The sequence below is a fragment of the Candidatus Poribacteria bacterium genome, assembly GCA_026702755.1.
Lineage (GTDB): Bacteria > Poribacteria > WGA-4E > WGA-4E > WGA-3G > WGA-3G.
The window spans coordinates 1-115,343 of the sequence record JAPPBX010000081.1; the positions used below are offsets into that span (position 1 = coordinate 1).

At 47.3% G+C, this 115,343-nt stretch carries 92 protein-coding genes (1 of these 92 running past the window's edge); 60 read left to right on the forward strand and 32 right to left on the reverse strand.

The features are described from left to right. The first annotated feature begins 252 nt into the window (after positions 1-252). Genes OXH39_14600 through OXH39_14610 form a run of 3 tightly spaced genes read left to right on the forward strand, consistent with a single transcriptional unit; the run spans position 253 to position 3,867 of the window. Positions 253-3,012, forward strand: a complete 2,760-nt coding sequence (locus OXH39_14600; protein ID MCY3551687.1) for a tetratricopeptide repeat protein — start codon at positions 253-255, stop codon at positions 3,010-3,012. 58 nt (positions 3,013-3,070) lie between these two features. Beyond that, positions 3,071-3,469, forward strand: a complete 399-nt coding sequence (locus OXH39_14605) for a DUF433 domain-containing protein (protein MCY3551688.1) — start codon at positions 3,071-3,073, stop codon at positions 3,467-3,469. 2 nt (positions 3,470-3,471) lie between these two features. Then, positions 3,472-3,867 carry a DUF5615 family PIN-like protein gene (locus OXH39_14610; protein MCY3551689.1) on the forward strand — a complete coding sequence of 132 codons (396 nt, stop codon included), beginning with the start codon at positions 3,472-3,474 and terminating at the stop codon, positions 3,865-3,867. 24 nt (positions 3,868-3,891) lie between these two features. Here OXH39_14610 and OXH39_14615 read toward each other — a convergent pair whose 3' ends face one another. From OXH39_14615 to OXH39_14630, 4 genes are all read right to left on the reverse strand, one after another. Next, positions 3,892-4,680 carry a LamG domain-containing protein gene (locus OXH39_14615; GenBank protein MCY3551690.1) on the reverse strand — a complete coding sequence of 263 codons (789 nt, stop codon included), beginning with the start codon at positions 4,678-4,680 and terminating at the stop codon, positions 3,892-3,894. 54 nt (positions 4,681-4,734) lie between these two features. Next, a complete protein-coding gene (locus OXH39_14620) occupies positions 4,735-5,589 on the reverse strand; it encodes a phytanoyl-CoA dioxygenase family protein (protein MCY3551691.1) in 855 nt (284 codons plus the stop codon). Between the two features lie 147 nt (positions 5,590-5,736). After that, positions 5,737-7,884 carry a hypothetical protein gene (locus OXH39_14625; GenBank protein ID MCY3551692.1) on the reverse strand — a complete coding sequence of 716 codons (2,148 nt, stop codon included), beginning with the start codon at positions 7,882-7,884 and terminating at the stop codon, positions 5,737-5,739. A 140-nt stretch (positions 7,885-8,024) separates the two neighbouring features. Continuing rightward, entirely contained in the window at positions 8,025-9,581 is a 1,557-nt protein-coding gene (locus OXH39_14630) for an RNA polymerase sigma factor (protein MCY3551693.1), read from the reverse strand. A 195-nt stretch (positions 9,582-9,776) separates the two neighbouring features. On the opposite strand from OXH39_14630, the gene OXH39_14635 reads away from it, so the two are divergent. From OXH39_14635 to OXH39_14670, 8 genes are all read left to right on the forward strand, one after another. Then, the gene (locus tag OXH39_14635; GenBank protein MCY3551694.1) at positions 9,777-10,955 is read left to right on the forward strand and encodes a hypothetical protein; all 1,179 of its coding nucleotides are present in this window, start codon (positions 9,777-9,779) and stop codon (positions 10,953-10,955) included. A 486-nt stretch (positions 10,956-11,441) separates the two neighbouring features. Further along, the gene (locus OXH39_14640; protein ID MCY3551695.1) at positions 11,442-12,635 is read left to right on the forward strand and encodes an SUMF1/EgtB/PvdO family nonheme iron enzyme; all 1,194 of its coding nucleotides are present in this window, start codon (positions 11,442-11,444) and stop codon (positions 12,633-12,635) included. Positions 12,636-12,901: 266 nt separating this feature from the next. Further along, on the forward strand, positions 12,902-14,356 hold the full coding sequence (locus tag OXH39_14645) for a circularly permuted type 2 ATP-grasp protein (GenBank protein MCY3551696.1): 1,455 nt from the start codon (positions 12,902-12,904) through the stop codon (positions 14,354-14,356). Between the two features lie 121 nt (positions 14,357-14,477). Further along, positions 14,478-15,476 (forward strand): alpha-E domain-containing protein, encoded by a 999-nt coding sequence (locus tag OXH39_14650; GenBank protein MCY3551697.1) that lies wholly within the window; start codon positions 14,478-14,480, stop codon positions 15,474-15,476. A 71-nt stretch (positions 15,477-15,547) separates the two neighbouring features. Beyond that, entirely contained in the window at positions 15,548-18,883 is a 3,336-nt protein-coding gene (locus OXH39_14655) for a transglutaminase family protein (GenBank protein MCY3551698.1), read from the forward strand. Between the two features lie 61 nt (positions 18,884-18,944). Beyond that, positions 18,945-21,671 (forward strand): circularly permuted type 2 ATP-grasp protein, encoded by a 2,727-nt coding sequence (locus OXH39_14660; GenBank protein ID MCY3551699.1) that lies wholly within the window; start codon positions 18,945-18,947, stop codon positions 21,669-21,671. A 39-nt stretch (positions 21,672-21,710) separates the two neighbouring features. Then, positions 21,711-22,592, forward strand: coding sequence for a transglutaminase family protein (locus OXH39_14665; protein ID MCY3551700.1), 882 nt, complete (start codon positions 21,711-21,713; stop codon positions 22,590-22,592). A 189-nt stretch (positions 22,593-22,781) separates the two neighbouring features. Then, the gene (locus tag OXH39_14670) at positions 22,782-23,066 is read left to right on the forward strand and encodes a nucleotide pyrophosphohydrolase (protein ID MCY3551701.1); all 285 of its coding nucleotides are present in this window, start codon (positions 22,782-22,784) and stop codon (positions 23,064-23,066) included. A 14-nt stretch (positions 23,067-23,080) separates the two neighbouring features. Here OXH39_14670 and OXH39_14675 read toward each other — a convergent pair whose 3' ends face one another. The 7 genes from OXH39_14675 to gap form a co-directional block, all read right to left on the reverse strand. After that, a complete protein-coding gene (locus OXH39_14675) occupies positions 23,081-24,352 on the reverse strand; it encodes a glucuronate isomerase (GenBank protein ID MCY3551702.1) in 1,272 nt (423 codons plus the stop codon). Positions 24,353-24,455: 103 nt separating this feature from the next. Then, complete coding sequence (locus OXH39_14680; GenBank protein MCY3551703.1) at positions 24,456-25,457, reverse strand: Gfo/Idh/MocA family oxidoreductase; 1,002 nt, start codon at positions 25,455-25,457, stop codon at positions 24,456-24,458. Positions 25,458-25,502: 45 nt separating this feature from the next. Continuing rightward, entirely contained in the window at positions 25,503-26,336 is an 834-nt protein-coding gene (locus OXH39_14685) for a DNA adenine methylase (GenBank protein MCY3551704.1), read from the reverse strand. Positions 26,337-26,508: 172 nt separating this feature from the next. Further along, the gene (locus OXH39_14690) at positions 26,509-26,928 is read right to left on the reverse strand and encodes a hypothetical protein (protein ID MCY3551705.1); all 420 of its coding nucleotides are present in this window, start codon (positions 26,926-26,928) and stop codon (positions 26,509-26,511) included. 42 nt (positions 26,929-26,970) lie between these two features. Further along, the gene (secG, locus tag OXH39_14695) at positions 26,971-27,390 is read right to left on the reverse strand and encodes a preprotein translocase subunit SecG (GenBank protein ID MCY3551706.1); all 420 of its coding nucleotides are present in this window, start codon (positions 27,388-27,390) and stop codon (positions 26,971-26,973) included. 119 nt (positions 27,391-27,509) lie between these two features. Beyond that, complete coding sequence (tpiA, locus tag OXH39_14700; protein MCY3551707.1) at positions 27,510-28,280, reverse strand: triose-phosphate isomerase; 771 nt, start codon at positions 28,278-28,280, stop codon at positions 27,510-27,512. An 11-nt stretch (positions 28,281-28,291) separates the two neighbouring features. Then, positions 28,292-29,296, reverse strand: a complete 1,005-nt coding sequence (gene gap, locus OXH39_14705) for a type I glyceraldehyde-3-phosphate dehydrogenase (GenBank protein MCY3551708.1) — start codon at positions 29,294-29,296, stop codon at positions 28,292-28,294. A gap of 291 nt (positions 29,297-29,587) precedes the next feature. Between gap and OXH39_14710 the strand changes: the two genes are divergently transcribed. The 17 genes from OXH39_14710 to OXH39_14790 all read left to right on the forward strand — a co-directional run bounded on the left by OXH39_14710 (position 29,588) and on the right by OXH39_14790 (position 57,068). Further along, the gene (locus tag OXH39_14710; GenBank protein ID MCY3551709.1) at positions 29,588-30,409 is read left to right on the forward strand and encodes an RNA methyltransferase; all 822 of its coding nucleotides are present in this window, start codon (positions 29,588-29,590) and stop codon (positions 30,407-30,409) included. A gap of 56 nt (positions 30,410-30,465) precedes the next feature. Then, positions 30,466-32,061, forward strand: coding sequence for an AAA-like domain-containing protein (locus tag OXH39_14715; GenBank protein ID MCY3551710.1), 1,596 nt, complete (start codon positions 30,466-30,468; stop codon positions 32,059-32,061). A 187-nt stretch (positions 32,062-32,248) separates the two neighbouring features. Next, positions 32,249-35,422: a fused MFS/spermidine synthase gene (locus tag OXH39_14720; protein ID MCY3551711.1), complete on the forward strand. Its 3,174-nt coding sequence runs from the start codon at positions 32,249-32,251 to the stop codon at positions 35,420-35,422. 144 nt (positions 35,423-35,566) lie between these two features. Next, entirely contained in the window at positions 35,567-37,594 is a 2,028-nt protein-coding gene (aspS, locus tag OXH39_14725; protein MCY3551712.1) for an aspartate--tRNA ligase, read from the forward strand. Between the two features lie 164 nt (positions 37,595-37,758). Continuing rightward, entirely contained in the window at positions 37,759-38,466 is a 708-nt protein-coding gene (locus tag OXH39_14730) for a Uma2 family endonuclease (protein ID MCY3551713.1), read from the forward strand. A gap of 7 nt (positions 38,467-38,473) precedes the next feature. Continuing rightward, positions 38,474-42,685, forward strand: coding sequence for a leucine-rich repeat domain-containing protein (locus OXH39_14735; protein MCY3551714.1), 4,212 nt, complete (start codon positions 38,474-38,476; stop codon positions 42,683-42,685). A 217-nt stretch (positions 42,686-42,902) separates the two neighbouring features. Beyond that, a complete protein-coding gene (locus OXH39_14740) occupies positions 42,903-43,949 on the forward strand; it encodes an Rpn family recombination-promoting nuclease/putative transposase (protein ID MCY3551715.1) in 1,047 nt (348 codons plus the stop codon). A 219-nt stretch (positions 43,950-44,168) separates the two neighbouring features. After that, the gene (locus tag OXH39_14745; GenBank protein MCY3551716.1) at positions 44,169-45,758 is read left to right on the forward strand and encodes a dicarboxylate/amino acid:cation symporter; all 1,590 of its coding nucleotides are present in this window, start codon (positions 44,169-44,171) and stop codon (positions 45,756-45,758) included. A gap of 144 nt (positions 45,759-45,902) precedes the next feature. Next, positions 45,903-48,122 (forward strand): AI-2E family transporter, encoded by a 2,220-nt coding sequence (locus OXH39_14750; protein MCY3551717.1) that lies wholly within the window; start codon positions 45,903-45,905, stop codon positions 48,120-48,122. Between the two features lie 214 nt (positions 48,123-48,336). Then, positions 48,337-49,752, forward strand: coding sequence for a ribosome biogenesis GTPase Der (gene der, locus OXH39_14755; protein MCY3551718.1), 1,416 nt, complete (start codon positions 48,337-48,339; stop codon positions 49,750-49,752). 19 nt (positions 49,753-49,771) lie between these two features. Beyond that, entirely contained in the window at positions 49,772-50,749 is a 978-nt protein-coding gene (locus OXH39_14760; protein ID MCY3551719.1) for a D-glycerate dehydrogenase, read from the forward strand. A gap of 65 nt (positions 50,750-50,814) precedes the next feature. Continuing rightward, positions 50,815-52,140, forward strand: a complete 1,326-nt coding sequence (locus OXH39_14765) for an NCS2 family permease (GenBank protein ID MCY3551720.1) — start codon at positions 50,815-50,817, stop codon at positions 52,138-52,140. A gap of 250 nt (positions 52,141-52,390) precedes the next feature. After that, entirely contained in the window at positions 52,391-53,146 is a 756-nt protein-coding gene (locus OXH39_14770; GenBank protein MCY3551721.1) for a hypothetical protein, read from the forward strand. Between the two features lie 408 nt (positions 53,147-53,554). Further along, positions 53,555-53,758 carry a hypothetical protein gene (locus OXH39_14775; protein ID MCY3551722.1) on the forward strand — a complete coding sequence of 68 codons (204 nt, stop codon included), beginning with the start codon at positions 53,555-53,557 and terminating at the stop codon, positions 53,756-53,758. 3 nt (positions 53,759-53,761) lie between these two features. Then, complete coding sequence (locus OXH39_14780; protein ID MCY3551723.1) at positions 53,762-55,162, forward strand: helix-turn-helix domain-containing protein; 1,401 nt, start codon at positions 53,762-53,764, stop codon at positions 55,160-55,162. 78 nt (positions 55,163-55,240) lie between these two features. Next, positions 55,241-56,533 (forward strand): AAA family ATPase, encoded by a 1,293-nt coding sequence (locus OXH39_14785; GenBank protein MCY3551724.1) that lies wholly within the window; start codon positions 55,241-55,243, stop codon positions 56,531-56,533. Position 56,534: 1 nt separating this feature from the next. Further along, complete coding sequence (locus OXH39_14790) at positions 56,535-57,068, forward strand: hypothetical protein (protein ID MCY3551725.1); 534 nt, start codon at positions 56,535-56,537, stop codon at positions 57,066-57,068. A 98-nt stretch (positions 57,069-57,166) separates the two neighbouring features. Here OXH39_14790 and OXH39_14795 read toward each other — a convergent pair whose 3' ends face one another. After that, positions 57,167-58,039: a phytanoyl-CoA dioxygenase family protein gene (locus tag OXH39_14795; protein MCY3551726.1), complete on the reverse strand. Its 873-nt coding sequence runs from the start codon at positions 58,037-58,039 to the stop codon at positions 57,167-57,169. 420 nt (positions 58,040-58,459) lie between these two features. Between OXH39_14795 and OXH39_14800 the strand changes: the two genes are divergently transcribed. Next, a complete protein-coding gene (locus tag OXH39_14800; GenBank protein MCY3551727.1) occupies positions 58,460-59,671 on the forward strand; it encodes an ABC transporter substrate-binding protein in 1,212 nt (403 codons plus the stop codon). 21 nt (positions 59,672-59,692) lie between these two features. Further along, on the forward strand, positions 59,693-60,595 hold the full coding sequence (locus OXH39_14805; protein MCY3551728.1) for a phytanoyl-CoA dioxygenase family protein: 903 nt from the start codon (positions 59,693-59,695) through the stop codon (positions 60,593-60,595). Between the two features lie 54 nt (positions 60,596-60,649). Here the strand turns inward: OXH39_14805 and OXH39_14810 are convergent, their stop codons facing one another. The 6 genes from OXH39_14810 to OXH39_14835 all read right to left on the reverse strand — a co-directional run bounded on the left by OXH39_14810 (position 60,650) and on the right by OXH39_14835 (position 66,603). Next, positions 60,650-61,762: a Fic family protein gene (locus OXH39_14810; protein MCY3551729.1), complete on the reverse strand. Its 1,113-nt coding sequence runs from the start codon at positions 61,760-61,762 to the stop codon at positions 60,650-60,652. 239 nt (positions 61,763-62,001) lie between these two features. Then, the gene (locus tag OXH39_14815; GenBank protein ID MCY3551730.1) at positions 62,002-63,177 is read right to left on the reverse strand and encodes an aminotransferase class I/II-fold pyridoxal phosphate-dependent enzyme; all 1,176 of its coding nucleotides are present in this window, start codon (positions 63,175-63,177) and stop codon (positions 62,002-62,004) included. A 206-nt stretch (positions 63,178-63,383) separates the two neighbouring features. Next, positions 63,384-64,808, reverse strand: coding sequence for a sulfatase-like hydrolase/transferase (locus tag OXH39_14820; GenBank protein ID MCY3551731.1), 1,425 nt, complete (start codon positions 64,806-64,808; stop codon positions 63,384-63,386). Further along, on the reverse strand, positions 64,805-65,599 hold the full coding sequence (locus tag OXH39_14825) for a hypothetical protein (protein ID MCY3551732.1): 795 nt from the start codon (positions 65,597-65,599) through the stop codon (positions 64,805-64,807). Before OXH39_14825 ends, OXH39_14820 begins: the two co-directional genes overlap by 4 nt. 10 nt (positions 65,600-65,609) lie before the next feature. Further along, positions 65,610-66,284, reverse strand: a complete 675-nt coding sequence (gene nfi / locus OXH39_14830) for a deoxyribonuclease V (protein ID MCY3551733.1) — start codon at positions 66,282-66,284, stop codon at positions 65,610-65,612. 166 nt (positions 66,285-66,450) lie between these two features. Further along, positions 66,451-66,603: a hypothetical protein gene (locus OXH39_14835; GenBank protein ID MCY3551734.1), complete on the reverse strand. Its 153-nt coding sequence runs from the start codon at positions 66,601-66,603 to the stop codon at positions 66,451-66,453. Positions 66,604-67,038: 435 nt separating this feature from the next. On the opposite strand from OXH39_14835, the gene OXH39_14840 reads away from it, so the two are divergent. Further along, on the forward strand, positions 67,039-67,608 hold the full coding sequence (locus OXH39_14840) for a hypothetical protein (protein ID MCY3551735.1): 570 nt from the start codon (positions 67,039-67,041) through the stop codon (positions 67,606-67,608). On the opposite strand, the gene OXH39_14845 is transcribed toward OXH39_14840, so the two are convergent. The 4 genes from OXH39_14845 to OXH39_14860 are packed head-to-tail and all read right to left on the reverse strand — an operon-like array spanning position 67,586 to position 71,208. Beyond that, positions 67,586-68,365, reverse strand: a complete 780-nt coding sequence (locus tag OXH39_14845) for a nicotinate-nicotinamide nucleotide adenylyltransferase (protein ID MCY3551736.1) — start codon at positions 68,363-68,365, stop codon at positions 67,586-67,588. The two genes, OXH39_14840 and OXH39_14845, sit on opposite strands and share 23 nt — an antisense overlap. A 55-nt stretch (positions 68,366-68,420) precedes the next feature. Next, complete coding sequence (mazG, locus tag OXH39_14850) at positions 68,421-69,212, reverse strand: nucleoside triphosphate pyrophosphohydrolase (GenBank protein ID MCY3551737.1); 792 nt, start codon at positions 69,210-69,212, stop codon at positions 68,421-68,423. An 11-nt stretch (positions 69,213-69,223) separates the two neighbouring features. Then, positions 69,224-70,504 carry a hypothetical protein gene (locus OXH39_14855; protein ID MCY3551738.1) on the reverse strand — a complete coding sequence of 427 codons (1,281 nt, stop codon included), beginning with the start codon at positions 70,502-70,504 and terminating at the stop codon, positions 69,224-69,226. Continuing rightward, on the reverse strand, positions 70,501-71,208 hold the full coding sequence (locus OXH39_14860; GenBank protein ID MCY3551739.1) for a hypothetical protein: 708 nt from the start codon (positions 71,206-71,208) through the stop codon (positions 70,501-70,503). The genes OXH39_14855 and OXH39_14860 overlap by 4 nt, the downstream gene beginning before the upstream one ends. 336 nt (positions 71,209-71,544) lie before the next feature. Here OXH39_14860 and OXH39_14865 point away from each other — a divergent pair, with 336 nt between their 5' ends. The 3 genes from OXH39_14865 (at position 71,545) to OXH39_14875 (ending at position 74,034) form a co-directional block, all read left to right on the forward strand. Then, positions 71,545-72,093, forward strand: a complete 549-nt coding sequence (locus OXH39_14865) for a redoxin domain-containing protein (GenBank protein MCY3551740.1) — start codon at positions 71,545-71,547, stop codon at positions 72,091-72,093. An 87-nt stretch (positions 72,094-72,180) separates the two neighbouring features. Further along, the gene (locus OXH39_14870; protein ID MCY3551741.1) at positions 72,181-73,035 is read left to right on the forward strand and encodes a hypothetical protein; all 855 of its coding nucleotides are present in this window, start codon (positions 72,181-72,183) and stop codon (positions 73,033-73,035) included. Positions 73,036-73,053: 18 nt separating this feature from the next. After that, complete coding sequence (locus tag OXH39_14875; protein ID MCY3551742.1) at positions 73,054-74,034, forward strand: SDR family NAD(P)-dependent oxidoreductase; 981 nt, start codon at positions 73,054-73,056, stop codon at positions 74,032-74,034. Between the two features lie 144 nt (positions 74,035-74,178). On the opposite strand, the gene OXH39_14880 is transcribed toward OXH39_14875, so the two are convergent. Further along, positions 74,179-74,766 carry a hypothetical protein gene (locus OXH39_14880; protein ID MCY3551743.1) on the reverse strand — a complete coding sequence of 196 codons (588 nt, stop codon included), beginning with the start codon at positions 74,764-74,766 and terminating at the stop codon, positions 74,179-74,181. 219 nt (positions 74,767-74,985) lie between these two features. Continuing rightward, positions 74,986-76,572, reverse strand: a complete 1,587-nt coding sequence (cimA, locus tag OXH39_14885) for a citramalate synthase (GenBank protein ID MCY3551744.1) — start codon at positions 76,570-76,572, stop codon at positions 74,986-74,988. A 239-nt stretch (positions 76,573-76,811) separates the two neighbouring features. Here cimA and dacB point away from each other — a divergent pair, with 239 nt between their 5' ends. From dacB to OXH39_14900, 3 genes are all read left to right on the forward strand, one after another. Then, positions 76,812-78,104 (forward strand): D-alanyl-D-alanine carboxypeptidase/D-alanyl-D-alanine-endopeptidase, encoded by a 1,293-nt coding sequence (dacB, locus tag OXH39_14890; protein MCY3551745.1) that lies wholly within the window; start codon positions 76,812-76,814, stop codon positions 78,102-78,104. A 199-nt stretch (positions 78,105-78,303) separates the two neighbouring features. Next, positions 78,304-78,624: a type II toxin-antitoxin system HigB family toxin gene (locus OXH39_14895; protein ID MCY3551746.1), complete on the forward strand. Its 321-nt coding sequence runs from the start codon at positions 78,304-78,306 to the stop codon at positions 78,622-78,624. A gap of 3 nt (positions 78,625-78,627) precedes the next feature. Then, the gene (locus OXH39_14900; protein MCY3551747.1) at positions 78,628-80,604 is read left to right on the forward strand and encodes a tetratricopeptide repeat protein; all 1,977 of its coding nucleotides are present in this window, start codon (positions 78,628-78,630) and stop codon (positions 80,602-80,604) included. A 47-nt stretch (positions 80,605-80,651) separates the two neighbouring features. On the opposite strand, the gene OXH39_14905 is transcribed toward OXH39_14900, so the two are convergent. The 3 genes from OXH39_14905 to OXH39_14915 form a co-directional block, all read right to left on the reverse strand. Continuing rightward, complete coding sequence (locus tag OXH39_14905; protein MCY3551748.1) at positions 80,652-81,431, reverse strand: phytanoyl-CoA dioxygenase family protein; 780 nt, start codon at positions 81,429-81,431, stop codon at positions 80,652-80,654. Positions 81,432-81,498: 67 nt separating this feature from the next. Continuing rightward, positions 81,499-82,629, reverse strand: coding sequence for a sulfite oxidase (locus OXH39_14910; protein MCY3551749.1), 1,131 nt, complete (start codon positions 82,627-82,629; stop codon positions 81,499-81,501). 31 nt (positions 82,630-82,660) lie between these two features. Continuing rightward, positions 82,661-83,383 carry a superoxide dismutase gene (locus tag OXH39_14915; GenBank protein ID MCY3551750.1) on the reverse strand — a complete coding sequence of 241 codons (723 nt, stop codon included), beginning with the start codon at positions 83,381-83,383 and terminating at the stop codon, positions 82,661-82,663. Positions 83,384-83,536: 153 nt separating this feature from the next. On the opposite strand from OXH39_14915, the gene OXH39_14920 reads away from it, so the two are divergent. The 4 genes from OXH39_14920 to OXH39_14935 all read left to right on the forward strand — a co-directional run bounded on the left by OXH39_14920 (position 83,537) and on the right by OXH39_14935 (position 87,156). Further along, positions 83,537-84,526: a DUF4268 domain-containing protein gene (locus OXH39_14920; GenBank protein ID MCY3551751.1), complete on the forward strand. Its 990-nt coding sequence runs from the start codon at positions 83,537-83,539 to the stop codon at positions 84,524-84,526. A 59-nt stretch (positions 84,527-84,585) separates the two neighbouring features. Then, positions 84,586-85,506 (forward strand): CBASS cGAMP-activated phospholipase, encoded by a 921-nt coding sequence (locus tag OXH39_14925; GenBank protein MCY3551752.1) that lies wholly within the window; start codon positions 84,586-84,588, stop codon positions 85,504-85,506. Positions 85,507-85,797: 291 nt separating this feature from the next. Beyond that, a complete protein-coding gene (locus OXH39_14930) occupies positions 85,798-86,226 on the forward strand; it encodes a hypothetical protein (protein MCY3551753.1) in 429 nt (142 codons plus the stop codon). A gap of 174 nt (positions 86,227-86,400) precedes the next feature. Continuing rightward, positions 86,401-87,156 carry an aldolase/citrate lyase family protein gene (locus OXH39_14935; GenBank protein ID MCY3551754.1) on the forward strand — a complete coding sequence of 252 codons (756 nt, stop codon included), beginning with the start codon at positions 86,401-86,403 and terminating at the stop codon, positions 87,154-87,156. Positions 87,157-87,231: 75 nt separating this feature from the next. On the opposite strand, the gene OXH39_14940 is transcribed toward OXH39_14935, so the two are convergent. Then, positions 87,232-88,566, reverse strand: coding sequence for a mandelate racemase/muconate lactonizing enzyme domain-containing protein (locus tag OXH39_14940; protein MCY3551755.1), 1,335 nt, complete (start codon positions 88,564-88,566; stop codon positions 87,232-87,234). 44 nt (positions 88,567-88,610) lie between these two features. On the opposite strand from OXH39_14940, the gene OXH39_14945 reads away from it, so the two are divergent. From OXH39_14945 to OXH39_14955, 3 genes are all read left to right on the forward strand, one after another. Further along, the gene (locus tag OXH39_14945; GenBank protein ID MCY3551756.1) at positions 88,611-89,165 is read left to right on the forward strand and encodes a cob(I)yrinic acid a,c-diamide adenosyltransferase; all 555 of its coding nucleotides are present in this window, start codon (positions 88,611-88,613) and stop codon (positions 89,163-89,165) included. A 508-nt stretch (positions 89,166-89,673) separates the two neighbouring features. Further along, the gene (locus tag OXH39_14950) at positions 89,674-92,355 is read left to right on the forward strand and encodes a T9SS type A sorting domain-containing protein (GenBank protein MCY3551757.1); all 2,682 of its coding nucleotides are present in this window, start codon (positions 89,674-89,676) and stop codon (positions 92,353-92,355) included. Positions 92,356-92,487: 132 nt separating this feature from the next. Continuing rightward, a complete protein-coding gene (locus OXH39_14955) occupies positions 92,488-93,258 on the forward strand; it encodes a hypothetical protein (GenBank protein ID MCY3551758.1) in 771 nt (256 codons plus the stop codon). 61 nt (positions 93,259-93,319) lie between these two features. Here the strand turns inward: OXH39_14955 and OXH39_14960 are convergent, their stop codons facing one another. Together OXH39_14960 and OXH39_14965 are read right to left on the reverse strand one after the other, a co-directional pair. Further along, the gene (locus OXH39_14960) at positions 93,320-94,306 is read right to left on the reverse strand and encodes an aldo/keto reductase (protein MCY3551759.1); all 987 of its coding nucleotides are present in this window, start codon (positions 94,304-94,306) and stop codon (positions 93,320-93,322) included. 111 nt (positions 94,307-94,417) lie between these two features. Then, complete coding sequence (locus OXH39_14965) at positions 94,418-96,445, reverse strand: dockerin type I domain-containing protein (GenBank protein ID MCY3551760.1); 2,028 nt, start codon at positions 96,443-96,445, stop codon at positions 94,418-94,420. Positions 96,446-96,732: 287 nt separating this feature from the next. Between OXH39_14965 and OXH39_14970 the strand changes: the two genes are divergently transcribed. The 8 genes from OXH39_14970 (at position 96,733) to OXH39_15005 (ending at position 103,846) form a co-directional block, all read left to right on the forward strand. Then, positions 96,733-97,518 carry a phytanoyl-CoA dioxygenase family protein gene (locus OXH39_14970; GenBank protein MCY3551761.1) on the forward strand — a complete coding sequence of 262 codons (786 nt, stop codon included), beginning with the start codon at positions 96,733-96,735 and terminating at the stop codon, positions 97,516-97,518. A 130-nt stretch (positions 97,519-97,648) separates the two neighbouring features. After that, the gene (locus OXH39_14975; protein MCY3551762.1) at positions 97,649-98,707 is read left to right on the forward strand and encodes an Ldh family oxidoreductase; all 1,059 of its coding nucleotides are present in this window, start codon (positions 97,649-97,651) and stop codon (positions 98,705-98,707) included. A gap of 118 nt (positions 98,708-98,825) precedes the next feature. Then, positions 98,826-100,466: a thiamine pyrophosphate-binding protein gene (locus OXH39_14980; protein MCY3551763.1), complete on the forward strand. Its 1,641-nt coding sequence runs from the start codon at positions 98,826-98,828 to the stop codon at positions 100,464-100,466. A gap of 2 nt (positions 100,467-100,468) precedes the next feature. Continuing rightward, positions 100,469-101,131 (forward strand): HAD-IA family hydrolase, encoded by a 663-nt coding sequence (locus OXH39_14985; protein MCY3551764.1) that lies wholly within the window; start codon positions 100,469-100,471, stop codon positions 101,129-101,131. 42 nt (positions 101,132-101,173) lie between these two features. Further along, on the forward strand, positions 101,174-101,974 hold the full coding sequence (locus OXH39_14990) for a hypothetical protein (protein MCY3551765.1): 801 nt from the start codon (positions 101,174-101,176) through the stop codon (positions 101,972-101,974). Positions 101,975-102,012: 38 nt separating this feature from the next. Next, positions 102,013-102,219 carry a hypothetical protein gene (locus OXH39_14995; GenBank protein MCY3551766.1) on the forward strand — a complete coding sequence of 69 codons (207 nt, stop codon included), beginning with the start codon at positions 102,013-102,015 and terminating at the stop codon, positions 102,217-102,219. A gap of 70 nt (positions 102,220-102,289) precedes the next feature. Then, positions 102,290-103,171 (forward strand): ATP-binding protein, encoded by an 882-nt coding sequence (locus OXH39_15000; GenBank protein MCY3551767.1) that lies wholly within the window; start codon positions 102,290-102,292, stop codon positions 103,169-103,171. Between the two features lie 39 nt (positions 103,172-103,210). After that, on the forward strand, positions 103,211-103,846 hold the full coding sequence (locus OXH39_15005; protein ID MCY3551768.1) for a hypothetical protein: 636 nt from the start codon (positions 103,211-103,213) through the stop codon (positions 103,844-103,846). A 112-nt stretch (positions 103,847-103,958) separates the two neighbouring features. On the opposite strand, the gene OXH39_15010 is transcribed toward OXH39_15005, so the two are convergent. Then, complete coding sequence (locus OXH39_15010; protein ID MCY3551769.1) at positions 103,959-105,251, reverse strand: aminotransferase class I/II-fold pyridoxal phosphate-dependent enzyme; 1,293 nt, start codon at positions 105,249-105,251, stop codon at positions 103,959-103,961. Between the two features lie 230 nt (positions 105,252-105,481). On the opposite strand from OXH39_15010, the gene OXH39_15015 reads away from it, so the two are divergent. The 3 genes from OXH39_15015 (at position 105,482) to OXH39_15025 (ending at position 108,946) form a co-directional block, all read left to right on the forward strand. Continuing rightward, positions 105,482-106,585 (forward strand): hypothetical protein, encoded by a 1,104-nt coding sequence (locus OXH39_15015; GenBank protein ID MCY3551770.1) that lies wholly within the window; start codon positions 105,482-105,484, stop codon positions 106,583-106,585. Continuing rightward, complete coding sequence (locus OXH39_15020; GenBank protein ID MCY3551771.1) at positions 106,548-107,600, forward strand: LD-carboxypeptidase; 1,053 nt, start codon at positions 106,548-106,550, stop codon at positions 107,598-107,600. The genes OXH39_15015 and OXH39_15020 overlap by 38 nt, the downstream gene beginning before the upstream one ends. Positions 107,601-107,755: 155 nt before the next feature. Further along, positions 107,756-108,946, forward strand: coding sequence for a glycosyltransferase family 4 protein (locus OXH39_15025; protein ID MCY3551772.1), 1,191 nt, complete (start codon positions 107,756-107,758; stop codon positions 108,944-108,946). A gap of 41 nt (positions 108,947-108,987) precedes the next feature. On the opposite strand, the gene pelA is transcribed toward OXH39_15025, so the two are convergent. After that, entirely contained in the window at positions 108,988-110,034 is a 1,047-nt protein-coding gene (pelA, locus tag OXH39_15030) for a pectate lyase (protein MCY3551773.1), read from the reverse strand. Positions 110,035-110,371: 337 nt separating this feature from the next. Between pelA and OXH39_15035 the strand changes: the two genes are divergently transcribed. The 5 genes from OXH39_15035 to OXH39_15055 all read left to right on the forward strand — a co-directional run. Further along, a complete protein-coding gene (locus tag OXH39_15035) occupies positions 110,372-111,121 on the forward strand; it encodes a LamG domain-containing protein (GenBank protein MCY3551774.1) in 750 nt (249 codons plus the stop codon). Positions 111,122-111,190: 69 nt separating this feature from the next. Next, a complete protein-coding gene (locus OXH39_15040; GenBank protein ID MCY3551775.1) occupies positions 111,191-112,822 on the forward strand; it encodes a class I SAM-dependent DNA methyltransferase in 1,632 nt (543 codons plus the stop codon). A gap of 1,160 nt (positions 112,823-113,982) precedes the next feature. Then, the gene (locus OXH39_15045; GenBank protein ID MCY3551776.1) at positions 113,983-114,360 is read left to right on the forward strand and encodes a hypothetical protein; all 378 of its coding nucleotides are present in this window, start codon (positions 113,983-113,985) and stop codon (positions 114,358-114,360) included. Positions 114,361-114,362: 2 nt separating this feature from the next. Continuing rightward, complete coding sequence (locus OXH39_15050; protein MCY3551777.1) at positions 114,363-114,719, forward strand: DUF5615 family PIN-like protein; 357 nt, start codon at positions 114,363-114,365, stop codon at positions 114,717-114,719. 97 nt (positions 114,720-114,816) lie between these two features. Next, a protein-coding gene (locus OXH39_15055) for a restriction endonuclease subunit S (protein ID MCY3551778.1) crosses the window boundary here: on the forward strand, positions 114,817-115,343 show its 5' portion. Its footprint extends 118 nt past the window's final position; only the first 527 of its 645 coding nucleotides appear in the window; the start codon lies at positions 114,817-114,819; the stop codon falls past the right edge of the window.

The following is a 115,343-nucleotide window of genomic DNA, read 5'->3' on the forward strand; positions in this document are numbered from 1 at the left end:
AAAAAACTTGTCTTAACTTTGCTAAATTGTGGTCTAAATAAACGGTAGCACTTCAAGACATTACAAAAGAATCCTAACAATGCAGATGCGTACATCATTCTTATTGAAACATCAACAGATGAGGTAACACTTGAAGAGGTAATTGGTGAAGTTCCGAAACATTTGCGGGATATCCCACAAGTTGCATATGCAATCAGTAATATCGCCAAGCAACGCGGAAACCTTGAAGATGCAAGAAAGTGGCGCGAAATCATGGTAGCACAGGAACAGGAAAACGTTCCTGATTTTAAAGCTGCTCTGGCAGCTATTCTAATTGAGCAAGCGTTGGCTGATCAGCTTACAATGGTTGCCAAGCAATTTGACAAGGCACAAAGGGCACAATTAAGACAAGCAATTGATCTTCTCACAGAGGCATGGGGCTGCATTTCTAGAACCGAATTACGAGGCTTTCGGGTAGGTTGGATTATCAACAGAAGTATGGCACATTTTCATCTTGGGAAAATAAAGGAGACAATAAAGGACCTTGACACAGCCTTAGAAATTGAACCATTAAATCCTGATTTGGTAAAAAAACGAGCTATATTAGCATTTCAGGCTGGAGAAAGAGAAAGTGCCATTGAGTTTTTAGAGAAAATCCAATCTAATTCAGAAGTTCCCGAAATTCCAATTATACTCGCCAATTTCTTATTCGCTGGTAACCGTTTTGAGGAAGCTATTGCAAAACTCAATGATTTTTTAAGCACAAATCCATCTTCGGAATTACAAGAAGAGGCGAATCGTTTACTCATTAGGATTTACATTTCTCATGGATGTTTTACGGAAGCACAGCAAATTTCCAGAACTATGCGCGAATTGTGTCCAACAAATATATTTTATCTTGTTGACGCTGCTCAGATTTCTAGTGCAACTGGAAAACGCGAGGAAACTCTTTCTCAACTTAAAAAAGCATACGACTATGCCCAAGATAGCGAGGAATTCCTAGAAATCGTGGAGTTGGCTGACCAACTATATATCCATGAGCAATTTAAAGAAGCTGCAACACTGTACGAAAAACTTGCGGACACGAACCAAAATTCTGAATTGACACAGTGGCTGCTTAAAAGTTACTACAACGCTGGTGAAATAGGTAAGGCACTTGAGATTTGCCGTAAACTGCGCGAGAAATACGGAGGACCACTTGAAAACGTATCCAAGATAGAGTACGAAATTTATGAAAAAATAGGAGATTTAAATAAAGCATTAGCCTTATGTGAAGCGTATCTAAGGACATTTCCAGATGATGCCGACATGCGAATACATCTCGCTTATGTGTATTACCGCTTAAACGATGTTAAAGAGTTCGAGAATTTGCTAGAAGAAACATTTGACTCGAAAAATCTTCCCCTGCAATCCTGCTTTAACCTCGCCCATTTGTACCAGATTGGGTCTAAGCCCGAAAAGGCCTTGGAAATCATGTACGAGGCGCGAAGATCGCATTTCAATGATGCTGATGCCCATTTGAAATACTTCGGCTTATTTCTTCAAGTTGAAAAACAAATTGGTGAGTTATTGTACCCTACTCAAGTTCAACCCGGAACCGCAATATACCTTGATAATTCCGGTCAAAAAAACTGGTATATCATTGAGAAGCGTGAAAATGGAGACTACAGATCCGACGAGCTTGACCTTGAACACCCGCTAGCCCAACTTTCACTTGGTAAATCTGTAAATGACAAATTATATCTTCAGCAAAATCCATTCGGCGCAGATATTAGACAAATTGCCGACATCAAAAGTAAGTACGTTTACGCATTTCAGGACACTTTACTTAGATTTTCCGAACGTTTTCCAGGTACTCCGGGACTATGGTCTATAAAACTACCCGATTCTAACGAAACAGATGACTCCACGGAATTTCGACCACTGTTAGATTCTGTTGATCGGCAACACGAAGCCACTCTTCAGATTTCAAAAGTCTATAAGGAAAACAGACTTCCTATAGGTGCTTTCACAAACTTGGCAGGCGGTAATGTTTTAGACACTTGGGGTTTTCTAATGAGCAGTCCTGACTTGGGTATTAGGTGTTGTGCAGGGAATCTTGAAGAGAAAATACAAGCACTTGCTTTACTTGAGAATCCCCAACTCAAACTCGTTGTGGACCTCATTTCACTCATAACCCTACACTGTCTGGAAGCTGCCGATATTGTTGTTAGAGCATTTGGAAAACTCCGCATTGCTCAATCAACCATTGATGAACTGCAAGGCATTATCAATGAGAGAGAATGTATGTGGTCGGAACGAGAAGGTATGACAGTTGGGAAACAAGGAGACCGATATGTAAAACAGATTATCAACCCCGAGGACGCTAAACACGGCATAGAATATCTAAAAGGCATTGTCAAATGGATTAAGGAAAATTGTGAAGTTGAGCCATGCACCCCGGCACTAGAAATGAACCAATTAGACAAGCGCGAACTCAATAATATGCTTCAACCGCATTTTATTGATACCCTTCTTATTGCAAATCAACCGGATTATTTGCTCCTTTCGGATGATGGACATCTTAGATTAAATGGAGTATGGACCCAAGTTGTATTAGAACATTGTGTTAATAAAGGTCTGCTTAGCAAGGCTGAATACGATAAGATGACGATAAAACTGGTTTGTTCGCATTACTATCACACGCAATTCAATTCAGACGTGCTAATCGAAGCAGCAGAACAATCGGACTGGAAACCCGTTGAACCTTATAATAGTTTAGTCCAAGTCCTGGGAGGTCAAAGATCAAGTTTAGTTTCAGCATTAAATGTGACAGCCGATTTTCTCTGTGAACTGTGGGAACAACCGATTCTGCATCACCAAAGCGAATATTTGACTCAAGTCTTGTTGAAAGAACTTACCTCCAACCGGAGAACTCGGGAAGTGCTTATTCTACTTGCAGAGCAGATCGAAAAAAGGTTTACATTGTACTTGCCAGTTGAAGAACGTATTCTTGAGCAGATCGAGGTATACGCACAAAAACATCCATTTTAGAAAACAAACTAAACAACCTGAACACTCTTTCAGTCTCATCTCCAATCGAAATATGGACATGCAAATTGAAGATTACTTCAACTTTTTAGCAGAAAACGACATTCGTATTAAGGGAACACGTATAGGTATTGAAACTGTTCTGGACGAGTATATTCATGACGGCAAAACAGCAGAGGCAATCGCTGATCGTTACCATACGGTTACACTGGAACAGGTCTACGCTACAATCCTATATTATCTGCAAAACCCAGAAAAAGTTGGTGCATATTTGGAAAATTATCTGGAATACTGCCGGAAGGCACGAGAAGAATACGAGAAAAATTTGCCCTCCGTTGTTGTTCGTTTGCGTGCGCTTAAAGCAAAAAGGCAGGCTGTTCCTAATAATTCACGCCCGAACATCCCGAAAGACGGTTCCGCAAGCACAATACCGTCTTTGCCCAAAAATGAACAGGAATAAAGATGCGTCGGTATTTGTTAGACGAACATATCCCACCAATCTTCCGCACGCAATTGCTTTATCATGAACCATCATTAACAGGCTTGGCGATTGGCGATGAAGGCACCCCTGCAAAAAGCACTTCAGACCCTGAAATCCTAGAGTGGTGTGAGCAGAACGGATTCAACTTGATAACAAATAATCAGAAAAGTATGCCTCAGCATCTCTCTGACCATTTGGCAGCTGGCCGCCATGTGCCGGGCATTTTCATAATTAATCTGAAAGCGTCAATCGGATTAATTATTGAACGTCTGATTCCCATTACTGGGGCATCCCATGAAGACGAATATATTGGTGAAGACGAATATATAGGTGAAGACGAATATATTGGTCAAATCGTCTTTATCCGACTTAAGTGAGGAAAAGGACGGAAATCTCCCAAATTAGTCCCGTTCAGTCATCGACTGCTTGAGTGTGCCCCACATTACCGCCAGTTTTCCAATGGGTTCAACCGCCAACGCCAGTGTATGCAATCGCCTCACGTCGGCATCACTTAACGCTCCCTCAAAAATAGCAACTTCGTCAATAGCACCGGCGTACCAGATACCGCCCAAGTGCTGTGTGTAGGCGATTGTCGGCTTGTGGGCGGCACCGTAAGCGATACTGATTGGATCAGGTGCCGGGGTCGTCTTTTTTAGTTCACCGTCCAAATAGATGCGGACGGACTTTTTGTTCTCAACAACTCCAACGACATGATGCCACTCGCCATCAGCTGGGAACGGTACGTAAGCGGAGGGCCAATGCTTTGCCGCGTTTGCCGTATCCGCGCGAATCCAGATGCCAACGTTATTGTTATCGAGCAGTTGAATGCCGTAGTTGTATTTGTCATAGATCGGATTTCGTGTGCCAAGGGTCGGTTTAATAATCGCCTCCATCGTCACAGACGGGAAGAAGAGGTCCTCCCTCATTCGTATCAAATCAACAGCACCGTCAAAATCGAGAGCTTCACTGCGAAACCCATCTATTTGGTTGGGTTTGCCCGTAATGGTTCCGGTGTTTTTCCCGAAAACATCTTTAATGTCTTTTCCTTGAACGGTGTCTTTGTCAAGGGTCCAAAGTGCCGCAAGCCCCATTTTGACTCTTGGATCCTCGGCTTTTGCGGACTGAATCACCGTGATAGAAATTACGAAACCGACTAAAAGCAGAACAGAGAGAGACAATTTCGTTTTCATGGATCGTTCCTCCTTAGATTCTGAACCTTATCAATCACGCCTTCAAAAACAGTGTTAATCGGATTTGGAAACGGGTAGGACATCGCGTTCAACTTCGTGAACCTTGTCGGGAAAAGTCCTACCGCGAACCCACATGACGGCGGAACCTCCCTTGGGTTTAGGCGTTGTCCATTCTGCTTGTGCACTGAGGTAGTGGGCAACGAAACTACGGCGGAACCGTAGGCTATGATTGTCCATGCTCTTATGCAGAAGGTGACTGTGAAACCAGATAACCGCACCGGGTGGCACCTCTACCGCAACACCGTCTTCATCGCGGACACCACGTGCCAATTTGAACTCACGTTGTTGTGAACCCTCAAGATCGTCATGCTGAAAAATATCCCATTTATGGCTACCCGGGATAACGTAGAGGCAACCATTCTCCCGATCTGCGGGGTCAATGGCTGTCCACGTCCCGACAGTCGTTTCCGTCCTAAACCGGGTACGGAAATAGAATTTATCTTGATGCCACGGGAAACCGAGACCAATCTTGGGTGCTTTCCAGATAAACAACGTATTGATACCGAGAATGTCTGGACCGAGAATGTCAACGATTGGGTCGGTGAGACGCGGATCACGCACACGGGCGAGGAATTCTGGGTCGTAGCAGCTCGGAAAATGAATTTTGTGTATGGCGTAGATACCTTGCTGCTCTGCTTTTCCATCTCTAACGAGGGCGTTCTGATCAATATGTTCAGGCGGAAATGGACGTTTCCGGTCAACAATGTCTTCCGCAACTTGCCGGAACGCATCGTTTTCTTCAGGCGTGAATACGTCCAAGCGGACCAGATAACCGTTCTCATTCCAATATGCCAATTCGTCTTCACTCAATCCAAAATGCCGATCCTGCGGTGTCGATTCTGTGTTCATTGCGAGCTCCTGTTTCAGAGTATACGGAACGGATAAAAGAATTTCCGAACCGCCGCAAAAATCATAGCATGTTTTGGGAAAAAGTCAAGAGAAACCAGAACGGTTCAATTACCGCGAGGTGGCCTTACAAGAAAGCGGATACGTGCGTTAAAATTTATATGTGGCTCCGAAGGTGAAATTAAACGGAAACCGCACGGGACTCTTATACGCCGAGGTCTCCAAGTCTATCGGAAATTCCTCGGAATCCGCTTTCTTGAATTCCTCAACAAGTTTATCAGGAAAACTGAAATTTATCTTATTTTGGCTGTTATAAACATTCCAGACTTCAATGAATTCAGTTACAGGAATGCCCCATTGCGTTCTTTGCCGACTCAACCGAAGATCTAAGCGGTGATACGCTTGAAACGCAGTGGGCGCAATCGCGCCTGCGACATCAGAGAGGAGTGGATGCATACCGAGCGTGGCGGGATCTTGGATCATTAGGAGTGTGCTTAGAGGAACTGCGGAAGTACCGCTTACATATTGCCACTTTGCGCCGATACTGACTTTGGGTCTCGGACTATAGTTGGCAACGAGACTGGCAATGTGTGTATTGTCAAAAAGAAAGGGTTTGTAGAGCGCGTCGGGGGTCTCACGCCGTTCTGCATGGGTATAGGCGTAAGAGAGCCATCCGAAAAATTTTTCGCTCATACGGTGCTGCAGGAAGATCTCTGCGCCATTTACAAAGCCAGTGCCTTGATTGCGATATACGGTTGTAATCGGTGTATCCGTGTCATCAAAAAGTGCATCAACATTGACAGATCGAGTGACTAATTTTTCCATGTCTTTGTAATAAAGCGCGAATTTGAGTTGTGTTTGTGGTGAGAGTTCATGCTCTAATTCGACGACATAGTGTTCGGTTATGCTCGATTTCAGGGCTCTGTTCCCCTCTGTTTTGAGGACTTGATACGCGAACGGGCTCTGTTCGTATCTACCATAAGCGATTCGGAGGGTAGAGGTCGTCGGGAGTGTTAAGCTAAGGCTGCCGCGTGGCTGAATTGAGAGTTCCTCCGTCAAATTGAGGTAATCAAACCGCACACCCAGTGCGACTGACAGAAAGGATAGTGGATCGTAACGTGCTTGTAGGTACCCTTCGGTGTGCTGAAAGTCGTAATTAAATTCGTCAAATTTCTCTTGCCAAACGAGTTTCTCGTCATCAGCACTGATGTTCTGTGGAAGGAGGGTGTGTGTCCTACTCTCGGCTGGACTGAAGGCGAAGAGAAGTCCTGGTTCAAGTTGAAGTTTCGGAGTGAGCTTGTAGGAGATGTCTTCGCGAAGGGTATACGTTGGCGTGTTAACTTGGACTGAGTAGATAAATTTTTCACTTGGCGATGCTTCACTTTGGCTTGGATTGCCACCGAAATTGATATTGAGAAAGTTATAAGAATGCGTAAGTGAAAGATGAGATGTGAGTGTATCGGTGAGATGCGAGCGGAGGTGGATGCCTTCTGCCTGAAACCCGTTCTTGAAATAGGCGGAAGAACGTGATGTTTCCTCTGATTCGGTGTTAGAAAAGTCAAAATGATCCGTCGCACCTATACCGTTGACAGTGAGGTGATGTTTTTCGGTGAGTTGGTATGCAAATTTAAGTTCATAATCCGACCAAGTGGGAAATGTCCAATCAAAGAAAAGTCCGAGTATGAGATTATAGGTTGTGAAACGTCCAGCGACGGACGCGTAACCCTTGTCCCCGATTTTGGTTTCAAAGAACCCGTGCGGCGATACAAAGTTGAAGTCCAAAACACCGCCCCACTGTTTATTCAAACGTTCGCGCGTTCGGATGTCAATAACCGATTGCGAATCCAATCCGAATTCTGCACCGTAGCCAGCTGCATACACATAGATGTCTTCAATACTATCAGAGTGCGTCGTTGAGAAGAATCCACCAAAGTGGAATGGATAACTCAGCGGGGTTCTGTCAAGATAGATGCGTGTATCGCCCGGTGCGCTCCCACGGATATGGAGTGCGCGGAGAAAATCGTTGGGAACACCAATGCCCGGCAGGGTCATGATTGCTCTGAGCGCGTCACCTCCTGCACTAGGGATCTGGACGAGTTCGCTGCCACGCATCTCTTTACGACTGATCGTTGGCAGAAGGCGTTGCCCTTCCACAATCACAGTTTCAAGTTGGACACCCGTTCCAACGGACTGTTCGGTGCTTTCCGGTGTATCCTCTTGAGCAGGGTTCGTTTCGGCAAACACAGAGAACGGCATCATGATCCCAATAGATAGGACAAAGAATAAGCAAGATTTCATAGGTGAGTTTCAACTTCCTTTAGGATAGGTTGTGAACAGTGTAAACAGAATGAGATACTTGAAAATCGTTAATCTCAGCATGCTGAATAGCGCGCTTTGTCTATGCGGCCACACAAGCGTTTGCGGATAACGCCGAAACCTTACGGTTTCTGAAAAATCGCCGCGTCTAATAAGGTATCAATCTCTGTTTTTGTGAAGGTGTAATTGACTGTTAATACACCGTTCCCAATGAAGATTTCGTAGGAATTAGGCAACATTACACCCTCATAATCCGTGTAATTATCATAGAGAAGGACCGCAATAGCATTTTTGGCATTCAGACCTGTATAGGTCGTTTTTGCTCCGACAAGTAGGTTGGAAGCCTTATCAATATAAAATACATCTTCCGAGTCAATGACGCGAATCACTGAGCATTCCTTACCCCAAAACAGCTCATCTTCAGCCAATTCAAGCGCGCTGCTACCCAGTTCTTCGTAGATTGCCTGCAATGGATATATATAGGTTGTGTTTTTCGCACGCCCATATTCTGTTTCTGGGAGGGTTGTTGGACTGTTTCCCATAATGGATTTCCAACCTTCTGTACCATTCCAGATGGTGATCTCACGGAAAAGTTCACCGAAGTCAAGTCTGGTATACGATTTTTTTCTAACGACAGTTGTTATTTCAATGCTACCTAATTCGTTCGCGGATTGCCCATTCCACTGCGTTAATTGTGCGTCGCCGGAACGTTGGACATTCCGAATTTCTGAGAGCCGCGCGAGACCGCCAATAGCATTAAAGTGTGATTCAAGTATATCGTTGAGTTTCATGCCTGTACTACTCCTTTTATTAATGCCATCAGTATTTCCAAACTGATTTCGGACATCAGGCTTTGATGTGAGATCAAGAACAATGGGAACATCAATCAGCTCGACAGTCATCTCGGATGTAGCATCAAAACTGTAAGGCCGCTGGAAACGCGCCAAGTATTGGTTGCTGATGCTGAGCATCATCACAATCAGAATAACAGTTGAAGCCGCAATTGCCCACGGCACTACCGGTGGGTTCCCTCCGGTAGGAGGTAAGGGTTTGATCCGCGGAATTTCGCGCATGATGTTCTCGGTTAAATTAGGAGACAGTTGGAAACTGCTCAGTGCCTCGCGAATCAGCGGTTCGTGCTTTTTTAAGCGTTGCAGCGCGCGGCGGACACGCATCCGAACTGTATCGGCGGACATCCCTAAAAACTCGCCTATCTCCTCATAAGTCATTTCGCCGAAGTAGTAGAGCGTGACGACAGTGCGATCGCTTTCCTTCAACTTCGCCAATAAGTTTTTGACCAATTCGCGTTTGGTTTCCGCTGCACTTTCCGCTTGCTCTGTAACTACGTATCCGGAGTAAGAAGTTCTCTCTGCTATTGCCATATCTATTTCCTCCAAGGATTGCGTTTGGATCTGTTTCTTGCGAAGCCATGCGAGGCAGCAGCGGTTCGTAATAACGTAAAGCCAACCCGGAAACTGACTTGGATTTTTCAGCGTTGCCAATTTTCGATAGACCTGTAGGAACGTCTCCTGCGTAATATCCTCAGCGATATGGAAATCCCCTATTTTTCGCCATGCGAGCGCGTGAACCCGCTTCTGGTACTGTCTAACCAAACACGCAAAAGCAGCGTCATCGCCTTCAAGGATACGTTGAATTAGTTCAATATTGTCATTTCTCATCAAACACCTCTAACGGAAAATGCTTTATCTACCTTTATCTACTATATAGTGACGCGACTTGAGGGGAAAAGCGTACACAATTCCGCGAAAAAGTGGAAAACTTTACACACTTACCTCAAAGTTTGCGTAAATATTCTAAAGTATGCTAAAATAGCGTACTGGTTCAAAATCACTGTCTGACACGGAGGAACGACAATGAGCACAAATGAATCACAAGCGAAGGAAACTTACCGCGCGACTGCATTCGCGGATTTCAAACCTGAACTTTCGGCTCCGGGTGCCACACCTGAAAGGTTGGCATACCTGAAAGAGCACGGCTTTGTCATCATCAACGATTTTGTTGATAACCCATGGATCCCGATTCTGCGAGAAGCAGGACGGCGTGTTACCGAGGCATGCGCCCCCGAACACACCTACGACAAAATTGACTGTTCAAAGGGCTACGTACATCGTGCAGCGGAAGATGAACCGTGGGCAATCCGGGGACTCATCCATCCCGCTTTCGGCGAACCAAGTTTCTCCGAATTCCACGGCTCTTCAGATTTCTTGGATTTCATTACCTCATGGTGTCACGGGGTCCAACCTGAGGACCTGACATTTAGTGGGATGCTACTATGGGCGAACCCCCGACGGAACGAGAACGGTCCGAGTTGGCACCGAGATGTGACATGGTGGGGCGACGGAGCAGGCTACTTCTCACAAAAGGAAATCCGCGGAGATACCCCTGAAGATTATTCCGAAGAGGTAGAGCGGATTCGTTGGAAAGAGATTCAAGAAAGCAACGAGAAGCGAATCACCGAACGGAACGGCGTAAGCATGTTTTTGGCACTTACAGACGACGAATGCCATGAACTCATTCCCGGTAGCCACCACCGGTGGCGTACACCGTTTGAGCACGACGTCCTACTCCCACAATCGATGAAAGATCAAGGTGTTCCATATACACCGAGCTGGAATAGGAAAGACCCTTTACCCGGTCAGGTCGCCATTCGGCTCAAGCCAGGTGAGGCACTCATCCGAAATGGCAACAACATCCACACCGGACACACCGTGCCTGAACGTGAGCGCAACACACTGTCCATCGGTTGGTCGAAATGGTCGGGTGAATTCACCGGCGAGCCGTCAGTCGCGGACGCACGGAACGCGTGGCAACTCGATCCTGCTGTCCGAGAGGCTTTACCGCACACGTGGATGCAGACAGCGTGGGACCGCTGGGCAGAAACGCAGAAACTCGGTGAAACACTTGAAGACCGGTATGCTGGTTATGACATCCGGCAGATCAAATCCGGAAAAGTCGTTGGCTGGCGCACTGAATTGGAACGTCAAGCCGCTGCAGCCGGTGACGCGTGGGAATCTTTCCAAACCGTTGGCTAACCCCCAACTATAGCGAATTATCAAAATAGGTAGACTTCTACCTATAGGTACTCCATTAGCGAACTTTCTAAATTCACCTGTCCCCTGTCCCCCTGATAAGGGGGATTTAGGGGGTTGGTGTTGATTGGTCACGTCCCGGTCGTGGGTGTTGTTCACACACTCCGTTTTTCTTTCTATCTCTTTCTTTCCCTTCTTACCACCCAAATCGCTAACTATAGTAATTTTTTGCGCTTTATCCTAAATTTACACTTACTCATGGTAAAGGGACTTGCAGAGAATTCTCCGTTTTCTAAAGCCCATGCCGTAAACTCTTAAGTCAAGTTCACGTTAATATTAGCACTTGAGAAAGTAAAGCAAAATAAAACATACTATAGTTGGTTTTCGTTGTCTGATGAAAAATATCAAATAGAAAGCCAGAAATTAGCAAGACTGATACACCTGCCGAAAATACGGTGGGAAGTAGTGCTGTAATGGGGGATTCTTAAAATGAAAAACCTAAGCACAATCCTTTGTGGATTAATCCTGTTCGGGTTACTTGTTTTCATACTAAAAGTTAGCACGCCTGATGTACCAAAACGGATGGTGTTCATTCCAGTGGGCGATGGCATGGATGCATTTTACATGGATGTCTATGAAGTCACAAACGCAGACTATAAAAAATTCATTGATGCCAATCCTCAGTGGGAAAAAGACAACGCTTTAGTCTCGGTTGTGGGGAATAAATACCTATCCCTTTGGGACGACAATATGTATCCAAAGGATAAAGCAAATCATCCGGTAGTGAACGTCAGTTGGTTTGCAGCGAAGGCTTACGCGGAATGGGTTGGCAAAGACTTGCCGACAGACGCACAGTGGGAAAGAGCGGCGCGCGGCACACCGGTAGGGAAGAAATACACCTCCGTTGCATCTATCACGTTCGGTTTTCCCGCAGCACGTGCCACCTTGATAGAGAAGAAATATCCTTGGGGTGATGCTGAACCCCAGAGTAGAGCGAACTATAACCGTTACACACCTACGACAGACTTCAGCGATCCACCTACAAGAGAGGTCGGTAGTTATTTCCCAAACGAATACGGACTCTACGACATGGCGGGCAACGTTGCGGAATGGTGCTTAGACGGGTTAAATTTTGACAATATCCGTGGTAGGTATCATAGAGTCCGTGGGGGTTCTTGGTTTGACGGTGCCGAGGGTATCCGAATCACGAGGAAAAGTCAATATCCCGTAGATGGTGCTGTAGCGACGCTCGGCTTTCGTTGCGCGTTGTTAACAACGGAGACGAATCCAACAACAAAGGTGGCAGCTGAGATGGCTTCTTTTCTCTATGATGAGATGCTCAGCCAGTTTGATAACGTGCGCTATAGCGTGTCAAAAGGTTATGCTGCACGTACTGACCTTCATCTGAGGTTCGTTGAAATTGTGACCTCCAATACCGGATACCCTCGTACATTTGGAAAGGAACTCATCCGTATTTTCCGCGAGGTCAATGCTGAACAGATGGAACCGGACAGTTCTTCTGAGCGGTTTGCTATTAACCACGATCTGATGCTTAGACTGTGGAGGCTCTATCTTGAGATTCATTTCGAGCACAGTGAGAAGAGTGCTTATGAGAAGTTGCGTCTGTTCAAGGAGAACCTTACGGAAAATATGAACGACATTATTGTGCCAGATAGAAGTTAAAAACGCACCATCCGAATAGGCACGGGGTGAAGGCAACACCCTGTGCCTACCCCCATCACCAGCCCCTTTTTCTCTTTCACCCACGAAACCTGAAAATATCTCCAAATTTTCGCTTGACTTTGCCTTCTGGATATGGCATCATAGACTTGGATATACGCTTTTGCTCACAACACAAATCAACCCGTGCATTATAATTAAACAACAGCCAACTGCATTGCCTAAAAAATTGGCAGGTGAGTCGCACGAGGTAGGGGAGGTGCATTGTAATGACAGGATTTGAGGAATACAGCACTGATGGATTTTATGACGAGATGTTTGCTCCAGATGGGAGTGCCCGTCCCGCTGCCCAGATGTTGGTAGAGCGGATTGAAGGTTTTCCTGAAGGCGAACTCACGCGTCGCCAAATTGCCGCTGAATATGCGTTACTCCGAATGGGCATCACGTTCAACGTCTACGCGGACGAGCAAGGTGTCGAAAAAATCTTTCCGTTCGATCTCATTCCACGAATTATTGATGCCAGTGAATGGGAATGGATAGAACGTGGACTCAAACAACGCATCCACGCGCTGAATCTATTCATTGACGACGTTTACCACGACCAAAAAATTCTTAAAGACGGTATCGTTCCAGCAGATGTCGTGCTTTCATCGGAAAGATACCTACAACCCTGCATCGGTTTAGACCCGCCGCGCGGGATCTGGTGCCATATCACTGGTACAGACTTAGTTCGCGATAGCGATGGACAAGTTTATGTGTTGGAGGATAATCTCGGTTGTCCATCTGGTGTCTCTTATGTCGTGGAAAATCGGCAGTTAATGAAGCGGACCTTTCCGCAACTCTTTGGGATGTCGCAAATTCAACCGGTCGAAGATTATCCGAGCCAACTGCTGAATACGCTCCGGTACCTCGTAACCGACAAAATCTTATCTCCTGAAGTTGCGGTACTAACACCTGGCGTTTATAACTCCGCATACTTTGAACACTCCTTCCTCGCGCAACAGATGGGAGTTGAATTAGTTGAGGGACGCGATCTCGTCGTAATGGACGGGTTTGTGCACGCGCGAACGACGAAGGGCTTTGAGCGTGTTGATGTCATCTACCGCCGCATTAACGACGATTTCCTTGACCCGAAAGCGTTTAAACCTGAATCAATGCTCGGCGTTCCAGGATTGATGGATGTTTACAAAGCCGGACGTGTCGCTTTGGTTAATGCCCCTGGCACTTGTGTCGCCGACGACAAAGTTGTCTGTGCTTTCGTCCCTGAGATCATCAAGTATTATCTCGGCGAAGACATTATTGTCCCAAATGTTCCGACCTACATGTGTTGGAAAGATAGCGATCAGAAATATGTGCTGGAGCATCTCGACGAACTCGTTGTAAAGGAAGCCAACCAGTCTGGCGGCTATGGAATGCTGATCGGCCCCCACGCAACCAAAGCAGAACACGAGGAGTTTGCCCGCCGAATCAAAGATAATCCGCGCAATTATATTGCACAACCGACACTCTCGCTTTCACGGGTGCCGGTGCTTATTGACGACCATTTTGAGGGACGGCACGTTGATTTGCGTCCGTTTATCCTTTATGGTGAAGAGATTTACGTTCTCCCCGGTGGATTGACACGGGTCGCACTCAAAAAGGGTTCGCTTGTCGTCAACTCCTCACAAGGTGGCGGTAGCAAGGATACGTGGGTCTTATCGGGGCCGTCAGGAAAAGGCGCGTAGAGGCGAGATTCCTTCACCTCTACATAAAAGCGCGAAAAGCCAAACAACGTGCGGCTTGGATTCTCTAAAGGATCCGTGTTCATCAAAATCTATCTGACTGACCGCAAGGAAAATTAAAAATATGCTGAGTCGCGTTGCTGAATCAATTTATTGGATGAGTCGCTACATTGAACGTGCCGAGAATGTCGCCCGTTTTGTCGATGTCAACCTGCGTTTGATCCTTGATGCACCCGTAGGTATGCAGGCACAGTGGGAGCCTCTTGTTGCGACCACAGGCGATGATGAAGTGTTCGCTGAACGTTACGGAGAGGCATCACGTGAAGCCGTCATTCGATTTTTAGCGTTTGACACTGAAAATCCAAATTCAATTGTCTCTTGCTTGCGGGCTGGTCGAGAAAACGCGCGGTCCATACGTGAAAATATCTCGTCAGAGATGTGGGAGCAGCTCAACGATGCTTACTTACTGGTCGCAAACACTTCCGAACAGTGGGCGATGGCAGAACCCCATGAATTCTTTACAGAGATCAAACTCGCATCACACCTCTTTATGGGACTCACAGATAATATCATGTCCCATAGCGAAGGATGGCACTTTTGTCAGTTGGGACGTTTAATTGAACGCGCGGACAAAACCTCGAGAATCGTCGATGTTAAATATTTTATTCTCCTTCCGTCTATCTGGGATGTGGACACACCTTTTGACGACATTCAATGGGGGGCACTGTTACACTCTGCCAGCGGTTTTGAAATGTACCGACGTACCTATGGACTCATCTCTCCGGACGATGTCGTCGCGTTTTTACTGTTAGATCGTGAATTTCCACGGTCGGTTCTCTACTGTCTCTCCAAGGCAGAGGAGTCCCTACACGCGATATCCGGCACCCCGTTGGAAACCTTCTCCAATCCAGCAGAGCAGCGTTTGGGGCAGCTCCGTTCCGAATTTGCGTATGCCCAAGTCAAACAGGTACTCACGTCGGGTTTGCATGAATTCCTTGATGCTTTCCAAACCAAGCTGAACTTAGTCGGTGAAGATATTTACAAAACGTTTTTCGCTTTGCGACCCGTCAATGGAGAACCTGCTGCAGAACAGGAACAGTCTCAGTCATCAGTTATCAGTTAAGAGATGGATTGGAGAATCTAACTTGCCTCTTGACTGTAAACCGATAACCATCTAAATGAAGGGCGACAGATATGTCAATCCGTGTAGGAATTAACCACAAATCTCTCTATCGCTATGACCGGCTTGTCGGCTTATCGCCACATATTTTTCGGTTGAGACCTGCGGTCCACTGTCGCACACCGATTGAGGCGTATTCGCTCAAAATTGAACCCGAAGAACACTTCATTAATTGGCAGCAAGACCCGTTCGGCAATTATCAAGCCCGTGTCGTTTTTCTACAACCCACACACGCCTTGTCGGTTGAGGTTGATCTCATTGCGGATATGACCGTCATCAATCCCTTCGATTTTTTCCTTGAAGCGAGTGCTGAACACTATCCTTTTTCATACCAGGCGCAGCTCAAACAAGAACTTACACCGTTTCTTGAAGTCAAAGAAGACGGCCCCTTGTTGACAGCGTGGTTGGCAAATATTTCTCGGACGAAGAAGAAATTCAATGACTTCCTTGTTGACATCAACAGATCTTTGTCGGAACATATAAAATACACCATTCGGATGGAACCAGGGGTCCAATCCTGCGAAGAGACTTTAGAAAAGCAGATCGGTTCATGCCGGGACACAGGGTGGCTGCTTGTCCAGATTTTGCGACATCTCGGTTTGGCCGCCCGTTTTGTTTCTGGTTACCTTGTGCAGCTTGTCGCCGATCAGAAACCTGTGACAGGACCTGCTGGTCCTCCGCAAGACTTCACCGATTTGCACGCTTGGTGCGAGGTTTACGCACCCGGCGCAGGGTGGATAGGATTAGATCCGACATCCGGCTTACTCGCAGGAGAAGGACATATTCCATTGGCGTGTGTGCCAGATCCGGTGAGTGCCGCACCCGTCACCGGCTACACAGATCCATGCGAAACAGAATTTACCTATAGCAACACTGTCCAACGTATCTACGAAGACCCGCGCGTGACGAAACCCTACACGGAAACACAGTGGGCTGATATTAATGCTCTCGGCCAGCAGGTTGACGAGGATATAATTCAGAATGATATCCGATTGACAATGGGCGGTGAACCTACTTTCGTGTCAGTTGATGACACAGAGGGTGCAGAATGGGATACGGAAGCGGATAGCCCCAGGAAAAGAGAATTGGGCGCGGGGCTTTTGCAGCGTTTACGCGATAGTTTCGGACCCGGCGGTGCACTCTATTACGGACAGGGAAAATGGTATCCGGGTGAACCTTTACCGAGATGGAAATTCGGGTGTTTTTGGCGCAAGGACGGGGTACCTGTATGGCGGAACGATAAACTTCTCGCCGAACCTCACAAGGATTATGGCTTCGGTTCCCAAGACGCGGAGCGATTTATACATCGTCTCGCCGAATGCTTGAAACTCTCACCGGATAAGGTAGTTCCAGCTTATGAAGACGCGCTTTTTTTTCTCTGGACAGAGGATAGGCTGCCTGTCAATATTAATCCGCTTGAATTTGACTTCAAAGAGGCTTCTGAACGACACCGACTCGCGCAGCTTCTGCAAACAGAGGCACTCGGTGAACCGATTGGCTACACACTACCGCTCCGCTGGGATCTTGTAGACGATACTTGGGAAAGTTGCGCGTGGAATTTCAAGGGTGAACGCATGTCCTTAATTCCCGGTGATTCACCGATAGGATTTCGTCTACCGTTGGAATCTATACAATGGATACCTCCTGAAGAACGCGAAACAACTTATGAACGTGACCCGCTTGAACCGCGCGAGGAGAATTTAGACGTATTAGAACAAACGAACTTACAAAGCACACCGACCACAGAAAACGGGGAAGAGCAGACAGTTTTTCACACGGCACTCTGCGTTGAACCGCGTGAGGGACGGTTGCACATCTTCATACCACCGCTAACGCATTTAGAACACTATTTGAAACTCCTTGAAGCGATTGAAGCAACAGCTGAAGCCTTGGGTATGCCGGTAATTCTTGAAGGATATGAGGTCCCACATGATTCGCGAATTGAATCTCTAAATGTGACACCCGACCCAGGGGTCATTGAGGTGAACATTCATCCAGCGAAAAATTGGGATGAGGTGGTACATAACACCACAATGCTCTATGCACAAGCACGGTTAGCGGGACTTAGTGCTGAGAAATTCATGTTGGATGGTCGGCATACTGGAACCGGAGGCGGCAATCATATTGTGATTGGTGGAGCCACCCCGGTGGACAGTCCATTCCTGAGAAAGCCGCACTTACTGCGAAGCCTCATCACCTATTGGCAGCATCACCCCGCTTTGTCTTATCTCTTTTCTGGTACATTCATCGGACCAACAAGCCAAGCTCCTCGCGTGGATGAGGGGCGCGATGAACAACTCTATGAACTTGAGGTGGCTTTTGAGCAGATGCCTGATGAAATAGGTGATGCGGAAGATGTCCCGCCTTGGCTCGTAGACCGGCTGCTGAGACACCTCATGGTAGATCTTACCGGTAATACACATCGAGCGGAGTTCTGTATTGATAAACTTTATTCACCCGATGCAGCGAGTAGAAGACTCGGATTGCTTGAACTACGCGCTTTTGAGATGCCACCGCATGCCCAGATGAGTGTCGTGCAGATGCTATTGGTGCGCGCATTAATCGCCAAATTCTGGAAGACACCCTACAAAGGCAAACTCGTACGCTGGGGGACAGAATTACACGATCGTTTCATGCTTCACCACTATGTCCACGCTGATATACAGGAGGTCGTTACCGAACTCCAAGAAGCAGGCTATTCGTTTGAGATGGCGTGGCTTGAACCGTTTTTTGAATTCCGTTTCCCGAAGTTGGGTGCTATAAATATACAAGATATTGAACTGGAATTAAGGATGGCAATTGAACCGTGGCATGTACTCGGTGAGGAGGTAACCCGGATGGGAACCTCACGTTTTGTTGATTCGTCTGTTGAGCGGCTCCAAGTGAAGGTCAGCGGATTGACAGATTCCCGCTACATCGTCACGTGCAATGGACGACGCTTGATACTTCACAATACTGGCACATACGGAGAATATGTCGGTGGGGTGCGCTATCGTGCGTGGCAACCGCCATCAGCATTGCACCCTACAATTGGCATACACTCACCGCTCGTGTTTGACATCATCGACACATGGAACGGGCGTGCAATTGGGGGCTGTACCTATCACGTTTCCCATCCGGGCGGTCGACACTACGACACCTTCCCAGTCAACGCCTACGAGGCGGAAGCCCGACGTGTAAGTCGGTTCGGGGCTGATGGGCATACACCAGGTATTATTCAACCGCGCCCATCAGCACCCGCAACTGGACGTTTTTTGGCTGAGGGGAATCCACCTGGTCCGATAAATGTTCCGCCAGAAGAGATGAATGCTGAGTATCCCTATACTTTAGATCTCCGTAAGGGCTTTTAATCTGGTGCCAAGGGTAAAAAAAATGGAGAACGCGTGATACAAGTTGAGTGAAAATAGAAAAATGCAACGTGCAGATGTAAAAGATTGGGCGGTAATTGGCGATAGTTATAACGCCATCGAATCGTCCCGTGGACGTACAGGCAATGTTCCCGGTAAGCAGATCGATGAGATGCTGGGGGCGGATAGAAAAATCAATCCGCACTGGCATGCCTTCATGCAGGCACTTGACACCTTAGGACTCGCGGAGATGGAATCTCGCGACAAAGAGGTGCAACGTCTGCTTCGGGAGAATGGTGTCACCTACGTCTTACATGGGGAACAGCAGGGACATCGCCCGTGGGAATTAGATCCCATTCCACTAATTATCTCAAAAACAGATTGGGAAACGATCTCTGACGGACTTACACAACGAGCGGAGCTGCTAAACTTAATTTTGGCGGACCTCTATGGTGAGCGAACCTTAATCAAAGATGGGTTGATACCACCAGAAGTGGTTTATGCACATGCCGGATTTTTGCGAGCGTGTGTCGGGCTTGTTCCGTCTGGATTCCCTTTCCTGTTGAGTTATGCCGCCGATTTGGCGCGCGGACCGGACGGCGAAATGTGGATACTCGGTGATCGGGCACAGGCACCATCAGGTGCAGGCTATGCACTCGAAAATCGCACCGCCCTCGCGCGCGCACTACCAAACCTCTTTGGTGAAGTCGGCGTTCATCGACTCTCTTTTTTCTTTCGCGCACTACAAAACAGCGTAGTGGACCTACAACACCAACTCGAAACCGCTTCCCGTATTGCCCCACACCAAACAGACAATCCACAGGTCGTTGTACTGACCCCTGGTCCTCTCAATGAAACTTACTTTGAACACGCGTATCTGGCAAACTACCTCGGTTACACCTTAGTCCAAGGGGACGACTTGACGGTGTGGGATGGGCGCGTTTGGTTGAAATCGCTTGATGGCTTGCGTCCTGTTGATATTATTCTGCGCCGAGTCGACGACATCTTCTGTGATCCGTTAGAACTCCGACAGGACTCAAGACTTGGGATCGCAGGTTTGCTGGAAGCGATTCGACAGGGAAACGTGGTCGTGATAAATCCACCGGGTAGCAGTGTTTTAGAAAATCCGGGCTTGATGCCGTTCCTGCCGAACATCGCAAAACGGTTGATAGGTGAAGATCTACGTCTCCCCTCTGTCGCAACATGGTGGTGTGGACAACCGAAGGCGCGCGACTATGTGTTGGCAAACCTCAAAAAGTTAGTTGTCAAACCCATTCACCGTCAACCGGGCAGACGCCCCCTGTTTGGAACTGAACTCGATAGCACCCAACTTGATGCACTTCGCGCTCGGATTAATGCCAAACCGCATCTCTATGTCGGGCAGGAGCATGTTCACTTCTCCACAACCCCCTCGCTGATTGAAGGGAAACTTGAACCCCGCCGCGCGATCCTCCGTAGTTTTTTGTTCGCAGAGAGAGATGGCTACACCGTGATGCCGGGTGGACTTACCCGTTGTGCAGGCGAGAAGGGTGAACTGACAATCTCAATCCAAGATGGTGGGGTTAGTAAAGACACCTGGATACTTGCCTCTGAACCTGAACCGCATGTCAGTTTATGGCAGCGACATATCACGGAGGTGATGGGGCCTGCTTCTACGAGTCCCGCTGGATTGTCGAGTCGTGCAGCTGAGAATCTGTTCTGGGTAGGTCGCTATGCAGAACGCGCAGAGGGGCAAGCGCGGCTCCTGCGGATTATGTTGAATAAGGTCAAGATGGGTAGGATGGGCTTGGAGACTTCGCACTTAGCACAGGGACCGCCTGCTGCGCTCTTTACGGAGACTTTCGGTGACGATGAAAGGGAAGTATCAGAACTCGCGTATCTCCACAGCATGCTCCGCTCCCTGACCGGCTTAACTTCATCGCACCCGGGTTTCGTCAGAAAAGACGAACAGTCGTTAGGAGATGAGCTTCTTTCCATCATGCTGGACGTGGAAAACACCGGTAGCTTGGTGTCTACGCTTCAGGCACTTCTCACCGCAGCTTACGCAGTCAGAGACCGCTGGTCTACCGACACATGGCGTGTGATGAACGGCATTGAAGATCTATGTGCTGCCCTTGAAAAAAGCGTCTCCAAAGATGGAGAGGCAAGTCCAAAAATATTGACGGATCTCGTGCTGCAAGAGGCGGAATTAGCCTCACTCGATCAACTCATGATCTTTCTTTCAGCATTGAGTGGGCTTAATGCCGAAAACATGACGCAAACGATCGGTTGGATTAGTTTGGATATGGGGCGGCGTATTGAACGCGCACTGCTTCTCATCGTGCTTTGCCGTTCGAGTCTTGTCGCTGTTCAGGACGACTGGGTTGAATATATGTTACTTGAATCTGTCCTTGCTGCCGCCGAGAGCCTGATCACTTACCGCAGCCGCTATCGTACAGCACTCCACTTTCCAACTGCCTTGGAGTTGCTACTTCTTGACGAGAACAATCCGCGCTCGCTCCTATATCAGTTGAAACGGCTTGAGGAACAGATACGTATCCTCCCAAGAGAAAAACTCGGCTACCGGCTTAGCGAGGAGGAACAACTCATTCTGGAGGCTTTAACGCAGTTGCAGCTCTCTAATACAATCGACCTCGCTGAGCGTTCGGAACACACAACACAACGTAAGGGGTTAGAAAAACTCCTCGTCCGTCTTGCACAGATACTGATTGACATTTCCGATGTCCTCACGCAGACCTATTTTAGCCACGTCCAAAGACCGCAGCAGTTGATTACAACCGATAACCTTTAGTACCGAGGAGTGCCTCACAGCGTCTATAGGATTATTGCGATGAACTACAAGATCGTCCATAAAACTGAATACAGCTATACCCATCCCGTGAACCTCTGCTATAACGAGGCGCGTTTGAGTCCCCGGAGTTTTGCGCATCAGGACTGTAGCGAGAGTCAATTCGTTGTTGCACCCGAACCCAGAGAGTGCCGAGAACGTCAGGATTTCTTCGGAAACACCGTTTACTATTTCACAATCCAGCAGCCTCATAATCAGCTCACGGTTACGGTTACGAGTCGTGTGAGCGTCAAAGATAGAGAGATGCAACTGAATTTCGCCGAGCACCTCACTTGGGAGGAGGTGCGACAGCAGCTGCAAATGGATCAAAACCCAGGAATCCTGGAGATGCGGCAATATGTTCTTGACTCTCCAATGGTTCCGATGATGCCCGAACTTCATGCTTATGCTGAAAAGTCGTTTACTAAAGGAAAACCGCTGCTTGAAGCCGTTAACGATTTGACTACCCGTCTCTACACAGATTTTACCTACGATCCGGGTTTCACGACAATCGTAACACCTTTGGCTGATGTCATAGAGTATCGTCGGGGTGTTTGTCAGGATTTTGCGCATCTCGGTATCGGGTGTCTACGTGCGCTCGGGCTTGCTGCGCGTTACGTCAGCGGCTATATTGAAACCACTCCACCACCGGATCAAGAACCGTTAGCGGGTGCCGATGCCTCCCATGCGTGGTTTTCTGTTTATCTGCCGCAGCTTGGCTGGGTAGATTTCGATCCAACAAATAATCAGATACCAGCAGATCAACACATCACAATCGCATGGGGGAGAGACTATGCGGACGTAACGCCGCTGAAGGGTGTTGTCTTTGGGAGTGGCACACATGAATTATCTGTCTCGGTGGATTGTAAACGGGAAAATTTTTAACCAGTCGCATGCTGGTTATCAGTTTTCAGTTCGGTTTTTCTGCAAAAAACCTTTCAGTTTTCAGAAAGAGACTTTGGAATTATCCAAAACCTCTTGTAACTGAAAACTGAAAACTATTAAAGCGGATCTACGGAGAAGAACGCGAAAATCATTAATCCCGCTAACCGAACCGCAAGGAAAATTAAAAAAATGACAATTGAAGCGTTTCAGAAGCAAATTGAAGATATCTATTACACGCGCGATGCTGAGCGCGGCGTGCCACTAACCTTTACATGGTTCGTTGAAGAGGTCGGCGAATTGGCAAAGGAGATCCGCAAACAGCCACAGGACATGGAACGACTGCGAGAGGAATTCGCCGATGTTTTTGCATGGCTCGCTACATTAGCAAGCCTGCTCGGTATTTCCTTAGAAGATGCCGCGCAAATCTACGCAGCGGGCTGCCCGAAATGCAAAGATACGCCCTGCGACTGTTAACTCGCGTGGTGGACTTAATTTCCATTCAAAAACCGATCGAAGTTACCGCCGAACAGGTTGTTGACATCCCGCTCAATCTCTGCCGAAGTCGGTCCCCACCCGACATCGAGAAGCGTTTGATATTTCTCTACCAAAACGTCCGCGATAATCTGACGCGAGTGTTTCCACTTATAGACAAGCTGATCCAAAATTCGTGCATCGGAATGCTGTGGGATAACACTCAAACCGAGCAGTTCAATCCGTTCCCGTGTAATCTCCTCAATGACGCTCGGATTATTCATAAACCACCAACATCCGAATATCATCAGATTCTTGAATTTCCGCCCAATCACACACAATTCATGCTGGTTCTCGCGCGACAGGAGTGTAACGAGAAACTTATTGTCAGGATTTTCACGGAGTAGCGTTTCCAGACTCGTCAAATCTGCTTTCCCACTTCCGTCGCCTGCCATCTGAAGTTGTGGATTGACCGCACGTTTCACGCCAATCATCAGTGCGAACGGGACGTTAAATTCACGAGAAATCGGTAATATGCAGTTATCAAAGAGCCTTCCAAGGACACCATCCTCAGGGTATTGGAAATCCGGTGGGAGAGAGACCGCCATATACTTCGGATTCATCCGCTGAATCCAAGTTTCCAAAAATCGGCGCACCTCTTTGTAGGTCTTCTCTGTTGATAGATCAGGATCAACATCGTAGCCGAGACCGAGAAGGTGATCATAACCGACTTCTTGGTATGTGTTGATGAGGACATCCATCCGAAGAGCCGCTTCAAAGCGCGTGTCACCCGTGTCACCAGATTGCCAGACCGGTACTTCTGCCGAATCAAACGGGTCGTTCGTCATCACCACTTTAGAGACATTCGCGCGTTCAAAAACAGTGTCAATAAATGCCTCAACGGTGGTATCCGCAAAATAGTCGCGGTAGTCTTGTAGATTGCGAGACCCGACATCTAACCCCAATTCATTTAAAGCCGTCACAACCCCTCGGCACGCCTCACTCACCGGTGAGTTCTCAATAAAAAGCGTCTGCCAGATGAGATCTGCTTGTTCCGTCTTTGTCATCGCCCAAAATTGCTGATACGAGACATCGGATTTGCGAAAGACTTCAGCGATGAGGTAGTGATACGTCAGTAATTCATCTATACCCCATAGCAACAAGTCACCGAAAGGTGGACTAAAGAGGTGCGTGTGAATATCTGTGATGTTTTGCGTGTCAACAGCATCAAAAACAGCGGTTTTCAACTGTTCTGTGGTAGCAAGTGTCTGTGTATGATTCATATTCATTTAATCCTCCAGATTCTGAAAAAAATAATTAGAAAAAACGGATGTTGACACCTTCCAACTCCGTTTGAACGAACTCGCGGCAGTCCTTCATTGAAACGTTGGATCATAAAACAGAGTCAAACAGCGGGTACGCCAAACCCCACTGTTCCCGAACTGTATCCATGGTTTTGATGATGGATAGAGACTCATCCAACGGCATCACACGGCTTTCAAGTTTTCCTCTCCGTATACAGTTGATGACTTCAATCACTTGGTTTTCAAAGCCATTTTCGATGAAAGGCATCTCAATGTGTACGGGATCTTTTCCAGTCCGAATGAGCGTTGCAGAAGTCGCTTGCCAGAATTCGGGAATATGTATTGATCCTTCGGTTCCGATAATGCGTGCTTTCTTTGAGGTCTCGGTTCTGATAGCACAGAATAAATTGGCGATTTGCCCAGCGTCATAGCCTAACAGGATAGACGCTTGTTCGTCTACGTTGGTTGCTCCGATGTGTGCCAGACTGGTGATTTTAGACGGTGCACCGAATACCATATATGCAAGCGCGACCGTGTAAACGCCAACGTCCAAAAGCCCGCCGCCCCCTAACTTTGGATTGAACAGCCTACCTTCAAGGATTTCGGTACTCAGCGTTTTTCGAGATCCGTGATCCGCTGTCAGCAAACGCGGTTCGCCTATAGCACCCTCAGCCAACCATTCTCGAACTTTAACGATTACGGGAAGAAAGCGGGTCCACATGGCTTCCATTAGAAATTGCTTGCGTTCTCGCGCACATGCTATCATTTCCTGAGCCTGTTCCGCATCTACAGTGAGAGGTTTCTCACATAAAACCGCTTTTCCCGCTTCCAGACATAGCATCGCACACTCCTTGTGAAAAGGGTGCGGCGTTGCCACATAGATAACGTCTACTTCAGGATCGTTCACCAATTCGATGTAACTGCCGTGTCTATGTGGAATATCAAACGTGTCTGCAAATGTGTTGGCTCTCTGGGAGTCGCGTGAACCGACAGCAATAATTTCGGCATCAGGAACCACTTTCAGTCCAGTGGCGAATTTATGTGCAATACCACCGGGCCCGAGTATACCCCATCTTATCTTTTTCGGCATTCGGGTTTCCTTTTTCCGTGAGAAAATTCTGAGATTTAATAAGAGTCAGTAATTTTTAATAAACAACTCATCCCCTTTTGCAGCACTCGTTTTCCGATAATTGTTCATCCCATATTGCAATGTCCATTCCTGAATTTCGGCGAAGGCAAAAAGTTCCCTAATAACAGGTGAGTCGTCATAGGTAATTAACCATTTGTGTGGGCACTTCCTCATATTTTCGGCGAATTGCGCGTGATCAAATGTGGTATGGAGGGTGCCTCTCACGCCGTATAACTTTGACTCCGTCGCTTTCCAATAGGGTGGATCAAGAAATATAAACACATTGTCGCCGTCTTGGCAAAGTACTTCGGTATAATCTCCGTTGGTGATTCTGGTTCCAGCAAGATAAGGCGATATGTTTTTGACACGTTCAATGGACGAATCTGTGAATCGCTTCTCGTAAGCGGATTGTGAATATCCACCGGAATCCACGATACCGGAGAAGGTAATTCGGTTGAGTACAAAGAAGCGCACTGCACGCTGAAATTCAGAAAGTGCGTTTCGGTTCTGGTTCAGTTCATCTTTCGCCTCTGTCAATTCCTCAAACAGCGCGCGCCCATCGATAGTGGTTGTGTGTGTTTCTCTCAGCATCGCAACTAAGTCTGGCGCATTATCTCTAACCTCTTTCCAGAAACAGTAGAGATCGTAGTTGAGATCGTTAATCCAATAGGATTTGATGCGATCTTGAAAGAGACTTCGGATAGCAAAAAAGACAGAACCACCGCCAACGAAAGGCTCGCGAAATTCTGATATATTCAACGGAACACGCGGCAGAATTTGTTTGAGTGCTCTTGATTTACCACCCGGATATCGCAATGGACTTTTCGGTGATTTAGCCATGACGACCTGTTACGGTGTATATGTTGCATCTCTTATGAAACCTGTTAAATAGAGGGACGGCACCTGAGACCTCCACGCGGAATGATTATAGAATCACAAGGTTACAAACCTCAGCAGTAAACGGACCCACGCCTCGAAAGTCTGCTAGAATATTATAAGGATTATCCAAAGTTTAGTCTTTAATTTTGTTGGTAATAAAATTAATGATCTCTTCGGGGGAGTGTTTGCCGAATCGGATGTAAACACCGCGGAAGTTTTCGAGGCGTGTTGGGTGGGCGAACGGACTGAGCAGCACCCCGTTCGCGTCGGTGTAGAAACTGCGAAATGTTTCCCAAGGTCGTTCCAACTTGTAGAAACAACAACTTGTAATGATAAGCTTATCCACTTCAAACTGGTGGTGAAACGGCAGAAAATATTTATAGAGCGACCCGATCAAAAAAATAGCCGACAGGACAGCGACATAAATTAATTGGAAACCCAGATAGATGATAAGCAAAAGGAGTACGAGAAAAAGCCCCAACAGCACAGATTTGCGCCAATTCTCAACGAGTGGATGCACTGTCCATGAAAGCGTTGTAGGCGCGTGCGACATATCGGAACTCTTTCTTATACGTGTTTGTGGACGCGAACGAGGCTATTCTGTGGTATCTGTGGCACCGCCATCAATCTCTGTCTTTGAGTCATCTTGGGTATCACTCCCACTGCCTTCATCTGTTGGGGTTTCGATAGTCTCTCCACCTGTAGTATCAGCAGGTTCGGTTGTGGCTTCCTGTGTCGTCTCCTGCTCAATCGGCGTGAGTTCACTGCCGGTATCTTCACCGTAGAAACGCATGAGGAACAGTGAAATAACCATAAACCCGATAGCGAGCCATGTCGTCAACTTACCCAGAAAGGTCGCTGCACCGCGTCCTCCGAGGACAGACTGCATTTCCGCACCACCGAACGCGCTCGATGAAAGCCCTTCGCCTTTGCTGTCCTGCAAAAGAATAATCAGTGTCAGAACAACACAGATTGGCACGAAGAGAAACACTATAAAACCCATGATAATTTCCATCTGATCATTTCCTCCTATGAATGGTTATCAGTTATCGGTTGTCGGTTAAGAGGGTGTTTGGTAACAATTCCCCAACTTCGGGTACTCCAGAAGGAGGTAAATCGTTACAAATTCCCTCTTTAACTGATAACTGACGACTGACAACTGAAAACTATTTTCGCAAACGATTCCGCTTCAAGGCTTGCACCGCCGACAAGGGCACCGTCCACGTCAGGCTGCGCCATCAATTCTGCCGCATTTTCCGGTTTAACACTACCACCGTATTGAATACATATCTGTGACGCAACTTCTGCTGAGTAAGCGTCTACCAGTAGCCCTCGAATGAAATTATGCACTTCCTGTGCTTGGGCGGGTGTCGCCGTTTTCCCAGTGCCGATTGCCCAAACCGGTTCGTAAGCAATAACACAAGACAACAGGTCGGCGGCAGATAAACCCGCAATACCTCCCGTGACGTGACTCTCAATCACTGCTTCTGTTTGATTGGCTTCTCGTTCTTCAAGCTGCTCGCCGACACAGATAATCGGCTTTAAGTCGTGTGATAAGGTCGCTTTCGTCTTCTGATTGACGCTGTCATTTGTCTCGCCGAAGTATTGCCGCCGCTCCGAGTGTCCGATAATGACATAGTCACATCCGGCATCTTTTAGCAGTGGTGCTGAGACTTCGCCGGTAAATGCACCGCTGTCTTCTGAATAAACATCTTGGGCAGCAAGACGAATGTTACTGTTGGCTATAGTGTCGCTAACCGCGGCAAGTGCGGTGAACGGGGGTGCTACGATAATTTCAACATCGGTGTCATCCGCAACTAACGCCTTTAAGGCTGTTGTGAGCGCGACCGCCTCTGAGATCGTTTTGTTCAGTTTCCAATTCCCTGCAATGATCGGTATTCTCATAGTCCCTTCCATTAGAGTGTGCGCTCAACGAGTTCGACGAGACGGTTGGAGTAGCCCCACTCGTTATCATACCATGAAAGGACTTTGATGAGTCCATCCTCAATCACTTTGGTAAAGGGACCGTCAAGAACGGAGGAGAGTTTGTTCCCGTTGAAATCCGATGAGACGAGGTCGAGTTCGGAATAACCGAGAATTCCATCTAAACTGCCTTCTGCAGCTTCTTTCAGTGCTGCGTTGACCGCTTCAGCACTCGGTCTCTGTTTGAGATCGACGGTGAGATCAACGACAGAAACGTTCGGTGTCGGCACACGGATTGCGAACCCATCGAGTTTACCATTCAATTCTGGCAAAACTTTCCCAACTGCTACAGCGGCACCGGTTGTCGTCGGGATCATCGAAAGTGTCGCTGCGCGAGCGCGGCGCATATCGGAATGTGGGAAGTCATGAACCCGCTGGTCGCCGGTATACGCATGGACAGTTGTCATTAAACCGCTCTCAATTCCAAATTCTTCGTGCAGGACCTTCGCGACGGGTGCAAGGCAGTTCGTCGTACATGAGGCATTAGAGATGATATGATGTTCTGACTTATCGTATTTATCATCGTTCACACCGATGACAATCGTGATGTCTTCACCCTTCGCGGGTGCCGAGATAACCACTTTTTTCGCACCACCAGCGGTGATGTGCTTCTCAGCGTCTTCCCTATCTGTAAAAAAACCGGTGGATTCGATGACAACATCCACACCGAGTTCACCCCACGGCAGATTGCCCGGATCCCGTTCGGCGAGAACGCGTATTTCTTTGCCGTTTACCACCAAGCCATCGTCTGTGGCAGCAATGTCATCGGACAAGATGCCGTGCACGGAGTCATACTGGAGGAGATGCGCGAGCGTCTCCGGACTCGTCAAATCGTTGATAGCTACGAATTCTATATCTAATGCTGGATTCTGCAACGCTGCTCGAAAGGCGTTCCGACCAATCCGACCAAAACCATTAATACCTACTTTAGTTGACATGAGATAGATGGATTCCTCTATAAATTTTTTGCCGTTACAGGGCTTTCTTTTAACGAACTAACAGCAAGCTTTAGAAACCTACAAACCACACAAAAAAAGAACATACCGGGCTATTCACAATACGGGCTTGCAAGTGATACTCCTTGATTTGCTATTATTCAAGTCTTACGATTTACATCTTCTTTAATTATACTCTAAACCGCAGTAAATTGCAAACGCGTTGTTAACGGATTTGACCGCTCTGAGGCAATTTGACTTGACAATTTGAAACATTTCAGGTACTCTATTGACATGTCCACAGACACCAATAAAAAATCGCATCAACCTACCGGGAATTTCCGTGCTATCCCTGTCACAGTGCCGGAGAATCTCGGTAACATTCGAGTTATCCTCTTTGAACCACGTGAACCCGGAAATATCGGCTCTGTCGCCAGAGTCGTGAAAGGAATGGGACTGTCGCAGCTCTATCTGGTAAATCCTGTTCCGTTCCAAGATGTCGATGCAGCGTGGTATATGGCACACGGTGCGAAGGATATTCTCGAAAATTGCCACGTCGTTCCTGAACTGAAAGACGCACTTGACGGCATCCAATATCTGGTGGGGACGACACACCGTCGCCGCGATGTACGTCTACCGCAGCCTGTATCTGCCCGCGAAGCGGCGCACACGATCGCTACAATTTCGCAGGATAAATCGGTCGCACTGCTTTTTGGACGCGAAGACTTTGGCTTGTCCACCGATCAAATGAGTCTCTGCCAGTTGACCGCAAGCGTCCCGATGGCGACGAAAAATCCATCTCTGAACTTAGCACAGGCAGTCCAAATCTTTGCCTATGAAGTCTTCGTCGCGAGTCTGGACGAGTATCCACCCTCCGAAATCGACTACGCCGAAGTGAACGCCTTGGAAGAGTTCTACGAGCGCGTGACTCGTCTATTGGATAAGGTAGGCGTGACTCCATATAACCAAGACTGGGAGACGTATTTAAAGTCATTGCGGCGTGTTTTCTCTCGTGCCCCGTTGGAGGCAAGAGACATTGCTACACTGGACATAATTTTCTCTACCACATATCGGCACATTGAACGTCTTGAGAAAAAATTAGCAGAGGAAAAATAGTTTTCGTAGCATCTGTTGTCCAAATAGATACGCCCAAAATCTTACGGTAAAAAGTCATGAAAACGTTTGGCACTTATGGACCCGTGAATCCTGAAGAGAATTACGTCGTTTCACGCGCTGAGGAGCTCGCTGATTTCATCAATCGCGTCAAACTCGGACGATATATCGTTATCTTTGCGCCCCGGCAGACAGGCAAAACAACGTTCTTCCAATGGGCACTTGATGCACTCGCCGCCGACACTACAGAAACCTATTTCCCGATTGAACTCAACTTTGAAGTATACGAAGGCTATTCTGCCCCCGGTTTTTACGCCTCACTCTATAAACGGATTTATGAGGAGATTAAATGTGTCTTCCAGAAGCGCGGCATCGCGCCTTCCGAAGCCTTAAGTCAATTCTTAGAGGACACAAAGTTAACAGACAACGTGGCGATGCTTGAATTCTTTCAAGAGTTCGCAACTTTTCTTGGAGATGAGAGGCTTGTCCTCATCATTGACGAGTTTGATGGTATCCCTCGCGATGCTGTAAGTGGTTTCCTTCGTTCACTCCGCAATATCTATGTTCACAGTTCTATGAGTCAATGTCCCTACAGTGTTGGCATTGTAGGCGTTAAGAACATCGCGCAGCTCAATTTAGACCGCTCTATCTCGCCGTTCAATATCCAAGACGAGTTCACCTTACCTAACTTCACGCTTGAACAGGTCAACGAACTCCTTGCACAGTATACGCATGAAGTCGGTCAAGCCTTCGCATCCGAGGTTGTTGAGAATATTCACAGACAGACTGCCGGACAGCCGTTCCTCGTCAATCGGTTCGCGCAAATCCTTACCGAGGAGATGAACGTTCCGAAAACCGAGACGATTACAATGACGCACTTTTCAAAAGCACACGCAGAAATTCTTGAAGAGAATAACACCAACCTTACGCATCTGGTGACAAATATTCGTAGGAACCCACGCTTTAAAAACATCTTGATGGAAATCGTTTCTTACGAGAGAGGAGTCCGTTTCAGCTTACGCCAAGAAATCATCAGCGAACTCGCCACTTACGGCGTAATCGCGAGAGGGGTTGACGACCGCTGTGAGATCATTAACCCGATTTATCACTACTGCATCCTGCAAACATTCAGACCTATAGTGAACGGGTTAGAAAAAGATTACTTCCCTGAAGATACCGATTTTCCCGACTATCTCACGCCCACGAGGCAGATTAATATGGAGTTGCTTCTTGATAACTTCCGAGATTTTATTGCTCGCGTGGGATTTCGGATACTCCAAGTCCCAGAAACACCGAAAGAATACGTCGGGCAAGACCTCCTCTATGCCTATCTTGACCAGTTCGTTAGTTTAATCCGCGGGATAATGTATCTTGAAGTTCAAACGGGGCGTGGCAGGATGGATCTCGTCATCTTCCACAACGCCAAAAAATACATCGTTGAGACGAAGATATGGGAAGGGTCCCGGTCCTATCAGTCTGGCAAAAAACAACTCGCAGCATATCTCAAACTGGAGGGGACTACTGAAGGATACTATGTTGTTTTCGACCATCGTGTAGAACCAGAACCCCGCGTAGAAACAGAGATAATAGACGGTTTGACAATCCGGAGTTACGTCATTCCTGTCGTGCAGGAAGTCCCTTCACAACAGACATAATGCTGAGGAAAAATCTGTGAAAGATAAAATACTTGAGGAAATTGAGTCACTCGCGGAAGCAGAGAGTGAATGCCCTCTTGAAGAAGTCAGAGGATTCTACTTGAAATTCTGTGGTCAACTAACGTATCATATATGTAAGAACTTGATTAGTCATATAACGACGAAATGTTTATAGTATAGACAAGAAATGCGATACATCAAACCCATTGTTTGGATCATCTTTATCCTCTCCGGTGCCAGCGGACTCATCTATGAAGTCATCTGGATGCGTCAGCTCACGCTCATTTTCGGAAGCACCGTCTTCGCAACGAGTACCGTCTTGACAGCATTTATGGCAGGACTCGCACTCGGCAGCTACTACTTCGGTCGGAAGATCGACGAGAGCACACAGTCACCGCTACGGATTTACGCGCTTTTGGAAGCGGGTATCGGTGCGTTCTGCCTTGTTTGGCCCCTCATTTTAGCGGCATTGAGTGCCATCTACGTTCTGATTCATCGTAACATCACATCAGAATTCTATACCCTCTCGCTCATCCGGTTCGTGCTAACGTTCGGGGTCCTGCTAATTCCGTCCACACTGATGGGTGGGACTTTACCAGTGCTAACCCGCTTTTTTGTGAAAAGGTTGGAGCAGCTCGGCACCAATATTGGAATTCTGTATGCGTTGAACACATTCGGTGCTGTTATCGGAACTGTGGCAGCAGGATTTTTCCTAATTGAAGCGTTAGGTGTTCGATGGACACTCGGTGTCGGTATCGCCATCAATTTCGCAGTAGCGGCGGTTGCATTAGCGTTATCACAGAAGGTACCAGAAACAGAAGATATTAGCAATCAGCAATCAGCAGTCAGCAGTCAGCAAGAGAATCTCGTGGCAGACACAGAGATTTTGCAATCCACAAATACTGACAACCAACAACCGACAACCGACAACTCTAAATTGGTATTATGGGCAATAGGCATCTCCGGGTTCTGTGCGTTGGCTTATGAAGTGTTGTGGACCCGCATCATGGTCTTCTTCCTTGGAAGCACGACGTATGCGTTCGCAACGATGCTTGCTGCGTTCCTATTCGGCATCGCGTTGGGGAGTATGGTGTTTGCACGCTGGGTTGATCGGATTAAACAACCCGTAGCAGTTTTCGGTATTGTTCAACTCGGTATCGGACTTTTCGCGCTTATTCTAATGCCCGCGTTTGAGGAGTTGTACGGCATGAGTCGCGCGTTCCAGTCCACCTTCGGCGGAAGTAGGTTCTGGGCATTCTTCTCCTGTTTCCTTGTGATGTGCCTTCCAACGTTTTTGATGGGCACAAGTTTTCCACTTGTGACGAAAATCTATACCGGCAGCGCACGTCAACTGGGTAGGAGCATTGGGAATGTCTATGCAGTCAATACAGTCGGGAGCATTTTAGGGGCGTTTTTTGCAGGATTCATCCTGATCCCACTTCTGGGCATCCGACCGAGCATCGTGCTGACAGTCGCCTTGAACACAGGCATCGGGTGTCTGCTTGTCTTGAGAGGCGAGTGGCGAGCTGAAACCGGGAAATCGCTCTTACAAGGCGTAAGCATTGGGATGCCGATCCTCAATGCTGGATTGGCTGTTATCATGTTGCTCACCGTGAATCAACCGCTCTTTCTGAAAAGTGCTATTTTCAAAACGCAACGTCCCGGCGATACACTCGTTGATTACAATGAAGAGGTGGACGCGACCGTAACAACGTTGAAAGATGATGAAGGGGTCTATCGTCTCTATGTAGACACAAATCAGGCAGCGGATGCCTCACGTTGGGATTCACCGTCGCATCGCGTTATTGCGCATCTACCGTTGCTATTACATCCACGTCCGAAACGTGCACTCGTCGTCGGGTTCGGTATGGGACTTACTTCGTATTCCATAACACAACACGGTGTGCAAGTTGACGCAGTAGAACTGTCAAGCGGCGTAATTTCCGCTGCGCAGAAGTATTTCACACACGTCAATGGAAATGTGTTTGAAAACCCTCAATTTAACTACAGACTCAACGATGGACGAAACCATATCCTGATGACAAAAACCAAATACGATATGATCTCGACGGGGATCATCCATCCGCTCGTCAGTGCGGGGAGTTCCAACATTTACACCGCCGATTTCTACCGTTTGTGTCGTCGAATTTTGAGCGAAGATGGAATTATGTGTCAATGGGTGCCGTTACATCGCTTGCCAGAGGCACACTATAAGATGATTGTGCGTACCTTCATTGAGGTGTTCCCGCATACAACGCTCTGGTATAAGTACACCCCCGATTTTGTGATCCTTATCGGCACACGTGAACCGCTGCGGATTGACTACAAAAACTTCATCGAACGCTCACAGATAGCGAGTATTCGTGAAGGGCTTGCTGCCGATGATCTGGATGGGATGTCGCTGCTCGATTCATTCATGATGGGACCTGAAAATGTCCGTAAGTACGCAGGCATTGGATCCATTCACACAGACAACCGACCCCGATTGGAATTTTTCCGTGGGGCAGATTTGGTCGGTACAACAACACAGAACGTTAAAGGGATGGCGGAATATCGGGAACGGGTGCTGCCTTACCTCACAAACTACGGCGCGACACTCGCAGAGAAACGGGACGCACGAGAGAAGCTTGACACCTACTTCAGAGCCACACAGAGATTGATTCGTGGACAAATTGCTTATGCAAGCGCGCAGTATCAAAATGCCGCGGCACTCATGAACGAAGCGGTGGAACTCAATCCTGTTGACGAGACGATTCGCTATAACTTTGGGGTCGTCGCAGGTTTAATTCGCGAAGGTGAGCAGGAAGAACTCCAACAGATTGAACGGCAGGTACAGCAGACGATGGCACAAAACCCTGATGACCTTCAGGGACACCTCCATTTGGCAACGTTGTATGAGATGCAGGGTGAACTTGGAAAGGCAGCAACGGAGTTAGAGGAATTACTCAGACGCGATCCGAAGAGATTTGAGGTTTATCTGCTCTTAGGTCCGCTGTATGAACGCCAGGAACGCTACAAGGACGCGCTTCGCACTTACGAACGGCTTGAACGACAAGAGACGACTTTGCAATTGCCAGCACCCATTTTTGCGGCAATGGCGGGTCTCCATCTGCAATTGGAAAACATAACCGAAGCCGAAAAATATGGAAAGAAGGGCATCGCTGCAGATGTCAATTCGTGGCGGTCCTATTACGTTCTCGGAAACGTTTACGCCGCCATGAACCAGTTGGAGAAACAGATAGAAGCCTACAACAACGCTTTGAAAGCGATTGATGAGGTCATCCGTGTCACCGCTGATTCGAGCGATCTATTGAGTGTTAGAGAACAGATCCAGAACGAACTTGAACAACTTAGAAAATAACATCTGATTTTTTGAATTTCTTTCGTAGCATGAGCAAGCCCGAAACGAAGTGGAAGGGTTTTTGCTTGGGTGTTTCTTCAACGCTACGGAAATAAACGTCAACGCACTAACCCGTTTGACCAAACCGCAAGGAAAATTAGAAAAATGTCTCAAGAAACCCAAGAAACTACATCGTCTTGTTTAAAACGAACCCATTATTGTGGTGACCTACGCTTAACCGATGCGGGAACAACCGCGCAACTCAACGGTTGGGTCAAACGTCGCCGCGATCACGGTGGGGTCATCTTCGTTGATTTACGCGACAGGACAGGCATCACACAAGTCGTTTTTGACCCGCAGATTGAGGAAAAAGCGCACGCCCTCGCCGATGCTGTTAGAAGTGAATTTGTGTTGAACGTCAGCGGCACCGTCCGTGAACGCGATCCGGGCGAATTGCTCTTCCACGCAGAGGCAGCGTATCAGGCAGAACTCGCCGATGGTTCCCTTTCCCCCGCGTTCCGAGCCTTGTTTTCGGATGTTGACGCTAAATACACCCTCTCCGAAGAAATTGAGGTCGCAACCCGAGTCGCTGGCGCGCGATGGCTGCTCACCGATGTCGAAAATAATCGGACATATCATATTGAGAACAAGGAAAAAGTCCTCAGCATCTACCAAGGCACAGTCAATCCAGAACTTGATACGGGTGAGATCGAACTTGCTGTGGATTCTCTGCAGATTCTGAATACTGCCAAAACACCGCCGTTCCCGGTTGAAGACGATATTGACGTGGCGGAAGACATTCGGATGCGCTATCGGTTCATTGATCTGCGTCGTCCCGAGATGCAAAAAACTTTGGCGATGCGGCATCAGGCAGCACTTGCAGCGCGTAACTACATGAACGAGCAGGGTTTCCTTGAAATTGAGACACCCATTTTGATGAACAGCACGCCCGAAGGGGCACGTGATGTCCTCGTGCCGAGTCGTCATTATCCGGGTAGGTTCTATGCGCTCCCGCAATCACCGCAGCAGTTTAAGCAGATTCTCATGATGAGCGGCGTTGATCGGTATTTCCAGATCGCGCGGTGCTTCCGTGATGAGGACACCCGTGCCGACAGACAGTTAGAGTTCACGCAGCTTGACATTGAGATGTCATTCGCAGGGATAGACGATGTACTTGAGGTGACCGAGGGGTTGATGAAACGAATATTTGAAGAGGCGGGTGGCATTCCTGTCCAGACACCTTTCCTACGCCTACCCTATCATGAATCAATGGCACGTTTCGGAAACGACAAACCCGATACGCGGTTCGGCATGGAGCTTACCGACCTCTCAGATGTTATGGCGGATTGTGATTTCCAGGTGTTCACACGCACCTTGGAAAGCGGCGGAGAGGTTAAAGCCATCGCTGCACCGGGTGGAGCAGACTTTTCACGCAAAGACATCGACGATCTGACCGAGTTTGTCGCCACTTACCGAGCAAAAGGTTTGGCATGGGTCAAGGTCACCACAGATGGCTTCTCGTCCGGTATCGTTAAGTTCTTCACAACAGAGCAACTTGAAACAGCGCAAGAGAGAACGGGTGCGCAGCCGGGGGATATTATGTTCTTTGTTGCTGACAGACCGAAAGTCGTTGCTGATGCACTTGGCAATCTCCGTCTCCATCTCGGACGAAAACTCAACCTTATTGACGAAACCCAATACAATTTCTTATGGATTGTCGATTATCCGCTGTTTGAATGGAACGAAGATGAAAATCGGTACGAACCTTTCCACCATCTGTTCACAGGCGCGACGGAAGAAACTTTACCGCTGTTAGAAACAGATCCGGGGAAGGTCCAGAGCCAACACTACGATCTCGTATGTAACGGGTATGAAATCTGTAGCGGAAGCGTCAGGATTCACCAATGGGATATCCAACAAAAGATCTTCAACATTCTGGACATCACCCCGGAAGAGGTCGAAAGTCGGTTTGGCTATTTCATAGAGGCGTTGGCGTATGGTACACCTCCGCATGCCGGCATCGCACCCGGACTTGACCGGATGGTGATGTTGATGCGAAACGAGGAAAACATCCGTGAAGTCATCGCATTCCCGAAATCGCAACAGGGGCTTTGCCCGCTCACGCATGCCCCGTCCGTTGTAACGGATGCCCAGTTAGAAGAACTCTCCATCCACGTTGATGTAGACGGCTAAGGTAGCAAGAGTCATCGGTTCGCCTTGCAGTGAGAGTTATCAGTTTCAGTCCGAGACGCTTTGTGGCAGCAACACAATTTGTACCCGCCACAAGAAGTTAACTCTCACTGCGAGGCAAACCGATAACTGATGACTGACAACGAAAAAATAAAGGAGATAGCACGATGGAAAGAAAAATAGGCACTGCCCCGACACTCGTCTATCCCGAATCAGACGGAGAACCGATGGCAGAAACTCCGAAACATCAGCAGGTGATGATAGATTGCATGGATATCCTACGAAACCATTTTCATGGGATCCCAGATGTGTATATCGGTGGGAACATGCTACTGTATTATGAAGAGGGGAATCCTCGGAAGAGCGTCTCCCCGGACGTATTCATGGTTCATGGACTGTCGAAAAAAGAACTCCGAACATACAAAACCTGGGAACAACCCGCCACCCTTGATTTTGTGTTAGAAGTTGCCAGTCCGAGTACGTATACGAGAGACTTCAACGAGAAGATGGAGATATATGCCAAGATTCTGCGTGTCAAAGAGTATTATATCTATGACCCCTATCATGAAATTGAGCCCTATTTCGTTGGGTTCCGGCTTGTGGGTGAAACTTATGAGGAGATAGCATTCGTGAACGCACGACTCCCGTCTTCAGTGTTAGGTTTGGAGTTGGGCGAGCATGAGGGTATGCTGCGTTTATATGACCCTGTTAAGTCCGCGTGGTTACTTACTTCTCAAGAACGCGTAGCACAGGCGGAAACCCGTGTGCAACAAGAATCCCTGGCACGACAGGAGGCGGAATCTCGTGTGCAACACGCTGAAGCGGAACTCAAAAAACTGCGCGCAGCACTTGAACGTTTAGAAGCAACCAAATAGGAAATTGATGGTGAAAATTGGCAAATACCTCCCTATAGTCATCCTAATATGTATCGGATTAGCGTTTGCAACAGCGGATGCCCAAGAAAACCTTGCCCAACAAGTGTCCGCTATTTTTCAGCAAAACTGCTTGAATTGTCATGGACCCTCCGGTTCCTTTAAAGAAGCACTCTTGATTGAGCGAAACGCGCTTATTGATACTCAGGTCGTCATTATAGGAAACCCAGAAAACTCAGAGTTCTATAAACGACTCCTTGGACCGACTGAGAAGGGTCCACAAATGCCGCTCAACCTACCACCGCTCTCACCAGAAGCCGTTGAAACGATTGCCCGCTGGATTACCGCAGGCGCGCCAGATTGGGATGTGCAGCACGACATCAATTTCATAACCACGGATACAATACTCAATACCATCCGAAACCACCTAAAATCGTTGGATCCGTTTGACCGCCCCTCCGCACGGTATTTTACAATGACGCATCTCTATAATGCCGGTGAAAGCCCTGAAACACTCAGCGACTATCGGATCGCGCTCTCTAAACTCGTAAATAGTCTTTCGTGGAAGTTTGAGATCACAAACCCAACACCCATTGATAAAGCACAAACAATCTTCTATATTGACCTGCGCCGCTACGAATGGAATACCACAACCGATGTCTGGACACAAATTGAGCAAGTATATCCGTACAACATTGCGTTTGATCCAGAAATACAAGCCGGTCTCCTTGAAAAACTGACACACCTACAGACTGAAACGGACAGCACAGTACCATTTGTCCATGTCGATTGGTTTCTTGCGACCGCGTCGTTGCCACCGCTCTATCACGATATTTTAGGTCTTCCACAAACAGACCGTGTATTAGAGGCACAATTAGAGGTAAATGTTGCGAGTAATATCAGGAACGCCCCAGGGATAGATGTCTGGCGTGCGGGTTTCAACGATTCGGGTGTCTCCTCGAACAACCGCGTCGTGGAACGCCACACATCTCGGTATGGCGCGTATTGGAAAAGTTACGACTTTGCTGGAAGTGTAGGTTCACAGAATATCTTTACACATCCGCTTGATTTCACACACGATGGTGGCGAAATTATCTTCAATCTCCCCAACGGGTTGCAGGCGTACTTGCTGGTTGACGTTAATGGTAACCGGCTGAACGACGCACCAATTGACATCGTTAGGAACCTTGCTGCAAGCAATCCGACAGTCCGGAACGGTCTCTCGTGTATTGGGTGCCATACGCAAGGCATGAAGAAGTTTGAAGATAGTGTGCGTGCGGCGATTGAACAGGATGACAACCCGCCGTATAACAAAGAACAGGCACTACGACTCTACGCTAAACAGTCAGTCCTTGATAATCTGGTTGCAAAAGATACACTAAGGTTTCAGCAGGCACTGGAAAAGATTGGCGGTCCGTTTGCGGATGACGCATCCAGACAACACTTCTTCAAGCAACATGAAAGCGAACCGATCCAACGGTTTCATGAGTCGTTTCAAGCACCACTAAATGTCCGCCATGCTGCAGCCGCAGTCGGATTAGAAACAGAAGCATTTCTTGCACAGGTCCGTGTGAAACAGAGCCTAAAAAACTTGGGATTACAAACACTCACCGATATGAACGGCACGGTAAAACGGGATGCGTGGACATCGAATTTTCACGACCTGATCTCTGCGTTGAATACCCCTGATAGTGTCCTTCCGCCCATTGTGCAGCGTCCGGAGCGTATACCTGGGGCATCTGTTCACATTCCTGACTCGCCCCTTCGCAAAGTAATTGAAGATGCCCTCAACAAGACCCCTGGATCCCCAATTACTGTGGCAGAGATGGCAACGTTGAGAGAACTTGAGGCAGGAAATCGGGACATCCGCGATCTCACAGGACTTGAGTTTGCAACAAACCTGGGCTTCCTAAATGTTGAGAGTAACTCAATATCGGATATATCACCGCTGGCAGGATTAACTAATCTTACAGAATTAAAAATGGGAGGCAACCCGATATCAGATATATCACCGCTGGCCTCTTTGACAAAGTTGCGTCAGATATGGTTTAATGACACTGAAGTAGCCGACCTCTCACCCCTCGCGTCCTTACGCGATCTTGAAACAATAAATGCCGCGGCCACGCGTATATCAAGCCTCGCGCCTTTAGAAGGACTTACAAAACTGAGAATATTAGAAACCATACATTCCGATATCTCGGATCTCTCACCTCTTGCAGGATTAACCAACTTAACAAGACTCCTCTTATACGATTGCAAAGCAACCGATCTTTTACCTCTACGGGGCTTAACAAAACTGAGATGGCTCGGTTTTCCACATACCAATAATATTACTGACTTCTCTCCCTTGTCGGGATTAACAGAGTTGAGGCATCTCGACCTATTCCATACTGAGATTTCAGATCTTTCCCCGTTAGCGAAACTGATTAACTTAGAAACATTGATATTAGACTGGAATCGCATTGTAGATGTCTCGCCACTTGCTTCCTTGCATAACTTGAAGACTTTATACCTGCATGTCAACAACATAGAGGATTTCTCGCCCCTAGATGGTATACGGAAAAATATAGAAGTCTTCACATGGCACAGAAACCCTGGCTATCCAAAAGGCGGTCCAAAAATTGAAGGACCCTGGTTATGGTTGATGTTACAAAGTCATTGGACGGAAGGAATGGATCAAATAGATCATTTGTCAAAAGCATCTAATGGAAAAATTACGGAACAGCAGATTGCTACTCTCGGTACGGCGGACGGAGAGAGGATTGGTGATAGCGTATGGTTAAAAAGCACCCTTGAGCCTTATCATTATGATGATCCCAATAGAAACTATAACAACCTTCGGAGATTGCTGTTACCTGAAGAAGAAGTTGTTGAATCTAAATCCCCTTGGTTTGAGGTTTATAGCACCATTACCTTGTATTCTCCACGGGCACAGCACACGAGAATATTTATAGGTGCAGCGGACTCCCCTCGAAAAGTTTTACTCAATGGTGAGTTAGTCTACCACTACGAACACTATGTTGATAGAGATGCATGGAATACTGATTACCAGGATTTTTTCCCTATCACACTGCGAAAAGGGAAGAACGTGTTGTTAGTGCATCATAAGTACAACACACGGCGACCAATAGGCTACTTTTTTGGATTTGAACCTGGCACCGAATATAGCGTAGTCAATCCCCGTGTCGGGTACACCTTCTCTGAGCCAAAAATCCATGTCGGTGATACATTTACCCTCGACCTCAGCACAGAAAACATCTATGATTTAGCAGGCTGGCAATTTGATATTGCCTTTGATCCTACTGTGCTTGAAGTCGTTGAAGTCAACGAAGGCGATTTCCTGAAAACAGGAGGCGAAACGACCTTTTTCCAAAAAGGAACAATTGATAACTCGACCGGCAAAATTACCAAACTCAGTTCAGCAAGACTCAGCGAAGACGGGGTCAGCGGTACAGGAACGCTTCTGTCGGTGATGTTCACAGCAAAAACAGCTGGACAAACGCAGTTGAAACTCGAAAATTTTCAACTCGCTGCTATCACCGGTGTATCTATCCCTGCGGGTCCACAAGAGGTTGTTATCACTGTAGAAGGACAACTCGCTACTGGAGATGTGAATCGAGATGGACAGGTAAATATCCTGGATATGGTGCTTGTCGCTCGACACTTCGGGAAAACTGTGCCCCCTGATTCGGATGTAGACCTGAATGGTGATGGTGTTGTCAATATCCAGGACCTTATCATCGTGGCGCAACACTTAGGCGAAACTACCTCGGCTGCACCATCAATTTTTGCTGTAGATGATATAGAGGGAATAGATCCAGCCATGATACAGGTTTGGATAGAACAGGCACAAGTTGAAGATGATGGTTCTATTGCCTTCCGAAAAGGCATCGCCAACCTTGAGCAGCTTCTCACCCTGTTCATCCCAGAGACGACCGCCTTACTTAACAACTATCCAAACCCATTCAACCCAGAGACATGGATACCCTATCAACTGTCCGAACCGGCTGAGGTTACCTTGCGTATCTACGCTGTGAATGGCAGTTTGATCCGAACATTAGCATTGGGACAAATGCCCGCTGGCATCTATCAAATCCGCCCCCGTGCCGCATATTGGGACGGCAAAAATGATCTCGGCGAATCTGTTGCGAGTGGTGTCTATTTCTACACGCTGACAGCCGGAAATTTTACTGCAACCAAAAAAATGTTGATAAGGAAATAGTATCAAATGACCATAGGATAGCTGGAGTGCTGATTTTTATTAACTTCCTAACCCGCAAAACAGGGATGTGTGCTACGGTGCAGGTCCCTGTTTTATGTGTCGTGAAGGGATCCGTGCGGATTTTTACCTTGACACCGAGGGTTAAAGTGTGTTAGACTCTCTGATATAAGTTGGATGCGTGTGCTGGAGCATGGGTGTCCCAAGAGGAGAAGGCATATTGATAGAACGCGATCTTCAGGAGTTGTCAAATGTATCGAGCCACCAATTCCCTGATAGGAGTGCGAAATGGTTCCTGCGTCAGCGGGAATACCTCGAGGCGTTACTGAGCCTGTTTGGTAAGGAGCTCGCCGATGCTCTTGACTTCGGGCGGATCGTGCAGGTGAATAGAAGTTTCATCTCCGATGACCTTCGGACGCAAGAATCGGATATGGTATTCCGGGTGCCGTTTCGGTCTCCGACGCAAACGGGTGGGGAAGTCATCGTCTATCTTCTCATAGAGCACCAATCCAGGGTGGACCGGTCTATGAGTTTGCGGTTGCTGTCTTACATGGTTCAGGTATGGATGGAGGAGCGGCGACAGTGGACAGAGGCAAAGCAACCCCAGGCAGAGTGGCGGTTGACTCCCATCATCCCGATTGTCTTTTACACGGGGAGCAGAGAGTGGCGGGCTCCGCTCTCTCTGACTGCCCTCATGGACAGCCCAGAAATCCTCACACGCTTCATCCCGACCTTCGACACCTTGCTCCTTGATGTCAAAGCCACAGACCCTGACGAACTGACACAGACAGGGCAACCTTTCGGATGGTTATTGACCGTCTTGCAACAAGAACACACTGAAGACCCGGACGTAATGCGACAAACACTCCTTGACGCTTTAGAGGGACTCAGGGACCTCCACACACACGACGCTGAAGCGTATCAGCGCGCAATTTTGTATATCTTCCTTCTTATCCTACACCGCAGATCCGAAGAAGAACAGAAAGACTTATTCCGTATCCTCACACAAGAGCATACACAAAACATGGAGATTGTAGGCATGGCAGAATCTATCATTGAAATCAGCGAAAAACGCGGACTCCAACAAGGCATAGAGCAAGGAGAGATCCAAGGCAAACAAGAGGCCCTGCTGAAGTTGCTGCAGCACCGGTTTCCGGGCGTTCCCGATACGGTGATCACGCGGGTGCGTGCCCTCCGTAACCTTGTTGAACTCGATGCGCTCTTTGAGAAAAGTCTGACAGCGAAAAGCCTTGAGGATATCCAGTAGCCATCCCGTGCAGTTTGGTATGCCGCTAAATATCCCCGAATATAGGAGAGAGGCGTTGGTCGTTGACATCTTTCACGCCTTCCAAGAGCGATTACAAGCATAAGACGCTGATCCGCCTCGGTTTTGTCTTTTAGTGTGTATTTATTTTTCAAATTTACTATAAAGATGCTGATGTGACGTTGCACATCAGCACTGCAACTGTAGAAGGAGATATAATTTATGAACGAAAACGAAAAGAAACCAAAAGTAAGTCTCGGCCTACTTTACGGAATTATCATTGCCATTGTTGCTGGTGCACTTATTGGAGGTTATGCCCCAGATTATGCAATCCACACAACAATCCTCGGTGAGATATTCTTAAACCTATTGAAGATGATAGTAGTACCGCTTGTTGTCTTGTCCATGATAGTCGGGATAACAAATTTAGGCGACATCCGTAACATCGGTTCCATCGGCGGACGGACTGTGCTGTACTACATGGCAACAACCGCGCTCTCCGTTCTCGTTGGGATAATTCTCGTGAACATCATCTCACCGGGGAAGGGGTTATCACAAGGCGAAGAGCGTGCCGATCTGAGTTACACACTCTCTGGTGCTGAGATGCTCACGCTTGAAATGAGTGGCGAATTCAATCGGACCTATAACAATAAATATGTGATTACCCTCACGGACCAGGACATCCGTGGTGAAGTCGAATCCATTGACGGAACAACAGTCACAGTAAAATCGTGGCAACCCTTCAGGGATGCCCGTTACGTCACCACAGACGATGGGGAACGCTTGTTATTCTCTGACGGTCAGCTCGTCCGGATAGAACCCGAAAGTACCGGTGAAGGCATTGACATCAGCTTGCCGATCGCCACAAGAATGTCCGACAAAACCGAGCGGACGATGGGCAACACCATCAAAGAGGTGTTCCTCGGCAACGAGAAGACCGGTAAAGAGGGGATGATCCCCTCAAACGTCTTCAAAGCGATGGTGCACACCGACATTCTGCCCTTAATCTTCTTCTCGCTCCTTATCGGTGCGGCTTTATCCATGCTTGGTGATGTTGGCAAACCCGTCATCTCCGTGATTTCTGGATTAAATGAGGCGGTGATGAAACTCGTCCATTGGATAATGTATGTCGCGCCTGTAGGTATTTTCGGCTTAATCGCAGGCAGGATCGGCGAGGCGAAGGGGTTCGCAGGTTTCTGGCCCGAACTTATCGCCGTCGGTAAGTATAGTGCGACAGTTGTGTTAGGACTTGGTGTACACGCTGTTATCATTTTACCGATACTCTTACTGTTCCTCGGACGTAGAAATCCGCTCAACTATTTCAAAGGTATGGCAACGGCTTTACTCAACGCCTTTTCGACAGCGAGTTCAAGTGCGACTTTACCCCTAACGATGGAAGGTGTTGAGAACCAGAACGGTGTCTCCAGACGGACCTCCAGTTTTGTACTTCCGTTGGGCGCAACCATCAATATGGATGGCACCGCACTCTATGAGGCAGTCGCTGTCATGTTCATCGCACAGGTCTATGCAATTTCCATGGATCCAGCACAACAAATAGTTGTCGTGTTGACCGCGACTTTGGCAGCTATCGGCGCAGCAGGGATACCGGAAGCAGGGCTTGTTACAATGGTTATCGTGCTCAGAGCCGTCGATCTCCCGGTTGAGGGGATAACGCTGATTCTCTCCATTGATTGGTTACTCGACCGATTCCGTACCGCAGTTAACGTCTGGGGCGACAGCATCGGCGCAGGCGTAATTGAGACGTATGAATCCAGAGACAGCGATACAACCGAAGCCCCAGCTACCACATAGCAACCTCTGATATGCTTAATCTGGAAGCATGGAAGCCTCAACCTTCCATCCCTTCCGCTGAAAAATCGAAAACTGGAAGGATGGAAGGTTGGAAAAACCTCCTTCCATCCTTCCTTATACCGTCAATCTGTTTCTGTAAACATAATGAGCACACAAAACGAACCAAACCCACAGCAATCAGCACTCAGCGGCGCGTCAATTCTCGCGATCATCAGTGTTGGGCTCGCCGCGGGGTGGATAGCATTCGCCTACTACAAAGGATCTTCCGCAGAGAGCAGCCGGATCCTGCTCTTACACCCGATAGTGCCGATACTGTTGATCGTATTGCTTATCCGTGTTTACCGCTGGATCGACATCAGAAGCATCGTCATTCTGGAAATACTGATGATTGCTATGTGGATTTTTATACGTTTGTTAGGTGTGCTAACGCCTTTCATTTTAGGGTTCGGATTTGCTTATATCTTCAGGTTTCTCTGGAATTCTTTCCCCTTCAAAGCGCGCTATCAACGCGGAATCGCAACTGTACTGATTGTGATTGTCTGTGGCGGGCTGCTCTTCTACACTGGAAAACAGGTTAGCAAGCAAGCAAGCCAAATGGGGAGTGGATTGCTGAAGTTTTATTATGAAACTGCGCTGCCGCATGCCATCGGTGAAACCTTTGAGGCAGTTGCTATCAGTACAGGGGAAATAACCTCGCCCCTACATGAGGACGAGATTACAGAAAGAAATGAACAAGCGACAGAAACGTTCTATCTGGGGACGAATCATGGGGTTTATGAAATTCAGCAGGACGTGGTAGACAAGCTTCCTCGTATCGGTATCACGAACGGTGCGCTCCTCGGTAAGTCAATTCAGACGCTTACGACAGGTGGAGATGTTATCTACGCCGGTACCCAAAGTGGGTTGTATAGGTATTATAAAGCACTTCCTGTTGCGGACAATGAGACAATCAAGGGTGCCGCGAGCACTCAAGAGATCACACCGAAAATCTGGCACAAAGTAGAAGGCACCCCCTTTGATACTGTTTCTGTCCAAGCTACCAACATTCCAATTTGGGATAACACCCAAATCTACATCGGAACCCAAAAAGGACTTTACAATAGTAAAGATTCAGGACAAACGTGGCGTGAAGTTGCCCCTGAAATTTATGCCGAAAGATCCATCGTCAGTATCATCTCTGTTGTGGATAGAAACGGTGATAGAATAACGTATGTCGCCAGTACGGATGGGGTTACCCCGCCCCTACAAAACGCAGAGCAAACGATTCCTCCACCTACAGTCACAGCAGTGCATTGGTATCTGGAAGACTCTGCTCTCGAATGGGAACCACTTCCCTCAATAACAGAAGAAATTTATGCCCTTGCAGATGTAGATGGCACCTCACAGGTGTCCGATATTGAATTATACGCTGGTACCCCCAATGGCCTCTATGAATGGCATCGTCTCGGAAACGAATGGAGAAAGGCGGAAGGCGCAGAGGGGACGGCGACAATTTCGCTGTTAGCCTCGGCACCTTCCGGTGTATACGCCGGTAATGCGACTGTCGTCCGGCATCGCGCAACATCCACAGCCGGATGGAAACCCTTTGCGACATATAAAGAAGGCATCATCCACGCTTACGAGGACCAACCTATCGTTGAACAGGTAAAATCATATTTGACGGAAAGAATACCAACAATTGCGCAAACTGGTAGCGAGGCTATCAGGGAAACGTTTCAATTCGCCGGTTCGGTCGCCTTTGGGTTCGGTGGATTTCTCGCCACAATGTTGTTCGCCTTCATCGTGTTTGTCTACGCGAGTCAGTCGTTTGATAACTATTTCCGCAGTTTCATCATGCTGGTGCCTGAACGCTATCGGGAAACTGTCAAGACCTATCTACGCGAAATTGATAAAAATCTTCAACAATTCTTAAAAGGGCAAGTCGCCGTGATTGCGATTGTGTCCGTGATTTCCTGCATCGCATACAGCATTATCGGGGTGCCGTTCGCTTTGGTTATCGGGTTGCTCGCGGGTATCTGTAATGCGATACCGACCTTTGGTCCCTTTATCGGTGGCGGTTTCGCCTTTATAGCGATGCTGATGGGACTCGCAGCTGGAGATTTCGGCTTAATTGACTTCCTTGTTCGTAGTGCTGTTGTGTTAGGTGCCATCCTCGGTATCCAGACGCTTGACAACTCGCTTATCTCTCCCAAAATCATGAGTTCTGCTGTTGATGTGGATCCATTACTGATTATGTTCGCCGTGATTGTCGGGGCAGCCGTACTCGGTTTTTGGGGGGTTTTGCTTGCAATTCCTATCATTGTTGTGATAAAATCGGTTATCGCTGTTTCCAACGACAGAGAGACAATTGGAAAACACCCGTAAGAGAAAAGGCAGTCGGCTGTCAGCAAAGAGGTTTCAAGAATAGCAGTCGGCACAGGCTGCAAAGCAACCCTTTCGGCAGTCAGGGCAGCAGAAAATCTGTAAACTGCTCTAAAGTGCCTAAAGTTGTTAAGAAACCCTCTTTCAACTTTACAGACTTCGCCACTTTCGTACACTTGCAAACTTTATTGCCTCTTCAAAAAGGAACATTAGAAAAATGGAAACCGGACACCCCATTGTTGCGATTGTCGGCAGACCGAATGTCGGGAAATCATCGCTCTTCAATCGAATCGCTGGAAATAGCCAGCAGCCAGCAGCCGTCAGCGATCAACAAGAAAATCTCTTTGCTGAAAGCGGAAAACCGAAGGTTTCCAAAGGTTTCCGTTCCTCGCGTAGATTCGCCGTTGTCCATGATACTCCGGGCGTAACGCGCGATAGGAACTATGCAGATGTAGAATGGGCGGATCGTCCGTTTACTATTGTTGATACGGGTGGTTTGGACGTTGATCCGGATGATCGACTTATTGATAACGTTCAATTACAGGTAGATGCCGCTTTGACTGAAGCGAGCCTTGTGCTTTTCGTTGTTGACGCGCGAACCGGTATCATGCCACACGACCTAATCGTCGCTGACAAACTCAGAGCTGCTGACAAACCGATTTGTCTCGTCGTCAACAAAGTAGATAGCGAGCAATTTCGCAACGAAGCCGCCGAGTTTTATAGGCTTGGTCTGGAAGAACCGGTGTGGACCTCCTGTGTCCAAAACGATGGGATCCGAGAACTGCTTGATTATATCGTGGAAACCCTACCAGAGACTGACGAAACAGTCCGCAACGCACCTGCAGCAATAAAAATTGCGATTGTCGGTAGACCGAATGTCGGAAAATCCTCCCTTATCAATAACCTCTTGGGTGAAGAACGGATGATTGTTGATGACCGACCCGGCACGACGCGTGATGCAGTGAATATACGCATCGTTCACGATAACATCCCTTTTGAAGTTGTCGACACAGCAGGCATGCGACGTAAATCGGTTATCAACGATGAACTTGAATCTGTCACTGTGAAACGTGCAATCCACAGTATTCGCCAAAGCGATGTCGCCGTACTCGTGCTGGATGTAACCCAAGATGTCGCACAGCAGGATAAGACGATCGCCAATTTCATTGAACGGCAGGGGAAAGCCTCGATTTTGGTCATGAATAAATGGGATCTCATCGTCGACAAGGATAACACGACACACCCAGAGTTTATGGATACAATAGATGCCCAACTCCCACGACTCGGCTATGTCCCACGCGTTTTTGTTTCTGCGCTGACGGGGCAACGCGTTACCCAAATATTAGAAACTGCCCTTGAAGTTTACCGTGAGTATTGCACCCATATCCCGACACCAGCACTCAACGACCTGCTTCTGGAGTTACGGAACGCGCACCCGCCTCCGCGCGTTAAGGGAGCGCGACCCGCCCTCAAATACATCACGCAAGTGGAGACAAAACCGCCGACTTTCCTAATCTTTGGACGAAACGTTCATCGCGTGCAGCAGCCGTATGAATCATATCTTATCAACAATATTCGGGAAGAATTTGGATTTCACGGCACACCGATACGGATCTTTTATCGTAGGTCATAACCCCAAAAGGAGGAACGCTTTGTCACGATTTAAAGTTTTTATCACACGTCCTATCCCTGAAGAAATTCGTGCGAAGATTGAAGCGGAATGCGAAGTAGATATGTGGCATACGAGTGCTATTCTGCCACCTATTGCCGAAAGGATCCCCCCTCTTGATGGATTGCTAACTTATGGACATGAACTGGTCACTCCAGAAATGATCGCTACCGCACCCAATCTCAAAGCGATCTCTGTTATGGGAGTCGGTTATGACCACGTCCACGTTGGAGCCTGTGAAGAACGGGGAATCGCGGTGGGACATACGCCCGGTGTCCTCAGTGATACCACCGCCGACATGACCATGGCACTCCTGCTCGCCGCTGCACGAAATATCGTTCCCGCCTACAACCATGTCCAAGTTTCTAAAGAGTGGAAGTACTACGACCCAAACATCCTATGGGGTACTGATGTGCATCACGCGACATTGGGGATTGTCGGTATGGGACGAATTGGACATGCAGTTGCGAAACGCGCAAGAGCCTTTGATATGCGCGTCCTCTATTACAAACGTGAACGTAGAGAGGACTGGGAACAGGAACTCGGTGTAGAGTATGTAACGCTTGAAAATCTTCTGGAAACCTCTGATTTTGTGACGCTCCACGTGCCGCTAACCGAGGAAACAACACACCTCATTGGCGAAGCGGAACTTGCTTTGATGAAAGAGACAGCCATCTTAGTCAACATCGCGAGAGGTCCCGTCGTTGACCACTACGCTTTACACGATGCCCTCAAAGATGGACAAATTGCCGGTGCAGCTGTCGATGTAACCGAACCCGAACCTATTAATACCGACCACCCGCTCCTCGACTTAGACAATGTGATCATCGCACCACATCTCGGCAGTGCTACCGTTCAAACACGAATGAAAATGGCAACAATGGCGATGGAGAATTTGCTCGCTGGTTTGAAGGAAGAACAGTTACCTTATGCGGCCTTTCAGCCGAACCTTCCTCAGTAGGAGGGAACTCCGATTCCCGACGACATCACTTGCATATACTCAATTAACTGATATAAGGAGGAAAAATGCTAGAAAGATTATTCGGGTTAAAAGAAAACAACACTTCGCTGAGACGCGAACTGGTTGCGGGTTTCACGAATTTTATGACGATTTCATACATAATCTTCGTGCAACCCTCCATGCTCTCACAAGCTGGAATGGATTACGGTGCCGTCATGGTCGCGACCTGTCTTTCCAGTGCACTCGCGACATTCGGCATGGCATTTTTTACAAACTATCCTGTTGTATTGGCACCCGGTATGGGGCTTAACGCCTATTTAGTTTTTGACGTTTGCTTGGGTTCAGGCGTACCGTGGCAGGAAGCATTGGGGATCGTTTTCATAGCAGGCTTGTTGTTCCTCATACTCTCATTTGTGGGAATCCGTGAAGCAATCATGAACGCCCTGCCATCATCGCTCCAGAACGCAATTGCTATCGGAATCGGGCTGTTTATTGCCTTCATCGGACTACAAATGAGTGGGATCATTACGAGAGATCCCGCCACATTTATAACCCGCGGTGATCTCGACTCCAGACCCGTACTCCTCTCACTCTTCGGTATTGCCGTAACATTGGGACTCATAGCACGCAGAGTGAAAGGCGCAATTCTGATTGGTATTTTTGCTTCAGCGGTTGCGAACCTCATCTTCGGAATCGCATCGTTTGATGGGATTGCTGCGTCACCGCCATCTATCGCACCGACACTCTTTAAACTAAAAATTCCCAACATTTTCGACAAGTTGGAATTAATTCCGGTCATCTTTGTGTTTTTTGCCATTGACATGTTCGATAGCATCGGCACGCTCACGGCTATCGGTTATAGGGCGGAACTCCTTGAAGAGGGGAAACTCACGAAAGCCCGACCTGCACTTATAACGGATGCAGCAAGTACCGTCGGTGGTGCCTGTCTCGGCACTTCAACTGTGACATGCTACATCGAGAGCGCAACAGGTATCGCCGAAGGTGGACGTACCGGGCTCACCGCTGTCTTTACAGGGATTTGCATGTTGCTGTCCCTCTTTTTATATCCGCTCGTTAAGATTGTTGGCGGTGGATATGCAATCACTCAGACAGCCGTGCTTTATCCGATTATCGCTCCGGCACTCATCGTTGTCGGTGGGTTGATGCTCAGGAACGTCAGCCAGATTGATTGGGAGGACATCACAGAATCGATTCCCGCGTTCCTTACCATGTTGATGATGCCACTCTCCTTCAGCATTACAGACGGCATCGGCTTCGGATTGATTTCATTAGCGTTTCTGAAGTTAGTGACGGGTCGTAGAAAAGAAGTGCATCCTGTCATCTACTACTTCGCACTCTTCTTCATCGCCTGTTACATCGGTGATCTGTAATCACCATCCTCCGCTGGCGGGGTGTTTCTTCTAACAACCCCGCCTTAATTAGTAGGTGCGGTTTTGCGGCGTACTTGAAGAAACACCCAAGCAAAAACCCCAAATGCGACGTGCATTATTGCACCTTGCGTAAGCCCTATAATTTGTATAAACCTAATACCATTTCTAACCGACTACTTTTCCATCAGCTTGTAGCATAAACTTCCAGTTTGTGCATAAGTCAGTAGCATAAACTTTACGGAGACTTCGGATGAAAAAGCCTGAACTTGTCATTGGATACCTTATGAATGGCGGAGCCTTCATCCAATCTATTAAGGTTCCAACGTTACTGGATTGGATCAAACACTTAGAACCTGAGGAACTTATTGCGTTTTTTCAGGATTTACTCGAATTGGTAATACAGATTCCGAGGGGGAAGGAAGATGTTGAGGCACTTGAGGAATTTCTCGCCTATTGGCGCGAGCTTGCATTAGAATCAGACAGTGCACTTGGCGAAACTCACACCGATCCGGAAGAAGCAGAAATCGCAGCGAAAGCCGCTGATATACTTTGGAAATCTCTCGCCGATTCCCTCAGCGCAGCCATGAGCACAGGCGAATTGGGAATCTTCAGAAATTATGATGATGAGGAACACGAATTGACATCACCGTGGATAGATATTGTTGATGAGCAACCCGGACCGGCATTAACAACTCACGGCATTTACATGGACCCAGAGCCTGTTGATATAACAGAAGCACAACGGGATGCGTACTTAGCTCTATCTATTTTAGAAATCCCATTTTCTGTCCGAATCCACAACTGTCTCGAAAGCAGAAATATCAAAACCGTCCGTGATCTCGTAGGAAAAACGGAAAACGAGCTACTTCTGTACAAGGGTTTAGGACAAGGGTCAATGCGCGAAATTAAAGAAAAACTCGCTGTCAAGGGCCTTTGGCTGGAAATGGACCTGGATGACGAGGACTATGAAGAGGACGAGGACATCTACGAAGAAGATACGGAGTAAGTCCTGTGAATATAACGAAAGGGTAAACGTGATAGCACCCATAAATCCGCGATAATCCGCGACTCAGACGAGACACGCGCTAATACCAAGCCAATGGGTAGGGCACAATTGTCAATCATGAAAATCCTTTAATCCTGCAAATCCTGATTCAGACAGTATAAACCTAACCCATCCTCCCGCCTATAAAATTTCAGAGTAAACTTCCGAGAAACCTTCTGCAAAAACCGCCTAAGTCCAGTCACAGTATGGGTTTACAACCTTTTTTCTAAATCCATCACTTTTCAGACTTACTCTGAATACTCTGAAACGCGCGCCATTTCCTTTCCGAGATTTTTGTGTAATACGATTGCACGCGTTCCCAACTTCTGTTAAAATAATAGGTACACGAAAGGAGTGTCTAAACAGTCTATGAAAACCACACACTCAAAAAACACAACTACCAAAAAACAGAAGCAACGCCTCGCTTTTCCCGTCTATGATGAAGAGGACATCCTTAACTGGGATGCTGCCATCGTTACGCCACCACCGCGTCCATCCGGTACAATACGAGTTAGGTTAATATACAAAGGACGTAGTAAACCAATTCCCGTTGAAAATTTTTGGGAAGAGTAGGCATTGAACGCTATCAAAACTATTATGGAAACCGCTGATCTCAAACAACGCATTACACACGGAGAAAATACTACGACCGAATTCAAAGAGAACTTCGATCAGGAAGCGATTGAGACTACCGCTGCATTTGCGAATACCGACGGCGGCACGATTCTCATTGGTGTATCTGACAAACAGGAAATCAAAGGAATTACCATTGGGAAAGAGACGCTAAGAAACTGGTCAAACCAAATCCTTCAAGCGACTGAGCCGCGCGTAGTTATAGAAATTAAGTCAGTCGCGGTAGAAGGGAAATCGGTGCTGTTGATACATATCGCGAAATCCTCTATAAAACCTGTTGCTGTTAGGGGAAGATGCTATAAGCGGGTTGGGAATAGTAACCGTGTCATGTCCCCACAAGAAATTACCCAGATGCACCTCAACGCCACTGGACAAACTTGGGATAGGCTCTTAGCCGCGAACGCCGGAAGTGATGATATAGACCCGAAAAAAGTGGAGTGGTACTTAACTCGGCGTGAAGAGGTCCGGAACGTTGCAAGCCCCCAAGATATGGGTGTGATAGAATTATTGAGAAACATTAAAGGAGGTAACGGAGAAGGAACACCAACTCATGCCGGTATTCTTTTCTTCGGTAATTACCCTCAAAGATTTCTCCAAAATTCTCAGCTCCGGATTGTTAGATTTAAAGGGACATCTGTCACCCATCCTGTCATTGATCGATTGGATTGCTCTGGGGCACTCTGGGAAATGGTCGATACCGCCGAGGAATTCATCAGAAAAAATATTAGACTCCTCAGTTTTCGGACCTCAAGGAGTTTCCAACGAGACGATAAGTTTGAGTATCCGCTGAAGGCACTGCGAGAGGCGATTATCAATGCCTTAATTCACCGCAACTATCAAAAACACTCGGATGTCCGAGTCTTTATATTTGATACCCGCGTTGAGATCATTAATCCCGGTACTTTTCCAGAAGGTGTCAGTCCGGACGCGCCAGCCCATGAACCGGTAAATCCCACCTTAAGCCAATTCATGTACGATATTGGCTTCATTGAACGTTATGGCTCTGGCATCAAAATGATGAAGAGACTATCTAAGGAATGGGGAAACAAAGCACCGCGTTATGAGTTTCACCCATTAGAGACCAAAATTATCTTTGATTCCCCGATTCAAGAGAGCACTTTTATAGAGATTGACGACATTTCAGAGCAATTGAACGAACGTCAAAAAAACGCTTTCTTCTATGTACAAAGACACGGGCAAATTGCGACAAAGGAATATGTAGCGATCAACAGTGTCTCGCGTCAGACTGCCTATGCCGAACTATCGGATTTGACCAACAAAGGTTTACTCACTACGATAGGAAAGGGAAGAGCAACCAAGTACGTCCGAAAAGTAACTGATTAAGTAGGCGATTAAGTAGGCGATTAAGTAGGCGATTAGGTGAACGATTAGGTAACTGATTATTATAAGGAGCAGGGCTATATGTTGGAAGAAAAGAACTATGGCATTACCAAGATAGCTGTAAAAGGCTTCAAGTCAATAGCGGAGGAATGTGAGATTGACATCCGCCCACTGACAATCCTTGCCGGTGCAAACAGTTCAGGGAAATCCAGCATCATGCAGCCGCTCCTGATGCTGAAACAGACGCTGGAGGCACCCTACGATCCAGGACCGCTGTTGATTGATGGACCAAACGTTCAATTTACTGAGGCAGCACAATTTCTGTCCACATTACCCAACAAAAAAGGGAAAGACCGCTTTCAGGTTCGGATTGAGACTCATAAGTCTGATGTTTTTAACGCAGTGCGGACAACTTTCAAAAAGGGAAAGAATGGGATTGAAATTATCGAAATGACTAAAGAAAATTCAGGACCTGATCGAACATTATCTTCCAAGTACCTTACATTGTATCCAGAGATGTTGCCTGAAGAAATCAAGTTACTGGGTAATCAAGATCCGGCATTCAAGAAATTTGATATAGTGAAGCGTTCGCGCTGTTTTTTGTATTTGGGATCTCAATATAGTAGTGGTTTCTATGAAGTCACTTATGGTTTTGGAGCATATATTTTCAATACTATTCACCTCCCCGGATTACGCGGCAATCCAGAACGCATTTACAAACTTACCAGCACCGGTCCCCAGTATCCCGGCACATTTCAGCACTACGCTGCGAGCATCATTCACGAATGGCAAGAGACGAAAGACAAACGTCTGAAAAGGCTAACCGATGCCCTTCATACACTTGGGTTGACAAGACAAGTTGGCACGAAAAAAATCGGTGATGTCGGTATTGAACTTCAAGTTGGTCGTCTCCTACACGACAGTACCAACGAGACGGATATGGTCAACATCACCGATGTAGGACTTGGTGTGTCTCAAGTCTTGCCTGTTTTGGTGGCATTGATTGTAGCGGAACCTGGACAGTTGGTTTATCTCGAACAACCAGAGCTACATCTCCACCCCCGCGCACAAGTTGCATTAGCACAAATGCTGGCAGACGCGGCGAAACGCGGTGTGCGCGTCGTTGCCGAGACGCACAGTTCACTGCTGCTTTTGGCAATTCAAACGCTTGTTGCCGAAGGGGACCTCCCATCGGAGTTAGTGAAGCTGCACTGGTTCACACGCCGAGAAGATGGCGTAACTGAAGTTGCCAGTGCTGACTTAGACGAGGCGGGAGCTTATGGAGAGTGGCCAGAAGATTTTGATGATGTAGACCTCAAAGCACAAAGTCGTTATATAAAAGCAGCGCAGTCGCGTTTTGTTGAAGGGACATAGTATGCGCTCAAGGAATTTGAAGCGACTCGTTGTGAACGCCTCGGTTGCCCGGGCTGCCGGTGGTAAAGGAGCAACCGCGTCCGTATCAATCAACTGCACCGAATTTCTTGAAACCTTTCGAGATGAATGTCCACATCACATTGTGATGACACCTGAGTTATCTGAGGAGTGGGACGCACATCAATCGAATTTTGCAGCCAGATGGTTGAAATCGATGATTGCCAGAAAGAGGTTTGATTACATCACGCCTCCCCAAGATACAGCACTGTCTAACAAAATCGACACAACAACCAAAGAAAGAGATATTGAAGCACTACGAAAAGATTTTCATCTCCTCCAAGCAGCCCTCGCAACCGATCAGACAATTATTTCACTTGACGAAACCGTCCGTAGGCTTTTCAAACGCGCCTCTCAACAGGTCGGCGAAATCCGAAATATTATCTGGGTAAATCCAGATAGGACAACAGAAGAACAACCCATCACTTGGCTCCAAAACGGCGCACCACCTGAATCCCATCGTCAACTTTCCGCTTAATCCCGTATCTTCAGTAATGATGTAAAGAATAAGTTGACAGTCACAGAAAATCTATAATCCTGTCCATCTTAAAATCCTGTAAATCCTGCTTCAGACAATCACCCGCGCCAACCTACATCAATGCTCGTATATCCGTGTGTGTATTGGTGCAAATGAGGCGGTAAATCCGCTAAGAATTGCCTACCCTCGTCCGGGATCTCCCACGGAATATCAATGGAATGGTCACGCCGCCGGAAACCGATAGCGCACGACAACCGAATTTCATCAATCTGGTTCGGGAATGCACCGTGATACGTCCGATGCGCAAACACAATCATATCCCCCGGATTCGTGAAGAGTGGCACTAACCCCGGAATATCGAATCCTATGTATGCCTTCTCCTCTCCACCTTCCTTATAGAAGGAACGTTTATCTGCTGTTAGGTTGAAACCTTCAGGGCCCTCCCAACCTTCCACATGAGAATCCTCAATCACGCACAGACCACCGTGCTCCGGGCGCGAGCCGGTCAAATAGAACCATTTGCCTGAGGGCCACAGTCCTCGGTTCAGCACATCCCCCGAATTTTTCGGTGTATCTGTCGAAAACCCGCACCAATCGGTATGCCATGCGACGGGTTGTGAGCCTGGCATCCGAATAATAGCAGCAGATCGGTGGACAGTCATTTCGTCTGTACCAATCAGATGACGGTGAATCTTCATAAAGGGTTCGCATTCTAAGAGTTGCCACGCCCCCGCTCCGGATTCAACCCAAGCGTGTCGGGTACTACTTTGCCCATGTGCCAATTCTCTTTTCGGATCCGTGCCATCGAAAACCGCTTGTTTTAAACCGTCAACTAACTCAGGAGGGAGGACATCTTTGACAATCGCGAAACCGTGCGCCTCCAAGCATTCGGACATCTGAGAAAGTTGATCCATCTCAAATTCGTAAGTATAACCAAGTTCCGGTTTCTGAATCTCTAAATATTCTTCCATGCGTAACACCTCAGATATTTTGTTAGATTTAAGTGCGTGTTGTGAAAACTGAGTTTCAGCATATTAGCAGACATTCATTGCTGCGTCAATCGCAATTTTTTCGACGCAATGCGCTATACACTTGCACTAATTGCTAATTTTTGTTAAAATAATCCTGCTACTTCACAAGGTAGAGGTAGCATTTACATGCTAACAGCGACACTATTAAATATCCCATAGGAACTGGAAGTGACACAGTCAATCCAACACATCACACAGACACCAATTACCCGAAAAGGTTAAAGGACTACCTAAAAACAGACACCCCAGAAACGATCTGGATACGCGGGAATACCAACTTGTTACCGGGACAAAATACCAGTTTAACGTGAGTGGACACACGGATCCGCGTATAAAAAATAGAAGCATCGGAGGATTTATATGATACGCAAGCGGAACCCAATAGCACTCAGATACCGTGTGGTTTCAGGGATTCTGGCATCATTTTTCTTGATGGCTGTTTTCTTTTCAGGCTGCCAACGAATTCAACAAATTGTTGCACCAACGGATTCAGAGGCACCAGACAACAAGGTTATTGTCAAAATAGGTTTTTTATATAGCCCACCCGACCCGGGGACGACTCGGAACGGAGCGGAACTGGCTGTCGCACTCGCGAACGAGGCTGGCGGAATTAATGGGCTACCGATAGAACTCCTCATTCGGGATGATAAAAGAGACCCAGCACTCAGCGTCCAATACGCAGAGGAACTAATTAATGCTGGTGTATCCGCAATCGTGGGACCGGACTACTCTGTTCTGGCAATGGACGTAGGGGAGGTTGTCCAAGAACACGGAATTCCCATGGTGACAACCTATCCGACGAACCCGAAGGTTCCTGAAAGCGGGAATTTTTCGTTTATGGGAGCGTTCACCGACCCATATCAAGCCGATGTGATGGCTGGTTTCGCTGTTCGGGAATTAGGCGCGAAAACAGCCGCAGTGCTTACAGAAATGGGTAATGCTTACTCGGAAGGGTTGACGGATGTTTTCATTGAAGAATTCACTGCTCAGGGTGGGACAATTGAAGTTGATCTATTTTACGAGGCAGGTACCACAGATTTTACCGAGCAATTGATGGCAATTGCAGCAGTGGAACCGGCTATCGATGTTGTCTTTCTACCCGGCTTGGGCACCGAATTCTTGTTAGCTGTGAAACAGGCGAGGGCTACCGATATTAATATCCCCGCAATTTTCCTCGGGGGCGATGGCTGGGATAGACCCGATCTCGTTGAAATTGCTGGGGTAGCAGCTGAAGGCAGTTTCTTTGCGAACCACTTTTCAGCCGGAGGTACCCCAGAACAGTTAGGAAAAGAGGCGAGCCAATTTATTGCGGACTATACCTCACGGTTTGGCATTGCACCTGACGGGCCCGCATCGCTCGGATATGATGCAGCGAACATTATCATTGAAGCGATGAAACGTGCACCTAATCTGCCCCCCGCGGCAATTCGAGACCAAATTCAAGCGACTCAGAACTACAATGGAGCTACAGTTCTGTCGCATTTTGATGAAAATCGGCATGCAATTAAAAGTGCTGTCATCAACACCGTCAAAGATGGAAGGATACAACTTCACAAAGCGATCGCACCCTAATTGTCATTTAGGAGGAAAATAATGGCAGAAACTGTTTTTTTAGGAGACCATGAATTGACCTTTCCCGGCCCACATCTCGGTGTGCTTCGGGATTGTAACGCCGTGCTTGACTCAGCAGAAGGCTTGCACCAGCAAATAGCAGAGGACGGGTATCTACTCGTTCGTGGCTTAATTGACAAGGAAAAAGTTATCGCAGGGCGTCGGGCTATCTTGGAATACGCCAATGGCAACGGAAAAGACGAAGTTTTTAAATCTGGCACCGACATCATGGACGCACTCGCTGGTGAAGGGAGTCCCGGACGAACGATGGGCACGCCTGCCGTCACACACCATCCAGATGTCCAATCTGTTTTGGAAGGCGACGAACTCTTCAAGTTCTTCCGCACTTTCTTTGGTGGCGATACCCGCACGTTTGATTACAAATGGCTACGGTTCGTCCGCCCTGATGGCTGGTCGGGACCGCATTTCGATTTCGTCTATATGGGGAGAGGTTCAAAGCAGCTACACACCTGTTGGGTCCCGTTTGGCGATGTACCTGCGACGATGGGAACACTGACGGTGCTTGTCGGGTCACATAACCTTCCAAGCTTTGCACCGATTCGGGATACCTACGGCAAAACGGATGTTGACAGAGACGGTACCCCTGGACATTTCGGAAACGTTCCGATGGAGATTAGCGATAAATACGGCGGCGAATGGCAGACAGCCGATTTTGAGATGGGGGATGTCATTATTTTCACAATGCACACGATGCACACCTCTACCAAGAATCTCTCCGATAGGTGGCGCGTCAGTTGTGACATCCGTTTCCAACCCGCAGCGCATCCAATTGATGAGCGATGGGTCGGCAAGAACCCGATCTCTCACACAGGAAGCCAAAAGATTTCGTTTGAAGAAGCAAAGAAGGAGTGGGGATTGGAGTAATGTAACCAGCACTCGCATGGTACGTCTTGTATATGAAGTACCGTCTGACACATTTTATCTTCTTAGAGATTCCTCAACGGTATCAATTGACAGCAAGTCGATAAGATTCTTGTTAATATAGTAGTACTCTCGGCCAAACCGCAAACGCTCCAGCAATCCAAGTGCTGTTACTTCATTCAAATATTTTGTGGCTGTAAGGCGACTACATCTCAATTCTTCCTCAACAATACTAATCTTGCAGTAAGGCCACTTGAAGAGCAAATCAACAAATCCTTCGCGCTCAACGGCTTTCGTTTTGTCCCGCGCCGTTGTAATGACGTTGTTGATAAGGCGATTAATTGCCTCTATTTTGTCTGCAGTGTCTCGCGAGGTCTGTTCCACTGCTTTCAAGATATAGAGAATCCATTGTTGCCAATTTCCGTTTTCCGTGACTTCACGAAGATAGCGATAATACTCATCCCGATTTTGGATAAAGAAACGGCTGAGGTAAAGTATCGGTACATCAAGCAGTCCTTGATGTACTAAATAAAGGATGTTGAGTATGCGCCCTGTTCGACCATTGCCATCCATGAATGGGTGTATTGCCTCAAACTGGTAGTGCATTATGGCCATTTTGACAAGCGGTTGGAATCCATCATCCCTATCGTTAATAAATCGCCCAAGATTAATTAACAGTCTGATAAGGTTTCCATATCCAGTTGGGGGTCTGTAAATGAGCTTTTGTGTCGCTCGGTTTTCAATCACTACTGCGCCGTTACGCACTTTCATTTCCTCGTCAAGAATACGCGAGCAGATCTGCTCAAAGAGTTGTATGTCCAGAGTTGAGCCTTCTCGGATGTGATTGACACCATCCCACAATGCCTCGCGGTAGCGTAGTACTTCTTTGGTGTTGGAGTCAACCTGATTTCTGTCAGATGCCATTGCTCGGTACAGATCATCGTTCGTTGTAACGATGTTTTCGATTTCCGAGCTCCTACGTGCTTCCTGAAGGGGTAGTGTATTTATCAGAACTTCTTCGCTTGGCAGTTGCTTCACCAAGGCATTTGCCCTCGCAAGCTCAGTCATTGCCGATATGCACGCTTTGAGAATGTCACGCGATTCAAGGTCTACAGCGGGCGGAAGTTCAGGAAGATCGTTCCATGGAAGATTTGGATTGAATTGAGGCATTGTTGTCACAAGTCTTGGCAACCAGACATGTATACTTTTTGGCGATTTTTATACATATCAGCGTTGATATGTATAATTTGTATACATATCCATCCGGACATGTATACTTTTCGACGATTTTTTTATACATATCCATCTGGACATGTATACTTTTTGGCGATTTTTATACATATCGGCGTTGATATGTATAATTTGTATACATATCTATCCAATATTTGGTATTTGGCACGTCCTTACGATTACCCGAACAGTGCTCGTCGGATCTGACGCACCGCCTGACGAATCCGATCCTCGTTCTCTACGAGCGCAATACGGATATAGCCTTCGCCGTTATGTCCGAATCCGGCACCGGGAGAAACACAGACCTCTGCTTCGTTCAGGAGTTTCATCGAAAAGTCCAGAGAATTCAGATGCCGCCACGCTTCCGGAATAGGTGCCCAAACAAACATAGAAGCCTGCGGTTTCGGGACCTTCCATCCAATCCGGTTTAGACTGTCAACAAGTACATCGCGGCGTTTCTGATAGACAGCAGCGTTTTCCATCACCATGTCTTCTGGCGTGCGCAGTGCCATGATTGCAGCAACCTGAATCGGTGCAAAAATCCCGTAATCGTAGTAGCCTTTAATCCGAGCGAGTGCCTCGATAATCTCCCGATTTCCAGCGGCAAATCCGCAGCGCCATCCCGCCATATTGTAGGATTTGGACAGCGAGATAAATTCAACACCTACATCCTTCGCGCCCTTTGCTTGTAAAAGACTCGGTGCTTTGTAGCCATCGAAAACGATGTCGGCGTAAGCCAAATCGTGGATAACAACGATCTCTTGGCGTTTCGCGAACGCAACGATCTCCTCAAAGAACCCAAGATCAACGACAGCCCCTGTGGGATTATGTGGGAAACTTAAGATTAACACTTTGGGTCTCGGCCAAATATCACGCGTGATTTCGGTCAGTGAGGGGATGAAATCGTTCTCTTCTGTCAAGGGTATGCTCACAACGCTTCCACCCGCAAGCACAATACTGTACATGTGGATTGGAAAGGTCGGATTCGGCACCATCGCCAAGTCTCCGTTATCAATCAAGGCTAAAGCGAGGTGTCCAAGTCCCTCTTTGGTGCCGATGACGGCGAGGGTTTCTTCATTCGGATCGATGTCAACCCCGAACCGGCGTTCATAATGCCAACTGACTTCCCGCCGTAGGTTGTAGATGCCGCGCGAAGCAGAATAACGGTGATTCCGAAGTTCCTGTGCCGCTTCCGTTAGTTTATCAATAATCGGTTGTGGGGTCGCTTGATTCGGATTCCCCATTCCCAGATCAATAATATCTATCCCTTGCTGTCGGCGTTCATGTGTTATCTGTTTGAGCTTACCGAACATGTATGGCGGAAGCCGATTTAAGCGTTTTGAAAATATATTCATTTGTTCCGAAACCTTTATTTTTTTACATCTGTACAGGACTTACACACAAAACAGATATTGAAGGATGGAAGGGTGGAAGGAGAGGGAAGATAGGGGGTTTCCGCACGTTTCCACCCATCCAATCTTCCAGTCTTCCAATCCCGCAAGCAAAATAAGGGGATTTTGCGTAAGTCCTATCTGTATTAGCAAATTTACTTTCCTATGTTCTATCTACCGTGCTCCCAATATGCCCGTAACCGCTCCCCCCAATTTGATATGACGCGTTTCGGGCTTGGATGCACAATTTGCTGGCGATGGAGTTGAGCCTCTTGAGCGAGTAGTTTATCTCGGCACGTGTTCACGACCTCGCTATAGGCTGCGTCTTCTGCAAGGTTTTTTGTCTCACCCGGGTCATCATGTCGATCAAATAGCTGCGAAAGCCCAAGTTGTTCGGCATCCGGTCCGGGTGGTGAGAAATCCTCCACCGCTTTCGGTCTGTATTCTGTAACGTATTTATACTCCTTAGTAACGATTGCCCGTCCCCAATAGTTACTCTCTATGTAAGCGCAATCCCGCCAAGGGACATCTTTCGCTTGAGCAAGTGGACGAACACTCACGCCTTGTATCCCTTCGGGTACGTCAATACCGGCGTAATCACAGACGGTCGGGAATAGGTCTACACCAGAGACGAAATGCCCTTCATCAAACCGATCTTTCTCTATAGAAATCCCATCCCCCAAACACGCCACGATGAATGGCACTCTCACACTCTCCTCGTAGAGCGTGAACTTCTGGAACATCTGGTGACTTCCACACGCTTCGCCGTGGTCCGCGCTAAAAATGATGAGTGTGTTATGGTGTAAAGAGGTCTCGCGCAGTAGTGCGAGCACTCTTCCGATCTCTGCATCAACCTTTTCAATGAATCTGTAATAGTTCCATCTCAAGTAACGCCAGTGAAGTTCATCCCAATTACGGACCCCTTTAAGGATAGCGGCGTGGATAAGCGCGTCGTCAACCCTTCGGCAGACGCGGTGTAGCACTGTCTCCCGTTCATCATAGTCGAAGTTTTCAGGGAGTGGTGGCAAACCGTCTTCCGAAACAGTTCCCTGTTCCAGAGGATTTGGGATACGTTTTTCCTCATGATTGTGCAAATATTCGCATACATCGTGTGGATCAACGTACCCGATCTGGAGGTAAAACGGTTCATCGCTATCGTAATTTGTCAAGAAATCAGCAACCGCATGCGTAGATGCTGAATCGTAGTATGCTGCACCGCCTGCCCCAATATCGGTTTTCCCGTAATAAAGCGTTTGAAAACTCTCACGAACATTTCGCCCAGGAACATGCCATTTGCCACAATGGAATGTTCTATAGCCGCCTGCGTTGAGGCACTGCCCAAGATCAGGAATTTCTGGGTGCAAATACCCACCGTTAAAAGGCACACCTGTTTCAGAGGTGTACAAACCTGTCGCCCAACTCGAGCGGGCAGCGGCACACACTGGATCCGTGCAGAATGACCTGCGAAAAGAGGTTCCATTTCGATGCAGTTCATCAATATTAGGCGTACGCAGATACGGGTTTCCGTAAGCCGAGATCGCATCCCATGAGTGCTGGTCGGTGTTAATAAAGAGAATGTTGGGACGTTCGTTCATTTACGGTCCCCCATCTTCTCTCTGAGTACCAACGTCTCAAAGAAAGTCGAAGCGATAGCGATGTTCCCGTGGACATCAAGCCACCAATAGGAGGGCAAAAGCCCAGCACCGTAGAGATAATAACCGTCAAGCGGAAGTGGGGTCTGTATCGACTCAAGGAAACCGAGTCTGCTTTTGGGTCGAAGTTGCTCTAAGTCTTCAAGCACCGCAATGTCGATCCCATCGCCCGATGCACGAATTGTTCGCGTAAGCGCGGGAATCACATCGAAGAGTGCCCAGTTGCACGTCAGCTTGACAGATGTGTCCACTGTTCCAGCACTGATTTCAGTGCCATTAATGCGCAGCCGAATCTCTGAATCTAAGGCGAGATAGCCCTCGCATGACAATCGGGAGTATGTATCGTCGCCACTGTTTCGGGCATCAACGCCCCAATTCCCCGTGAGTGGGCGGTAATCTTCATCCTCACAACGGAACTTAATCTCCAGATTCTCACCACTTGTTGTATTCTCGTATTGAACAGAATAACTCCAGAGATTATTGCCGTTCTTGCTTCGTTCAATGATGGCTGTCCCGATGCTTAGTTCTTCCTTAACACCCCCTCTACTATAGCCGCGCCAATAGTTCGGCAGGATATCGTAAACGTGGGTGACAGCGTGCGCTTTTTGTGTACCAGACGTGCTAATCTCTGGATCATATCCACGAAGTATTCTAATTAACTCCTGTGCAAATTGGGGATTTTGCGCACCGTAATTGTAATCAAACGACCAGTGCAGCGGATTGCTATTGTTCATGGTATTGCAATCATTTACGTATTTTGGGGATTTTGCCGGATGCAGCGTTGTGTGCATGACGGGTCGTCTCAGGCAGGCGATATCCTTGGCAGCACGCCAGTGTCCATGTACGTGCTGAATCCAAGGAGATTCGGTGTCCTATTGATACGTAGACCACCCGAACGTTTGTACGTGTGCGGACCGCGGCACCAATCACCTCGTCCTTGTCTGTGAGGTACGTGTAAGCACCCTGTTCTGAATCGGGTTCTTCGTATCGTCCCCAGAGTCGAGATTTTGCACAACCGATCGTCGGTTTATCCAAGACCAACCCTAAATGCGATGCGAGTCCGAATCGTCTTGGGTGTGCGATGCCCTGTCCATCTACTATCACCAGATCTGGTTCCGTTTGTAACTGCGAAAACGCTGTCAACAGTGGTGGGATTTCTCGGAAGGACAGCAACCCCGGTATATAAGGAAAACGAACAGGGCTCTCTGTAACCACGCTATCTACCACCTGTAGTTCGGGAAAACTGAGGACTACCACGGATGCACGTGCGATGTCCTTTTTCAACCCGATATCTACGCCAGCAACGGTGTTGATTGTCCCAAACCGGTCTGTTGTAACCACCTGCGTGCGAAGCCTGTTTTGAATTTGCCGTGCCTCTTCAGATGAAACATCCCACGAATGGAGAGCGTGATACTTCATAGCTGCCGCTGTTCGTTTTCAATCTAAACGTCATTTTGTTTTACAATGTCTCAGGCACCAAGAAAGAACGCAGCGGTAAACCTTTTCGTCCTAATGCTCAATAACATTATAACACAAAAATCTTCAACTGTCAAACCTTTTCGGTGTAGCCTACGAGTCCAAGTGGCTATTTCTCGCGCGTTGTTTCTTTGACTTCAACAGCACCAGGCTTTGTGATATGCCGGATACCCGCAAAAAAAGCAGAGAGGACAAGGTAACCGCCGCCAATACCAATGAGGGCACCTAAGCTACCGATAATAATCTCTATTCCGTAGAACATCGTCCGTTCTCCTCACTGTAAAATTTCTATTATTATAGTAATAGACCTATGTGAGTCTATTGACGTTTCTCAGGTTTGAAACCTTCCGCCGAAAACGTTGGTAAGATATAACGCAGATACCTAATAATCGGTTTCAAACTTTGCCAAATTTTGTTTAATTTGTCTATTAATTGTCTCAATAAAAGGTATTAGCAATAATCATGCCATCTAAAAAACCTCCAAAATGACCGAATAAGTCGGAAAAATGTGTTTTATTTAACACAAAGGGACGAAAAATATGAAGAAATTGTAGCAAAATAGAAACACGCCCAATATGTCTTTGAAGTAAGGTTTTACGTGGAACATTTTTTAGGAAATGGAAATGCATATAAAACGTAACTTTATCGTATTTTTAGCGTCAAAGTGAACAAAGATTGTCTCTCACGAGGTAAATAGATGTTATATTTAGATACACTTGACAACCTGAAAAAAGACAACACACAAAACCAATTCGTCATCTGCCACCAAGCAGTAGACGGTTTGCAGAGTATACTTGAGTTAACTCCAGATACAGAACTGTTACGAAGATGGGAAACAGAGAAACTTGGGTGGGAAGAATTTCAACAAGCCTTCAAAGCGCAGCTGCGCGAGGAATACAGTAAAGGTGAAAAAAGCCGACTCAGAGGTTTGGCAAGTTACTGTCTTGAAAATGATGTTGTCCTCTACTCGCCAGAATCTCCCGGTGAACAAACCTATCGCGCTGTTCTCACTGAGGTGATTAATAGTATATGGGAAGCGACAGGCGAGGCGGCGCGCGCTATCGACCAAGCTGCTGAATCTGTCAATAACGGACTTGCTAAGGTTTATCGAGATACAATGGAACAGATCGCTGATACGTGTGAATATTTACAACCAACTGTCCAAAACCCACATCGCAAATCCTGCCTCTACTGTCGGCATTTAGATGCACAAGTCTATAGCTGCCAGAAGTTAGACAAACTCGTCATTCCGTACAAGTGGCGTTAGAACGACTTTCGTCAAGCATAGCGAGGATACTGGGAGGCACAAGATGTTCAATAGCCTCGTTTCTCTCTAAGAGTTCGCGGGCCTCTGTTGAGGACATATAGGCGTAAAAGTCAGGCAGCAGAAGGCATGAAACGTAGGAAGCATATCGGTGAATTTCGGGTTGGGTCATGAAGGATTCTATTGTCTCGATATCCGCCTCCGCACGATTCGCAACAATAAAACGGGCGGTTCCGAACAGTTCCTCCAATTCCGCGTGAAAATCTGTGTAATATTTCGGATCGAAGATTCTCACTAAGGTGTCATATCCAACAATAAAGTAGAACTCGGTCTCCGGAGGTGAAATCGTTTTTAAAGCGGTGACTTTGTCAATGTACCTGCCATGGCTTGATACACCTACCGAAAACCTCCGATGATCCTTTGTGTACCTTTTGAGGGTCAAGAGCCTCGCAGCAAGCGGTAAACCGAACACCGTCTTATCAACGTTTGCTTTTGCAAGGAGTAGAAGCAGTTCGTCCAATTGGTATTTGGTGAATGTATCCTCTATCATTTTCGTATGTGCGAGGGTCAACGGATTGAAGGAACCTGAAAAAATACCGAGTTTCTTACCGTGTTCAAGGGTTGAGGATGTGGCACGATGAATCAGTTCTATCTGCGGCGGAGCTGTCGGGTCCAGTCGGTTAAAGAGTTCGGTGTACCTTTCGTAGTCCGGATGGTTTTCGCATTTTTGTATCAATAGATTCAAAAGTGAGTTTTCCATTTGCACACCTATTTTCGCTTTCCACGTCCTCAATCTCTACTTCAAGGGTACAGAATTAATCCCTATCAACTTCCGCCTTTTTCGCCTCTTCCCAGATTTCATCTAAACTTTCTAAGTCCTGCGCTTCAAAATTCGTGCCGCGGCGTTCCAATTCCGCTTCCATCCATTTAAAGCGGGTCATAAACTTGCGGTTCGCGTTCCGCAACGTTTCTTCCGCTTGAATTTCCATAAAACGGCACAGATTAACGATAGCAAAAAATAGGTCTCCGAGTTCTGCCGAAATCGCTTCTGGCTTATCTGCGCTGATGCTCACCTTGACCTCTTCAAGTTCTTCATCCACTTTGGCGATAACATCGGCGAGTTTATCCCAATCAAAACCGACACGTGCGGCTCGATTCTGTATCTTCTGGGCGCGGAGAAGTGTAGGAAGCGCGTTCGGAATCCCGTCAAGCACCGATTGCCGGTCCTCGTAGCCTGCCTCTTGGCGTTTGATCTCCTCCCAGTTCTTTACGACCTCGTTTGAATCCTCAACATTAACGTCACCAAAAACATGCGGATGCCGTCGGATCAATTTTTCCGTTAACGTTTCAATCACTGCATAGATGTCAAAATCTTTGTGTTCCGCTGCAATCTGCGCTTGAAGCATGATGTTTAGGAGGAGATCTCCCAATTCCTCTTTCAACTTTTTCGGGTCACCCGTATCGATTGCTTCAAGTGTTTCATAGGTTTCCTCAATGAGTGTGGATTTCAGCGTTTCATGTGTCTGCTCCCGATCCCACGGACATCCATTCTCGCTTCTCAAGGTCGCTATGACATCAACAAGTTCTTCAAATAATTCTTTTTCCATAGAGTTCTCCTTTACTTGGTTTTTGTTTTATTATTCAAAGCCTTTACGTGTTTTTGGACTTCGGAGTAACGTTCCGCTTCTGGGAAATAGGTGAGATAAAGTTCATAGAACTGCAGTGCACGTGCATAATTTTTCTCTGCTTCTGCCGCACGAGCACGTGCCTCTAACGCGTCTGCTTTGGCGTTCAATAACTCGCTGAGCAGTTGCGTCGCACGTTTTGTGAAAACACTACCGGCATAGGTCCTGCGAAATGCCTCTAACGTTTTTACCATCTCGGCGTAGGGTTTTTCATCAGCTGCCTTTTTTAGTTGGTCAAATTGCGTCTCAGCTTGCGTCCTGAGACGTGTTGTCGATTCTTTCGCATTTTGGCAGAGCTCTGTATCAGGTAAAATGTCCGCAATTTGGGTGTAAATTGTGAATGCCTCTCCAAGTCTGCCATTCTTTTCGGCGGTTTGTGCCTTTTCAAATCCAACTTCAACCTGCTTCATAGGTCCATAAGCGATAAGCCACTCCCTTATTTTTGTTTTCGTTGACCACTTTGGAGAAAGCGTGTGTGTTTCATCTGGCCACCCCTCAAAAGTCACATCTGCACCCCACATCCTATAAAACTGTGCTGCGCGTTTTGCGCGTTCGTAATGCGGGTCATCCAATTCACCTGCACCATAGAAAACCGGATGTCCGCGAATCAATTCCGCAGGGGGTGGATTTATGTCCACGTCGCGTCTTCCAGCACCGAGGACGAATCTCCCCGCTAATTGATCTAACATCTGTTCTCCGAGGACGGTCGTTGAATAGCCGCCTTGGCTATACCCCCCCATGAAAATGTATTCTTTGGCGACGTTCACCCGTTTTGAAACAAGTTCTAACGCCTCATCAAAGAAAATTTTCTCCGGTGCCGTTTCGGTGGGGCTGAGTCCTCCCTCATAATAACGATCAGTTGCATAATTCATACCGACAATAATAAACCCTTTTCCTTTTGTTAGCAGCCTGAACATTCCTGTTGTGGCCGTCCCACGGTAACCGTGGTAATAAAAAATAACTGGAAATGGACGTTTGTCGGTGTAATCAACTGGAACGTAAAGCAGAAATGTCTTTCCTGTCTTTGGGGCTGTGATACGCACCTCTTTCCCCGGCGCCACAGTAGGTATCTCAGCGGCAAACGCGCTGTGAAGCAGAAGCAGTAAGGCTATATTGCAGCATACAATCTTCACGCTGCGGCGCAAATTATTGGATGGTAGGCCTCTGATAGCAAGTTTCGACTTGCGAACTACGCCAAAAGGACGTGTTTTCATGCGTCTGCTCCATTCTCCTGTTCTTGAAGGGTTTCTAATTGAAGAATCAACTGGCCGAGTTGAAGACGCAATAGTAAGGTATAGATTTGCATCAGGAGCGTAACCTGCGCCTCCGTTGGCAGATCGCTGGCATGAATTACCGCAAGCAGTCTATCCGCACGTTCCCGGACCTGTTCGGCTTTTTCTAAATCGTCTTCTTCTGTTTCTGCCGTGCTCTCCTTGATAAACTGCCAGATGCGGTCCTGAATTTCCAGCATATAATTTTTTGCCATTGCTGTGCGCGCCTTCTTAGCAGAATCTACCCAGATTGTATTCGCCTTCCAATTCAGCATAAACGCCACACTGTTAATAACCACATCGCGAAGTGTATCCTCGCCAGAGAGCAGTTCTTCTAAGTTTGTTATGCCCTCTGCTTCTGCTGAGAAGGTGCGAACGCGCCTAAAATCTTTCATATTTGTCAACAACACTTCATTTTCTGCGATGAGCCGCCAAAAATCAGCACTCGTTGAAAGGATTACCTCTAAACGATTACAAACCGTGTCGGATATCTGTGTGCGAACGCAGTAGTAATGCAGACTGTGGAGTTGGCTCCGAAAGCGTTGCAAACTCTCAGTCGTCTGGATCTCCGACGCGTATGCGATATGCGGAAGGAGTTCCTCCCGAATTTGATTCAAAAGTGTTGGGACAGTGCGTTCAGCGTTCATATCTTTTACATGTAGAGGCAATAGCGAATAAATAGAACAGGATCATTCAGTTTTTTTAAGAAAGCTGTGTGGATATTGAACTTCCCTCACTCGGGACAATCTCCGAATCACAACAGATATTCGTCTTAGAAAATAACAACACGCTCAAGCCCGAGGTCGGATAGGTGGCGTAACGCTACAGATGACGATTGGCGATCAAGCAGTGTCTAATTCTGATAACTGACAACTTCTTTAGTAATAGAATAGCAGGTCTTCTCGAAAAAGTCAACTTGACAATTGTTGAGAGACTGTGTTAGAATGCGGATAGAGAATACACGGCACGGGAGAAAAGCTGCCATGAAATTGTCCATTGTTGCTGTCATCAGTATCGCTTTCTTTGGGATACTCATGAGTTCTGCCGACGAAAAAAGCGAGATAGTACCACCAAAAGTAGGCGATACAGCACCAGATTGGACGCTCCAAGACGCTGAGGAAAAGGAGCACAATTTGAAGAAGCTGCGCGGTAAGGTCGTTTTCCTGATTATGGGCAATCGCAAGATTCGAGAGGAAGACGACAAGTGGGCAGAAGCGTTCCAGAAAGACTATAAAGAAAATGAAAAGGTTGTCGCCTATATCATTGCCGATTTGCGGAGTGTCCCCGGATTCATACCTAAAAGATTTATCAGAAGTCAACTCAAGAAAAACCCACCCCCTGTGGAATTCCTGCTGGATTGGAAGGGAGAGGTCCATAAGCGGTATCAGACGGAAAAGAAAAAACCAACACTATACCTAATTTCGCAGGAAAGCACCATTGTGTTCCACCGAAAATCCGATTTCAAACCGGAAATTTACGCCGAACTTAAAAAGGAAATCGACAAACTTTTAGCAAAACCCGATGCAGAGTAATGTTTATGAAGTCGTATTTTGTTGTCAGTTGACCTTATATTTAGCAGCGTTTAAGCGTGTGCAATCCTCTCGGTAATGGAGGAAAGTATGGCCACGAAAATTAGAATAGAACCCTATTTGTCCAGTCCAATCTTTTTCCTTGTCGCGGGTCTGTTCCTTGGTGGATTCGGTTTCTTCGCGATGGGCGTAGCCGGAGACGACTTACTTTTTTTTATTTTAGACTGGATTTTAATCATCTTTGGTTTTTCTGCTGCGGTCTATGGGTTCATAGGGATAGTAGAAGGTAAACAAAAACGGATTAAGGGGAACCAGCAGGAGGTACGCGCCCTTTCTCAAAATTTGAAGGTGCGTTATCCGACCTACATCTTAAAGGTTCACAAATTGAAACAGAAGCATGAAGACCTGCATGAGAAGTTCCCTGAAGTCCGGGCATCTTCTGAGGAATTCAAACGCCGTATCAAAATGTTTCAAGCCGAGTTAGTTGAATTGGAAACCCAGCTTCGCGATAACCTACAGAAGCACGCGCCCGTTATAGATAGCGATAACGTAGACGGTGTCGCGAAAAAGATTCTCTGGTCTGATCAGCAGATTCAGTTGACACAGTTGGGGGACACCTTAAAAACACTCACTGAGACGGAAAGCCCGATGGTGCCAGAAAATTACCGTAGGGCACTGAATCGGATACACCACGATTTCAAAAGGCTTGATGGTGGCGTAACGCTTTATCACGAATTGTTAACAGCATGTACCAGTGAAACTGATGCATTCGACGCAATTTCAGCCTTGAAGCAGGAAGTTGAGGAGGTTGACGCGCTGCTCTCGCAGCACGAAGCCGAATTGCAAAAGTTAGCAACAGATACCCAAACGCAATATAAGATGTCGAAAATGGCACTCTCAATATTTCAAGAGCGTTTTGAAGAGTTCAAAGCAGGTTGCGAATAATCACGAAGGGAAACGGATATGAAATATCTCGTCACCGGTTGTGCGGGGTTTATCGGTTGGAAAGTGACGGAGTTTTTGTTGGAAGCAGGACACACCGTTGTTGGAATCGATAATATAAACAAAGCGTATGATACACAAGTCAAGCAGTGGAGACTTCAGCAACTCGAAGGCATCCCAAACTTCCAATTTCACCGTTCAGATATCTGTGACCGAGATACCCTACAGGCAATATTCGAGAAGAGTACCCCTACATTTGACGCAGTGATTAACCTCGCAGCTCGTGCCGGGGTGCGGCAGTCCGTTGAAAATCCTTGGGTATACGTTGACACGAACGTAACTGGTACACTGAATCTGTTAGAATTGTGCCGCGAGTTTGAAGTAAAGAAATTCGTGTTGGCATCGACATCAAGTCTTTACGGTGCGAACAATCCACTCCCCTTCAGCGAAGAGGCAAACACAGACGGACCTTTATCCCCTTACGCTGCCTCAAAGAAAGGTGCCGAATCGTTCTGCCATAGTTACCATCACCTCTACGGTATCGACGTGACAATCTTCCGTTTTTTCACTGTCTATGGTCCCGCTGGCAGACCGGATATGAGCGCGTTTCGTTTTGTACAGTGGATCAGTGAAGGGAAACCGGTCATCGTCTATGGCGATGGCAAACAGTCCTCGCGAGACTATACTTATCTTGAAGACATCGCTCGTGGGGTGATAGCAGGGCTGAAACCTCTCAACTACGAAGTGATTAACCTCGGTTCAGACAGTCCCATCGTACTTATTGATACGATTCGGCTTATAGAAGAACTCGTTGGTAAGGAAGCGCAGCTCTCACACCAACCTTTTCATCCGGCTGATGTTCGCGCCACATGGGCAGATATCCGCAAAGCGGAAAAACTTTTAAACTGGCGACCCCAGGTCACTTTCCGTGAAGGTATCACTGCGCTTGTAGAGTGGTATCAGGCGAATCGTGAATGGGCAAAAGACATCCAAACAGGCTAAATCGCCCCTCCTTGTAGGAGCGAGTGTTTTTGCTTGGGTATTTCTGCGGATTGCTTGGTGTCTTTGCTTGGGTGTTTCTGCGTATTTTTGCGGATTTCCCGTGCACGCGACCTTTACACCCATTAACTTTGACGAGACAAAGCACTAAGTCAATAGTGTGACTGCCTTTTTCAAAGCATCGGCATCCACCTTTATTTTTGCTATCTCTACCTCGCGTTGGACATAAGTGAGTGTATGTTCTGGACTCATCGGGGCAGCAATGTCCTGAACGATCTTGTGGAGCCGCTTCACATCGGTTTTCTTGATACCGGTCTGTGCTTCAATGCGGGCATGTAACTCAGCGGGAGACTCCGGTTCTTCAATGGGTGCTGTGCGTTTGGAAGGTGCCCCTTTTCTTTTCGGTTTCGATTCTGCCGATGGAGATGTCCGTGTCTTCGTCTGGCGTGCCCTTCTTCGAGACGTTCCCTGTTTAGAAGTCTGAATTTTCCCCACTTCTAAGGACTTGACACCACATTCCTTACACAACTTCGCTGTGACATCCGCCAAGGTCATCGTTACAATCATTTCTGTAATCGCGCCACAGACTTCACATTCGGAAAGGTTTTCGATGTTTGTAAGGATCTCAGCGTGTATGACGAGCATTTTCTCTTTATCGGTTTTTGTCTGTTTCTCTTTCTGACAGAGTGCTATCAGTTTTTGTGCTGCCTTCTCGATTGTGTCTAAATGTCCCATGTTGTTCCCCTAAAAATATGAGGCATGGTAACCTCAAGGTGAAATATATCCTCGCTTCCGCTGGCGAGGATTGTATCCTCGCCTTCCTCTAATGTTCAAGTAAGCGTAGACTTTACGATAAATTGCGATTCGTTTATAGGTGAGGTTTCTGACAGGAGGCACGCTTAATCTTCGCCAAAGCGCGCGTGCAGGACAATGTGGCACGTACGTCCTGCGTAATTATTTAGATTGCAGCGAAGCAGCGAAAGTCTTGTCTGTATAGAGTTTATATTCAAAACTGTCTATCAATGCTTCGCAACTGGCGGAGATGATGTTCTCTGAAACGCCAACAGTGCTCCAAGTTCTCTCTCCGTCACTCGCTTCAATCAATACTCGGACTTTTGAACCTGTCCCGGCTTTGGTATCCAACACCCGAACCTTGTAATCTATCAATCGGACAGTCTGCAAAGCGGGATAGAACTGCTCAAGCGCTTTTCGGAGCGCGGTGTCAAGTGCGTTGACCGGTCCATCTCCATCAGCAGCGGTGTGTGCCGTAAGACCATCTGGTGTCGTAACCTTTATGGTTGCTTCAGAACGCATCGCGTAGTCGCTGAATTGTTCAATGATAACGCGGAAACCAACAGATTCAAAAAAGGATTCGTAACCATTAAATATCTTATGTGTCAAAAGTTCAAACGATGCTTCAGCGGCTTCGTATTGGTAGCCTTCCTGTTCCGCTTCCTTGAGGCGTTTGAAGAGTTCTAACACCTGTGGTGAATCCTTGTCGTAATCGGGGTATTCCTTCTCAATCTTTTTCATAATGGTGCCGCGTCCCGCTTGGTCAGAGACGAGAATTCGTTGCGTATTGCCAACCGTTTCCGGCACGATGTGTTCATAAGTAAGACGATTTTTACGGATGGCATCGGTGTGCAAACCACCTTTGTGGGCAAAAGCGGAACGTCCGACGTAAGGTTGACGTTCATCGTGCGGGAGGTTCGCCAATTCGCTGATAAGTCGCGATACACTTGTTAACGCTTGTAGCCGCGTATCGCTGAGGCACTTTATGCCGAGTTTGAGTTGAATCGTGGGAATAATAGAGGCGAGATTCGCGTTTCCACACCGCTCACCGTAGCCGTTGAAGGTCCCTTGCACATGGGTCGCACCAGCCTGGACAGCCAGCACGGAATTTGCCGCACCCATTCCAGCATCGTTGTGCGTATGAATACCAACAGGCAGTGACAGTTCGGAGAGGACAGTTTCAACACCTGCTTGGATTTCCAGTGGTAGTCTGCCGCCGTTGGTATCGCAGAGCACGAGGCAGCTCGCACCGCCAGATGCAGCCGCTTGCAACGTCTTCATTGCATAGATAGCATCGTCGGCATAACCATCGAAGAAATGTTCGGCATCATAAATCACCTCGCGCCCATTTTCGACAAGATAGCGGACAGAACTCTCAATTAATTCCAAGTTCTCTTCTGCTGTGACACGCAGGACATCGGTGGCGTGGAGCCGCCAACTCTTTCCAAAAATTGTAACCGTCCTCGCACCAGTATCCAACAAAGCAGTCAAATTCGGATCGACATCGGCGGTATACGTCGGATAGCGCGTGCTGCCGAATGGCACAATCGTTGCCGTTTCTAACGCCATCCCTTTCGCTCGCTTGAAAAATTCTATATCTTTCGGGTTGGAGCCGGGGTAACCCCCCTCAATATAGCGGATACCTAACTTATCCAGTGCCTCTATGATGATAAGTTTATCTTCAACAGAAAACGCTACGCCTTCTGCTTGGCTGCCATCCCTAAGTGTTGTGTCATAAAATTCAACCATGTCCCTTTTCACGGCAAGTTTTGGCTGCAAACTACGCCAAAATTCGGTGTCTCCTTTTAGGCTTTTATATCTTAATTCCTGTTTAGTTTTACACCAATATTTTATCACATTTAAGGGTGAAAGTCAAATTTTGTCTGTGTTTTTCGCAGTGCCAATAGCAAAATAAAATCCTTGTGCTGCGTCTCTTTAAATCTATTTGTAATTTGATAATTCGTTCGATTATGGTATTATTAAAAATTATGAAAACTTTTTCCATCTTTCTCTATTGTGGAATAATACTATTTTCAGGTTGTGGGATATTCACCTCCAAACCGGTTGAGATCCAGATTCCAGCTGCATCGTTGGATCCACTCGAAAAACTACACGCCGATATTGATACCGTTTTACAGGAAGCGTTGTTCACAACGGCAAGCATTGGGATAAAGGTGGTTGCGGTTGAAACAGGGGAAGCGATTTATCAAAAAAATGCGCACAAGCTACACCACCCCGCCTCCACAACGAAACTCTTCACGGCAGCGGCTGCTTTGGCGAAATTGGGATCGGATTACCAGTTTGAAACAACGCTCTATGTCGATGCGGATGCGAATACACAAGTGATAGAAAACATCTACCTTAAAGGCAGAGCGGATCCAGTGCTTCAACCAGATGATATAGTGCAATTGGCTGACCTGTTACTTGAATCTGGTGTGAAGTTGATAGAAGGTGATGTCGTTGTTGACGAAACATATCTTGACACCGTTCGGGAGGGTCCAGGATGGATGTGGGACGATAGACCATTTCGGATGAGTGCTTTAAGCATCAGACAAATAGAACCCGATCCGGAAACAAGAAGCAGAGCACTGTCGTGTGGCTATCTATTGAAAATCGAACTCGAACAAAAAGGCATTGAAGTGGCAGGTGATGTCGTCTCAGGAACAGTCCCACCAGACGCACGCAGCGTTGCCAAGCATTTATCGCCACCGCTCGCCGATATTCTCAAACGAATGAACAAACCGAGTGACAATTGGATCGCTGAACTGCTCTTCAAAACCATAGGAGCAGAAGTGATAGGTGAACCCGGAACGTGGAGGAAAGGACGAGATGCCATCAATGAATTTTTAACTGAAATCATGGGCGAACCGCCGCCGCATCGGTTCGTTGACGGTTCCGGGCTTTCTCGGTACAACCTCCTCAACGCCGAATTGCTCACGAAACTGCTCGTCTACATGTATCAGAACTTTGCGTTGATGCCAGAGTATCTGGCATCGCTCCCGATTGCTGGCGTTGATGGCACCTTAAGCAATCGGATGCAAGGCGTGTCCGCCGAAAAGACATTACGTGCGAAAACTGGCACTTTAAGCGGTGTTTCTGCGCTTGCGGGTTACACCGTAACTGCAGACGGTGAGGTGTTCGCATTCGGCATCCTCATCAGCCATTATGTCGGTCCAGCGACACCTGCACGGAACATCCAAGATAAAATTGGGAATTATCTGGCCGGATTTAGCCGCCATCCGGTTAGTAACATTACCGGTAAACTCTCCGAAAACGAATAGGAACAACTTGGGCATGTTGCTCTATAAACGTGATTCTCTTGTCATATAGGCTTTCATGTGGTATAATAGTCGCGGTTTTGAGGGACTTATCTAATAAGATGGTGTAATTTTATTATCCGCAGCGTCCTAAGAATTCGCTGCTGGTATTCCAAGAACAGATACACCCGTTAATACAACAAACACACTACATGACTCTTTTATGCGAATTGTTAGAGAAAATGAGTTGGCGAAATTTGCAGAGCGACATCCAAATACTCATACCTCCCTCAACCATTGGACACAATTGATGAGAGAAGGAAGTTTTAAGTCAATTATTGACCTGCGTGAAACGTTCGGACGCGTTTCACCAGTGAAGGTTCAACCTCGAAGGTTTAATCGAGAGTCAATAACATTGACAGTTTTCAACATTAGTGGCAACGATGCTCGTCTTATCACGGTCGTGCAATACGCGCAACAGGTCGTGTTTATTGATCAAGTGCTAACACACGATGAGTATGATACAGGAAATTGGAGAAAGTAGACCATGTTAACTGAAAGACCTCCGACACCGAATGTATCGCCAACACCCATTTCTTTCGGACTTAATGTCTTATTAGAGAAAACAGACCTTAGCGCACTCCTCCAAGAACAAGCTATTGCTGAGTTCAGTTCCGAGCATCTACAAACACTGATGTGGAAAATCGTTCCTGAAGTTCCAATGTCTTTTTCCAAACCAATAAAAGCATCGGAACAAGAACAGATTGAATTGGATCCATATCCAGAAAGCGACTACCAATGGCTTCTGGAAGTACTTGAAACCCTAAGCGATATAGTGAGTCGGAACGTAAATAACGACTTTGCTGCACTGACCGAAACCGACTATGAACAACTTGATGCAGTGCTAAAAGAACTAATCTATATCGTTGGTGACGATGAAAAGCATCGCTTGGCATCATTGATGGACTTCACTGGTGTCCTCATCACAAAGTATGAAAATGAATACTTTCCAAAACTGACAGACTTGTTTCCTGAATTAGCAGAAAATGTAAATTTAAACGACATAAAAGATGAGAATCAACAAGATAATCCTATCAAGAAGTCGGAAAAACCTACAAAAGCACTTGCCGCGGAGGCATTTTTGTCCATCGGTAACCTTCTCTCGGACGGAGATAAAAAGGAAGGGGCAATTTTTGCTTACGATCAAGCGATATACCTGAATCCAGAGCACGCACATGCTTACTACAACCGTGGGAGAGCGAAAGGATCTTTAGGTCAATATGAGTCTGAGATTGTTGATTTAGATGAGACTGTGCGACTTATCCCCAATTTTGCCGAAGCTTACTTATTGCGAGGTATTGCAAAAACTGCGCTGAATCACTATAAGTCTGCGGTCGCTGACTTTGACGAGACTCTACGACTAAACCTAAACAATTCGCTCGTATATATAGTTTACGCCTCGCGAGGTTGTGCCAAAATAGTGTTGAATCGTCATGAGTCTGCAGTTGCTGACTTTGATGTGACCCTTCAACTCAAACCTGATGCCAAAATTCATTTCTTGCGTGGTTATGCAAAATACAAAATAGAACAATATAAGGATGCGATTGTTGACTTCGACAAGACTCTTCAACTCAAATCAGATCACGCTCAAGCCTACTTCATGCGTGGACGCGCGAAGATTAAGTTAGAACAATATGAAACTGCAATTGCTGATTTTGGTAAAGGTTTCCAACTTGAACCAGATGATGTTTTAGCCTACTTTGATCGAGGTTATGCCAAATATAGCCTAAAACAATATGAAGATGCGATTGTTGATCTTGACGAAGGCATCCGTCTCAATCCAAATTCTACTGAAACTTATTTATTCCGCGGTATGGTAAAATGCATTCTCAACCAACATGGCTCTGCAATTGGCGATTTTGATAAAGGTATTCCTCTTAACCCTGATTTTGCTGAAGCTTATTTATTTCGAGGCTATGCCAAATATGGAATAGGAGAATATGAATCTGCCATCGTGGATTTTGACGAAGGTATTCGTCTCAATCCAGATTCTGCTGAAGCTTATTTATTCCGAGGCTACGCCAAATACAGATTAAAACAATATGAAACTGCGCTTGCTGATTTCGACAAAACTATCCAACTCAACCCAGATAATGGCGAAGCATATAATAACCGAGGCCATTTGAAAAACAAACTTGGACAATATGAATCTGCACTGGCAGACTGCGATGAATCCATCCGTCTAAACTTTGATGATGCATGGCCGTATGCCAATAGAGGCTTTGCGAAAATTAAGTTAGGTCAACCAGAATCTGCGCTTACCGACTGTAACGAAGCAATTCGGAGAAATCCTTCTTTGGCTGAAGCCTACAACACCCGAGGTCAAGCAAATACTCTTTTGGGCAGGACTCAGGAAGCAAAGGCAGATTTCCAAAAAGCCTTAGAACTGGCAGAACAGACTGATAACCAAGATCTCAAAACTGAGATTGAGCAATCACTTGAAGAACTTGATAATGCCAATTAGAAGACAATGTAAATCTGCGCGACGGTCAAGCATCTCCCCGACTTTTTTTAATCAAACCGAGACGTAATCTCAGGGGGCGGTTCTCCCACAACGGATTTTCCATCTTTCAACAACGGCTCAGCGTTGCCCCATAGACGACTCCCATCATGTGAAAGCAGAGGTTCCGCGGAATACTGCGCAAGATACGCACGCCGTAGACTGTTCGTGTAGTTCGTCCCGCTACAGTGGAAATTGACGCTCGTAAACGCCACAATGCTCCCCGCAGGAACGATAGCAGGTACACCCTTTTCCGGTCCGAAATAGCCCACCATATCGTTACTTTCATCGTCGCGGATGTGTTTTACCCATGAACGGACACCGATATGAGAAAACGGCATCACGTAGACCGTCCCGTTCTCTTCGGACATATCATCAAGCGCACACCAACAGGTGAGGTACGGCTTGTGGTCGGGGTAACCAACGTAACCCGAATCTTGGTGCCAGCTGAACTTCATTCCCTCTTCTGCTCCCTTGACGACGTACTGCTCCCAGAAGAGATACGCCGTATCGCCTAAGGTCGCACGGCAGACATCCGCCATCAGATCGCTGAACAGAAATTCGCGAAGTTTAGGCTGTTGCCTGAAGCAGTTTGAGACGAAATACCGCTTTCCGCGATGATTGAGACCGAGCATTTCTGTGTCCTGCCGCTCCATCTCAGCATCCGCCTGATTGATAAAGGTCCCGCACTCACCGCGAAGCAGTTCCAAAAGCGGTTCCGGGATAACGTTCTCTAAAATGAAATAGCCTTCCTCTTGGTATTGCTGTTTCTGTGCATCAGTTATGTTCATAAACTTCTACCTATAACGTGACGCTGGCGAGGTTTCAAACCTCGCCAGCAATATGGGAGTATAAATTCTATTCGATATTTATTGGACGGACGATCTGGCCGTTGCTTTCCCAATACGTATGCTTTCCGGTGATGTAGTCAGAGTCCCCAGCAGGTTGGATGTTCCCTTTCGTATCAATGGCTCTGGAGACGACAGTATGTTCCCCCTTCGATGGGTTGTTCCAATCAAGATGCCAGATTTTCCATGCGAATTCGGCATCTTCTTCCGGATCTATCGTCGCCTTTTGCCAAGCACCGCCATCAATGCTTACTTCAACGGTTTTGATAGGTGCCCCCCACGCGGCACCGTAGATACGGTATCTATCACCGATGCGCGTTACTTTCGCCGCTAACGATTTCAAGTTTGTCCTACCAACTGAAGTCTCCATCCACACCGATTCGCCATCGGGACGTTTCTCCTCGCGCATCGTGACATAATCGCGTCCCATAAACCGCCCCATGTACCGGGTATCGCGCACCTCAATACGTTTGAGCCATTTTACGCAGGCGATGCCGTACCATCCCGGAGCGATCAAGCGAAGCGGCGCGCCGTTCGCGTGTGGTAACGGTTCACCGTTCATCTCATAACAGAGGAGGTTGGTGTCTTCCAATGCGTCTTCAACAGACATACTCCGTGCAAAGTTCTGACGCATCTTTACACCGCGTCGTTCCTCTTCGCCAACATCGTGTCCGAAGAAGATAACCTCAATCCCGTTTTCTTGGATACCAGCCTCCTTGAGAATCGGCGCGAGGGGTGTGCCAGCCCATTTAGCATTGCCAATTCCACCTGTGAACGTCGCAAACCCATGGTTGCCGGAGCACTCCAACGTAAAGGTTACCTCCTGCCGTGGACGTGCTTTAATATCTTCAATTGTGAGCATCAACGGGTTGTCAACCAAACCGCTAATCTCCAATTTCCATGTCGCGAGATCAACTTCAGGTGTGCCGTAGTGGGAAACATTGAAGAATTTATCGTTCGGTGTGATAAAGGTATCAAGCTTACTCCAATCCAACAAAACTCGCTCTGAAGGTGGCGGTTGATCGGTGAAAGGGATAAGCACTTCACCCTCACGACGTGGAAAGGCGTAGACTGCCCACGGACTGAGCAGCAGCCCTGTAAGCGTTATACCGCTCTGTCGCAAAAAATCTCTGCGATCCATGGTGCCTCCTCATTTTTCGGTAGACGTAGTTTTAAGCGTTCGTTGCCGCAATATAGTTGGCGTTAACCTGTTTCCAGTTAACGATTTTCCCCCAAGCATCAACATAATCAGCGCGTCGGTTCTGATAGTTCAGATAATAAGCGTGTTCCCAGACATCAAGACCGAGGATAGGGGTATGTCCTTTCATCAACGGACTATCCTGATTTGATGTTGAATAAATCTGCAGCTTCTTCTTATCGTCAACGACAAGCCATGCCCATCCGGATCCGAAATGTGTTTTCGCGGCTTTGGCAAACATTTCGCTGCCAGCATCGAATGAACCAAACGTGGATTGAATCGTCTCGGCAACTTTCCCTGTCGGTTCTCTGCCTTCGGGAATCATAATGCTCCAGAAGAGCGTGTGGTTGGCGTGTCCACCGCCGCTGTTGATAACGGCTTGGCGAATGTCCTTCGGCACTTTATCAATATTCCTGAGCAGGTCTTCAATTGACAGGTGCTCCAAATCGTGGTGCCCTTTGATTGCCGCATTGAGTTTATTGACGTAGCCTTGGTGGTGTTTCCCGTGATGGATCTCCATTGTGCGTTTGTCGATGTATGGTTCAAACGCATCGTGCGGATAGCGTAGTGCTGGTAGCGTATGACCATGGCTATGCGCTTGCTCGTGATGGTCAGCATAAAGGCGCAATGGACTGTTCGCAAGGAGCAGTCCTGCCACTGCGGTACTTCCTCGAATTAAAAAATTTCTGCGGTTCATGAGTTCTCCTTGTCCTGCTATTTTGGATAGCATTTTACAGAAATTGCGGGTTTGTGTCAATATAAAATTCGGTTGATTTTGGCACAGAGATGTGGTATGTTGATTGCAATACCAATATAAAGAAACAAAGAATGAAAAGGAAGACAACACTTTATGTCTAAAGAACTTTCCCGTCTTAAACCCGTTGAACTCCGTGATATTTGGCCCAACGAAGCTGCAGACTTTACACCATGGCTGGCTGAAGAAGAAAATCTTAACCTTCTCGCTGAAACCCTCGGTTTAGAACTGGAACTTGAAGCACAAGAAAGAGATGTGGGAGACTTCCGTGCTGATATTTTATGCAAAAATGATGATGGTTCACGAGTGCTCATTGAAAATCAATTGGAAGCGACTGACCACATTCACCTTGGTCAAATCCTAACGTATGCGGCTGGATTGGATATCCACACAGTTATCTGGATTGCGAAAGAATTCCGAGAAGAACATCGTGCTGCGCTTGATCGATTAAACGAAATTACAGATGAACACTTCCAGTACTTTGGGATAGAGATTAAAGTATGGCAAATTGGGGATTCTGCACGTGCCCCGCAATTTGAGATCGTCTCTAGCCCCAATGACTGGAGCCGATCAGTGACTAAAGACACGCGAAATGCCATTAAAGATCTCTCTGAAACCCAACGACAACAGGAAAAATTCTGGACAGAATTCGGCAAGCACTTGACTAAAAAAAACAGTCCGATTACGCAGCCAAACCCACAACCTTTAGCACGGACGATTTTTAGGATTGGCAGATCCGATTTCGGTATATACACAACTTTAGTTAACAGGAGGCAGGAGATTCGTATTCAACTTACCATACGCGGAATCAACGCCAAGGCTCACTTTCATCTATTGAGAGAACAACAACCTGAAATTGAAAGTGAATTTGGTGAACCACTTGGATGGTCAGAACTACCTGAAAGAGAGGAAAGTCATATATACTTACTAAAAAGTGACACTGATCCATCAGATGAAGCTGATTGGCCCAATCAGCATGAATGGCTTGCAGCTAAACTTGAAAAGTTTTATGCTGTTTTCCGGCATCGCGTAAAAGCACTCAATGTCGACAACTGGGAACCACCCGAAGCCGAGGATGACGCATAAACATGGATTTGGTTTGTAGTAGGGCAATTTATTGCCCGTTTATCAAAGAGAGATAATCAATGGAAAACGCAGACACCTTCCACATTCTCGCGTTAGATGGCGGTGGCACCCGCGGCATGTACACCGCCCAACTCCTCGCTAAAATTGAAGAGGCTTTTGGAACGCGTATCAAAACCTGTTTCGATCTCATCGCCGGAACGAGCACAGGCGCAATCATCGCTGGTGCTGCTGTTTCCGACATCCCGATGACAGATATCGTCCAACTCTTTGAAACTGAGACCCCTTATATCTTCCGAAGAAGATGGTATCGCATTCCATTATTCTTGAGTAAATATCCAAGCGAACAACTCGCCCAGGTTATCGCCAAGCATATTCCAGCAACGCCTCTCGGTCAAATAGCAACGCCATTGATGATAACAAGTTCGGAGATCGCCAAAAGTGAAGTTCACATTTTTAGATCCAATTATGGGAGTCGCTATTCGGAGGGTACACCCCCTACAAGTAAAGAGGTCTGTTTGCGAGAGGCTATCCTTGCCTCCTGTGCTGCACCCACATTTTTTGCCCCAAAATCCGTTGATGACCTCTTGTTAGCAGACGGCTGCTTATGGGCAAACAATCCCTCCACAATTGCCGCCACAGAGGCACTCTCAGTGTTTAGAAAAGAGGCACGAAAGATTCGGATGCTATCTATCGGTACAGGACATTCAACAAACATGTATCGGCAGAGACGCGGCTGGGGGTTTATCACCGGATGGGGGGGTGCCAAACTAACCTCCTACGTGATGACATTGCAAGCCCAAGCCTCCGCACATATAGCGAAATTGTTGCTAAAGGGGAATTATTTACGCATCAATCCAGAAATCGATCGCTGGGAGATAGATACCCTTACGCGGTTAGATGACCTCAAATCCCTTGCTGAGCGCGATTTTGAAAAATATGCTGCAGAGATTGAAACTTTTATTCCTGCTGAATTTAAATAAGGTCCAATGATCACCTGAAAACGCAGTTTTCACACATCTCCTATTTCTCAGCGTAATCCATGATTTAGGCAACCCCATATACTTTTCTGTTAAAAAATTGACTTTTTAAGTTGTAAAATGTATAATACAAGAGAATGTGACAAATTTTTCCGTTTTGAGAAGTGAAGGTAATTTCTTGTTTCGCTAACGACGGGTTAAAAACCTCAAACTTCATCCATTAACAATGCTATCCCGAATTCAGGTTTCGGACAGCATTAGCTGGACCCAATAAGGGAATAAGGAGAAATTTTCATGGAAGGCTTTAAGCGATTTATAGGGGTTGTGCTTATCGTCATTGCGGCGATAGTCGCTATCCAGACGATAATCGAGCCAATTTACCACACCTCCACCGATGATAGTCCGTACAGTTCCGCCTGGGACATCATCAACTGGCTCTCCGCCATTTCGATAATTCTGGGGTTGATATTCGGTTATATTCGTCTGAGCGGTGTCGGCGCGGATTCAAGCGTCCAAGAGTTCATAGCGGCGAACACGCTCTTCTACGGGTTTATATTCGTAGCTATAATCTTCTTCTGGAACTGGTTCGGCATCATGGAGTTCGCGTCAGACTTTACCGCTGTCAGCCATGGCACCCGAGGTTTAGTATGGATCCTCTTTGATGCTATACTACCACCGTTGAATATCGCGATGGGTATTCACCTGCTGCGTGCCAGTGAATAGGCAACGAAGCCTATTTTCAAAATTGACATCCGAGTTCATAGTCGTACAAGTACTATGACGAGCCTGAATACGAAGTGCGTGCTTTCCAAGTGCGCACTTCACTTTTCTATGGACAATTTTCAAAATTCCTGATATTCTTTACCCTTAAAGAGAACAGCCGAACAGGAGAAACCTATGGAAATAAGACCAAACAGAGTTAAACAGAAGTTAGCAGACGGAGACCTTGCGTACGTCATCTCAGGACTCACAAATGCTGACGATATAGACATCTTCGGTCCAAACGGATACGACGGCGTATGGTTAGAAGGCGAACACGGGCGAGTTGACGCATCAGAAATCGCTGACCTGACACGCGCATGCGACCTCTGGGGCATGACCTCTATCACACGGGTCAATCGCAACGACCAAGGGCTTATCTACCGTACGCTGGACTGCGGCTCAATGGGGATCGCTGTCCCACATGTCAACACGAAAGCGGAGGCGCAGAACGTCGTAGATGGTACGAAGTTCGCACCGATTGGTCACCGTGGCATGTATACCAGCCGTCAAGGGTATGGCGTGGACAACTATTTTGATGTAGCCAATTCACAGACACTCGTCATCGTTTTGATTGAAGATATTACGGCGGTTAACAACTTAGACGATATCCTCACCGTCGATCATATTGACGTGTTTTTCGTTGCACCCTCGGATTTAGCGACTTCTATGGGGCATATCGGGAACTTAACGCACCCAGATGTCCAGAACACAATAGATGCCGCCCTCGCGCGCATCCAAGCGGCAGGACGGGTTGCTGGTACCTTGGCACTTGATCCCATGGTTGAGAAATATGTCAAGGCGGGTGTACGGTTCTTAATGACAGGTGTTGGTGGATGGATCACGTCTGGCGCTGCGGCATACAAAGAACGAGCAGAGGGCGCGAAACCCTAACAGATTTAACTTTGACAGTAGTCTCTCTTCGTTCTCATCAGCGCGGTTTTTAACCGCGCATTTTCGTTAAGGCAACTATGCCAAAAAAGTGATCCCCCCAGATGTCTCTCTCCCCTGCCAAACTGATCCTGTCGGATAGGTATGCTTCTCGACGAACTCCGGGTACATCTCAAGTCCCCAACCGGGTGTCGTTGGTGTGACATAGGCACCGTTGCGCACTTGAATCGGGTGTAGAAAAACTTCCTCTTGTAGGAAGTTGAGGTATTCAACCACCTGCGTCTCCGAGTGTGCAGCAACACAAATCTGATCCCATATTGCATAATGTTGAATCATGTTACATAATCCGATACCGCCACCGTGCGGACAGACAGGTATCCCATACTTCGCTGCCATTAAGATGACTCCTAACACATCGTTGACACCCCCAAGCCGCGTCGCGTCAATCTGACAATATTGGATCGCACCACTTGTAATCAACTGCTTGAAGATGACCGGCGACGGTACCTGCTCCCCTGTGGCAACACCGATACCATGCTTCTCTAAGGCACGTGATATTTTTACGAAGCCGAGGACATCATCGCGGGCTGTCGGTTCCTCAATCCATGTCGGCTTGAACGCTGCCAATTCTTCCATATACGCGATGGCTTCATCAACACCCCAAACCTGGTTTGCATCCAGCATCAAACGTGCCTCTGAACCTATCGCCTCGCGTATGAAGGCGAGCCGTTTCTTGTCAAATTCCAAATCCTGTCCGACCTTCATTTTGAAGCAGTCGAGTCCATCCGCTTTCACCTGATTCACGGTCTCAATGATCTGTTCGTCTGTCAGACCGAGCCATCCGGCGGTGGAATACGCCTTCGGTCCCTGTTGACGGAGCGTCTCTTCACGGGTTTCGCGGCTGTTCCAGTGTGTGTTAAGAATTGCCTCTGCTTCATCAGGTGTCAGCGCATCCCGCAGATACCGCCAATCGATGCACTGCACAATTTTCTCCGGTGGTAAATCGACGAGGAGTTTCCAGAGCGGTTTATCAACCAACTTTGCCCAAGCATCCCACATCGCATTGACAATACTGCCGATTGCCATCCGATTGACACCATCCGCAAGCCAGCGCAACTGGTGATGGTCTACGAGAAGTCTATGGAACGCGCCCGGATCATTAACAAAAGTCTCCATATCCATCCCCACAACAAGTTGCGCGAGGTCTTTAACACCGTATGCGATCCAGTCATTTCCAGCCCCAGCGGTAAAAGCGACCGAAATGCCCTGATGTCCAGTATCTGTTTCCAATATTGTTAGCACGGCAGAATAGTTAGGTTTTTTATGAAACGGATCAGAACCGAGCAGTGTATCCGACGTAGGGACCCGTAAATCAACAACGTTAACCTTCTCGATTTTTCCCAAAGTTTTCATACTTAACTTGACTCCTTTTTTCCCAAAGTATACAATAGATAGATATGAAAATCTACACTAAATTTGGCGATTCTGGAGAGACCGCCCTCTTCGGGGGAATGCGACTTCGGAAAGATGCACCGCGCATTGAGGCGATCGGTACTGTTGATGAACTGAACGCCTATATCGGTTATGCGCAAACACTGATTGATAATACTGATCTTTCTGAACTTATGACGCGGATCCAAAATCACCTCTTCTCGGTCGGGGCAGATTTGGCAACGCCAGCAACGCACGTGAAGGCTGCCCAGTTTCGTATATCGACAGATTTCACGACAGAGATGGAAACTGCAATAGACACCCTTTCTGAAGAGCTTCCGCCGCTGACGAACTTTATTCTACCCGGTGGATGCACTGCTGGTGCTATTTTACATATTGCGCGGGTCGTCTGTCGCCGAAGCGAACGGTGTGTCGTCCGCCTCGCACGCGAAGAAGATGTTAATCCTGAGATAATCCGGAGTTTGAACAGGCTTTCGGATCTTCTGTTTGTTCTCGCTCGAGTAGTGAATTTCCGAGCGAACACTTCGGAACCGATTTGGGAGTCCCAATCAGACGCCTGAAAAAGAGGTGGTATTAAGATGTTGTATTATGGCAGGGTTTTCAAATCACGCGAACTGAAAATCATAACTGGACTCTTAATAACCCAAGTTGCCATCTTTAGTAGTACAATCTGTTTCGCTTGAACATCTTGGCGATTTCCCTCACTCGGAAACCATACACAAACTATAATTTGATTTATGCCTCAAACTTGTGTATAATTGATTATCTACACCATGACTATTTAGCTATAAATCTCTTATCGATAAATTTTCATGTTTATAAATTTTTGCTCAGTGACAACTTAGGTTTATTTAACTTTTTAGGATTCCTAAACGTAAGAACAACTTAATTCTTGAGGAGAACGCCTTAATTGAGATTTTTTCAGGACTTACGCACCGTCCTTGTTGGAGAGATTTGAAACCTCGTCCAGCGGCTTGCAGGCTGTGGGTTCTTATTAGAAAATTGTGTAAGTTCTATTCTTTCTTAAGACACAATTAGACTATGCATAATCAGAGTAAAATTAGTTTTTTGTTTTACACATTTATATTATTCCTATGCTTCAATTCCTTTTTCTTACACAATACCGAGGCACAAACCGATAATGAACCACCCACGGCACCTGAATTCACCTACACCTATGAGAGCATTAAGGTGCCAGGTGTAGATTTTTTAGCGTTGACAGCGAGTAGCGACTTTGAGGATTACGCTGGCTACACGAAAAGTCCCGATGGCGACAAAATGATCGGCTTTACACTCATAGACGGCGTTTTTACAACGTATGACTTCCCCGGTTCACAGGACACTTACTTCTATGCGTTTGGCAATAATGGATTAGCTGCGGGACACTACAAAGATAGTGATGGTCTCCATCACGGTGTTATCTTAGAAGATGGTGAATTGCGGCAATATGATTTTCCGGGTGCCGTTGAAACGGAGATATACGGTTACAGTGATTCGACGGGCGTATTGACGGGTAATTTTATAGATGCGTCTGGTGTGCGCCGTGGATTCTCGGGAGACCTAATAGTTGAGGTCCCTGAGGCAACGGCAACTTATGCTGATTTTGTGAACGCAAGTGGTGCTATTACAGGAAGTTACATAGACGCTGAAGGCCTATATTATCCATACGTTCGCACCTCAAATGGCACATTTGTATTTCATGACTATCTGGACTCATCAACGCTGGAATACTTTTTTGTGCACGGTATCACTGATACAAGAATTATCGTTGCGCGCGCTAAAGCGATAGGGGATATTCCGCGCTCCTATGCCGGCACATCCCAGCAAGGATTATCTGAATTACAGTTTCCAAGCAGCGTTAGCACGGAGGGTTGGAATATCAATCAGGATGGTTCTGTCGTCGGGTACCACGATTTAGCAGATGGACGTAGACACGGGTTTATCGCCAGACCCACTGAGGAAACTGCTGCACAATTCAGAAATATAGCGTATCCTCCACCCCCTGAATTCACCTACACTTATGAGAGTATTGATGTTCCGAATGTAGATTTTTTAGCGTTGACAGCGAGTAGCGACTTTGAGGATTACGCTGGCTACACGAAAAGTCCCGATGGCGACAAAATGGTTGGCTTTACACTCATAAATGGCATTTTTACGACATACGATTTCCCCGGTTCACAGAACACTTATTTCTATGCACTCGGTAATAATGGGTTAGCTGCGGGACACTACGAGGATAGCAATGGTCTGTATCATGGTGTCATCTTAGAAGATGGTAAGTTGCGGCAATACGATTTCCCGGGTGCCGTTGAAACCGAGATGTACGGTTACAGTGATTCGACAGGGGCATTGACAGGTAATTTTATAGATGCGTCTGGTGTTCGCCGTGGATTCTCGGGAGACCTAATAGTTGAGGTCCCTGAGGCAACGGCAACTTATGCTGATTTTGTGAATGCGGCAGGTTCTATCATAGGCAGCTACGTAGATGCTGACGGTCTATATCATGCATACGCGCGGACCTCGAGTGGCAGGTTTATAATCCTGGACTATCTGGAACCATCCAGCCTGGAATACTTTTTTCTGCACGGTATTAACGATGCAGAGGGAAGGGGGGTGTTTGTGGTTGCCCGAGCCAAAGCGGCGGGGGACCTCCCGCGCTCCTATGTCGGCTCATACCTATATGGACTACATGAATTGCAGTTTCCAGGCAGCGTTAGCACAGAAGGCTGGAATATCAATCAGGATAGTTCTGTCGTGGGACACTATGACTCGCCAGATGGGCGTAGACACGGGTTTATCGCTAAACTCACCACCAAGGAAGCGCGCGACCGTTTTGGTAACTTCTACACCGTCACACTGTCGAAAGGTCTAAATATGCTTTCTGTGCCATTGGCACCCCCAAAACCTATGACCGCTAAGGCACTTGTCGCCATGACAGGGGCGACAACTATCATCACGCTTAATACAGCAACACAGGGGTTCGTCGCTTGGACACCAAGTGCACCCAATGATGGTTTCCCAATTGAAGGGGGAAAAGGCTATATCGTCAATGTCCCAGAAGTTCGCAACTTTGCTTTCGTCGGCGCACCGTGGACAGATCCAACTGAAGCATCTGCCGCAGCTCCATCTGCCATATCCACGGCGACACCCAATGAAGCATGGGCGTTCGTTGTCAGTGGGCACTTGAAAGGTAAAACTGCATTTGATGGCTACCAAGTCATCGTCCGTAACCTCAGAACAAACAGCACTATAACCACCTCCGTGCAAGGGGATTACTTCGCTGCTGCGACTGCTGACTTAGAACGGCGGAGCGTCGTCCGAGTTGGAGATGTGGTTGAGTTGCGCGTCATCGGTCCGGGTGGAAACGTTGAATTACAACCCCTCAGCTTTAAAGTGTCACCTGAGCACTTAGCAAACGCTGTTTTGTCAGTCAATCTTGATGGTATTGGTCAACCGACACAGAATCTCTTGCTGCAGAACTATCCAAATCCGTTTAACCCGGAGACATGGATTCCATATCAACTCTCGGAAGACAGTCTGGTATCGGTCTCCATTTACGATACAACCGGTAAGTTGATTCGCACACTCTCGCTCGGTTTTCGATCCGCTGGCTTCTATAACAGTCAAGGGCGTGCTGCGTATTGGGATGGACGTAATGCGCTTGGGGAACGCGTTGCGAGTAGTATCTATTTTTACCAATTAACGACACCCTCTTTTCAGCAGACACGACGACTCGTCATTGTAAAGTAGGGTCCCATCCGTATAGAACTTGCAAATGTCGCAGTTATATAGGATGGTGTGTTAGATTTGAGAGGATGATGTATTAGTTTTGAAAAATTCTTACACTTTATGTGTTATATTTTTTGCGAAGGAGAATGAATTATGAATTTAAAATTTGCAAACCTCTTTTTGATAGTTCTCATCGCGCTCGTTGCACTGGCAGGTTGTGATAGAGGACAAAGGGTGATGATGGATAGCATGCCCTCAGCGGATACTACCATGGGTGATGCTATGACTGATATCGAAGCGATCCCAGTGAAGTTTGTTTTGTTAATTGATTATCCGGAGGGTGGGAAAGACGCTTATATTGCATGGGTTACATCCGTTGTACCAGCCCTGCAAGCCCCCGAAGAGGTCGTTCGGATAAGATCTTACGACAACGAGGACCCGGAAATGAGTCCTAACCGGCTCGTCGAATGGGAATTCAACAGTTTCCTCGATATGGCGACCTATCTGAATCGTCCAGAGATCGCTGCCATACTCGGAGATATTCCGAACCATACAAGCGTAACAACCGCGCACACGTTTATCCAACGTTCCGACTACTCAAAAGGCGAGGGAGGCAACTGGCAAATTAAAGGTATCCTTCTGATTGATTATCCACTTGGTGGGAAACAGGCGTACTTGGAATGGGTTGCGTCCGTTTCTCAAGCACTCGTCGCTCCGCCTCAGTTGAAAGCGACGGCCTCTTACGACAACTATTATGGTGAATCTCCGCACCGGCTCGTCGAGTTGGAATTTGCGAGTCGAGAGGACATCGAGACTTATGAACAATTAGAAACTATAATGGCGATTGAGGCTGAACTTGACAACCAAGCGGGTAGCTGGGTGCTGCATACATTTGAGTTACGCTCAGATTACATCAATGAATGATATCTCACAGTCCACTTGTTTTTTGGAGGCGCGCTTTCCCAGCGCGCCTCTCTTTTTTATCTCACCGTGCAGGTCCTGGCCCGCTATATTCCCTACCGAACGCCAAACTATGGGGTTCCTCAAAGGGTCGAAACGGCACCATATCCGCGATATCCTGAAGCCGTTCTAACACTTCCGAGGGCAATGGACCGGCTTCAACCGCACGGACATTCTGTTCGACTTCCTCTACAGACCGGGCACCCACCAGCACCGTAGAAATATCAGGATTGGATATAGCCATACGGATACCCGCCTCTGGAAGCGAGAGTTCGATTTCATCCAAAAACTTATAAAGCACTTTGAACTGTTCCTGACGCGGACGGCTAAGCCACCATGCCCCCGTCTCTACTTCAGCGTGGCGGCGTGACAATGCACCCTGTTGTAACGGCGCACCGATGACAATTCCCATATTCCGTCGCTTCGCTTCTGGAAAGATTGAGATCGCCGCTTCGCGCCAGAGTAGGCTATAATTCTGTGCTGCCAGCACCACATCGTAGACCCCTGTTGCCATAATTGCGGGGAGTTGATGTGCGGTTGTGCCACCTAACCCTGTGAAACGGACAATCCCTTCCGCTTTGAGTTCCGCCAACAACTCACAGATCGGTCCATCAAATGTCTCGTGGCTTGTCCACCAATCGTATTGTCCCGGACGATCAGGTTCATGCACCATCAGGATGTCAATAGTATCTCTTTTCAGCAAACGCAGGCTCTCTTCAACCGATTGCCGTAGGAGTTGTTTATCCTTCGGATCGAAAGGTTGTGGTCTACCACCAATCTTCGTGGAGAGGTAATGCGGCTGCAACACACCCTCTAAAGCTTCCCCAACGACTTCTTCACTGTTGCCGTAACTCGGTGCGGTATCAACATAATTGACACCGAGTTCCAAAGCGCGTCGGATAGCGTTATGTCCGTCAGCGCGGTTCCTACCGCCAGCCGTTGAGACAAAGAGTCCGCCCATTCCTAAGACACTCACTTCAAGCCCAGTCCGCCCAAGAATGCGTTTTTCCATGGTTATCCCTTTTGTTGATTTAGCAGAATTGGTACGTACAATGGAATAGAGTTTACAATAGATTCCACGGAAGGTCAATACCAAAATCTGTTTTTATTCCAACAAGGGGTTTCACTCCATAGCTCCGGCAACCGCGACAAGGTCAAGAATATTGACTATACCATCACCGTTAACATCCGCTACATTTTCTCTCTCAACATGTCCAAGGTGGTCAGCAACGAACCTTAAATCGTCAATATTGACAACACTATCGCCGTTGACATCTTCAGGCACTGCAGACTGAGTTTGCCACAAAAGGATCGTGCCATCTCCACCACCGCTGGCGAACGTGCGCCCATCTGGAGAATACACAACCGAATTGACCTCATACTTATTATGCCCTCTGAAAATGGTGTGGTTTCGACCTGTGTGTGCGTTCCACAACCGAACCGTCCCATCGTAACTTCCGCTGGCAAGTGTTTCTCCATCCAGCGAAAACGCAACCGAAGTTACACCTTCTGTATGTCCATTAAGAATTCTTCTGGGCATACCAGTTTCTGTATCCCATAATCGAATGGTATCATCCCAACTCCCACTGGCGAGCGTGCGGCCATTTGGAGAATACGATAAGGTACTAACAAGTTCTTTATGTCCACTGATAGTTGTTTTGAGTTCGGCAGTAGAGACATCCCACAACAAAATAGTACCTTCGCCACCTGCGCTGGCGAGTGTCCCTCCATCGGGTGAAAAAACCAGGCTATTAAAACTATCGCGATGTGCATCAAAGATAGCACGATTTTGGAGAAATTCGCGATCATGAATCGTGGACGCATCCCACAACCGAATCGCGCCACCGAATCTTGCACTGGTGAACGTCTCCCCGTCTGGCGAAAACGCTATAGCACCATACCAATTTTGATACCTTGCATGGAGTTCTCCGGTGTGTGTACCCCATATCAACACCTCTTCCGAACTGCCGCTAACAAGCAGCTGCTCATTCGGTGAGAATGCAAGACTCCAGACCCAAAACGCATCGGCTTCAAACTTGGCTTGGGGCTGTCGGGTATCCATATCCCACAATTGAATTGTGTGCGGTGAACTTCCACTCGCGAGGGTTCTCCCATCTGGTGAAAATGCAACGACACCAACCGACCCCAAGTGTCCTTGGAATGTCGTCCGATTCTCGCCTGTTTCTACATTCCATACCCGAACCGTGCCATTTCTGCTTCCACTGATCAACGTTTTCCCATCCGGTGAGAATGCTATCGCGTCAACAAGCCATGTATGCCCTGTAAAAGTCATGAGAACTTCGCCCGTTTGCGCGTTCCACAATTCAATTAAGTAATCCGGCCAACCACTGCTACTGACAAGCATTCCCCCGTCCGGCGAAAACGTAATAGCATCCACCGATTCCGCAGTTGTGAAGGTCCGTAGGAATTGACCTGTATCTGTTTCCCATAGTTCAATCTTCCCAATGCTCCTATGTGCCATAGCAAGCATTTTTCCATCTGGTGAGAGCACAACGTCTGCATATTTGTTGAGTTTCACATCAAAAGATTTATGTTGTCCTGTCAGCACGTCCCACACTCGCATCGTTCCATCCGAACTCGCGCTGACTAATCTGCTCCCATCTTGAACAAACGTAATAGCCTTCACTGAATCAGTATGCCCCTCAAGGACCATCTGCTGTGCACCCGTTTCCGCGTCCCACAACAGGATTTCGTTAGCATTTGCGATGGCAAGCGTTTTGCCATCCGGTGAGAACACGAGCGCATTAACATTATTTACATATCCCGTTAGGGTAACGCGGAGTTGTCCGGTGTAAACATCCCACAACTGAACCGGATCGTCCCAACTTGCACTTGCAAGCGTTTTGCTATCCGGCGAAAACGCTACTGCCGAGGCTTCCCACGTATGTCCAATAAGTAAGGCTGTCTCTTTATAGGTACGCGCATCGTAGAGCCAAATTCCGATAGTACTCACCACTGCAAAATGAGTGCCATCCGGTGAATACGTGATGTCTATTATGCTACCTCTACCGAGTCTCGCGATCGCGCCATCAGGCAAGTTCCATTGCGAAGAATCCTGTGCGAAACCACTCGGCAAAAAGAAGGGTGCAATCAGTAACAACACAAAAATAAAAAACGCCCTCTTATTCATAGGTCTGACACCTCCTTTTCAAGCAATAGACACCTGCCATGAAAGTAGCAATTTATGTGCCAGCCTTTGAAACGCTGAATATACTGCCATATCCAGTCCCAAGACAGATAACTTGCACAAAAAAGGGCAATCCGATCTTCACACTGCACCATATAGGACATCCACACGCGGCGAAATCGAAATTTGTTTGACACAGTCCAACCAAGTATGCTAAATTGATTATCAATATTTATTACCGCAATCTCACAGCTAAGTTTGAAGCCTGTAGATAATAGGAGACTGAGCGTATGAGCGATCTACAGTTACAACAATACCTCTTCGACGTGCAAGGCTACCTTGTCATTGAGAATGTCTTGAGTCCAGAAGAGGTCGCAGCACTCAATCAATGTATTGACGAGCAACAACTCCCCACACCGGGGAAGGTCCAAAGATTTGGAAGTGCCCCCGATGGTCCCGGTTTTCTGCAGTGGGGACAACCGTTTTGCAATTTACTCGACCATCCTGAGATTATGCCGATACTTCAATTTCGCTTGGGCGATTGCTTTCGGCTCGACCGAATTTACGGGATGTATATGCGGGAAGGAATGCCGCGCGGACATCTGCATGCCGACTACGGTGCCACTTCTCCGACAGCAAGAGCGCAACCCGGAGAATACTACTCTTTCCGAGATAATGAGATTCATAACGGTTTCGTTGTTGTGACGTGGAATCTTGCCGACACTGGACCGGATTATGGGGGATTTTGCTGTATTCCGGGCAGCCATAAAGGCAATTTCAAACTACCGCAACAGATCGCTGAAGCACCCCAAGATGCCCCTTGTGTCGTCATTCCGAACGCCCCAGCGGGTTCAGCGATTCTATTTACCGAAGCACTAACGCACGGCACAGCAGCATGGAACGGTAAGCACCAACGCAGGTCCCTGCTGTATAAGTATTGTGTTTCGCACATCGCGTGGACTTCGCGGCGCGTGGCAATACCGGAGGATATAGAGATCACAGAACGTCAAAAGATTCTCTTCCGTGAACCTGCTGACCCGTATCGTCATTTCCCATCATTGTTTGAGGCAGCATAATAGATACGGTAGGGGGTGTACCCTCCAAATCGCGACTTTTTAGCGATCTCCGAATCGCGATTCCTTTGGTAGGGGGCGTACTCTCCGAATCGCGACTTCTTAATATAGGACACAGAGAACCAAAAACTATATGCCAAATTTTACGCAGAACCAGCTACAGAAAATCGCAACTGACATCTTTGAAGCCGGAGGTGTTCCAAGCGATGAAGCAGAGATTATAGGGGAACTGCTCGTCGCTTCAAACCTCGCCGGGCATGATTCCCACGGCGTTCTCCGCATTCCGCAATATATTGGACTCATCGAATCCGGACTTATTCAACCCGGAGCACCGATGGAGATTGAACGTGAGTCGGCTTCGCATGCGCTCATCAACGGCAATTGGGGGTTTGGACACGTCATCGCACAGAAGGCGATGTCGCTCGCGATAGAGAAGGCGAAATCGAGTACGATCAGCGCAATTAGCGTCTATAACTGTAATCACATCGGACGGATCGGGAGCTATCCGATGATGGCAGCTGAAACCGATATGGTAGGCATCACAATGGTGAATGCGGGTGGAACTGCACTATATGTTGCGCCGTTCGGTGGACGAGATGGACGGCTTGCGACCAATCCTATCGCAATTGCCACACCGACACGCGAGGGACACCCGATTCTGCTTGACATCACAAGTAGCGTTGTCGCGCAGGGTAAGATTCGCGTTGCTGTGAATCGTGGCGAATCTGTTCCACTCGGTTGGCTTATCAACAATGAAGGCGAACCGACACAGGACCCACGAGACTTGATAGAGGCTCCACACGGTGCGTTATTGCCGCTTGGTGGAATTGCTGGACACAAGGGATATGTACTCGGTTTGATGATTGACATTTTAGGGGGCGCGTTGTCCGGCGCAGGCTGTAGTGGATCGGGGAACACCCGTCTTCAGAACGGTGTCCTGATGATTGCACTGGATATCGCTAATTTTACACCGCTTGACGATTTTTATGACCATGTTGACGGACTGGTTGCCCATGTGAAAGCCTCACCAACCGCACCCGGATTCGATGAAATCTTGACACCCGGAGAAATTGAGGCGCGCCAGACAGAGCGTCGTTTACGCGAAGGCATCCCAATCGATGACGAAACGTGGCGACAGATTCAAGAGACTGCAACACAGGTGGGGCTCCCGTGCTTAAATCTTGAAAGTTAATTGTTGTAATACGTCTAATTGAGAGGGTTTTCGCCAATTTTTAGAATCTCAACTCAAATATGTCTCCACTTTTCGGTAAAACATCAAATGTTGCGATTTTACCTAAGAGGTTCGATAGATGCAAAATCAACAACTAACTATCGGTAAATACCTGCTGAGAAAATTGCAAAGTTACGGTATTGATCACATTTTTGGCATTCCCGGTGATTATGTAGTGCAGTTCTTCGATATGATCGAGAAAAGCCCTATTCAACACATCGGCACGACACGAGAAGAAACTGCAGGATTTGCTGCAGATGCCTATGCCCGGACAAAAGGCATGGGAGCTGCATGTGTGACGTATGGGGTCGGTGGGTTATCAATGATCAACGCTGTTACCGCCGCCTACGCTGAAAAATCACCACTCATTGTGATTAGCGGAAGCCCAGGGATAAAGGAGCGTAGTGAAGAGGGGCTTTTGCATCATAAAGGTAAAGATTTCTACACACAACAACGTATTTATGACGAGATAACCGTTGCATCCTCACTTCTTGATGAACCCTTTACCGCCTTTAACGAGATAGATAGGGTCCTCGACGCTGTGTATTGGCACAAGCGTCCCGGCTACATTGAACTGCCACGGGATATGGTAGGTATGCTGGGAACACCCTCCCAACGTCCTTCAACAGGCGACCACCAGAGTGACCCGGAGACATTAGAGGCCGCCTTAGAAAATGCAATTGCGTTCATAAATCAGAGCGAAAATCCTGTCATTTTAGCAGGCGCGGAACTCCACAGATTCGGCTACCAAAACAAATTACGCCAGCTTGCCGAAGAAAAACAGTTTCCCGTGGTGACAACGCTGTTGGGCAAATCGGTAATGCCAGAGGCTCATCCGCTCTACTTGGGTATTTACGGCGGCGCGATGAGCAGGGAAGAAATAACAGTACTCGTTGAATCTGCCGATTGTCTTATCACCCTTGGTGCCTTTATGACCGATGTCAACCTCGGAATCTACACGGCAAACTTGGATCGCAGTCGCCGGGTATACGCCACCTCGGATAAAATTTCGGTTGGCTATTCTACCTATGAAAATGTCACGTTTGAAGATTTTATTGATGGATTGCATTCTCCGAAACTCCATGAACGCGGGGACATAGATTTGGAGTGGGTCATGGAAGTGCCAGAACCTTTCAAGATGATGCCCGACCAGCCGCTTACAATGAAACGCCTGTTCCAACACCTAAATCTACTGCTGCGTGAAGACATGACAGTTATTCCTGACATCGGTGACAGCCTCTGGGCGGCTTTAGACTTACGGCTTCCGGCGCGTACCGATTTTATTGCGCTTGCCTACTACACCTCAATGGGGTTTGCAGTTCCCGCCGCAATCGGTGCCCAACTCGGCAAACCCACAGCCCGGCCACTTGTCATCGTAGGGGATGGGGCATTTCAAATGACCGGCCCCGAACTCTCAACGACTATTCGCTACCAGCTCAATCCGATTGTTCTGATTTTAAACAATCAAGGATACGGCACCGTCCGTCCCTTTATTGACGGACCCTTTAACGATATAGAAAATTGGAACTACACCCATGTACCGGAACTCTTTGGCACAGGATGTGCATTTGCTGCCCGTACGGAAGGCGAATTTGATACTGCCATGAAAGCAGCACTTGCTGAGACACAACATTTTGTTTTGATTGAGGCAACACTTGACAAATCGGACATTTCGCCCTCACTTATGCAGTTGGCAAAACAGGTGTCCAAGAAAGTTTAAAATTGAAACTACCTGTCCAAACTATCATATTTGACTTTGACTATACGTTGGTAGAATCTTCACGTGGAACGATCGATGGCGTCAATTTCGCATTTGACAAAATGGGGATGCCGCTCGCTTCCGATGCCGCGATTCGGCAGACAATCGGTTTAGCACTACCGGATATACTGACGGCGTTAGCAGGGGAAGCATATAGCAGGCGAGTGGAGGAATTTACGCGGCTGTTTCTTCAACGTGCCGATGAGACTATGGTCGCGTTAGCAGAATTTTACGCGGGTGTGCCAGAAACAGTACAAGCATTGCGGAGGCTTGGTCTTCAACTTGCTATCGTTTCTCAGAAACGTCGCGACTACATTCAGGGGATCCTTACGCGTGGAAATTTGTTAGATGCATTTGACGTTATCGTTGGTGGTGGGGACGCAGCGTATAAGCCGAACCCAGAAGGGTTACTGCTGGCGATTGCGCAAACGGATAGTATTCCGCAAAATTGCTTCTATGTCGGAGATAGCGTGACGGATGCCAAAACTGCCCAGCGTGCTGCCGTTCCCTTTATTGCTGTGCTGTCGGGTGTCACGCCACGAACGGCTTTTGATGATTACGATGTTTATGCGATTCTTGAAGATGTGTCTGAGGTACTAAGTTTAGAACCAGTGAAAAAATTGTAACAATGTTAACAACCGTGCATTAGCAAAGGAGCGAGTCACACGATGAAAACGATGATTTTATCCATCCTCTTCGGGTTTCTGCTCATTTTTACAGTCAATGCAGACTTTCTGCCAGAGGACAACAGCGATGCGTTTGGGTTGGAATATGCAGAATCAATCGCGGGGTTCATCCCGAACGCCCCCAAGATTGATGGAAAACTTGACGATTGGAAGTATGCTATTTGGGTCGCCTTTGATTCTGAGAAGGAACTTCTTCGCGGAAAAGGCGCGTGGAAGGGAAAAGATGACCTTACAATGACTTGGTCAACCATGTATGATGCGAAAACCTTCTACTTCGCAGCAGCAGTGCGTGACGATATTTTCGCGCCAGCAGCGAATGCCGCACAACCTTGGATAGGTGATACGATTTTTTTGTATATCGATTGGGAGCAAGTGGGAGCTGGAACACCTGCATGCAAGCCCAATTTCGCGTTTATCAACAAAAAAGCCCTTGTCACCGACTTCAGTGGGGTCAAAAATCCGAATCTCCCGAAGTCCGATATAGCAATCGTGCCAACCCCCGAATTGGGTAAAGGTGGTATGATTTATGAGGTGGCGATGCCGTTTGAATGGCTCACGAAGGTAAAAGTCGAGGAGGGTACTGAAGTCGGGTTTACACCCGGATATGAGGAAGGCACGGATAACCCAGAGAAGAAGGCTGGTCTTGTGTTCATGGATTGGCACGGGCTGAATCCAGACGAATCCGCGAATCTTGGCACTTTGATCTTTGGCGAGCCGCTTGCTGTTGATCCGATAGGCAAGTTAACGCTAACATGGGGACAGTTAAAGAAATTCGTTCCATAATTACGGAAATCCCTACAACCACATCAAGGAGGGGACCAATGGGGGGACCGGGCTTCGCAGAACTCATAATCCTAATAGTGATGTATCCATTAGCAGCTATATTCGGGGCAGTCATAATTGGAATTGGCATTGCATTAGGTTTCAGATGGGGCAGCAAGTGGTTATTGAAAGCAATTTATAGCGATCCCGAACTTGAAAAATGGCTGAAACGGGTTCTCAACTCCTCTGAGAAATCAGATCAATAGCAATATTTTTGAATCCTCTACTGATGTTTCAAACCAACCAAATTGAATTATGTCGAAAAGAAATCAGGCAATGAAAGACATTTTACCACTTTTCACGCAGCTGCTTGAAAAAGCCGATAACTTGCTAAACCTTTTGGACGCACGCACAGTGCTGGCACCAAGCGAATATCTTGATGATTACATCGCTTTCCGGTGGCGGGAGCAGAATGGGTCGGGACACCTAATTCCAGTTAAACATCCCAATCTTGTCGGGCTATCGGATTTGCTCGGGATAGAGAGGCAGTCTATGGAACTGGATCGGAACACACGGCAGTTTCTGCAAGGGCTGCCTGCTAACCACGTTCTGTTATGGGGCGACCGTGGCACTGGTAAATCTTCGCTTGTGAAGGGGATGCTATCGCGCTATGCCGATGAGGGACTTCGGTTAATCGGAGTCAGTAAAGAAGGGCTTGCGCACCTGCAGGAGATTACCGAGGTGTTGTGGGAGCGTCCAGAACGCTATATCCTTTTTTGCGACGACCTCGCCTTTAACGAAGATGAACCGGAATACCGCGAGTTGAAAGCGATGTTGGAAGGTGGAATTTCTGCTTGCCCGGACAACGTTCTCATCTATGCTACCTCGAATCGTCGGCACCTGATGCCTCGACAGGTACGCGAAAACCGGTATCCACAGAACGATGAAGATGAATTATATCCGCGCGAGGCGACGGAAGAAAAGGTCTCATTAAGCGACCGTTTTGGGTTGCGCCTCGCTTTCCAACGGATTTCACAGGACACCTACTTGCAGATTGTCTCCCATTACGCGCAGAAACACGGTCTCTCCGTTCCGACGGAAGCATTACACCGAGCCGCGTTGGAATGGGAGGCATCCTCAAGTGGGCGTTCAGGACGCGTCGCCTATCAGTTTGTTGCGGACCTCGCTGGACGATTGGCACTTACTACCGACAACTGATTACTGGCAACTGACAACTATTAAAAAATGGAGGTTTTTATGAAAAACCGATTGATGTTCTCTGTAATACTCACGCTCTTCCTGAGTGGTATACTTCTGATACAAACCACAGATGCTGTGCCGAAGAAAGGCACGTTACGGGTCAGCGGCGATAATACATGGGTTGCGTTTATTAACGGCGAAGAGGTCGCTGCAAGCGGAAACTGGCAAGCTCCTACGGTCAGTGAATTTGACTTGGACAAAGGCTTCGCACAGATTGCCGTCTACGTCCACGACGCTGAACCCGGTGCTGCCGGTAGAGGTGGGTTCCTCGCCGATATCATCCTTGATGCCAAGCCGGACTACATCGGAACGGGTGAAGATGGTTGGCGATGTGATACTGGCGACCCCATCGGTGATCGGAAAGATGGTTGGGAAAAAACCGATTTCGACGACAGCAAATGGGAAGATGAACTCGAAATCTATGAAAAATTCGGGGCTGGTATATGGGGATTTGGTGCTGCAATCATGCAACAAATTCTCAAAGACCCCGATTGTGAAGCGAATTGGGTATGGTGCGGTCCTAACGATGTCGAAGACGATATCTATTTCCGATACACCATTGGGACGCTTTCCGTTGAACCCGAAGACAAACTCGCAACAACATGGGGTACTTTGAAAAATGAACGGCGGTAGATTTAATCTTTCACAGTGAATTTGAGGGCACCCACAACGGGTGCCCTACCAGACGCTTATATATTTCGATAATTCACCATAGTCTACAACTGCGCTTCAATCCAACCACGTGCTATGCGTCCTCAATAACCTCGGCGATTGTCTTGAAAACCGTTTCAATATCCGACTCTGCAAGGCATGAATAAGCCACCCGCAGCTCGGTTTCACCGAGTGCAATCGTGCCGATGCTGTGTTCCTCAAGAAGCTGCTGCCGAACCGCCTCTGCGTTCGCGGATTTGAGGTTCAGGCATATAAAATAGCCAGCATGACTCGGATACACCTCCCAAAGTTTTGCGTATCGGGTATCTGACACAATTTCTTTTGCTTTCAACGCGCGTGCCTTGAGTGTCTCATAGTTGTGTTGTTTTTGATCGGCATGCCCCGGAGCCTTCATCGCTTCAAGGATGAGTGTTTGGGAAACCTGTGAGGCACCGGAGGTATTCGCTCGAATTAGCCCACTGAACTTCTGTTCGAGGGGCTGCATCGCTGCCTCTCCGAGACCGAAACTTATAAATCCGACACGTAAACCCCACGCATATTCCTCTTTCGTTGCTCCGTCTATCTTCACAGGGACCACATTCGGATGGCATCCGACCAACAGTCCGAAGAGCGATTCTTGCATAACCGAGGCATCGTACCACAGACCTGCGTAGGCATCATCAACCATAACGAGGATGCGACATCCAGCGTCCGCACGCCCCACAATCGCTTCTACAATATGCTGTGCTTCCGTGCGCGTAATCGCATAACCGGTGGGGTTGTGCGGAAAATTCAGGAGAATCAGCAGCTTTTCGTGGGTAGCGTTGGTAAGTGTCTCGCGAAATCCGTGTGTGTTGAAACCTTTCGCCGCGTTAAAAAATGGATAGGTTTGGAGATTCGCCGCCGCTTTGGTTTGGAAAATAAGTCTATAATTCCCCCAAATCTTATCCGGTAGAACGAGCGTGTCTCCACTGTCTGTGAAAAGTTCCGCGAGTAGACTAAACCCGTGTGTCATTCCACTCGTCACAATTGGTAAGCTTAATGCTGTCTCGGCAAGTGACGGGTTCTCTTTCAAGAGATGCGTTTTCCATGCATCCCGTAATTCCGGTTGACCCAACACGGGTGCGTACCCGTAGATACTCTCCAAAGGTAACGCTGGCGCGAACTCCCGTGAAACGGTGAGGTGCATCATATCGCTGTTCTCTAACGCGATCGCGCGAGTTGCATTGAAACGACGTGCTTTCGCATTCGCCTCCGCCGTCTGGCTTAAGATACCTCTCGGCAGATAGATGCGTTCTCCTAACTTGGAGAGTAGCGCGGAGACTGTCGGCACGGCATTTTGAATTTGCCTGTTTAATTCGATGGCTAAAGGATTTAAATCTTGCATATTTTCTCTAAATTGTGAACAATAATAACTGTATAAAACACTAAAAATAAAACATATTTTGTAGGGGCACCCCTTGTGGGTGCCCGCAAACGCAACGTTTACAATGCCCAATTAATTCTAAACTTTACTATAAATTGTGGACTGTCGCCAACTTAATGTCAACCGATTTCCACCACTATCCGTTTAAGAAGAAAAAAATTTAGACGCATCACATAGCACAAGGAAAAAACATGAAAGCACTTTTGAAAAGCCTGACATTGATCATTATCTTTGTCGTTTTTGTCGGTCTCGGCTTTAGCGTCTATGTTCTTCAAGCACCACCAGTTGAACAGAAAGGCGCGCCGAAACTACAGATCCATACACGTACAGCACTGCGCAGCAGACCGACAGTAAACTCAAAACCGATTCGTTATACCAAAGATGTATACCGTTTCAGTGTGGATCGGCAATATATTAGCAACCTAAATAGCGGTAAATTAGAGCATGAACTTCTGTTTAGTGCGGGGTTAGCGCATCGTGCAAGATTGAAAGCGCAACGTTTAGATGACTCTTTGAAAACAGCAACCGATTGGCAAAAGATGTTTGCTGATATGACACAAGATATTCGATTCCGTCCGAGCGCGTCACCTGTTGAAGTCTTACTGAGTGGTGAGGAGTGGTCACTCAGAGATACCACCGGTGCCGCATACACAGTCGTAAAAACTGACGACCGGGTTGATGTTTATCTACCTGATCTGAGGGCGGCGTTTGACGCAAACAAAATCTCGCTATCAACAGATCTGGAAATCTCCACTAAACAAGCAAACAGGCGATGGCTCCTCACGGATAAAGGATATAAACAGGCTTACAGCATTGTGAACGGTGAAGGAAAACTCAATGTTTTTCAGCAATCGAAGTTTGAAATTCTGACGTTTCTATTTGAAGTGGATACGGCATTGCAAAGCTCCCTCGCACAGGAAAAGTTGTCTTCTGAATTGATTCAAGAATTTGTGAAGGAAAAAATACCATTGTCACGACGGGCGAAAGTGTCCGCGAACGAAAACGGTATAAGTTGGCAGATAACCAACCCTCCATTGAAGTATAATATCCGAAGTGAGGACGGTCGATTGAAGGTCTATCTTGATCTTGAAAGTAGATGGCTCCTCGTCAAAGTTGATGACAGCGTAAAAGGCTGGGTCCAAAGCGAGCGCGGCACCATTTTCGAGCCACCCGCACCAACACCGAGTTCACGTCAGCAAGTCAAAGAACGGCTTCTCGGACTCATTGATGAATTGAAAGCGAAAGTCGGACTCTCCAATGCAGAAAATGAAGCCCAAGATACTGCGTCCCGGTAGTCGTGTCGCAGCGATTTCGCTCTCCTGGGGCGGTCCCGGCACTATTCCCTACCGATACCAAATAGGTAAACGGCAATTTGAAGAAGAATTCGGTGTGACGGTTATTGAGACCGAACACACCTTGCGCGATGCAGATTGGCTTGCCAGAAATCCCGAAGCGCGTGCCCACGATTTGATGGCAGCTTTCGCCGACGAGACAATCGACGGAATTATCTCAACCATCGGTGGTGAAGACTCAATCCGCACACTGCCATACCTTGACTTGGACTTGATTTGGAAGAACCCTAAAGTCTTCATGGGTTTTTCGGATACGACTATATCGCACGCTGCCTGTTTTAAAGCGGGCCTCGTGTCGTTCTACGGTCCGTCATTTATGGCAGGATTTGCCGAAAACGACGGGATGTTTCCGTATATGGTGGATTCTGTGAGACGCACGCTCTTTTCCGCCGAACCGATTGGTGTTATTGAACCGAATCGAGCGGGTTGGACAGTTGAACATCTACCGTGGGAGAACCCTGAAAACCAGTCAGTTCGTCGGAAACTCAACCCTTGCACCGGTTGGAAGTTTCATCAGGATGAAGGTGTTGTCGAAGGACAACTTTTTGGGGGTTGTGTTGAGGTTTTGGACTGGCTTCGCGGCACCGACTATTTCCCTTCTGGTGGTGACCTTCAAGGTGCCGTTCTCTTTTTGGAGACCTCTGAAGAGGCACCGCCGCCTTCGTTTCTGGCGAGGTTTGTGAGATGCATCGCAGCGATGGGCGTTCTCGAAGGACTTAGCGGTATCCTACTTGGACGACCCGGGGGCGGTGTCGATCCTGGCACTTTCCACGAATACGACGACGCACTTTGTAAAGCCGTCCGTGAAGAACACGAGTTAAACGACATGCCGATTGTCACCAATATGGACTTTGGGCACACGGATCCGATGTTCGTCATCCCAATGGGCATGAAGGCTCGTATTGATTCTGCCAAGCAGGAAATCGTCATTGACGAGGCAGCGGTTATCGAAAACTGACACAAAAAATTAGTATGATGTTGGGTTCACTGGGTTTTCGTAACATAAACTGACCTATTCGATTTGACATGTCTTTGAGAGACTACATCGAATTTCTCTTTTCCGTTCAACCCAACTTACAGCGATACTGATTACACGCTTGGCTAATTAAAAAGATGAAGATTCTTTTTCTTTCCCCTACCGTGCCGTTCCCACTCACTGACGGCGGACGTATCCGGGTGTTTAACCTCCTCAAACAGATCGCGCAGAAAAGCGAAGTGACGTTGCTCGCCTTAGAGACACAACCGACAGATGCAGAAGGGGTTTCCCAACTCCAGCAATTAGGTATTCAGGTGCATCTTGTCTCCAACGCACCGACACTTCCACGTCTATCGTTCGGCACACTCGCCAACGCTTTCTTCAAACGACAACCCATCACTGTTGCGCGCTATGATCTACCTGCCTATCGCCAGCAGTTCAAAGCGTTAATCGCAACCGATATTTTCGACCTCGTCCATTACGAGATGTTCCACACAGCACAGTTTCGGACAGAGACAGATCTGCCCGGTGTGCTTTCACAACAGAACGTCGATTCTGCAATCTGGCGGCGACTTTGTGGCGAGACTGTCAACCCGTTCTATAAGTTCGCATACTGGACGCAGCAACTCGCATTCCAACGCTACGAACGGGTGCTAAGTCCAAAATTCGATGCCGTAACGTGTACCTCCGACATCGATGCCGCCGTTTTCCAACAACACTGTGCAGAAGGCGTTATTGAGATAATTCCGAACGGTGTTGATGTCACGCATTACCAGCCCGACTTTTCTGCTGAGGCTCCCGCACACCTCATCTATATCGGGAGCATGGACTGGTATCCCAACGAGGACGCTGTCTCCTTTTTTGCCGATGAGGTGTTACCTCAGATTCACGCCGAGGTACCCGAGGTCAAATTTTCGATTGTTGGCGGAAATCCATCGGCACATGTCAAAAAGTTAGCGGAGAAAGAAGGGATTGTTGTCACCGGACGTGTGCCGGAGATCAAACCCTATTTCGCAGAGACGACGGTCTTTGTCGTACCGTTGCGCATCGGGAGCGGCACCCGCCTGAAAATCCTTGAAGCTTTGGCGATGGGCAAAGCGATTGTCTCTACCTCAGTCGGTGCGGAGGGGTTGGATCTCAAAGATGGCGAGGAAATCTTCATTGCTGACGAACCAAAGGTCTTTGCCGAGGCGGTCACCCGATTGCTCAAGGACCCGTCCCTTCGCCGTAGGATTGGTGAAAACGGCCGCGCCCGTGTGGAGCAGGATTACGATTGGCGGAGCATCAGCGAGAAACTCCACCAACTCTATACCAGAATCCTCCCCTAAAATCAGTGATCCTCGTTTTCCTTAAGCCTGGTCTGAATGCGTCATTCCTTTGGGAGCTTGTGCTTTTCTCTCCACTGTGGGTATGCATCTGCAAGGAGCTTGGAAGCCCAGCCGCCGTAGTAGGCGTAGCCGGTGCGGCGTTCCTGCCCGATCTCGGAGAACGAGTAGCGGACCACCGAGTCGCGATCGAGAAAGATTGGACGGTTGCTGCCGAGCTCGTAGAAACGCGCCCAGAGGGGTCCCGCGTCGGGATCCGCCACGACCCGCCTATCGTTCTGCCCCTCTGCGTCAGTGAACGTCTTTAAGCGGATGCCGTGGATAGTGACGCTCCTGAACCACTCAACAGCCCCCTCAACAGCAGCGATGATCGCTGGCGTAGGTTCCTCGACAGACATCAGGAAACGCACGACACCGACGCTTTCAGCACCTGAGATCGATGGCGGTTCATAAGAACGGGCCCACGCAGGCGCAAGCGTTTTTTCGTCATGCTGCGCACACCAAGCCGTGAGCTTATCATTCTGCCTGATTTGCGTGCGTAGGATGCAGTTGATGCCCTTGGTTACTGCAACTTCAGCCTGAGTGCGGTACCCTGTTTCCAAAAACGCATAGTCGGAGGATTCAGAGACATCCCGGAGGAGTTCGAGAATTCGCACCATAGCGTTGTCATTGAACGTGATGTGACGAGGGTAGCCTTTGCTTAGTGGATAAAACTGTGGCCACCCGCCATTCGGGTATTGCGCTTCGAGGATATGAGAAAGACCTTTGAGAAATGCTTGTTGATAGCGCGGCTCGTTTGTCGCACGAAATGCACGCCCAAGAAACCGTAGTTCGTCAATGGTCGCACTGTTGTCGAACGTTCCGTGTAGATCGTCACTTTTGCCATCAAACGGCTCAGATGCCGTGTCTCTATTCTTGGGCCAACCGCCGTGCGGTGTCTGCCACGTAAGGACGTTGTCGGCTATACGGCGCCCCTCCTCGCTCTGAAACCATTCAACGGACTGCTTCGCATATCGGGAAGGAACGGTTGCATCGGAAGATGACAGAAACAAAATAAGTAAAACATAGAGGGTAGTAAATCGTAGTTTCATGATAGTGCCCCTTCGTTAGTAGTCAGAGGGTGTTGGTTAAACAAAAACCAGAACCATCGTTATTGCTTGAGTGTATTGACAATTTCTGCGTTACCCTCACGCAACGCCATGACGAACAGACCGTCGAATTGGACTCTCAAAAGTATACCACACAAAATGGGAAAGCGCAAGATGTAGGAACTGGGAATCCAGAGCGATTTAGTTTTCGGTTTTCTGGTCCGGTTCTGTAGACGCAATCCCAAAAAGTTGATTTTCTTTCTCCGATGTGCTAATATGTAACCAACTTGAACAAAACCCTCCAGTCTTAATAACGAACCACTTAAAAGGAGCTATTCCGATGAAAGTTTTTATGTTAACTTTGGCAGTCACCCTTCTACTGATGAGTGCTACTTTAGGGATTGCGGGTGAAGATCCTGATTTAGTGGCTTACTTCCCGTTTGAGGGGAGTGCAGAGGATGCATCTGGAAACGGAAACGATGGGAAAATTGAGGGTGGATCCAAGTGGGTTAAAGGCAAATTTGGAGACGCCATCAACCTTGATGCGGCAGCTTATGTCGAACTACAGGTTTCCGATTCTCTCAACGGCGACATTTTCAAAGCAGACCCCTTCACAATTTCCGCTTGGATTAATCCGAATTTTGAAGGTACCACGTGGGAACATATCTGGCGGAGTCTACCGGGTGCTTCCGGACACAATACCTTCTTCCTCAACAAAGACCAAGGACTCCTCTCTTGGCGAGGGCAGGTCGGCGGATGGACAGTCTTATGTCAGAGCGACGGTGGAATCGTTGAAAAGGATAAATGGATGCATGTAGCCGTCACAGGGGATGGCGATAAATTCAAGATTTATGCCGACGGCGAGAAGGTCGCCGAGACCGACTTTCAAGAAACGCGCGGTAACAATGTAACCTACCGTCTTGGCGGCACAGGTGGCGAGACGTTCGCTGGTCTAATGGACGACTACGCCGTCTTCACTCGTGCGTTAGATGAAGATGAAATCAGTCTGATAATGGACAGCGTTGAAGTGTTCTTACCCGTTGAACCGAAAGGCAAGCTCGCAACACAATGGGCAGCCCTCAAACGCTAATCCCCAGGTCCGGTAGGTGCGGTTTGCAACCGCATCTACTGATAACTATTCTCCAAAGGAAACGAATCATTGCCAAAAAAGAAAACCGAAACAGATACACCCCAACCTTCACTCTTCCCATCCGAGAACGAAGAACAACTGGATATCTCCACCCTTGAAACATGGCTACTGGATGCCGCGAATACCATTCGAGGCGCAAGCGATGCCCCAAAATTCAAGGATTTCATCTTACCTCTCATCTTCTACAAACGACTCTCCGATGTGTTTGACGATGAATTTGCCAAACAAATAGAAGAGTTCGGCAATGAAGAATTGGCACGAGAAATTGTTGAGGCAGACCACAAAGACGCACTCCAATCCGGACGGAACCCGATTGTCCGTTTTTACATTCCACCCGAATATCACTGGAACGCACTTCGCAACCACCCCGCCGACGGTCATCTGGGTGAATTTGTTACCGATGCAATGCGCGAAGTCGCACGCCTTAACCCACTATTACAAGGAGTACTTGATGTCAAAGATTTCAGCGAAAGCCAGAGCGGACAACGCACGCTCGACGAAGAACGACTGGAGGCACTGATTGAAGTACTAAGTCGGCATCGGCTTGGACTACAGGACACGGAACCGGACATCCTCGGCCGTGCGTATGAGTATCTATTACGGAAATTTGCTGAAGGGCAGGGACAGAGCGCGGGCGAGTTCTACACACCAAAAGAGGTTGGTGAACTAATGGCGCGTCTCCTCAACCCAGAACCCTACACCACTATCTACGATCCTGCGTGCGGCTCAGGTGGCTTGCTTATCAAAGGGCGGTTGCAATTTGAAGAAATGCACCCGGATGAAAAGAGTCAAGCACCTCAAATATACGGACAAGAATTGACTCCCACCACCTACGCCATGGCAAAGATGAATGCTTTTCTGCACGATTTCATAGGCGCAGCTATTCAGATCGGAGATACCTTCCGCAATCCCCGTTTCACAGATGATGATGCAACACTGCAACGCTTCAATTATGTAGTTGCGAATCCGATGTGGAATCAGAAGGAGTATGACGATGCCTTTTACGAGAACGACAACTGGAACCGATTTTCGGACGGCATCGCACCGAGTTCCTCAGCAGATTGGGGATGGGTACAACATATACTCGCCTCTTTAAAGGAAACTGGACGCGCCGCAATTGTGCTGGATACCGGCGCAGTCTCTCGCGGTTCTGGAAGTCAGAACACCGATCGGGAGCGTGATATCCGCAAAAAGTTTGTGAAGAAAGACTTAATTGAAGGCGTGATCCTTCTGCCCGAAAACCTGTTTTACAATACAAGCGCACCGGGCATTATCTTACTGCTGAACCGCAGCAAGCCAAAGGAACGCAAAGACCAAATCCTACTCATCAATCTCTCCCAGCACTTTGAGAAGGGAAAACCGAAAAATATCCTCACCGATGAAGGAATTGATGCCGCGAGGGAAGTCTATCAGGCGTGGGAGTCTCGTGAGAAGTTGAGCAGCGTTATCAAATTAGAAGATGCGCAAAAAACCGATTACAACCTGAGTCCCTCCCAATTTGTAGACATAGGCGACAAGGTTGAACACCGTCCGGTGAATGAAATTCTTGCAGACTTAACAGAAGCACGCATCACCCGCCAAAAAGCAGATAAGACTTTAGATGATGTGTTGGCACAGCTTGGATTGAATGAACAGCATTAAAAAAAGCCATGCTGGTATGTGCAGTTGTGCGGTTTCCTAAATTTTGATTTAACAGCATAAATATGCTATAATGTTGGTAAACACTTGATAAGAGATGAAAATTCATGACAATACTCAATTTAGCATTCAAGGCTTATAACATTGTAGGCACTGGATCTTCTATGATTGGTGGTATCAACTACGCCATCAAACATTTTTGCCAAACTACAGCAAAGGAATTTTTCAAAAAGTCTTTTGATAAAGTCGTTAAGCAATACGCATCTGACTTTGCTGATCTTACTGATCCAAAAACAGTTAAAGTGGATCGTCATACATTTGACAACGTTATGGCTTCACTAAAAGATGCTGATGAAGCCCAATTTACACAATTAAATGAAAGTGAGAAAATCGCGAAAATCACAACACTTTTTCGGAACTGTATTATCGTCCCCAACCATCAATTGCCCAATATGGATTTTGAACGGAGAATTCGCCCCATTATTGAGAGAGTGATTATTGATTTTTATTCACAACTTCCATTCAAACAGGAAGCATTTAATCAAATTGCACTTGAATTTATTCAAGATAGCACCACCGCGCAGGCAAACACAGATTCTATGCTATTGGACTTTACCAGAGAAATTGAACAGGTGCAGTTGGAAGTGAGTGAACGTATAAGCCAAGATATCCAAGCCATCAAAGATGACACTGAAAACATTACGGACGATAATGAGGAACTTAAGCAAACGACGGATAGTAATAGTTTAGATACATGGGGGTCCCTCATAGGTAACCCTGAATTAGGGATTAGGTGTCGTATGGGTGATTTTGATTCAGACCTACTATTGGAAATCGCAAAACGTTCAAGTTGGAAGCTCTCTGAGCCTTACAACAGTTTTGTGCTTGCCTTAGGTGAAGAACGAATGAATTTGCAAACAGCATTAGACGTGAGCGTTGATTTCCTCTTTAAACTTTGGGAGAAATCAATTTTATTCAGACAAAAAGAATTTTTGACGTTGGGTTTGCTAACTGGACTTACTGATGGACGGAATGCCCACAAAGTATTGAACCGACTTGAACATCTAATTCAAAATAAGCACAAACTTTTTTTACCGATTGAAAACAGTATCCTCAGACAAATCCGTAATTTTCAACAAATCTATCCTCTTGAAAATAACTTCATGTTTTTGGCAGAAAACGATATTCGTCTTAAAGGAACACGGGTAGGTATTGAAACCATCCTATACGAATATATGTACAATGGCAAAATGCCAGTCGTCATCGCTGATCACTACTATACCCCCACACTGGAACAAGTTTACGCCACAATCTTATATTATCTTCAAAATCAAGAAAAAGTTGGTACATATTTGGAGAATTATCTGGCATACTGCCGAAAGGTGCGAGAAGAACAGGCGAAAAATCCGTCACCCGCTGTTATTCGCTTGCGTAAACTTCTGGCAGAAAGGGCAGCAACTTCTGATACTCCGTACACACAAATTCCAAAAGACGGATCAGCAAGCACAACACAATCTCCATCCGAAAATGAACAGGAATAAAGATGCGTCGGTATCTGATAGACGAAAATATTTCTCCGAAATACCGTACGCAATTGCTTTACCATGAACCATCACTAACGGTCTTGGTGATTGGCGATGAGGATGCTCCTCCGAAAAGCACGCCAGACCCAGAAATCTTAGCGTGGTGTGAACAGCACCAATTTAACTTGATAACAAACAATCGGGAAAGTATGCCGCAACATCTCTCTGACCATATCGCAGCAGGACATCATGTACCCGGCATTTTCACGATTAATCTCCAAGTGCCAATGGGAAAAATTATTGACGAGTTGCTTCTCATCGCTGGTGCATCTGACGAAGACGAATATATGGACGAAATTAAATATCTACCATTTTAACAACGAACTCAAGTTAAGGACATCACTCAACTCCGCTCAATCTGCTTCATTCGCGAAAAGCTGGCACCGTATAGGTTGAATCAGTGAAAATGATGCCATGAATAATACAAATTTCCCAGAACATTGGAAAGTAGTGCGTTTTGGCGACATTACTACGTTTACAAAGAAACCAAGAGACTTACGATATTCGGAATATAATGAAATCCCATTTGTACCGATGGAATTGATTCCGATTGCCAAACTATCTTCTGAAGAATTCATTCTCAAAACAAACGATGAACTAAAGAGTGGAACCTATTTTGAGCCTGGGGACATTCTTCTTCCTAAAATCACACCATCCTTTGAAAATAGGAAACAGTGCATCATTAAGGAGTTGCCAACGCCATTTGGTATCGCAACAACTGAGGTGATTCCAATTCGGGAAATGGAAGGCATTAGCGATATATCCTACCTTTTCTATTACCTGTTACTTCCTGATGTTCGGGTCTCACTTGCTGGAAAAATGCAAGGTACGACGGGTAGGCAGCGACTAAGTAAAGACGCGCTTGTTAACTTGCAAATACCTCTCCCTCCACTTCCAGAACAACGCGCTATTGCTGCTGTTTTTCAAGCAATTGATGAAAA

Coding starts and splice junctions, on each gene's coding strand:
- OXH39_14600 (MCY3551687.1), top strand. CDS start 253: ATGGTAGCACAGGAACAGGAAAACGTTCCTGATTTTAAAGCTGCTCTG.
- OXH39_14605 (MCY3551688.1), top strand. CDS start 3,071: ATGCAAATTGAAGATTACTTCAACTTTTTAGCAGAAAACGACATTCGT.
- OXH39_14610 (MCY3551689.1), top strand. CDS start 3,472: ATGCGTCGGTATTTGTTAGACGAACATATCCCACCAATCTTCCGCACG.
- OXH39_14615 (MCY3551690.1), bottom strand. CDS start 4,680: ATGAAAACGAAATTGTCTCTCTCTGTTCTGCTTTTAGTCGGTTTCGTA.
- OXH39_14620 (MCY3551691.1), bottom strand. CDS start 5,589: ATGAACACAGAATCGACACCGCAGGATCGGCATTTTGGATTGAGTGAA.
- OXH39_14625 (MCY3551692.1), bottom strand. CDS start 7,884: ATGAAATCTTGCTTATTCTTTGTCCTATCTATTGGGATCATGATGCCG.
- OXH39_14630 (MCY3551693.1), bottom strand. CDS start 9,581: ATGAGAAATGACAATATTGAACTAATTCAACGTATCCTTGAAGGCGAT.
- OXH39_14635 (MCY3551694.1), top strand. CDS start 9,777: ATGAGCACAAATGAATCACAAGCGAAGGAAACTTACCGCGCGACTGCA.
- OXH39_14640 (MCY3551695.1), top strand. CDS start 11,442: ATGAAAAACCTAAGCACAATCCTTTGTGGATTAATCCTGTTCGGGTTA.
- OXH39_14645 (MCY3551696.1), top strand. CDS start 12,902: ATGACAGGATTTGAGGAATACAGCACTGATGGATTTTATGACGAGATG.
- OXH39_14650 (MCY3551697.1), top strand. CDS start 14,478: ATGCTGAGTCGCGTTGCTGAATCAATTTATTGGATGAGTCGCTACATT.
- OXH39_14655 (MCY3551698.1), top strand. CDS start 15,548: ATGTCAATCCGTGTAGGAATTAACCACAAATCTCTCTATCGCTATGAC.
- OXH39_14660 (MCY3551699.1), top strand. CDS start 18,945: ATGCAACGTGCAGATGTAAAAGATTGGGCGGTAATTGGCGATAGTTAT.
- OXH39_14665 (MCY3551700.1), top strand. CDS start 21,711: ATGAACTACAAGATCGTCCATAAAACTGAATACAGCTATACCCATCCC.
- OXH39_14670 (MCY3551701.1), top strand. CDS start 22,782: ATGACAATTGAAGCGTTTCAGAAGCAAATTGAAGATATCTATTACACG.
- OXH39_14675 (MCY3551702.1), bottom strand. CDS start 24,352: ATGAATATGAATCATACACAGACACTTGCTACCACAGAACAGTTGAAA.
- OXH39_14680 (MCY3551703.1), bottom strand. CDS start 25,457: ATGCCGAAAAAGATAAGATGGGGTATACTCGGGCCCGGTGGTATTGCA.
- OXH39_14685 (MCY3551704.1), bottom strand. CDS start 26,336: ATGGCTAAATCACCGAAAAGTCCATTGCGATATCCGGGTGGTAAATCA.
- OXH39_14690 (MCY3551705.1), bottom strand. CDS start 26,928: ATGTCGCACGCGCCTACAACGCTTTCATGGACAGTGCATCCACTCGTT.
- secG (MCY3551706.1), bottom strand. CDS start 27,390: ATGGAAATTATCATGGGTTTTATAGTGTTTCTCTTCGTGCCAATCTGT.
- tpiA (MCY3551707.1), bottom strand. CDS start 28,280: ATGAGAATACCGATCATTGCAGGGAATTGGAAACTGAACAAAACGATC.
- gap (MCY3551708.1), bottom strand. CDS start 29,296: ATGTCAACTAAAGTAGGTATTAATGGTTTTGGTCGGATTGGTCGGAAC.
- OXH39_14710 (MCY3551709.1), top strand. CDS start 29,588: ATGTCCACAGACACCAATAAAAAATCGCATCAACCTACCGGGAATTTC.
- OXH39_14715 (MCY3551710.1), top strand. CDS start 30,466: ATGAAAACGTTTGGCACTTATGGACCCGTGAATCCTGAAGAGAATTAC.
- OXH39_14720 (MCY3551711.1), top strand. CDS start 32,249: ATGCGATACATCAAACCCATTGTTTGGATCATCTTTATCCTCTCCGGT.
- aspS (MCY3551712.1), top strand. CDS start 35,567: ATGTCTCAAGAAACCCAAGAAACTACATCGTCTTGTTTAAAACGAACC.
- OXH39_14730 (MCY3551713.1), top strand. CDS start 37,759: ATGGAAAGAAAAATAGGCACTGCCCCGACACTCGTCTATCCCGAATCA.
- OXH39_14735 (MCY3551714.1), top strand. CDS start 38,474: ATGGTGAAAATTGGCAAATACCTCCCTATAGTCATCCTAATATGTATC.
- OXH39_14745 (MCY3551716.1), top strand. CDS start 44,169: ATGAACGAAAACGAAAAGAAACCAAAAGTAAGTCTCGGCCTACTTTAC.
- OXH39_14750 (MCY3551717.1), top strand. CDS start 45,903: ATGAGCACACAAAACGAACCAAACCCACAGCAATCAGCACTCAGCGGC.
- der (MCY3551718.1), top strand. CDS start 48,337: ATGGAAACCGGACACCCCATTGTTGCGATTGTCGGCAGACCGAATGTC.
- OXH39_14765 (MCY3551720.1), top strand. CDS start 50,815: ATGCTAGAAAGATTATTCGGGTTAAAAGAAAACAACACTTCGCTGAGA.
- OXH39_14770 (MCY3551721.1), top strand. CDS start 52,391: ATGAAAAAGCCTGAACTTGTCATTGGATACCTTATGAATGGCGGAGCC.
- OXH39_14775 (MCY3551722.1), top strand. CDS start 53,555: ATGAAAACCACACACTCAAAAAACACAACTACCAAAAAACAGAAGCAA.
- OXH39_14785 (MCY3551724.1), top strand. CDS start 55,241: ATGTTGGAAGAAAAGAACTATGGCATTACCAAGATAGCTGTAAAAGGC.
- OXH39_14790 (MCY3551725.1), top strand. CDS start 56,535: ATGCGCTCAAGGAATTTGAAGCGACTCGTTGTGAACGCCTCGGTTGCC.
- OXH39_14795 (MCY3551726.1), bottom strand. CDS start 58,039: ATGGAAGAATATTTAGAGATTCAGAAACCGGAACTTGGTTATACTTAC.
- OXH39_14800 (MCY3551727.1), top strand. CDS start 58,460: ATGATACGCAAGCGGAACCCAATAGCACTCAGATACCGTGTGGTTTCA.
- OXH39_14805 (MCY3551728.1), top strand. CDS start 59,693: ATGGCAGAAACTGTTTTTTTAGGAGACCATGAATTGACCTTTCCCGGC.
- OXH39_14810 (MCY3551729.1), bottom strand. CDS start 61,762: ATGCCTCAATTCAATCCAAATCTTCCATGGAACGATCTTCCTGAACTT.
- OXH39_14815 (MCY3551730.1), bottom strand. CDS start 63,177: ATGAATATATTTTCAAAACGCTTAAATCGGCTTCCGCCATACATGTTC.
- OXH39_14820 (MCY3551731.1), bottom strand. CDS start 64,808: ATGAACGAACGTCCCAACATTCTCTTTATTAACACCGACCAGCACTCA.
- OXH39_14825 (MCY3551732.1), bottom strand. CDS start 65,599: ATGAACAATAGCAATCCGCTGCACTGGTCGTTTGATTACAATTACGGT.
- nfi (MCY3551733.1), bottom strand. CDS start 66,284: ATGAAGTATCACGCTCTCCATTCGTGGGATGTTTCATCTGAAGAGGCA.
- OXH39_14835 (MCY3551734.1), bottom strand. CDS start 66,603: ATGTTCTACGGAATAGAGATTATTATCGGTAGCTTAGGTGCCCTCATT.
- OXH39_14840 (MCY3551735.1), top strand. CDS start 67,039: ATGTTATATTTAGATACACTTGACAACCTGAAAAAAGACAACACACAA.
- OXH39_14845 (MCY3551736.1), bottom strand. CDS start 68,365: ATGGAAAACTCACTTTTGAATCTATTGATACAAAAATGCGAAAACCAT.
- mazG (MCY3551737.1), bottom strand. CDS start 69,212: ATGGAAAAAGAATTATTTGAAGAACTTGTTGATGTCATAGCGACCTTG.
- OXH39_14855 (MCY3551738.1), bottom strand. CDS start 70,504: ATGAAAACACGTCCTTTTGGCGTAGTTCGCAAGTCGAAACTTGCTATC.
- OXH39_14860 (MCY3551739.1), bottom strand. CDS start 71,208: ATGAACGCTGAACGCACTGTCCCAACACTTTTGAATCAAATTCGGGAG.
- OXH39_14865 (MCY3551740.1), top strand. CDS start 71,545: ATGAAATTGTCCATTGTTGCTGTCATCAGTATCGCTTTCTTTGGGATA.
- OXH39_14870 (MCY3551741.1), top strand. CDS start 72,181: ATGGCCACGAAAATTAGAATAGAACCCTATTTGTCCAGTCCAATCTTT.
- OXH39_14875 (MCY3551742.1), top strand. CDS start 73,054: ATGAAATATCTCGTCACCGGTTGTGCGGGGTTTATCGGTTGGAAAGTG.
- OXH39_14880 (MCY3551743.1), bottom strand. CDS start 74,766: ATGGGACATTTAGACACAATCGAGAAGGCAGCACAAAAACTGATAGCA.
- cimA (MCY3551744.1), bottom strand. CDS start 76,572: ATGGTTGAATTTTATGACACAACACTTAGGGATGGCAGCCAAGCAGAA.
- dacB (MCY3551745.1), top strand. CDS start 76,812: ATGAAAACTTTTTCCATCTTTCTCTATTGTGGAATAATACTATTTTCA.
- OXH39_14895 (MCY3551746.1), top strand. CDS start 78,304: ATGCGAATTGTTAGAGAAAATGAGTTGGCGAAATTTGCAGAGCGACAT.
- OXH39_14900 (MCY3551747.1), top strand. CDS start 78,628: ATGTTAACTGAAAGACCTCCGACACCGAATGTATCGCCAACACCCATT.
- OXH39_14905 (MCY3551748.1), bottom strand. CDS start 81,431: ATGAACATAACTGATGCACAGAAACAGCAATACCAAGAGGAAGGCTAT.
- OXH39_14910 (MCY3551749.1), bottom strand. CDS start 82,629: ATGGATCGCAGAGATTTTTTGCGACAGAGCGGTATAACGCTTACAGGG.
- OXH39_14915 (MCY3551750.1), bottom strand. CDS start 83,383: ATGAACCGCAGAAATTTTTTAATTCGAGGAAGTACCGCAGTGGCAGGA.
- OXH39_14920 (MCY3551751.1), top strand. CDS start 83,537: ATGTCTAAAGAACTTTCCCGTCTTAAACCCGTTGAACTCCGTGATATT.
- OXH39_14925 (MCY3551752.1), top strand. CDS start 84,586: ATGGAAAACGCAGACACCTTCCACATTCTCGCGTTAGATGGCGGTGGC.
- OXH39_14930 (MCY3551753.1), top strand. CDS start 85,798: ATGGAAGGCTTTAAGCGATTTATAGGGGTTGTGCTTATCGTCATTGCG.
- OXH39_14935 (MCY3551754.1), top strand. CDS start 86,401: ATGGAAATAAGACCAAACAGAGTTAAACAGAAGTTAGCAGACGGAGAC.
- OXH39_14940 (MCY3551755.1), bottom strand. CDS start 88,566: ATGAAAACTTTGGGAAAAATCGAGAAGGTTAACGTTGTTGATTTACGG.
- OXH39_14945 (MCY3551756.1), top strand. CDS start 88,611: ATGAAAATCTACACTAAATTTGGCGATTCTGGAGAGACCGCCCTCTTC.
- OXH39_14955 (MCY3551758.1), top strand. CDS start 92,488: ATGAATTTAAAATTTGCAAACCTCTTTTTGATAGTTCTCATCGCGCTC.
- OXH39_14960 (MCY3551759.1), bottom strand. CDS start 94,306: ATGGAAAAACGCATTCTTGGGCGGACTGGGCTTGAAGTGAGTGTCTTA.
- OXH39_14965 (MCY3551760.1), bottom strand. CDS start 96,445: ATGAATAAGAGGGCGTTTTTTATTTTTGTGTTGTTACTGATTGCACCC.
- OXH39_14970 (MCY3551761.1), top strand. CDS start 96,733: ATGAGCGATCTACAGTTACAACAATACCTCTTCGACGTGCAAGGCTAC.
- OXH39_14975 (MCY3551762.1), top strand. CDS start 97,649: ATGCCAAATTTTACGCAGAACCAGCTACAGAAAATCGCAACTGACATC.
- OXH39_14980 (MCY3551763.1), top strand. CDS start 98,826: ATGCAAAATCAACAACTAACTATCGGTAAATACCTGCTGAGAAAATTG.
- OXH39_14990 (MCY3551765.1), top strand. CDS start 101,174: ATGAAAACGATGATTTTATCCATCCTCTTCGGGTTTCTGCTCATTTTT.
- OXH39_14995 (MCY3551766.1), top strand. CDS start 102,013: ATGGGGGGACCGGGCTTCGCAGAACTCATAATCCTAATAGTGATGTAT.
- OXH39_15000 (MCY3551767.1), top strand. CDS start 102,290: ATGAAAGACATTTTACCACTTTTCACGCAGCTGCTTGAAAAAGCCGAT.
- OXH39_15005 (MCY3551768.1), top strand. CDS start 103,211: ATGAAAAACCGATTGATGTTCTCTGTAATACTCACGCTCTTCCTGAGT.
- OXH39_15010 (MCY3551769.1), bottom strand. CDS start 105,251: ATGCAAGATTTAAATCCTTTAGCCATCGAATTAAACAGGCAAATTCAA.
- OXH39_15015 (MCY3551770.1), top strand. CDS start 105,482: ATGAAAGCACTTTTGAAAAGCCTGACATTGATCATTATCTTTGTCGTT.
- OXH39_15020 (MCY3551771.1), top strand. CDS start 106,548: ATGCAGAAAATGAAGCCCAAGATACTGCGTCCCGGTAGTCGTGTCGCA.
- OXH39_15025 (MCY3551772.1), top strand. CDS start 107,756: ATGAAGATTCTTTTTCTTTCCCCTACCGTGCCGTTCCCACTCACTGAC.
- pelA (MCY3551773.1), bottom strand. CDS start 110,034: ATGAAACTACGATTTACTACCCTCTATGTTTTACTTATTTTGTTTCTG.
- OXH39_15035 (MCY3551774.1), top strand. CDS start 110,372: ATGAAAGTTTTTATGTTAACTTTGGCAGTCACCCTTCTACTGATGAGT.
- OXH39_15045 (MCY3551776.1), top strand. CDS start 113,983: ATGTTTTTGGCAGAAAACGATATTCGTCTTAAAGGAACACGGGTAGGT.
- OXH39_15050 (MCY3551777.1), top strand. CDS start 114,363: ATGCGTCGGTATCTGATAGACGAAAATATTTCTCCGAAATACCGTACG.